The 114,611-nt window shown below is 72.0% G+C and carries 103 protein-coding genes, 7 tRNA genes and 1 riboswitch (2 of these 111 only partly in view); of the genes, 84 read left to right on the top strand and 26 right to left on the bottom strand.

What is annotated here, in order from left to right:
• The 3 genes from cobT to ACH4UK_RS24360 form a co-directional block, all read left to right on the top strand.
• Positions 1-485 carry the 3' portion of a nicotinate-nucleotide--dimethylbenzimidazole phosphoribosyltransferase gene (gene cobT / locus ACH4UK_RS24370; RefSeq protein WP_398359507.1) on the top strand. Its footprint begins 3,157 nt before the window's first position, so only the last 485 of its 3,642 coding nucleotides appear in the window; the start codon falls outside the window, past its left edge; the stop codon is at positions 483-485.
• A 259-nt stretch (positions 486-744) separates the two neighbouring features.
• Positions 745-2,037 carry a uroporphyrinogen-III C-methyltransferase gene (cobA, locus tag ACH4UK_RS24365; RefSeq protein WP_398359505.1) on the top strand — a complete coding sequence of 431 codons (1,293 nt, stop codon included), beginning with the start codon at positions 745-747 and terminating at the stop codon, positions 2,035-2,037.
• 69 nt (positions 2,038-2,106) lie between these two features.
• A complete protein-coding gene (locus tag ACH4UK_RS24360) occupies positions 2,107-2,925 on the top strand; it encodes a TrmH family RNA methyltransferase (protein WP_398359504.1) in 819 nt (272 codons plus the stop codon).
• A gap of 31 nt (positions 2,926-2,956) precedes the next feature.
• Here the strand turns inward: ACH4UK_RS24360 and ACH4UK_RS24355 are convergent, their stop codons facing one another.
• A complete protein-coding gene (locus tag ACH4UK_RS24355) occupies positions 2,957-4,312 on the bottom strand; it encodes a serine/threonine-protein kinase (RefSeq protein ID WP_398359502.1) in 1,356 nt (451 codons plus the stop codon).
• 618 nt (positions 4,313-4,930) lie between these two features.
• On the opposite strand from ACH4UK_RS24355, the gene ACH4UK_RS24350 reads away from it, so the two are divergent.
• The 3 genes from ACH4UK_RS24350 to ACH4UK_RS24340 all read left to right on the top strand — a co-directional run bounded on the left by ACH4UK_RS24350 (position 4,931) and on the right by ACH4UK_RS24340 (position 6,889).
• Complete coding sequence (locus ACH4UK_RS24350; RefSeq protein WP_398359500.1) at positions 4,931-5,137, top strand: hypothetical protein; 207 nt, start codon at positions 4,931-4,933, stop codon at positions 5,135-5,137.
• 295 nt (positions 5,138-5,432) lie between these two features.
• Positions 5,433-6,512: a phosphotransferase family protein gene (locus ACH4UK_RS24345; protein ID WP_398359498.1), complete on the top strand. Its 1,080-nt coding sequence runs from the start codon at positions 5,433-5,435 to the stop codon at positions 6,510-6,512.
• 65 nt (positions 6,513-6,577) lie between these two features.
• A complete protein-coding gene (locus ACH4UK_RS24340) occupies positions 6,578-6,889 on the top strand; it encodes a zf-TFIIB domain-containing protein (RefSeq protein WP_398359496.1) in 312 nt (103 codons plus the stop codon).
• A gap of 116 nt (positions 6,890-7,005) precedes the next feature.
• Here ACH4UK_RS24340 and ACH4UK_RS24335 read toward each other — a convergent pair.
• From ACH4UK_RS24335 to ACH4UK_RS24315, 5 genes are all read right to left on the bottom strand, one after another.
• Positions 7,006-7,080, bottom strand: a tRNA-Val gene (locus ACH4UK_RS24335).
• Positions 7,081-7,103: 23 nt separating this feature from the next.
• Positions 7,104-7,175: transfer RNA gene (locus tag ACH4UK_RS24330), tRNA-Val, on the bottom strand.
• A 19-nt stretch (positions 7,176-7,194) separates the two neighbouring features.
• Positions 7,195-7,266: transfer RNA gene (locus ACH4UK_RS24325), tRNA-Val, on the bottom strand.
• 1 nt (position 7,267) lies between these two features.
• A tRNA-Cys gene (locus ACH4UK_RS24320) sits at positions 7,268-7,341 on the bottom strand.
• Between the two features lie 38 nt (positions 7,342-7,379).
• Positions 7,380-7,452, bottom strand: a tRNA-Gly gene (locus tag ACH4UK_RS24315).
• Positions 7,453-7,597: 145 nt separating this feature from the next.
• Between ACH4UK_RS24315 and ACH4UK_RS24310 the strand changes: the two genes are divergently transcribed.
• The 3 genes from ACH4UK_RS24310 to ACH4UK_RS24300 are packed head-to-tail and all read left to right on the top strand — an operon-like array spanning position 7,598 to position 10,371.
• Entirely contained in the window at positions 7,598-8,656 is a 1,059-nt protein-coding gene (locus tag ACH4UK_RS24310; RefSeq protein WP_398359494.1) for a chorismate-binding protein, read from the top strand.
• Positions 8,653-9,474 (top strand): aminotransferase class IV, encoded by an 822-nt coding sequence (locus tag ACH4UK_RS24305; RefSeq protein WP_398359492.1) that lies wholly within the window; start codon positions 8,653-8,655, stop codon positions 9,472-9,474. Before ACH4UK_RS24310 ends, ACH4UK_RS24305 begins: the two co-directional genes overlap by 4 nt.
• Before the next feature lie 60 nt (positions 9,475-9,534).
• Positions 9,535-10,371: a GNAT family N-acetyltransferase gene (locus tag ACH4UK_RS24300; RefSeq protein WP_398359490.1), complete on the top strand. Its 837-nt coding sequence runs from the start codon at positions 9,535-9,537 to the stop codon at positions 10,369-10,371.
• A gap of 30 nt (positions 10,372-10,401) precedes the next feature.
• Here ACH4UK_RS24300 and ACH4UK_RS24295 read toward each other — a convergent pair whose 3' ends face one another.
• Positions 10,402-10,920 carry a DsbA family protein gene (locus ACH4UK_RS24295; protein ID WP_398359488.1) on the bottom strand — a complete coding sequence of 173 codons (519 nt, stop codon included), beginning with the start codon at positions 10,918-10,920 and terminating at the stop codon, positions 10,402-10,404.
• A 167-nt stretch (positions 10,921-11,087) separates the two neighbouring features.
• On the opposite strand from ACH4UK_RS24295, the gene ACH4UK_RS24290 reads away from it, so the two are divergent.
• Positions 11,088-11,561: a hypothetical protein gene (locus tag ACH4UK_RS24290; protein ID WP_398359486.1), complete on the top strand. Its 474-nt coding sequence runs from the start codon at positions 11,088-11,090 to the stop codon at positions 11,559-11,561.
• A 163-nt stretch (positions 11,562-11,724) separates the two neighbouring features.
• Complete coding sequence (locus tag ACH4UK_RS24285) at positions 11,725-11,880, top strand: hypothetical protein (protein ID WP_398359485.1); 156 nt, start codon at positions 11,725-11,727, stop codon at positions 11,878-11,880.
• A gap of 33 nt (positions 11,881-11,913) precedes the next feature.
• Here the strand turns inward: ACH4UK_RS24285 and ACH4UK_RS24280 are convergent, their stop codons facing one another.
• Positions 11,914-12,510, bottom strand: coding sequence for a CGNR zinc finger domain-containing protein (locus ACH4UK_RS24280; protein WP_398359483.1), 597 nt, complete (start codon positions 12,508-12,510; stop codon positions 11,914-11,916).
• A 248-nt stretch (positions 12,511-12,758) separates the two neighbouring features.
• On the bottom strand, positions 12,759-13,172 hold the full coding sequence (locus tag ACH4UK_RS24275; protein WP_003959770.1) for an SsgA family sporulation/cell division regulator: 414 nt from the start codon (positions 13,170-13,172) through the stop codon (positions 12,759-12,761).
• A 190-nt stretch (positions 13,173-13,362) separates the two neighbouring features.
• Between ACH4UK_RS24275 and ACH4UK_RS24270 the strand changes: the two genes are divergently transcribed.
• Both ACH4UK_RS24270 and ACH4UK_RS24265 read left to right on the top strand, forming a co-directional pair.
• Positions 13,363-13,818 carry a TIGR02611 family protein gene (locus tag ACH4UK_RS24270; RefSeq protein WP_398359481.1) on the top strand — a complete coding sequence of 152 codons (456 nt, stop codon included), beginning with the start codon at positions 13,363-13,365 and terminating at the stop codon, positions 13,816-13,818.
• Positions 13,819-13,873: 55 nt separating this feature from the next.
• Positions 13,874-13,945: transfer RNA gene (locus ACH4UK_RS24265), tRNA-Val, on the top strand.
• Between the two features lie 118 nt (positions 13,946-14,063).
• Here the strand turns inward: ACH4UK_RS24265 and ACH4UK_RS24260 are convergent.
• Entirely contained in the window at positions 14,064-16,790 is a 2,727-nt protein-coding gene (locus ACH4UK_RS24260; RefSeq protein ID WP_398359479.1) for an SCO7613 C-terminal domain-containing membrane protein, read from the bottom strand.
• 139 nt (positions 16,791-16,929) lie between these two features.
• Between ACH4UK_RS24260 and ACH4UK_RS24255 the strand changes: the two genes are divergently transcribed.
• Positions 16,930-17,001, top strand: a tRNA-Val gene (locus ACH4UK_RS24255).
• 66 nt (positions 17,002-17,067) lie between these two features.
• On the opposite strand, the gene ACH4UK_RS24250 is transcribed toward ACH4UK_RS24255, so the two are convergent.
• Positions 17,068-17,793 (bottom strand): 3'-5' exonuclease, encoded by a 726-nt coding sequence (locus tag ACH4UK_RS24250; protein WP_398359477.1) that lies wholly within the window; start codon positions 17,791-17,793, stop codon positions 17,068-17,070.
• 227 nt (positions 17,794-18,020) lie between these two features.
• Here ACH4UK_RS24250 and ACH4UK_RS24245 point away from each other — a divergent pair, with 227 nt between their 5' ends.
• The 3 genes from ACH4UK_RS24245 to thrS all read left to right on the top strand — a co-directional run bounded on the left by ACH4UK_RS24245 (position 18,021) and on the right by thrS (position 21,943).
• Positions 18,021-18,617, top strand: coding sequence for a DUF4365 domain-containing protein (locus tag ACH4UK_RS24245; protein ID WP_398359475.1), 597 nt, complete (start codon positions 18,021-18,023; stop codon positions 18,615-18,617).
• On the top strand, positions 18,617-19,870 hold the full coding sequence (locus tag ACH4UK_RS24240; protein ID WP_398359474.1) for a hypothetical protein: 1,254 nt from the start codon (positions 18,617-18,619) through the stop codon (positions 19,868-19,870). The genes ACH4UK_RS24245 and ACH4UK_RS24240 overlap by 1 nt, the downstream gene beginning before the upstream one ends.
• A 96-nt stretch (positions 19,871-19,966) precedes the next feature.
• Positions 19,967-21,943 carry a threonine--tRNA ligase gene (gene thrS, locus ACH4UK_RS24235; protein WP_398359473.1) on the top strand — a complete coding sequence of 659 codons (1,977 nt, stop codon included), beginning with the start codon at positions 19,967-19,969 and terminating at the stop codon, positions 21,941-21,943.
• A gap of 32 nt (positions 21,944-21,975) precedes the next feature.
• Here thrS and ACH4UK_RS24230 read toward each other — a convergent pair whose 3' ends face one another.
• On the bottom strand, positions 21,976-22,653 hold the full coding sequence (locus ACH4UK_RS24230; RefSeq protein WP_398359471.1) for a potassium channel family protein: 678 nt from the start codon (positions 22,651-22,653) through the stop codon (positions 21,976-21,978).
• A gap of 66 nt (positions 22,654-22,719) precedes the next feature.
• On the opposite strand from ACH4UK_RS24230, the gene ACH4UK_RS24225 reads away from it, so the two are divergent.
• Positions 22,720-23,295, top strand: a complete 576-nt coding sequence (locus ACH4UK_RS24225) for an HIT family protein (RefSeq protein WP_398359469.1) — start codon at positions 22,720-22,722, stop codon at positions 23,293-23,295.
• A gap of 70 nt (positions 23,296-23,365) precedes the next feature.
• On the opposite strand, the gene ACH4UK_RS24220 is transcribed toward ACH4UK_RS24225, so the two are convergent.
• Entirely contained in the window at positions 23,366-25,036 is a 1,671-nt protein-coding gene (locus ACH4UK_RS24220) for a hypothetical protein (RefSeq protein ID WP_398359467.1), read from the bottom strand.
• 153 nt (positions 25,037-25,189) lie between these two features.
• Positions 25,190-27,415, bottom strand: a complete 2,226-nt coding sequence (locus ACH4UK_RS24215) for an elongation factor G-like protein EF-G2 (protein WP_398359465.1) — start codon at positions 27,413-27,415, stop codon at positions 25,190-25,192.
• A 299-nt stretch (positions 27,416-27,714) separates the two neighbouring features.
• Between ACH4UK_RS24215 and pgsA the strand changes: the two genes are divergently transcribed.
• From pgsA to ACH4UK_RS24140, 15 genes are all read left to right on the top strand, one after another.
• Positions 27,715-28,425 (top strand): phosphatidylinositol phosphate synthase, encoded by a 711-nt coding sequence (gene pgsA / locus ACH4UK_RS24210; RefSeq protein ID WP_398359463.1) that lies wholly within the window; start codon positions 27,715-27,717, stop codon positions 28,423-28,425.
• Positions 28,422-29,342 (top strand): phosphatidylinositol mannoside acyltransferase, encoded by a 921-nt coding sequence (locus tag ACH4UK_RS24205; protein ID WP_398359461.1) that lies wholly within the window; start codon positions 28,422-28,424, stop codon positions 29,340-29,342. The genes pgsA and ACH4UK_RS24205 overlap by 4 nt, the downstream gene beginning before the upstream one ends.
• Positions 29,339-30,499, top strand: a complete 1,161-nt coding sequence (locus ACH4UK_RS24200) for a glycosyltransferase family 4 protein (RefSeq protein WP_398359459.1) — start codon at positions 29,339-29,341, stop codon at positions 30,497-30,499. The genes ACH4UK_RS24205 and ACH4UK_RS24200 overlap by 4 nt, the downstream gene beginning before the upstream one ends.
• Positions 30,500-30,555: 56 nt before the next feature.
• Positions 30,556-31,104: a hypothetical protein gene (locus ACH4UK_RS24195; RefSeq protein WP_398359457.1), complete on the top strand. Its 549-nt coding sequence runs from the start codon at positions 30,556-30,558 to the stop codon at positions 31,102-31,104.
• 131 nt (positions 31,105-31,235) lie between these two features.
• Positions 31,236-32,156, top strand: coding sequence for a pyridoxal 5'-phosphate synthase lyase subunit PdxS (gene pdxS, locus ACH4UK_RS24190; protein WP_018960500.1), 921 nt, complete (start codon positions 31,236-31,238; stop codon positions 32,154-32,156).
• A gap of 6 nt (positions 32,157-32,162) precedes the next feature.
• On the top strand, positions 32,163-32,756 hold the full coding sequence (gene pdxT / locus ACH4UK_RS24185) for a pyridoxal 5'-phosphate synthase glutaminase subunit PdxT (protein WP_398359455.1): 594 nt from the start codon (positions 32,163-32,165) through the stop codon (positions 32,754-32,756).
• A 61-nt stretch (positions 32,757-32,817) separates the two neighbouring features.
• Complete coding sequence (locus ACH4UK_RS24180; protein ID WP_329358663.1) at positions 32,818-33,570, top strand: YebC/PmpR family DNA-binding transcriptional regulator; 753 nt, start codon at positions 32,818-32,820, stop codon at positions 33,568-33,570.
• A 174-nt stretch (positions 33,571-33,744) separates the two neighbouring features.
• A complete protein-coding gene (gene ruvC / locus ACH4UK_RS24175) occupies positions 33,745-34,353 on the top strand; it encodes a crossover junction endodeoxyribonuclease RuvC (RefSeq protein WP_398359454.1) in 609 nt (202 codons plus the stop codon).
• Positions 34,350-34,976, top strand: coding sequence for a Holliday junction branch migration protein RuvA (ruvA, locus tag ACH4UK_RS24170; protein ID WP_398359452.1), 627 nt, complete (start codon positions 34,350-34,352; stop codon positions 34,974-34,976). The genes ruvC and ruvA overlap by 4 nt, the downstream gene beginning before the upstream one ends.
• Positions 34,977-35,006: 30 nt before the next feature.
• A complete protein-coding gene (gene ruvB / locus ACH4UK_RS24165; RefSeq protein WP_398359450.1) occupies positions 35,007-36,092 on the top strand; it encodes a Holliday junction branch migration DNA helicase RuvB in 1,086 nt (361 codons plus the stop codon).
• Between the two features lie 166 nt (positions 36,093-36,258).
• Positions 36,259-36,750, top strand: a complete 492-nt coding sequence (yajC, locus tag ACH4UK_RS24160) for a preprotein translocase subunit YajC (protein ID WP_398359448.1) — start codon at positions 36,259-36,261, stop codon at positions 36,748-36,750.
• A 150-nt stretch (positions 36,751-36,900) separates the two neighbouring features.
• Positions 36,901-38,706: a protein translocase subunit SecD gene (gene secD, locus ACH4UK_RS24155; protein WP_398359446.1), complete on the top strand. Its 1,806-nt coding sequence runs from the start codon at positions 36,901-36,903 to the stop codon at positions 38,704-38,706.
• 1 nt (position 38,707) lies between these two features.
• Complete coding sequence (gene secF / locus ACH4UK_RS24150) at positions 38,708-39,793, top strand: protein translocase subunit SecF (RefSeq protein WP_398359444.1); 1,086 nt, start codon at positions 38,708-38,710, stop codon at positions 39,791-39,793.
• A 3-nt stretch (positions 39,794-39,796) separates the two neighbouring features.
• Complete coding sequence (locus ACH4UK_RS24145; RefSeq protein WP_398359442.1) at positions 39,797-40,348, top strand: adenine phosphoribosyltransferase; 552 nt, start codon at positions 39,797-39,799, stop codon at positions 40,346-40,348.
• 169 nt (positions 40,349-40,517) lie between these two features.
• On the top strand, positions 40,518-43,163 hold the full coding sequence (locus ACH4UK_RS24140; RefSeq protein WP_398359440.1) for a RelA/SpoT family protein: 2,646 nt from the start codon (positions 40,518-40,520) through the stop codon (positions 43,161-43,163).
• 77 nt (positions 43,164-43,240) lie between these two features.
• On the opposite strand, the gene ACH4UK_RS24135 is transcribed toward ACH4UK_RS24140, so the two are convergent.
• Together ACH4UK_RS24135 and ACH4UK_RS24130 are read right to left on the bottom strand one after the other, a co-directional pair.
• Complete coding sequence (locus tag ACH4UK_RS24135) at positions 43,241-44,470, bottom strand: DUF349 domain-containing protein (RefSeq protein ID WP_398359438.1); 1,230 nt, start codon at positions 44,468-44,470, stop codon at positions 43,241-43,243.
• 225 nt (positions 44,471-44,695) lie between these two features.
• A complete protein-coding gene (locus ACH4UK_RS24130; protein ID WP_398359437.1) occupies positions 44,696-45,493 on the bottom strand; it encodes a peptidylprolyl isomerase in 798 nt (265 codons plus the stop codon).
• Between the two features lie 150 nt (positions 45,494-45,643).
• Between ACH4UK_RS24130 and ACH4UK_RS24125 the strand changes: the two genes are divergently transcribed.
• From ACH4UK_RS24125 to ACH4UK_RS24110, 4 genes are all read left to right on the top strand, one after another.
• Positions 45,644-46,333 (top strand): MBL fold metallo-hydrolase, encoded by a 690-nt coding sequence (locus tag ACH4UK_RS24125; RefSeq protein ID WP_398359435.1) that lies wholly within the window; start codon positions 45,644-45,646, stop codon positions 46,331-46,333.
• A gap of 15 nt (positions 46,334-46,348) precedes the next feature.
• Positions 46,349-47,611, top strand: coding sequence for a histidine--tRNA ligase (hisS, locus tag ACH4UK_RS24120; RefSeq protein ID WP_398359433.1), 1,263 nt, complete (start codon positions 46,349-46,351; stop codon positions 47,609-47,611).
• A gap of 312 nt (positions 47,612-47,923) precedes the next feature.
• Positions 47,924-48,562, top strand: a complete 639-nt coding sequence (locus tag ACH4UK_RS24115) for a vitamin K epoxide reductase family protein (protein ID WP_398359431.1) — start codon at positions 47,924-47,926, stop codon at positions 48,560-48,562.
• Positions 48,563-48,634: 72 nt separating this feature from the next.
• On the top strand, positions 48,635-50,008 hold the full coding sequence (locus tag ACH4UK_RS24110) for a replication-associated recombination protein A (protein ID WP_398359430.1): 1,374 nt from the start codon (positions 48,635-48,637) through the stop codon (positions 50,006-50,008).
• A 14-nt stretch (positions 50,009-50,022) separates the two neighbouring features.
• Here the strand turns inward: ACH4UK_RS24110 and ACH4UK_RS24105 are convergent, their stop codons facing one another.
• On the bottom strand, positions 50,023-50,724 hold the full coding sequence (locus ACH4UK_RS24105) for a DUF2470 domain-containing protein (RefSeq protein ID WP_398359428.1): 702 nt from the start codon (positions 50,722-50,724) through the stop codon (positions 50,023-50,025).
• 188 nt (positions 50,725-50,912) lie between these two features.
• Between ACH4UK_RS24105 and rpsD the strand changes: the two genes are divergently transcribed.
• Positions 50,913-51,527 carry a 30S ribosomal protein S4 gene (gene rpsD, locus ACH4UK_RS24100; RefSeq protein WP_015607373.1) on the top strand — a complete coding sequence of 205 codons (615 nt, stop codon included), beginning with the start codon at positions 50,913-50,915 and terminating at the stop codon, positions 51,525-51,527.
• Positions 51,528-51,544: 17 nt separating this feature from the next.
• Here rpsD and ACH4UK_RS24095 read toward each other — a convergent pair whose 3' ends face one another.
• Entirely contained in the window at positions 51,545-53,758 is a 2,214-nt protein-coding gene (locus ACH4UK_RS24095) for an ATP-binding protein (protein WP_398359426.1), read from the bottom strand.
• Between the two features lie 223 nt (positions 53,759-53,981).
• Here ACH4UK_RS24095 and ACH4UK_RS24090 point away from each other — a divergent pair, with 223 nt between their 5' ends.
• The 13 genes from ACH4UK_RS24090 to nusB all read left to right on the top strand — a co-directional run bounded on the left by ACH4UK_RS24090 (position 53,982) and on the right by nusB (position 67,391).
• On the top strand, positions 53,982-54,443 hold the full coding sequence (locus ACH4UK_RS24090; protein WP_398359933.1) for a DUF948 domain-containing protein: 462 nt from the start codon (positions 53,982-53,984) through the stop codon (positions 54,441-54,443).
• Positions 54,444-54,450: 7 nt separating this feature from the next.
• Positions 54,451-54,813: a DUF6167 family protein gene (locus ACH4UK_RS24085; protein ID WP_398359424.1), complete on the top strand. Its 363-nt coding sequence runs from the start codon at positions 54,451-54,453 to the stop codon at positions 54,811-54,813.
• Positions 54,813-57,482: an alanine--tRNA ligase gene (alaS, locus tag ACH4UK_RS24080; protein WP_398359422.1), complete on the top strand. Its 2,670-nt coding sequence runs from the start codon at positions 54,813-54,815 to the stop codon at positions 57,480-57,482. Before ACH4UK_RS24085 ends, alaS begins: the two co-directional genes overlap by 1 nt.
• 17 nt (positions 57,483-57,499) lie before the next feature.
• A complete protein-coding gene (gene ruvX / locus ACH4UK_RS24075) occupies positions 57,500-57,964 on the top strand; it encodes a Holliday junction resolvase RuvX (protein ID WP_398359932.1) in 465 nt (154 codons plus the stop codon).
• Between the two features lie 100 nt (positions 57,965-58,064).
• Positions 58,065-59,861: an endolytic transglycosylase MltG gene (mltG, locus tag ACH4UK_RS24070; protein ID WP_398359420.1), complete on the top strand. Its 1,797-nt coding sequence runs from the start codon at positions 58,065-58,067 to the stop codon at positions 59,859-59,861.
• Positions 59,858-60,685 (top strand): shikimate dehydrogenase, encoded by an 828-nt coding sequence (locus tag ACH4UK_RS24065; protein ID WP_398359418.1) that lies wholly within the window; start codon positions 59,858-59,860, stop codon positions 60,683-60,685. The genes mltG and ACH4UK_RS24065 overlap by 4 nt, the downstream gene beginning before the upstream one ends.
• A 145-nt stretch (positions 60,686-60,830) precedes the next feature.
• Positions 60,831-62,015, top strand: coding sequence for a chorismate synthase (gene aroC, locus ACH4UK_RS24060; RefSeq protein WP_398359416.1), 1,185 nt, complete (start codon positions 60,831-60,833; stop codon positions 62,013-62,015).
• A complete protein-coding gene (gene aroB / locus ACH4UK_RS24055; protein ID WP_398359414.1) occupies positions 62,012-63,649 on the top strand; it encodes a 3-dehydroquinate synthase in 1,638 nt (545 codons plus the stop codon). Before aroC ends, aroB begins: the two co-directional genes overlap by 4 nt.
• A complete protein-coding gene (locus ACH4UK_RS24050; protein ID WP_398359412.1) occupies positions 63,646-64,086 on the top strand; it encodes a type II 3-dehydroquinate dehydratase in 441 nt (146 codons plus the stop codon). The genes aroB and ACH4UK_RS24050 overlap by 4 nt, the downstream gene beginning before the upstream one ends.
• A gap of 150 nt (positions 64,087-64,236) precedes the next feature.
• Positions 64,237-65,148, top strand: coding sequence for a Pro-rich N-terminal domain-containing protein (locus ACH4UK_RS24045; RefSeq protein ID WP_398359410.1), 912 nt, complete (start codon positions 64,237-64,239; stop codon positions 65,146-65,148).
• 85 nt (positions 65,149-65,233) lie between these two features.
• Positions 65,234-66,340: a M24 family metallopeptidase gene (locus ACH4UK_RS24040; RefSeq protein WP_398359409.1), complete on the top strand. Its 1,107-nt coding sequence runs from the start codon at positions 65,234-65,236 to the stop codon at positions 66,338-66,340.
• 50 nt (positions 66,341-66,390) lie between these two features.
• Entirely contained in the window at positions 66,391-66,957 is a 567-nt protein-coding gene (gene efp / locus ACH4UK_RS24035) for an elongation factor P (RefSeq protein ID WP_398359407.1), read from the top strand.
• 2 nt (positions 66,958-66,959) lie between these two features.
• Positions 66,960-67,391, top strand: a complete 432-nt coding sequence (nusB, locus tag ACH4UK_RS24030) for a transcription antitermination factor NusB (protein WP_050359374.1) — start codon at positions 66,960-66,962, stop codon at positions 67,389-67,391.
• 189 nt (positions 67,392-67,580) lie between these two features.
• On the opposite strand, the gene bldD is transcribed toward nusB, so the two are convergent.
• Positions 67,581-68,081 carry a transcriptional regulator BldD gene (gene bldD / locus ACH4UK_RS24025; protein ID WP_014157378.1) on the bottom strand — a complete coding sequence of 167 codons (501 nt, stop codon included), beginning with the start codon at positions 68,079-68,081 and terminating at the stop codon, positions 67,581-67,583.
• A 222-nt stretch (positions 68,082-68,303) separates the two neighbouring features.
• On the opposite strand from bldD, the gene pyrR reads away from it, so the two are divergent.
• The 14 genes from pyrR (at position 68,304) to ACH4UK_RS23955 (ending at position 84,923) form a co-directional block, all read left to right on the top strand.
• Positions 68,304-68,888 carry a bifunctional pyr operon transcriptional regulator/uracil phosphoribosyltransferase PyrR gene (gene pyrR, locus ACH4UK_RS24020; RefSeq protein WP_398359405.1) on the top strand — a complete coding sequence of 195 codons (585 nt, stop codon included), beginning with the start codon at positions 68,304-68,306 and terminating at the stop codon, positions 68,886-68,888.
• Positions 68,889-68,983: 95 nt separating this feature from the next.
• Complete coding sequence (locus tag ACH4UK_RS24015; protein WP_398359403.1) at positions 68,984-69,970, top strand: aspartate carbamoyltransferase catalytic subunit; 987 nt, start codon at positions 68,984-68,986, stop codon at positions 69,968-69,970.
• Positions 69,971-69,972: 2 nt separating this feature from the next.
• The gene (locus ACH4UK_RS24010) at positions 69,973-71,259 is read left to right on the top strand and encodes a dihydroorotase (RefSeq protein WP_398359401.1); all 1,287 of its coding nucleotides are present in this window, start codon (positions 69,973-69,975) and stop codon (positions 71,257-71,259) included.
• Positions 71,256-71,864 (top strand): hypothetical protein, encoded by a 609-nt coding sequence (locus ACH4UK_RS24005; protein WP_398359399.1) that lies wholly within the window; start codon positions 71,256-71,258, stop codon positions 71,862-71,864. Before ACH4UK_RS24010 ends, ACH4UK_RS24005 begins: the two co-directional genes overlap by 4 nt.
• Positions 71,861-73,000, top strand: coding sequence for a glutamine-hydrolyzing carbamoyl-phosphate synthase small subunit (gene carA, locus ACH4UK_RS24000; protein WP_398359397.1), 1,140 nt, complete (start codon positions 71,861-71,863; stop codon positions 72,998-73,000). The genes ACH4UK_RS24005 and carA overlap by 4 nt, the downstream gene beginning before the upstream one ends.
• The gene (gene carB, locus ACH4UK_RS23995) at positions 72,993-76,301 is read left to right on the top strand and encodes a carbamoyl-phosphate synthase large subunit (protein WP_398359395.1); all 3,309 of its coding nucleotides are present in this window, start codon (positions 72,993-72,995) and stop codon (positions 76,299-76,301) included. Before carA ends, carB begins: the two co-directional genes overlap by 8 nt.
• Positions 76,302-76,386: 85 nt before the next feature.
• Positions 76,387-77,499, top strand: coding sequence for a quinone-dependent dihydroorotate dehydrogenase (locus ACH4UK_RS23990; RefSeq protein WP_398359393.1), 1,113 nt, complete (start codon positions 76,387-76,389; stop codon positions 77,497-77,499).
• The gene (gene pyrF / locus ACH4UK_RS23985; RefSeq protein ID WP_398359391.1) at positions 77,496-78,335 is read left to right on the top strand and encodes an orotidine-5'-phosphate decarboxylase; all 840 of its coding nucleotides are present in this window, start codon (positions 77,496-77,498) and stop codon (positions 78,333-78,335) included. The genes ACH4UK_RS23990 and pyrF overlap by 4 nt, the downstream gene beginning before the upstream one ends.
• 245 nt (positions 78,336-78,580) lie before the next feature.
• Complete coding sequence (locus ACH4UK_RS23980) at positions 78,581-78,904, top strand: integration host factor (RefSeq protein WP_003970367.1); 324 nt, start codon at positions 78,581-78,583, stop codon at positions 78,902-78,904.
• Positions 78,905-78,942: 38 nt separating this feature from the next.
• Positions 78,943-79,536: a guanylate kinase gene (gmk, locus tag ACH4UK_RS23975; protein ID WP_026290991.1), complete on the top strand. Its 594-nt coding sequence runs from the start codon at positions 78,943-78,945 to the stop codon at positions 79,534-79,536.
• Positions 79,537-79,580: 44 nt separating this feature from the next.
• Complete coding sequence (gene rpoZ, locus ACH4UK_RS23970; RefSeq protein ID WP_003970369.1) at positions 79,581-79,853, top strand: DNA-directed RNA polymerase subunit omega; 273 nt, start codon at positions 79,581-79,583, stop codon at positions 79,851-79,853.
• 140 nt (positions 79,854-79,993) lie between these two features.
• Positions 79,994-81,205, top strand: coding sequence for a bifunctional phosphopantothenoylcysteine decarboxylase/phosphopantothenate--cysteine ligase CoaBC (gene coaBC, locus ACH4UK_RS23965; protein ID WP_398359389.1), 1,212 nt, complete (start codon positions 79,994-79,996; stop codon positions 81,203-81,205).
• A gap of 232 nt (positions 81,206-81,437) precedes the next feature.
• Positions 81,438-82,646, top strand: coding sequence for a methionine adenosyltransferase (gene metK, locus ACH4UK_RS23960; protein ID WP_398359387.1), 1,209 nt, complete (start codon positions 81,438-81,440; stop codon positions 82,644-82,646).
• Positions 82,647-82,778: 132 nt separating this feature from the next.
• Entirely contained in the window at positions 82,779-84,923 is a 2,145-nt protein-coding gene (locus tag ACH4UK_RS23955) for a primosomal protein N' (protein ID WP_398359385.1), read from the top strand.
• Between the two features lie 168 nt (positions 84,924-85,091).
• On the opposite strand, the gene ACH4UK_RS23950 is transcribed toward ACH4UK_RS23955, so the two are convergent.
• Positions 85,092-85,658, bottom strand: coding sequence for a hypothetical protein (locus tag ACH4UK_RS23950; RefSeq protein WP_398359383.1), 567 nt, complete (start codon positions 85,656-85,658; stop codon positions 85,092-85,094).
• A 270-nt stretch (positions 85,659-85,928) separates the two neighbouring features.
• On the opposite strand from ACH4UK_RS23950, the gene fmt reads away from it, so the two are divergent.
• The 4 genes from fmt to ACH4UK_RS23930 all read left to right on the top strand — a co-directional run bounded on the left by fmt (position 85,929) and on the right by ACH4UK_RS23930 (position 90,344).
• Positions 85,929-86,861 carry a methionyl-tRNA formyltransferase gene (fmt, locus tag ACH4UK_RS23945; protein ID WP_398359381.1) on the top strand — a complete coding sequence of 311 codons (933 nt, stop codon included), beginning with the start codon at positions 85,929-85,931 and terminating at the stop codon, positions 86,859-86,861.
• Between the two features lie 100 nt (positions 86,862-86,961).
• Entirely contained in the window at positions 86,962-88,395 is a 1,434-nt protein-coding gene (locus tag ACH4UK_RS23940; protein ID WP_398359379.1) for an RsmB/NOP family class I SAM-dependent RNA methyltransferase, read from the top strand.
• A 136-nt stretch (positions 88,396-88,531) separates the two neighbouring features.
• Entirely contained in the window at positions 88,532-89,215 is a 684-nt protein-coding gene (gene rpe / locus ACH4UK_RS23935) for a ribulose-phosphate 3-epimerase (RefSeq protein ID WP_398359377.1), read from the top strand.
• A gap of 133 nt (positions 89,216-89,348) precedes the next feature.
• A complete protein-coding gene (locus ACH4UK_RS23930; protein WP_398359375.1) occupies positions 89,349-90,344 on the top strand; it encodes a sugar-binding transcriptional regulator in 996 nt (331 codons plus the stop codon).
• Between the two features lie 66 nt (positions 90,345-90,410).
• Here ACH4UK_RS23930 and ACH4UK_RS23925 read toward each other — a convergent pair whose 3' ends face one another.
• Positions 90,411-91,487, bottom strand: coding sequence for a terpene cyclase (locus ACH4UK_RS23925; RefSeq protein WP_398359373.1), 1,077 nt, complete (start codon positions 91,485-91,487; stop codon positions 90,411-90,413).
• Positions 91,488-91,785: 298 nt separating this feature from the next.
• Between ACH4UK_RS23925 and ACH4UK_RS23920 the strand changes: the two genes are divergently transcribed.
• From ACH4UK_RS23920 to ACH4UK_RS23900, 5 genes are all read left to right on the top strand, one after another.
• Entirely contained in the window at positions 91,786-93,252 is a 1,467-nt protein-coding gene (locus tag ACH4UK_RS23920; RefSeq protein WP_398359371.1) for a GuaB1 family IMP dehydrogenase-related protein, read from the top strand.
• Positions 93,253-93,426: 174 nt separating this feature from the next.
• On the top strand, positions 93,427-94,884 hold the full coding sequence (locus ACH4UK_RS23915) for an aldehyde dehydrogenase family protein (RefSeq protein WP_398359369.1): 1,458 nt from the start codon (positions 93,427-93,429) through the stop codon (positions 94,882-94,884).
• 131 nt (positions 94,885-95,015) lie between these two features.
• Positions 95,016-95,474, top strand: coding sequence for an Lrp/AsnC family transcriptional regulator (locus ACH4UK_RS23910; RefSeq protein WP_398359368.1), 459 nt, complete (start codon positions 95,016-95,018; stop codon positions 95,472-95,474).
• 206 nt (positions 95,475-95,680) lie between these two features.
• Positions 95,681-96,478, top strand: coding sequence for a carbon-nitrogen hydrolase family protein (locus ACH4UK_RS23905; RefSeq protein ID WP_398359366.1), 798 nt, complete (start codon positions 95,681-95,683; stop codon positions 96,476-96,478).
• Between the two features lie 48 nt (positions 96,479-96,526).
• Positions 96,527-98,221 carry a flavin monoamine oxidase family protein gene (locus ACH4UK_RS23900; protein ID WP_398359365.1) on the top strand — a complete coding sequence of 565 codons (1,695 nt, stop codon included), beginning with the start codon at positions 96,527-96,529 and terminating at the stop codon, positions 98,219-98,221.
• 28 nt (positions 98,222-98,249) lie between these two features.
• Here ACH4UK_RS23900 and ACH4UK_RS23895 read toward each other — a convergent pair whose 3' ends face one another.
• The 3 genes from ACH4UK_RS23895 to ACH4UK_RS23885 all read right to left on the bottom strand — a co-directional run bounded on the left by ACH4UK_RS23895 (position 98,250) and on the right by ACH4UK_RS23885 (position 101,882).
• A complete protein-coding gene (locus ACH4UK_RS23895) occupies positions 98,250-98,960 on the bottom strand; it encodes a DUF5995 family protein (RefSeq protein WP_398359363.1) in 711 nt (236 codons plus the stop codon).
• A gap of 89 nt (positions 98,961-99,049) precedes the next feature.
• Entirely contained in the window at positions 99,050-100,486 is a 1,437-nt protein-coding gene (locus ACH4UK_RS23890) for a uracil-xanthine permease family protein (RefSeq protein WP_398359361.1), read from the bottom strand.
• Positions 100,487-100,652: 166 nt separating this feature from the next.
• Positions 100,653-101,882: an MFS transporter gene (locus ACH4UK_RS23885; protein WP_398359359.1), complete on the bottom strand. Its 1,230-nt coding sequence runs from the start codon at positions 101,880-101,882 to the stop codon at positions 100,653-100,655.
• Between the two features lie 157 nt (positions 101,883-102,039).
• Between ACH4UK_RS23885 and ACH4UK_RS23880 the strand changes: the two genes are divergently transcribed.
• Positions 102,040-103,230 (top strand): ROK family transcriptional regulator, encoded by a 1,191-nt coding sequence (locus ACH4UK_RS23880; protein WP_398359357.1) that lies wholly within the window; start codon positions 102,040-102,042, stop codon positions 103,228-103,230.
• Between the two features lie 57 nt (positions 103,231-103,287).
• On the opposite strand, the gene ACH4UK_RS23875 is transcribed toward ACH4UK_RS23880, so the two are convergent.
• Together ACH4UK_RS23875 and ACH4UK_RS23870 are read right to left on the bottom strand one after the other, a co-directional pair.
• Positions 103,288-104,034: an SDR family oxidoreductase gene (locus tag ACH4UK_RS23875; protein WP_398359356.1), complete on the bottom strand. Its 747-nt coding sequence runs from the start codon at positions 104,032-104,034 to the stop codon at positions 103,288-103,290.
• A gap of 125 nt (positions 104,035-104,159) precedes the next feature.
• The gene (locus ACH4UK_RS23870) at positions 104,160-106,526 is read right to left on the bottom strand and encodes a chitinase C-terminal domain-containing protein (protein WP_398359354.1); all 2,367 of its coding nucleotides are present in this window, start codon (positions 106,524-106,526) and stop codon (positions 104,160-104,162) included.
• 276 nt (positions 106,527-106,802) lie between these two features.
• Positions 106,803-106,933: riboswitch (FMN riboswitch) on the top strand.
• A gap of 174 nt (positions 106,934-107,107) precedes the next feature.
• Between ACH4UK_RS23870 and ribD the strand changes: the two genes are divergently transcribed.
• From ribD to ACH4UK_RS23825, 9 genes are all read left to right on the top strand, one after another.
• A complete protein-coding gene (gene ribD / locus ACH4UK_RS23865) occupies positions 107,108-108,208 on the top strand; it encodes a bifunctional diaminohydroxyphosphoribosylaminopyrimidine deaminase/5-amino-6-(5-phosphoribosylamino)uracil reductase RibD (protein WP_398359352.1) in 1,101 nt (366 codons plus the stop codon).
• Entirely contained in the window at positions 108,209-108,817 is a 609-nt protein-coding gene (locus ACH4UK_RS23860) for a riboflavin synthase (protein WP_398359350.1), read from the top strand.
• Positions 108,814-109,458, top strand: coding sequence for a nicotinamide riboside transporter PnuC (locus ACH4UK_RS23855; protein WP_398359348.1), 645 nt, complete (start codon positions 108,814-108,816; stop codon positions 109,456-109,458). Before ACH4UK_RS23860 ends, ACH4UK_RS23855 begins: the two co-directional genes overlap by 4 nt.
• Positions 109,455-110,753 carry a bifunctional 3,4-dihydroxy-2-butanone-4-phosphate synthase/GTP cyclohydrolase II gene (locus tag ACH4UK_RS23850; RefSeq protein WP_398359346.1) on the top strand — a complete coding sequence of 433 codons (1,299 nt, stop codon included), beginning with the start codon at positions 109,455-109,457 and terminating at the stop codon, positions 110,751-110,753. The genes ACH4UK_RS23855 and ACH4UK_RS23850 overlap by 4 nt, the downstream gene beginning before the upstream one ends.
• 48 nt (positions 110,754-110,801) lie before the next feature.
• Positions 110,802-111,287 (top strand): 6,7-dimethyl-8-ribityllumazine synthase, encoded by a 486-nt coding sequence (ribH, locus tag ACH4UK_RS23845; protein WP_398359344.1) that lies wholly within the window; start codon positions 110,802-110,804, stop codon positions 111,285-111,287.
• 35 nt (positions 111,288-111,322) lie between these two features.
• Complete coding sequence (locus tag ACH4UK_RS23840; RefSeq protein ID WP_015607321.1) at positions 111,323-111,595, top strand: phosphoribosyl-ATP diphosphatase; 273 nt, start codon at positions 111,323-111,325, stop codon at positions 111,593-111,595.
• A gap of 91 nt (positions 111,596-111,686) precedes the next feature.
• Positions 111,687-112,535, top strand: coding sequence for an ATP phosphoribosyltransferase (hisG, locus tag ACH4UK_RS23835; protein WP_398359342.1), 849 nt, complete (start codon positions 111,687-111,689; stop codon positions 112,533-112,535).
• A 116-nt stretch (positions 112,536-112,651) separates the two neighbouring features.
• The gene (locus ACH4UK_RS23830) at positions 112,652-113,122 is read left to right on the top strand and encodes a PH domain-containing protein (RefSeq protein ID WP_398359340.1); all 471 of its coding nucleotides are present in this window, start codon (positions 112,652-112,654) and stop codon (positions 113,120-113,122) included.
• Positions 113,123-113,314: 192 nt separating this feature from the next.
• Positions 113,315-114,611, top strand: the 5' portion of a protein-coding gene (locus tag ACH4UK_RS23825) for a hemolysin family protein (RefSeq protein ID WP_398359339.1). Its footprint extends 62 nt past the window's final position; 1,297 of the gene's 1,359 nt are visible here — the first part of the coding sequence; the start codon lies at positions 113,315-113,317; its stop codon lies off the right edge, out of view.

The following is a 114,611-nucleotide window of genomic DNA, read 5'->3' as shown; positions in this document are numbered from 1 at the left end:
TGTACACCGGGAGCGACGCGTCCGAGGTGACCGGCCGGGGGACCGGCATCAACGACGAGATGCACGCCCGCAAGGTCGACGTCGTGCGCCGCGCCCTGGACCTGCACCGGCCGGACCCGGCCGACCCGATCGGCGTGCTCGCGGCGGTCGGCGGGCTGGAGCACGCGGCGATGGCCGGCTTCCTCCTCGGCGGCGCCTCCCTGCGTACGCCGGTGATCCTGGACGGCGTGAGCGCGGGCGCGGCGGCCCTGGTCGCCCGCGCGATCGCCCCCGAAGCGCTGGCCGCCTGCATCGCGGGCCACCGCAGCGCGGAGCCCGGCCATGTCGCCGCCCTCAACAAGCTGGGCCTGCGCCCGCTGGTCGACCTGGACCTGCGGCTGGGCGAGGGCACCGGCGCACTGCTGGCGCTCCCGATCGTGCAGAGCGCGGCGCGGGCGATGCACGAGGTGGCGACCTTCGACTCGGCGGGCGTGACGGAGAAGTAGGCCCCGGCTCCCGGAAGGGCAGGGGCGGGGAGGGGCGAAGGCCCCCGCAGGCGCCTCACCCCGCCCGCCCCTGGGGTCCCCGGGCGGGGCCCCACCCCGGGGACCCACCCCGGGCCCCCGGGATCCCGCCCCAGGGCCCCGCCCTCCATCACCCCGTATCGTGTTCCCCACCCGGAAACCCTCACTTTCCGCACGTCACAGCCGCTCCACCGTCGCAGCGGCACGCAACGCAGCACCCGCACGAGGAGCCCGTACCGCCATGGCCGAGCACGCAGACCACGCCGCGCACGCAGATCACCCCGCGTACCCCGTAGGACTGCGCCTGCACGGCCGCCGCGTCGTCGTCGTCGGCGGCGGACAGGTCGCGCAGCGCAGGCTGCCGCAGCTCATCGCCACCGGGGCCGTCATCACGCTCGTCTCCCCGTCCGCGACGCCCTCCGTCGAGGCGATGGCCGACGCCGGCGAGATCCGCTGGGAGCGCCGCCGCTACGAGGACGGCGACCTGGCCGACACCTGGTACACCCTCGTCGCCTCCTCCGACACCGCCGCCAACGACGCCGCATCCGCCGAGGCGGAGCGCACCCGCACCTGGTGCGTCCGGGCCGACGACGCCGAGGCCGCCACCGCCTGGACCCCGGCCACCGGCCGCAGCGAGAACGTGACCGTCGCCGTCCTCACCACCACCTCCCAGGGCCGTGACCCCCGGCACTCCGCCGCCATCCGCGACGCCATCGTCGAGGGCCTGCGCGACGGCACCCTCGCCGCCCCGCACCACCGCACCCGCGCCCCCGGCGTCGCGCTCGTCGGCGGCGGCCCCGGCGACCCGGACCTGATCACCGTGCGCGGCCGCCGCCTCCTCGCCGAGGCCGACGTGGTCATCGCCGACCGCCTCGGCCCCCGCGACCTGCTCGACGAACTGCCCCCGCACGTCGAGGTGATCGACGCGGCGAAGATCCCGTACGGGCGGTTCATGGCCCAGGAGGCGATCAACCAGGCGCTGATCGAGCACGCCAAGGCGGGCAAGTCCGTGGTCCGGCTCAAGGGCGGCGACCCGTTCGTCTTCGGCCGCGGCATGGAGGAGGCCCAGGCGCTGGCCGCCGAGGGCATCCCGTGCACGGTCGTCCCCGGGATCTCCAGCACCATCTCCGTCCCCGGAGCGGCCGGCATCCCGGTCACCCACCGAGGCGTCGCCCACGAGTTCACCGTGGTCAGCGGCCATGTCGCCCCCGAGGACCCGCGCTCGCTGGTGGACTGGGAGGCCATCGCCCGGCTGCGCGGCACCCTCGTCCTGCTGATGGCCGTCGACAAGATCGGCGCCATCGCCGCCGCTCTGATCGCCCACGGCAAGGACCCGGGCACCCCGGTCGCCCTCGTCCAGGAGGGCACCACCGCCGCCCAGCGCCGGGTCGACGCGACCCTCGCGGACGTCGGCGAGCGCGCCGTCGCCGAGGACGTACGCCCGCCCGCCGTGATCGTCATCGGCGACGTCGTCGCGGTCGGCCCGGACTCCGCACCGCCGACCGGCCAGGACCGGCCGAGTGACCAGCCGTGACGTAACCCGCGGTTACATATCTCCATCCCAGGCGTTGGCACCACACACCGGACAAGGCAGTATCACCCTGTGGCAGATCTCATCACCGTCGACGATCCCGACGACCCGCGGCTGAGCGATTACCTCGGTCTGACCGACGTCGAGCTGCGACGACGCCGCGAACCCGCCGAAGGGCTCTTCATCGCCGAGGGCGAGAAGGTGATCCGGCGCGCCCGGCAGACCGGGTACGAGATGCGCTCCATGCTGCTCTCGGCCAAGTGGGTCGACGTGATGCGCGACGTCATCGACGAGGTCCCGGCCCCGGTGTACGCCGTCGCTCCCGAGCTGGCCGAACGCGTCACCGGCTATCACGTCCACCGCGGGGCGCTCGCCTCCATGCAGCGCAAGCCGCTGCCGGTCTCCGACGAACTGCTCGCCACCGCGTGCCGGGTGGTGGTCATGGAATCGGTGAACGACCACACCAACATCGGCGCCATCTTCCGCAGCGCGGCCGCGCTCGGCATCGACGCCGTCCTGCTCTCCCCGGACTGCGCGGACCCGCTCTACCGGCGCTCGGTCAAGGTCTCCATGGGCGCCGTCTTCTCCGTCCCCTACGCCCGGCTCGAAGCCTGGCCCAAGTCGCTGGACACGGTACGGGAGGCCGGTTTCCGGCTCCTGGCCCTCACCCCCGACGCCAAGGCCACCAGCATCGACGACGCGGCCCCGCACCGTCTGGAGCGGGTGGCGCTGATGCTCGGAGCGGAGGGGGACGGACTCTCCACCCAGGCGCTGATGGCCGCCGACGAATGGGTCCGCATCCCGATGGCGCACGGCGTCGACTCGCTGAACGTGGGCGCGGCGGCCGCCGTCGCCTTCTACGCGGTGGCCACGGGACGTCCCGAGAGCTGAGCCGGGGACGGAGCCCCCGCCGGGCCCGGCGTCAGGACGACTGCGCCGGCCCCTGCGCACCCCGGGCCGCACGGCCGTCGAGGCCGCCGGGACCGTCCTGGGCCTGCGCCCGCGGTGCCCGGTCCGGCTGTTCGCTGCCGCCCAGCCCGCGCGCCGGTCCCTGGCAGCCCTGCGCCGCCGCGATGCCCAGCGCCACCAGCAGCGTCACCACGACGAACACCACCAGGCGCTGGCGCAGCAGCCGGGGATTGGCCGGCCGCCGCCCCGCCGAGGTCGTGCGGCCCCCGGAGCGCGTCCCCGGCCGGCCGTTCGTCCCGGCCGCCGGCCCCTGCCGCTTGCCCCCGGAACGCGTCGTGTCGCGCGAGGCCTGCTGCGGGCGCGAGCCACCGGAGCGCGGCGGTCCCGTACGCGCGGGCGCGCCGCGCCTGCTCGGCTGGGAGCGGGAGGCCGACGGGCCTTCCGCACGGCGGGTGTGCTGCTCGGCGTACGGATCGGCCATCCGGCCGGTCGGCCGGTCGGCATCCTGGGCGGAGCGCTGGACGGGCGGCCGGCTCTCGTGCAGACCCTGCGCCTCACGCGCCGCGATCTCCTTGAGCCGCATGGACAGTTGCAGCGTGCTCGGCCGCTCCTCCGGGTCCTTCGCCAGACAGGCGCGCACCAGCGGGGCCAGCGCGTCGTGCACATCGTGGAGCTGCGGCTCCTCGTGCACGACGCGGTACAGCATCACCTCGGAACTGCCGTGCCCGAAGGGGGAGTCGGCCATCGCCGCGTACGCCAGTGTCGCGCCGAGCGAGAAGACGTCCGTCGCGGGCGTGACCGCCGCGCCCCGCACCTGCTCGGGCGCGAGGAACCCGGGCGACCCCACCGCCGTACCGACGTGGGTGAGCGTGCTGGCCCCGGTCGCCCAGGCGATGCCGAAGTCGATGATGCGGGGGCCCTTGGGGGAGAGGAGGATGTTCGACGGCTTCAGGTCGCGGTGGACCACCCCCGCCTCGTGCACCGCCACCAGACCCTCGGAGAGCGCCGCCCCGATCGAGGCGACCTCGGCGGCGGCCAAGGGGCCCTCCTCGGCGACCTTGTCGTGCAGCGAGGGACCCGGCACGTACTGCGTCGCGAACCACGGGCGGTCCGCCTCCAGATCGGCGGCGACCAGCCGGGCCGTGCAGCCGCCGCGGATCCGCCGGGCCGCCGACACCTCGCGCGCGAACCGCGAACGGAACTCCTGATCCTCCGCCAGGTCGGGCCGGATCACCTTGAGCGCCACCCGCTGGCCGCGCCGGTCGGAGCCGAGGTAGACGACGCCCATGCCGCCCGCGCCGAGCCGTCGGTGCAGCCGGAACGAGCCGACGAGACGCGGGTCCTCGCGCCGGAGCCGCATCATCGCCATCGTCTGCCCATCCCCGCTGCCTGGTCCGCCTGACGAGGCACAGCTTACGTACCCCGCGCCCGGCGCGCTCAGAGGCCGCGCCCTCACCGGGGATTCGATTGTCCGTGCCGGGCGGGAGAGGTGAAGAGGGGTCAGCGCGCGGCGGATCCGGGCCTCTCGGCCGGCCGGTCTCCTCAAAGGGCGTCCGGGCAACGGGGATTGGCTCGGTCCGCGGACACCGGGACGCGGTCGCCGCGGGGCCGTGACCACCGCCCCGGCCCACGGGGCGGCGGTGTCCTGGGCGGTCCCCGGCGAGGGGGGCGGCCGCCCGCCGGGGGTGAGGGCGTGAGTGAAGTCACCCGGCGGGTGCTGTCGTGAGGCGGGCGGACTCCCACGGGAACAGGCGTCCGACCCGGTCCCGGCATCCCCTCCGGGATGACCCCAACCTCCGATGGTCCGTCTCCACCCAGGGGAGTACACCGATCGACGACGGCTCATCCTCCGGGAGGCCCGGGATTAGGTACGCGGGCATGACGCCCGGTGCCCGCCGCTTACCTAATGTTGAGGTCAAGCGGCGGGCGCACACTCGTCCCCCGAGGTCACACGCCCGCCGCCCCTCATCAGGTCAGGAGAGGAACCATGTCGGACACGGCAACGCGGACGATGGTCCGTATGCAGGGACGCAAGGCGTACGCCGCGTTCGGCGCCCGTTCGTCCGGCACCCGTCACCCCTTGGTGGCGACGGCGATGGTCCTTCCCCTGGCGGCCCTGCTCGTGGTCGTCTTCGGCGGCTGGGACGCGGTGGTCACACAGGCGTCGTCCGTGGCGGTGATGCTGGGGCGCTGAGCGGCGCCCGGGGTCCGGAAGAGCGGTCCGGACCCACACATCCGGCCAACAGCCCCGTGGGGACGGGGGTGCGGCGGACGGCAGCGTTTGTCCGGTCAGCTGGGGAGCTGACCGGGCATCGCGCTTTCCGGGGTCCTGCGCTTCTCCCACCGGGCCTACGTGGAGCGCCGGGCGGACCGGTCCAGCGGGGCCCTCCGGTCCGGTCCCCGAACCGGCCGGCTCCTCGGGCGGGCTCCCGCGTTACGCTCACGGCGGGACCGGTGCCACAGCCGGACCGACCGCCGCGGGGGAACCGTTGACCACCACCACCCAGACCTCAGTCGTCCATGACCTGGGCGCTCTCGCGCACCGCCTCTCCCATCCCGCCAGGACGCCCTGCGTGTGCGCGCCCCCGCAGGTCCTCGCGGACCGGCCCGACGGCACGGTGGTCCGCAGCGGCGCGATCGTGGCGAAGGCCCACGCCGCCGACACCGACCGCGAGGAACTGGCGGCCCGGCTCGCCCTGGCCGCCGCCCCGCAGCTCACCGGCATCCTGCTCCCCCCGCTCACCGCCCCCGAGCGGTCCGGCGCCCCGCTCCCGCCGCCCACCGCCCCCGAGCGGTCCGGCACCCCGCTCCCACCGCTCACCGCCCCCGAGCCTCCCGGCGACCGCCGGCACCCGGGGGTCTCCGGGCACCTCACGTCCAGCCCGCGGCCGGTCACGCTCTGGCCGCTCGGCGCACCCGTCGACCCCACCGACCCCGACGCGGCCCCCTGGGCCGAGGCCGCCGCGCTGCTCGCCCGCCTCCACCGGACGGAGCCCCCGCTCCCGCTCCCGCCGATGCGCGGGCCGCTCAAGGCGGCACGGGCCGTCGCCCGGATGTCCGCCGCGCTTCCCGGCGAGGCGGCGGTCCTGCCGGTGCTGGCGGGCTGGCGCGCCCTGCCCGCCTGGGCCAGGGGCGAGGCGCAGGCGCCCGCGCGGCGGGCCGGCTTCCTGTGCCACGGGGATCTGCACCTCGGTCAGCTCGTACGCCATCCCGCGCCGGACGGGCCCTGGCTTCTCATCGACGTGGACGACGCGGGGACCGGCGACCCGGCGTGGGACCTCGCCCGGCCCGCCGCCTGGTACGCGGCCGGGCTCCTGGCCCCCGAGGACTGGTCCGCCTTCCTGGACGCCTACCGGTCCGCCGGGGGACCGGCGGTGCCCGCCGACGGGGACCCCTGGCCCGAACTGGACGTCCCGGCCCGCGCGCTGACGGTGCAGACGGCGGCCCTCGCCCTGGCCAAGTGCGCTGCGGAGCGACGGGAGCCGGACGAGCTCGAACAGCTGATGGTCGAATCCTGTGCCCGAATCGCTACGGTGCCGCCCGAGTTGGCTCCCGACCCCGCGTCGTAGGGTGAACGGACCGTGGCCGGGCAGACATTCCGGCGACGGCACAACGAGGGCGAGGAGCCGAGCCGATGATGCAGTGCCCGAAGTGTCACGCGCAGATGAACACGTACAACCGCAACGGCGTTCAGATCGAGCAGTGCAGCGGTTGCCGGGGGATATTCCTCGACTACGGCGAGCTGGAGTCGCTGACCCGCCTGGAGTCCCAGTGGTCCCAGCAGGCTCCGCCCGCGCCCCCGGCCCCGCAGGCCTACCCGGCCGCTCCCGCCCCGGGGGCCTACCCGCCGGCCGCCCATGCCCCCGCCTGGGGCGCGCCGCAGCACGGTGGGCACTACGGCCACCACCGCCAGAAGGGCTTCGGCCGGATGCTGTTCTCGTCCTGAGCTTCCCTGAGCGCTCTCCGCGACCCGACGGCCCCCGCGCCGCCGGGTCGCGGAGGCCGCTGACCGTACGTACGACGAGAGAACCCCCGGTCGTGGAGACGACCGGGGGTTCTCGGTGGTGCGCGATACTGGGATTGAACCAGTGACCTCTTCCGTGTCAGGGAAGCGCTCTCCCGCTGAGCTAATCGCGCAGGGTGACCCTGCGTGTGCTGCGTGCGCGATACTGGGATTGAACCAGTGACCTCTTCCGTGTCAGGGAAGCGCTCTCCCGCTGAGCTAATCGCGCGGGGATCCTTGCGGACCAGTGGACGATACTGGGATTGAACCAGTGACCTCTTCCGTGTCAGGGAAGCGCTCTCCCGCTGAGCTAATCGTCCATGGAGGTGGAGACGGGATTTGAACCCGTGTAGACGGCTTTGCAGGCCGTTGCCTCGCCTCTCGGCCACTCCACCAGGGGTAGGGGCCCGGGAAGAATCCCCCACCTTCTGCGAGCGGACGACCAGGTTCGAACTGGCGACCTCAACCTTGGCAAGGTTGCGCTCTACCAACTGAGCTACGTCCGCTTGTCATTCCCGGTTCGCTTACGCGTCCCGGCGACGTGTTGAACTCTAGCGGATTCCTGGGCCAGTACAAAAACGCGTTTGTGCAGCGTGCTGCGGTGACCTTGCCCCGACGCAGGTCACCGCACACCGTCCTAGACTCATTCGCGTGTCCGACCTCGCCCCCTTGGTCCGCTTCGACGGCCTCATAGCCTCCGGTCTGCAGGATGTGACCCACGATCCCGCGGCTCTTGACTCGTCCGGTTTCTGGGCGGTATCCGCCGATTTCGAAGGTCGCATCGTCTGCGCCCGTTTCTCCGACGTGCGCAAGGAGGCGGTCCCCCCTCCCGTGCCCGGAGCCTGGCGCGGGCCCGCCGCCGGGGACTGGACGTCCTCGCTGGACCGTGACGCCTACACGGCGGGCGTACGGCGGATCCGTGAACACATCGCGGCGGGCGACGTCTACCAGGCCAACCTCTGCCGGGTGCTGTCCGCGCCGCTCCCCGGCGGCGGGGCCGCGGCCGACGTCGACGCCCTGACCTCCCTGCTCGCCCGCGGCAACCCCGCCCCGTACGCGGGAACGATCCGGCTGCCCGGCCACGGTGTGGAGATCGCCACCGCGTCTCCGGAACTCTTCCTCCGGCGCGACGGGCGGACCGTGGAGTCCGGGCCGATCAAGGGCACCGGGCGGACCGAGGACGATCTCCTGGCGAAGGACCACGCCGAGAACGTGATGATCGTGGACCTGGTCCGCAACGACCTGGGCCGGGTCTGCGCCACCGGAAGCGTGAGCGTGCCCGATCTCTGCGTGGTGGAGAAGCACCCCGGTCTCGTCCACCTCGTCTCCACCGTGCGGGGCCGGCTGGCCGACGGAGCGGGCTGGCCGGAGCTGTTCGCCGCGGCCTTCCCGCCCGGCTCGGTCACCGGGGCGCCGAAGTCCAGCGCGCTGCGGATCATCGCCGAGCTGGAGCGGGCCCCGCGCGGGCCGTACTGCGGTGCGGTCGGCTGGGTCGACGCCGACCGGGGCACGGCCTCGCTCGCCGTCGGCATACGGACGTTCTGGATCGACCGGACCGGGCCCGCGCCGCTGCTGCGGTTCGGCACCGGAGCCGGGATCACCTGGGGATCCGACCCGGAACGCGAATGGGACGAGACCGAACTCAAGGCCTCCCGGCTGCTCGCTGTAGCGTCGGGCGCATACGAGGAGACAGGAAGGACCGCACTATGAGGATCTGGGTCAACGGCGGACTGCGGAACGCCGAGGACGCCCGGCTGTCGGTGCTCGACCACGGGCTGACCGTGGGCGACGGCATCTTCGAGACGGTGCGTACGAGCGAGGGGCGCCCCTTCGCCCTGACCCGGCACCTCGACCGTCTCACCCGGTCCGCCCGGGGCCTGGGTCTGCCCGACCCGGACCTCGACGAGGTCCGCCGGGCCGCCGCCGCGGTCATCGACGCCAATCCCGTCCCCCTGGGACGCCTGCGGATCACCTACACCGGCGGGCTGTCCCCGCTCGGCTCGGACCGGGGCACCGACGGGCCGAGCCTCGTCGTCGCCCTCGACGGGGTGAGCCGCCGCCCGGACAGCACGGCCGTGATCACCGTCCCCTGGACGCGCAACGAACGCGGCGCGCTCGCGGGCCTGAAGACCACCTCGTACGCCGAGAACGTCGTCGCCCTGGCACGGGCGCGGGAGCGCGGCGCGTCCGAGGCGCTGTTCCCGAACACGGCCGACCGCCTCTGCGAGGGCACCGGATCCAACGTGTTCGTCGTCCTGGGCGGCCGCATCCACACCCCGCCGGTGGCCTCCGGCTGCCTCGCCGGGATCACCCGCGCGCTGGCCGTGGAGTGGACCGGCGCCGAGGAGACCGACCTGCCGATGGACGTTCTCGCCGAGGCCGACGAGGTCTTCCTGACCTCGACGCTCCGCGACATCCAGGCGGTGCACCGCGTCGACGACCACGAGCCGGCCGCGGAGATCGGACCGGTGACGGCGAAGGCCATGCGGATCTTCGCCGAGCGGGCCGGCGACGACCTCGACCCGTGAGCGGCCCGGCGACGCCGAAAAGCGCGTGACGGGGCGTCGCGCAGGGGATACAAACCCTTGATGACCACGACACTCCGGCCGTCCGGGCCGCTTCAGCAAGGCCCCGACGGCGCACGGGCCCGCCACTACGACGTGTGCGACAACGGGCGGCCCGTCGGCGCCGTCGCGATCAGCACCGACGACGCGTTCGGCCCGACCGCCGGAGTGCTGGGCTCCCTCAGCGTGGAGGAGGACCGGCGGAGGCGCGGCCGGGGCACCATCGCCGCGCTCGCCGCCGAGGAGGTGCTGCGGGGGTGGGGATGCACCCGGGTACGGGTGGAGGTCCCCGCCGACAACGACCCCGCCAGGCGGCTCGCGGCCGCCCTCGGCTACACCGAGCGCAGCCGCAACATGATCAAGGACCTCGGCCCGGACCCCGTCCCGCTCCCCCCGGGCCTCACCTCGCGCGCGATGGGCGAGGAGGAGTTCGCCGCCTGGCGACAGGACGCGGTGCGGACGTACGCGGGGGACTGGGCCGAGCGCGGCGTGCCGCCCGAGCAGGCCCGGCTCAAGTCCGAGGCCGACCACGCCGCCCTCCTTCCGGACGGACTGGCGACCGCGGGGACGCGCCTGCAGGTGCTGGTGCACGAGGGCGAGGTCGTCGGCCATGTGTGGGTGGCCCTGCGGGAGGTGCCGCCGGGCGGTCGGGCCGGATTCGTCTTCGACATCGAGGTGCGCGAGGAACACCGGGGCCGGGGCCACGGCCGGGCCCTGATGCTGCTCGCCGAGGACATCACCCGCGACTGGGGCGCGGACCGGCTCGGCCTGCACGTCTTCGCCTCGAACACCCCGGCCCTGCGGCTGTACGAGTCCCTCGGCTTCACGACGACGCGGTACAACCTGGCCAAGGCGTTGTAGCGGCCTCCCGGCCGTTGCCGGTCCCGGCCCCTACCGGTCCCGCGCGGCCAGGGTCCGGTCGACGATCGCCTCGATCCGCTCGCGCAGCCCGTCCTGGCTCTTGCCGCCGTCCAGCCGCTCGTCGCCGATCACATAGGTCGGCGTGCCGGTGACGCCGATCGCATTGGCCTCCGCGTGGTCCGCGTCGACGATCAGCAGATGCCGGCCGTCGATCAGTGCGGTGTCGAACTCCTCGGCGTCCAGGCCCAGTTCGCCTGCCACCTCCAGGAGCAGCGGCTCGCCGGCGCGGCCGAGCTCGGCGGTGCGGGACAGCAGGGCCTCGATGTACGGCCAGCCCTTGCCCTGGTCCGTCGCCTCCTCGGCGGCCTGGGCCGCGGCGTAGGCGTGCCGGTGCTTGTCCAGCGGGAAGTGCCGCAGCCGGATCTCGACGCGGTCCCCGTACCGGGCGCGCAGGGCGTGCACATCGTCGAGGGCTCGGTGGCAGTCGGGGCATTCGAGATCGCACCAGAGGTCGAGGACGACCGGTGCCGCGGGGGTGGAATCGCTCATGCGCCCAGTCTTTCAGGCCGGGCGCGGGGGTCCCAATCGGGAGCCGAGACACCCCCTGGGGAGGAGTCCGGCCCTGAAATGTCCCTGAGGTGGGCCACCGCCGTGGCCCCGGCGGTGGTCGTCGGTGCAGGATGGAAGGGACGTATCCCCTGCGCCTGGAGGCTCCGATGCTTGCCGAGACCATCTGTTCCGCGGTGTCGGCGGCCGGCCTGGGCATCGCCGCGGTGACCGCGTACCGCAAGCGGTTCCTCACGGCGACGAGGATCGCCGCCTACTCCCTCGTCCCGGTCGGGCTCGTGCTGACCGGGGTGGTCGAGTGGGTCGCCGGGATCGCCTTCAAGCCGAGCGTCTGGCTCGGCTTCGGGGTGCTCGGCCTCTCCTGGCTGCTGTTCATGACCACCCGCGCCATCGAGCGCCGCAGCGGCGCCACCCGGGCGGAACGCAAGGCCGCGCGGGCGGCCGGGCGGAACGAGGCGGTCGCGCCGGCGGCTTCCGCCCCCTCGCTCGGCGCGGGCAGTACGGCCGGACCTTCGGCGGCGGCCGCGAAGCCGCAGCCGAAGCCCGGGAAGAAGCAGGAGGCCGCCGCTCCCGGCGAAGACTTCAGCGACATCGAGGCGATCCTCAAGAAGCACGGCATCTGAGACGGCGGCCGGCCCCGCGGGCGCTCGGAGCGCCGGGCGCCGAATGCCTGACGGCGACCCGCACGCCGGAGCGATTACCGATGGCCACGGGACGGTGAACTCCCGAGAGAATGGACCGGGTTGATCGCCAACCCGGTCGCGGGTGCGTCATGATCACCCCGAGATGGTGGACACTTCCCGGGGCGAGGCCCCCGCACCCCCCGACGAAGAGCCCCGCGGCTGTCTCTTCGCGCTCTCCCAGCCGCCCCTGATGATCTTCCTGACCGTGATCGGGGGTCTGCTGCTGATGGCCGCCCTGCATGATCTCTTCGTGCTGTGACGCGTCGCGTCACCGTGCGGGGCGGTGCGACCGTCAGCCCGCGGCTTCCTTGCGCCGGGCCCGGTAGGCCGCGACGTGCAGCCGGTTTCCGCAGGTACGGCTGGAGCAGTAGCGCCGGGAGCGGTTGCGCGACAGGTCGACGAACGCGTGCCCGCAGTCCGGAGCCTCGCAGCGCCGCAGCCGCTCCTGCTCGCCCGCCACGATGATGAAGGCCAGCGCCATGCCGCAGTCGGCCGCGAGATGGTCGGCGATCGAGGCGTCCGGTGCGAAGTAGTGCACGTGCCAGTCGTAGCCGTCGTGGTCGGTGAGCTGCGGGGTGGTCCCGGCCGCCGCGACGAGCCGGTTGACCAGGTCGACGGCGGTGCGCGGATCGGGCGCCGCGAAGACCTCGGCGAAACGGGCCCGTACGTCGCGCACGGCGGTCAGGTCCTTCGCGCCGAGCGTGCCGACTCCGCTTATGTGGTGCCGCTCCCCGAAGGCGTAGAGCGCGGCGATGTCGGCGAGAGCGTCCTCGGGTCCCTCCGCGAGTCCGTCCGTGGGGCCGTCCCCGGGCGGCCGGCTCTCCGGTGCGGTGTTCACCAGATCGACCACCGTGTCGAGGGCGATCCGGGTGTCGTGAGGGATCAGCACGCTTCGCTCCCTGGCCTCCGGCGGGCGGGCGCCTGCCGATGGCGGCTGACTCTACTGGCTCGGTCCCGCCGGTGCCGGGCCCGCCGGAGAGCGGAGCGGGCCCCTCCGGCTCCCCGGAAGGGGTCCGGGCGCACCGGCGCCGTCGTCGCGGTGGATTCCGCGACGACGGCGCCGGTGTCTGCCCTATGCGGTTGTCAGCGCGACGTCATCTCCCCGAGTCGACGGCGTCGAGCGGCTCTCTGTCTGGCTCAGCTCTCGGCCAGGATGTGGGAGAGCTCCGTGTCGAGATCGAAGTGACGATGCTCGGTGCCGGGTGGAACCGCGGCGTCGGTCCTCTTCAGGAACGACTCCAGGGCCCGCGCCGGGGCTTCGAGCAGGGCTTCTCCCTCTGGGGAGCTCAGGGCGATGCATACGACGCCTTGACCGTGACTACGAGATGGCCAGACGCGGACGTCTCCGGTGCCGGTGGGCCGGTGCAGCCCCTCGGCAAGGAGGTCGCGGGCGAATACCCATTCGACCGTCTCCTCCGCTCCGGTGTGGAAGGTGGCGTGCACGGCATAGGGATCGGCCGTGTCATACCGCAGGCCCGCGGGTACAGGCAGTGAGGACTCGCTCGACACAACGAGGCGCAGGTGCAGCTCGCAGCTGACCGTGGTGTTCATAAGCGCCAGGGCCTTTCGCTCAGTGTGCGCTCGGGGATTCGCACGTCGGCGAAATCGACATGCCACCTACGGTGGCGTTGTAAACCCCTCTGACCCATTTGTGATGCTTCGGGTCCCTCGCTCAGCGGCGTGTAACTTTGAGTTATGCGCCCATTCCAGTGACGAAGACGGGTCGGGTAAGTTGAGCTCTATGAACGCGGAGAGTGACGAGCGGAGCGAGGTCGCCGAGCAGGCGGCCCCGGCGTCCGCCACGGGGGAATCGGACCGGGAGGAACGCGAGCTGGGCTCGCGGGCTCCGGGTTTCATCAAGGCATCCAGAACGCTCCACCTGAGCTGGCAGGTCGGCGTCTTCGTCGTCGGGCTCGGCGTCGTGATCGCGGGTGTGCTCATGCTGGTGCTGCCCGGCCCCGGCTGGCTGGTGATCTTCGGCGGCATGGCGATCTGGGCGACCGAGTTCGTCTGGGCCCAGCTGGTGCTGCGCTGGACCAAGCGCAAGGTCACCGAGGCCGCGCAGCGGGCCCTCGATCCCAAGGTCCGGCGGCGCAACATCATCCTCACCGCGGTGGGGCTGGTGATCATGGCGGTGCTGGTCGGGATCTACGTCTGGAAGTTCGGGCTCGCCATGCCGTGGAAGATCAGCGAGTAGCCCGGGGACCGTCCAGGAGCACCGCTGACATGGGGTAATGTTTGCGGTGCGCCCGGGGCGATTAGCTCAGTGGGAGAGCGCTTCGTTCACACCGAAGAGGTCACTGGTTCGAACCCAGTATCGCCCACCCGGACAGAGGGCCCGGGAGACGGATTCCGTCTCCCGGGCCCTCTGCGTTGCCCGGCCCGCTTTCCCCGGCCCGGCAGCCGCCGCCATCGGCGGCGCGCCCCCGGACCGGGCACGGCTCAGCGCATCCGCCCCAGCGCGTCCTTCAGCCGGCGGGCGTCGCGCAGCCGCTGCTCGTACGTCGCTCCCACCACCAGCAACAGCAGCCCGGCCAGGGCCGGCGGCAGCCAGCGGGGGAGCGCCCCGGCGACCTGCACCACGTACGGCGCCAGCTCGTGCAGCCCGTCCAGCGCCAGCACCGCCCCGCCGAGCAGCAGCAGCGCCTGGAGCCGGTAGCGCGCGCCCAGCAGCGTGATCACCAGCGCCGCCACCCCCAGCAGCAGCGGCCGGTGCCAGCCCGGGTCGGTCCAGGCGACCGCCAGGCTCGGCACCAGCGTCGCCGCGAGCCCCGGCCCGTAGGCCGTCCACGACGACGCCTCGGGGTCCTTCCGCCGCCGCAGGAACCCGACCACCAGCGCGGGCACGGTCACCGGCAGCGTGTACGCCTCCGGGAACGACACCTCCGAGGCCGCCAGCCGCACCCAGGTGGCCAGGACGAACAGCGCCGCCGCCAGGTAGCCCGCCACCGGCCGCCGCTCCGGCCGCACCGCCGCGCCCGCCGCCAGCACCCCGCACAACGACAGCACCAGGGCCAGGAACGGCGCGTCCGACACCGCGAGCCCCACGGCGACCAGCGCCCCCAGCGCCCCCGTCAGCTCCACCGGCAACGCCACCGGGTGCCGGCGCAGCCGCGCCCCCGACAGCACCGTCAGCGCGGGCACCACGAGCAGCAGCGGGGCCGCCTCGTGCGGGGCGAGTCCCAGGGACCGGCCCGCGAACCCCGTGAGCACGGTGGCCCAGACCACCGAGGCGACCGCGAACACCGCGCGCGGCACCTCGGACCCGGCCCGCACCGCCGCCCCGGCGAACAGCACCGCCAGCGCGCCGAACACCGCGTACGAGGCCCCCTCGGACGCCAGCGACAGCAGCCCGACGTGCACCGCCCCGGACACCGCCGCCACCAGCGCGGTCACCGGCAGCGCCGCCGACCCGCCCCGGCCGCTGCCCGGACCGCGCACGGCCGTCGCGAGCAGCCCGGCGACCAGCGCCGTCCCCCCGGCCACCGCGACCGCGTAGGGCACGTCCAGCACGGCCCCGGCCAGCAGCAGCGCGCCCCAGCCGAGCGCCAGGGCCCCCGCGCCGGCGGCCCCGCGCAACGCCGCCCCGGAGGGCCTGCGCGCACCGGCGCCGGGAACGGGACCCGCCCAGGCGCCGGTCCACGCACCGGTCCAGGCGGCACCGGGCCGCCCCGACCAGGGCGCCCCGGCCCCGTGCGCCGCGGTCCCGGCCGCTCCCGGCAGCCCCGCACCCGGCGTCCCGGCTGCCTTGCCCGGGGCGTCCGCGCCGGCCGCACCCCGCGCCGGGGCATCGCCCGGCACTCCCGCACCCGGTGCCCCGTCCGGACCCCGCGTCCCCGGCGTCCTCAACGGTCCGGCGACCCGCACCAGCGACGGCCACCACCGGTACGCCACCCCCAGCAGCCCGGCCACCAGGGCGAGCACTACCGGGGCCGCGGCCAGCTCCGACCACGGCAGCGTCGACCCCAGGGCGGACCGGAAGCCCTCCGGCGACCCCGCCCACACGTCCGACAACCGTGTCACCGGGCCCAGCAGCGCCCCCGCCACCGGCGGCAGCGCCCAGACCAGAGCCCCGGCCACCACCGCGCCCGACGCCACCAGCGCCCCGTGCGCCGCGTCCCTCGGCAGCCGTGCCCGTACGACCGCTGTCAGCGCGAGACCGCACAGCAGGTACGCGAGCACCCGCCAGCCGTCCGGGACCGCCGCCGCCGGCACGCCGCCCACCGCGGCCACCGCCGCGAGGCCGGCCACCACACCGCCCGCCTGCGCCGCAGCCTTCGGCGCGCGCCACGCTCCGGCCAGGGCCGCCGCCGCTGCCGCCAGCAGCAGAGCGCCCGGCGCCACCGCCCCGAGCGGCCCGGAGGCCGTCGCGGACATCGTCAGGCCCACCAGCAGGGCCGAGAAGCCCATCACCGCCCCGCCGACGCACGCCGTGATCCGCACCCCGAGGCCCTTGCCCCGCAGGGCGATCGCCCCGTCCAGCACCGCCGTGGCCAGCAGCGCCCACCCGACCACCAGCGCCGGTGCGCCCGCCGCCCACGCCCAGAGGAGCAGCGGCCACTGCGCCAGCACCACGGCGGCCGGCAACGGCAGACGCAGCTTGCCCAGCGCCAGCCCGTACGCCGTCCACAGCGCCGCGAGCACCGCCGACGCGACGGCCGTGAAGCCGAGCCCGTCCGCGTCGGGCGCGGCCACCGCGTGGACCGCGTAGACGTCCAGCAGCGTCAGCACCAGGGCCAGGGCCGCCAGCGCCTCGGCCGTGGCGGCCAGTCCCCGTCGCAGCAGCACCGCCGGGGCGGTCAGCGCCCCCAGGGTCACCGCCGCCAGCACGGCCGACCGGCCGCCGATCCCCATCGAACCCCAGCTCACCAGCGTGAACGCGACGGCCGCGACCGTCAGCAGCAGACCGCCCAGCGTCAGCAGGACGTTCTGCGCACTGCGCGGGGCGGACGGAGGCTTCGGCGCATAGCCCCACGGCTGCGCGGGGGTGGCGGGAGGCGCTCCCCAGCCCGACGGGTTCCAGCCCGGTGCTGCCGCCGGAGCGGGCGGCCGCAGCGCGGCGAGCAGCCAGGTGCGCCGGGTCAGCAGCTGGGCCCTGCGGGCGTCCAGCTCGGCCAGTTCTCGGTCGAGGCGGGCCAGTTCCTCGGCGGGCGGGGGCACGTGTTCCATGTACGGGAGTGTGGCCCCGGCCACCCGGCCCGTACATGCGCTCGGATACTCACTTCCCGGCCGCGACGCCCTGAGTAGAGCTCAGCCGGAAGGAGTTTGAACGAAGCCCGCGGAGCCCTGTATGGTTCAACCCGTTCCCGGGCGATTAGCTCAGTGGGAGAGCGCTTCGTTCACACCGAAGAGGTCACTGGTTCGAACCCAGTATCGCCCACCGGGGAAAGCCGGTCCGCCAGCATCACGCGGACCGGCTTTCGCATGTCCCAGGCCGTCGAACTCCTCACGCCGCCGCGGGCAGTTCCGGGCGCAGCGGCCACGCCGGATCCACCGCCTCCGGCGTCCCGCTCTTGGCGAACCACGCCTCCAGGCCGCGCGCCTGGGCCGCGTGCCAGGTCGCCTGAAGGGTGTGCAGCTCGGCCGGCGACAGCCGCTCCAGCCGGGTCGAGAAGCGCCGGCACACCGCCCGCACCAGCTCCAGCGAGGCGGCCGCGTCGGCCGCCGCGTCATGGGCCCCGTCGAGCACCACCTCGTAACTCGTGCACAGATCCGTGAGCGTACGGCGGCCCTTGCGGTAGCGGTCCAGGTGTTTGTCCAGCACCCGCGGATCCACGACGCGCATCGGCACGCCGTCGAGATATCCGGCCAGCGACGATGCCCGGTGCCGCCTCAGCTCCCGGTCCAGCAGCGTCAGATCGAAGGGAGCGTTCATCACGACCAGCGGCCGGCCCGTCGCACAGCTCTCCGCCAGTGAACGGGCTATCTCGTCCATCACCGGGGCGGGCCAACGCCCGTTGCGCTGAAGGTGATCGTCGGTCAGACCGTGGATCTCGGTCGCCCCGGGCGGGACCGGAACCCCCGGATTGACCAGCCAGCGGGTGACGCGGACGCGACCGCCCGCGGTGTCCTGCGCGACGAGAGCGGCCGAAACGATCCGGTCCTGCTCGACGTCCACGCCTGTCGTCTCCGTGTCAAAAGCGGCCAGTGGCCCCTCGAACCAGTGCATCATCCCCGAACTCCTCGCACCTGCACGGCAGATGGAATGATTCCTCTGCCCGATATCGGTGATACCCGGGCTGTTTGCCTGATACGCCGTTTGCGGGCGGTCCGATGCGGTGACAACACAGTTGAGACGTACGGAAGTTACCTCCGGCGTCCGTCGATCCGCCCAGCCCACGACACCCTGCCGGCAGGCCACCTGCCATCGATCGGCACGCCCGGAAGGCACACGGAGCCATGGCGCTCGCGCAGCCCGACCCCGGGGGAACCGCCCGCGCCGAGGCCCTCGGGCCCCGGCTGCCGCAGCAGCTCGACGCGCCGCTGCGCGGCTCCCTCGCCACCACCGCCTGCATGGAGACCCTTCAGGTGGGCTATCTGCACGCCGTCGCGGCGGCGGCGGGATGCTCGCTGTCCCAGCCCTTCCCCGACAACGGCATCGACTGGCACGTCAGCCACGGCGCCCCGGCCCACACCGTCGACGACGAAGTGACCATCAAGGTGCAGCTCAAGTGCACCTACCAGATAGCGCCGCACCCGGCGGGCGGGGCGTTCTCCTTCACGCTCGACAACGCCCACCTCGTCAAGCTCGCCCGCAGCCCGGTGTCGGTGCACAAGATCCTGGTCGTGATGCTCGTGCCCCGCAGCCAGGACGACTGGCTGCGCGCCGGACCGGGCAGCCTCGACCTGCGCCACTGCTGCTACTGGACCAACCTGGCCGGCCACGCGGTGACGGGCCGGTACCGGACCACTGTGCGCATCCCGACCTCGCGGATCTTCGACGACCGCGCACTCTGCGACATCATGGCCCGGGTCGGGGCCGGAGGGAGACCCTGATGCACCGGTCGATGGACGAGCCCACGGGCGGGGCGGGACTGCCCGCCGCCCGCTCGCACCCCACCGCCCGCCCCGGGCCGCCGCTGGTCGCCGTGGCCGGTGCGGAGCTGCCCGATCCCGCCGTCCTCGCCGCCCTCCTGCGCCGGCACGGCTGGCAGCGGCGCGGGGGAGCACCGGGACGGTACGGCCGCTGGACCCCGCCCGGACCCGCCGCCGGGGCGACCAGCCTGCTGGTGCCCGAGAGCGCGGCCTTCCCCGACAGCGGGGAGCTGATCGAGGAGGCGCTGCTCGCCCTCGGCCGCAGCGCCGACCCCTCGGCCCGCGATGTCCTGGTCTCCCTCACCGTGCCCAGCGACGAGATCCGCTGGTGGCGCGAGGTCCCCGAGTCGGCGGCCGCGGCCGCCGGCGCATCGGGCTGGACCGAGGCGGAGGAGCTACGGTCGGCCGCCCGGCAGATCCTCCTGGCCGGGGCCCTCGCGGCCCGCGGCCGGGTCGGCTACCACGGGGCCCGGCACCGCAGGAAGGCACGCGCCGCCCTGGACGACGCGCTCATCGGCCCCGAACCCGGCGGCCGGAGCCTCACCGCCTATGTACCCGTCGCCTCCGGACGCGCCGTCGCCGTCCGGCTCTGCCACGCCCTGCACGCCACCCGCGAGGCGGTCGACTACCAACGGGCCACCGGCGGCATGGAGGCCTTCGACAGCGCGGTCGCGGCAGGCGTCGGCCGGGAGCTGACCGAGGCGCTGATCGCCCTGGTGCGCGGCTCCGAGGGGGCCGGGATCGACCTGCGGTGGGCGCCCGCCGCGGGCACCCCGGACGGCTGCCCGGCCCGCCCCGCCCCCGTCGAGTTCTCCCCGGGCGACCTGCCCGCCCTGCGCGCCGCCGGAGCCCGCTATCTCCGCGAGGAGCCCGCCGTGCAGGTGCGGCTGACCGGCGCGGTGGTCCGGCTGCGCCGCTCCGGGCCGCGCGGCGCCGGGATCGTACGGCTGCGGGTGCTGGCCGGGGCGGAGGTCGCGCACGTCCGGGTGGAGCTGGACGAGGAGGCGTACCGCATCGCCGGCCACGCGCACCTGGTGGGGCTGCCGCTGCGGGTGGAGGGGCGGCTGGAGAACCGGGGCGGCTTCCGGCGGCTCACCGGGGCCTCGCAGGTCGCGCCCGTCCAGGTCGACGAGGCGGAGCGGGACCGGCTGATGAAGGCCCTCCAGGAGAACGTCGACTCCTTCGAGGAGGCGTGCGCGGGGGAGGAGGTCTGACGAGGGGAAGGCGTTCGCATCGGGGGCGTACGGCTCGGTACGATTCACCTTGCTCAGCCATACGAAGGCGAGCGTCCCCTCAGTCAGGAGAGACCGGTGTCAGACGTCCGTGTGATCATCCAACGCGATTCCGAGCGGGAAGAGCACGTGGTGACGACGGGCACGACGGCCGGCGAGCTCTTCCCCGGTCAGCGCACCGTCGTCGCCGCGCGCATCGGCGGCGAGCTGAAGGACCTCTCGTACGAGCTCCAGGACGGCGAGAGCGTCGAGCCGGTGGAGATCTCCTCCGCGGACGGTCTCGACATCCTGCGCCACTCCACCGCGCACGTCATGGCCCAGGCCGTGCAGGAGCTGTTCCCCGACGCCAAGCTCGGCATCGGCCCGCCGGTCAAGGACGGCTTCTACTACGACTTCGACGTCGAGAAGCCGTTCACGCCCGAGGACCTCAAGGCCATCGAGAAGAAGATGCAGGAGATCCAGAAGCGGGGCCAGAGGTTCTCGCGTCGCGTGGTCTCCGACGAGGCCGCCCGCGAGGAGCTGGCCGACGAGCCGTACAAGCTGGAGCTCATCGGCATCAAGGGCTCCGCGTCCTCGGACGACGGCGCGGACGTCGAGGTGGGCGGCGGCGAGCTGACCATCTACGACAACTTCGACCCCAAGACCGGCGACCTGTGCTGGAAGGACCTCTGCCGGGGTCCGCACCTGCCCACCACCCGGTTCATCCCGGCGTTCAAGCTGATGCGCAACGCCGCCGCGTACTGGCGCGGCAGCGAGAAGAACCCGATGCTCCAGCGCATCTACGGCACCGCCTGGCCGACCAAGGACGAGCTGAAGGCGCACCTGGAGTTCCTGGAGGAGGCCGCCAAGCGCGACCACCGCAAGCTCGGCAACGAGCTGGACCTCTTCTCCTTCCCCGACGAGATCGGCCCCGGCCTCGCGGTCTTCCACCCCAAGGGCGGCGTCATCCGCCGGGCCATGGAGGACTACTCGCGCCGCCGTCACGAGGAGGAGGGCTACGAGTTCGTCTACAGCCCGCACGCCACCAAGGGCAAGCTCTTCGAGAAGTCCGGCCACCTGGACTGGTACGCCGACGGCATGTACCCGCCCATGCAGCTCGACGACGGGGTGGACTACTACCTCAAGCCGATGAACTGCCCGATGCACAACCTGATCTTCGACGCGCGCGGCCGCTCCTACCGCGAACTGCCGCTGCGCCTCTTCGAGTTCGGCACGGTGTACCGGTACGAGAAGTCGGGCGTCGTGCACGGCCTGACCCGCTCGCGCGGCTTCACGCAGGACGACGCGCACATCTACTGCACCAAGGAGCAGATGGCGGAGGAGCTCGACCGCACGCTCACCTTCGTGCTGAACCTGCTCCGCGACTACGGGCTCACCGACTTCTACCTGGAGCTCTCCACCAAGGACCCGGAGAAGTACGTCGGCTCGGACGAGACCTGGGAAGAGGCCACCGAGACGCTGCGTCAGGTCGCCGAGAAGCAGGGTCTGCCCCTGGTCCCGGACCCGGGCGGCGCCGCGTTCTACGGCCCGAAGATCTCCGTGCAGTGCCGGGACGCCATCGGCCGCACCTGGCAGATGTCGACCGTGCAGCTCGACTTCAACCTGCCGGAGCGCTTCGACCTGGAGTACACCGGCCCGGACGGCTCCAAGCAGCGCCCGGTGATGATCCACCGTGCCCTGTTCGGTTCCATCGAGCGCTTCTTCGCCGTGCTCCTGGAGCACTACGCGGGCGCGTTCCCGGTCTGGCTGGCCCCGGTCCAGGCGGTCGGCATCCCGATCGGCGACGCCCACATCCCCTACCTCCAGGAGTTCGCCGCCAAGGCGCGCAAGCAGGGGCTGCGGGTGGACGTGGACGCCTCCTCGGACCGGATGCAGAAGAAGATCCGCAACCAGCAGAAGGCCAAGGTGCCCTTCATGATCATCGCTGGTGACGAGGACATGGCCAACGGTGCCGTCTCCTTCCGCTACCGCGACGGTTCGCAGGAGAACGGCATCCCGGTCGACGAGGCCCTCGCCAAGATCGCGAAGGCCGTCGAGGACCGCGTACAGGTCTGATCCGACCGCCAGGTCACGGCCCCCGGAGCGCGCTACCCGCGCTCCGGGGGCCGTTTCTCGTCCTCCCGCGTGAACACCTGGATCAGCCACGACGAGAACGAGCCCGTCACCGCCCCGAGCAGCGCCAGACCGCAGGCCATCAGCCCCGCCGCGACCGTCCGCCCCCAGAACGTGACCGGTGCGGCGTCCCCGTAACCGACCGTCGTGAGCGTCGCGCACGCCCACCACACCGCGTCCCCGAAGGTGCGGATGGAGGCGTCGGGGGCCGTGTGCTCCAGGTGGTAGACCGCGAGCGAGGCGGCGACGCCGAGCAGGACGGCGGTCAGGCCCGCGTACGCCATCACGCGCGCGTACAGGTTCAGCCGCGGCCGGTCGCGGCGGCGCTGCACCGCCAGATACACCTGGACCATCCGCAGCGGGCGCAGCAGCGGCAGCAGCAGGACGAGGGTGTCGAGCCAGTGCGTACGCAGGAAGCGCGCGCCCAGGCCGCTGAGCCGCAGCCGCGTCGCATAGTCCAGGAGGAACAGCAGCCAGGTCGACCAGACGAGGATCAGCGCGATGTCGTTCCAGGGCTCGGCCTCGTGCGAGGTCAGCACCCGGACCGCGTACCCCGCCAGGAAGAGCAGCCCCGCGGTGAAGAGCGGCACCTCCGTGCGCTGTTCCCAGCGGGTCAGCCGGGCGGGTGGCTCGGGGGCGGGTCGGTCGCTCATCGCCTCAGCATCGCGGGCGGCCGGGCACGGCGGCCCCGGCGACACGCTCGGCCGGGGTGACGCAATATGCTGATCGGCATGACGAGTGAGCCGGAGCAGCAGATCGGCGTGGGGACGCCCGACGCGTTTCAGCGTCTGTGGACGCCCCATCGGATGGCGTACATCCAGGGTCAGGACAAGCCGAGCGGCCCGGGTGCCGAGGACGGCTGTCCGTTCTGTTCGATTCCCGCGAAATCCGACGAGGACGGGCTTGTCGTGGCCCGTGGCGAGCACGTCTACGCGGTGCTGAACCTGTATCCGTACAACGGCGGCCACCTCATGGTCGTGCCCTACCGTCATGTGGCCGACTACACCGAGCTGGACGGCCCCGAGACGGCCGAGCTGGCGGACTTCACCAAGCGCGCCATGGTCGCGCTGCGGGCGGCCTCCGGGGCGCACGGCTTCAACATCGGGATGAACCAGGGCTCGGTGGCCGGCGCCGGGATCGCCGCGCACCTGCACCAGCACCTGGTGCCGCGCTGGGGCGGCGACACCAACTTCATGCCGGTCATCGGCCACACCAAGGTGCTGCCCCAGCTGCTGGGCGACACCCGGGCGATGCTGGCCGGCTCCTGGCCGACGGGCGATCTGCCGGCCCGCTGAGCCGCATACGCACAGCGGCCGGCGCGGTGCGGACGCGGAAGGGGGCCCGGCCGGGCCCCCTTCCGGCTGTCTACGCGTCGTAGACGTCGGCCTTGCGCGGGGCCGGGTCCTGGACGAGGCCGCTCAGTATCATCGAGCGGTTGTCGAAGCGCTCGGTGTCGACGCCGTTCTCCGTGAGGACGCGCATCGCCGCCGTATGGACGGCCCGCAGCACCGGGGTCGCGGCGCGCATCGCGTCGTCCGCCATGAAGCGGTGGTTCCACGGCTTGGCCGCCCACGCGTGCCGCAGCCCGAACGGCTCGGGCAGCGCTATCTTCCCGCCCAGGTAGTCCAGCAGCGGCGGATACCAGGTGAGGGGGGCCCGCAGGGCGAGCCGGACGACCTCCTTGGCGTCCACCAGCGCCAGCTGGACGTCCCGGGTCTCCCAGAAGCGGACGGTCTTGTTGACCGTCTTCGTCTTCGCCGCCGGCTTGGAGAGGAACAGGCTGTGCACGGGCCCCAGCGCATGGCCCGTGACCTCGATGCGCAGGGTCTCGTGGAGCACGGTGACGGTGATCATCATGGTGATCACCAGCTGGCCGTCCCACAGGGTGAACTGGACGCCCAGGTAGTGCCGGTCGCCGCTGCCGAACTGCTGGTGGTTGCAGATGCGCTGTATCTCGTGGGGCTTCACCTGGAAGGTGGCGACGTCCTCCCCGTCGGGGCGCGTGACGGAGTCGGCGTTCTCCCCGATGGGCGAGACGATCCAGTGCTTCACGGACGGCTTGGGGAAGCCGCCGGTGTTCAGCGGTCCGCGCTCCAGCATCTTCAGCTGGTCGTGGATGATCCGGATCAGGTCCCAGCTGCGGAACTGGTGGATCTCCTTCGTCGGGTCCTTCGGCAGCAGCTCCTCCGCCAGCTGCCAGCTGCCCCAGCGGGTGCCCATCCCGAGGACGCCCTTGGGACCGGCGTAGAAGACGGCGTTCGACTGCTGCTCGGCCGACAGCTTCTCCAGACCCTGGCGCAGGGCCTCGCGGGCGGTCTCGTTGGGGTTCTTCGGGACCGCCTCGGGGATCTTCGCGATCACCCCGGTGCCGGAGAGCAGGCCCTCCCAGCGGGCCCGCATGTCCTTGGCCGAGGTCTCCGCGATCCGCTTGGCGATCAGCCAGCCGATCACCGGGGCGACGAGCGCGCCCCGGATGTAGAGCGCGAGCAGCCCGTCCAGGGGAAGCCTGACCATCAGGACCAGCGCGCCGATCCCGAAGGCGGCCAGCAGCACCGTGCCGACCGCGCGGAACGCGGTGTCCTTGGACTTGTTGAGCACGTCCCGGACCCGGAAGGCGATCACCCAGGCCAGCATGCCGGGCAGGAACAGGATGCCGAACACCACGGTCACCAGGGTGAGACGGGTGTCACGGGCCTTGCGCAGGTTGTTCGCCGACAGGCAGTGCTCCACCACGGTCTGCGGGTCCGTGCCGAAGGACTGGATCAGCGCCTTGCGGGCGCCGCCGAGCATGCGCTCCTGGACGGCACGGGCGAAGGCCTCACCGAGATTCGGTTTGAAGTAGTCGGACTTGAAGAGTTTGGAGGAGCCCGGCTTCACCGTCGATTTGTGCCACTCGCTGTTGGCGTCGAGGATCGTCTCCACCGGACTGTCCCGATACGCCGCCGAGGCCAGGGCGTTGGTCGCCACGGTCTGGCCGCCCGAGCCCTGGATCGGGATCTGGGCCCCGGGTGAGAAGTCGAATCCGTCGTTGGCCACCTGTCGCCCCCACTCGCCGCACGTCTGCTCCTGCGGTGTGCCCAACTACCGTACGCGGCATACCTTCTGAGCTGCGACCACAGCGTATCGTCCGGATCACCGCACCGCCGGTCACCGGGGTGGACGCGGACGGCGTGTGCGACCGTGCGCCGGTCACGCGCCGGGGGACCCGTCCTCCCGCTCCGCGCGGACCCGGCCCGCCACCTGCGGCGGCATCGCCTCGTGCCGGGAGTAGGCGCGGTCGAAGCGGCCGGTGCCGTGCGACAGGGAGCGCAGGTCCACCGCGTACCGGCCGACCTCGATCTCCGGCACCTCGGCCCGTACGAGGGTGCGTCCGCCCGGACTCTGCTCGGTGCCCACGACCCGGCCCCGACGCCCCGACAGGTCGCTCATCACGGGGCCCACGTAGTCGTCGGGGATCAGGACGCTCACCTCGCACACCGGCTCCAGGAGCTGGATCCGGGCGTCGGACGCGGCCTCGCGCAGCGCGAGCGCCCCAGCGGTCTGGAAGGCGGCGTCGGAGGAGTCCACCGAGTGCGCCTTGCCGTCCAGCAGGGTGACGCGCACATCGACCAGGGGGTGCCCGGCGGACAGGCCCCGGGCGGCCTGGGCGCGGACGCCCTTCTCCACCGAGGCGATGAACTGACGCGGCACCGCACCGCCGACGACCTTGTCGACGAACTCGATGCCGGAGCCCGGCGGCAGCGGCTCCACCTCGAGCTCGCAGATCGCGAACTGCCCGTGCCCGCCTGACTGCTTGACGTGCCGTCCGCGCCCCGAGGCCGGGCCCGCGAACGTCTCGCGCAGCGGCACCCGGTGCGGTTCCGCGTCGACCTGGACGCCGTAGCGGCTGCGCAGCCGCTCCAGGGCGACCTCCTGATGGGCCTCGCCCAGGCACCACAGGACGACCTGACCGGTGTCCGGGTTCTGTTCGAGCCGCAGCGTGGGGTCTTCGGCGACCAACCGGGCCAGGCCCTGCGACAGCTTGTCCTCGTCCGCCTTGCCGTGCGCCCGTACGGCCAGCGGGAGCAGCGGGTCCGGCGTCGACCAGGGCTCGATCAGGACGGGGTCGCCGGCCGGGGAGAGCGTGTCGCCGGTCTCCGCCTCGCCGAGCCGCGCCACGCACGCCAGGTCGCCCGCGACGCACCGGTCCAGGGCGTGCTGCTGCCGGCCGAACGGAGCGCTGAGCGCCCCGACGCGGATCTCCGCCTCGTGAGCGGGGCGCGGCGCGTGGCCCGCCGCGTCCAGCCCGTGGCCGCACAGATGCACGGAGTCGTCGGGGCGCAGGGTGCCGGAGAAGACGCGGACCAGCGAGACCCGGCCCACGTACGGGTCGGAGGCCGTCTTGATCACCTCGGCGACCAGCGGGCCCTCGGGGTCGCAGGCCGGCGCGGGCCGGGGGCCGCCCGACGGGGTGGTGACGACGGGCGGGGTGCGCTCCAGCGGCGTCGGGAAGCCGCGCGTGATCAACTCCAGCAGTTCCACGGTGCCGATGCCCTGCCGGGCGCCGTCGGCCGCCGGGGCCGCCGTGAGGACCGGATGGAAGGAGCCCCGGGCGACGGCCCGTTCGAGATCGCCGATCAGGGTCTCGACGTCGATGTCCTCGCCGGCGAGATAGCGGTCCATCAGGGACTCGTCCTCGCTCTCGGCGATGATCCCCTCGATCAGCCGGTCCCGGGCCGCCCGCAGCGGTTCCTCCTGGTCGGGCGCGGGCGGCCGCTCGGTGCGTTCGCCCGAGGAGTGGTCGATGATCCGCCGGCTCAGCAGTCCGGTGAGCCCGGTCAGCGGGGCGTGCCCGTCGGCGCCCTCGGGCCCCAGCACGGGCAGGTACAGCGGCAGTACGGCGTCGGGGTCCTCGCCGCCGAAGGTCTCGGCGGCGATCCGGTTCATCTCCCGGTAGGAGGTCCGGGCGGTGTCCAGGTGGGTGACGACGATGGCGCGCGGCATGCCCACGAGCGCGCACTCCTCCCAGGCGGCCCGGGTCGTCGCGGCCACGGACTCGGCCTCCTGGGCCGCCGAGACGACGAAGAGGGCCGCGTCCGCCGCGCGCAGACCGGCCCGCAGCTCCCCGACGAAGTCCGCGTAGCCGGGGGTGTCCAGCAGATTGATCTTGCAGCCGCCCCAGGCCACCGGGACCAGCGAGAGCTGCACGGACCGCCGTCGGCGCTGCTCGATCTCGTCGTAGTCGGAGACGGTCGCCCCGTCCTCGACCCGCCCGGCCCGGTTCACGGCCCCCGCTGTGAGGGCCAGCGCCTCGACCAGCGTGGTCTTGCCCGATCCGCTGGGGCCGACCAGCACCACGTTCCGTACGGCGGCGGGGCGGTCGGCCGTCGGTACTCCTCCGGCGGCCCCGGGGTGTGCGTGTGCCTTGTCGCCCATGATGCGTGCCTCCCGGTCGGTGGCGCGGTGCGGGGGAGGGCGACCGCGCGCGGCGCAGCGGTGGTCACGGGCACGGGGAGGCCGCCGCGGCGGCTTCGGCGACGCCCGCGGTCCTTCGAGCTTGGCACCGGAGCGGGGCCGCGTCCATACGTCGCGCACCGGCGCCGCGGGGCCGGTGCGCCGGCCCCGCGTGACACCCGGCGGCGGGTGCCCGTCCGGTGGAAGGCACTGGTGGTGACTACGATGGGCCAGCCGGTGGCCGTAGGGGCCGCTCGGCCAACCGAACCCTCGGGAAGGCCATGCTGAACAAGTACGCGCGTGCATTCTTCACGCGTGTCCTCACACCGTTCGCCGCTCTGCTGCTCCGCCTCGGGGTCAGCCCCGACGCGGTCACTCTCATCGGCACGGCCGGAGTGATGGCAGGTGCGCTGGTCTTTTTCCCGATGGGGGAGTTCTTCTGGGGCACGATCGTCATCACGATCTTCGTCTTCTCCGACCTCGTCGACGGCAACATGGCGCGGCAGGCCGGGATCTCCAGCCGATGGGGCGCGTTCCTCGACTCGACGCTTGACCGGGTCGCAGACGGGGCGATCTTCGCCGGCTTCGCCCTCTGGTACGCGGGCAGCGGTGACGACAACATCCTCTGCGCCGTCGCGATCTTCTGCCTGGCCAGCGGCCAGGTGGTCTCGTACACCAAGGCGCGCGGTGAATCGATCGGCCTGCCGGTCGCCGTCAACGGCCTCGTGGAGCGCGCCGAGCGCCTGGTGATCTCGCTGGTCGCGGCCGGTCTGGCGGGACTGCACACCTTCGGCGTCCCCGGCATCCAGATCCTGCTGCCGATCGCGCTGTGGATCGTCGCAGCGGGCAGCCTGGTCACGCTGATCCAGCGCGTGGTGACCGTACGCCGTGAATCGGCGGAGGCGGACGCCGCGGAGGCCGCCGCGGATCAGTCCGGTGCGGACGTGTCCGCCGCCGGTTCCGCCGGGCAGGGGAGCGAGGGCGACCGGTGAGCGCCGGCGCGTCCGACCTGAAGGGCCGGCTCACCGACGGGCTGTACGGACTGGGCTGGGGCGCCGTCAGGAAGCTGCCCGAGCCCACCGCCGCCCGCCTCTTCCGCACTATCGCCGACCAGGTGTGGAAGCGGCGCGGCAAGAGCGTGCTCCGCCTGGAGTCGAACCTGGCCCGGGTCGTCCCCGACGCCGGCCCGGAGCGGCTGGCCGAGCTGTCCCGGGCCGGGATGCGCTCCTACATGCGCTACTGGATGGAGTCGTTCCGGCTCCCGACCTGGACCCCGGAGCGGATCAAGGCCGGAATCGACATCAAGGACGCCCACCACCTGACCGAGGGCCTGGACGCCGGGCGCGGAGTCATCGTGGCCCTGCCGCACCTGGCCAACTGGGACCACGCGGGCGCCTGGGTCACCACCGATCTGAAGGTCCCCTTCACCACCGTCGCCGAACGGCTGGAGCCGGCGACGCTCTACGACCGGTTCGTCGCCTACCGCGAGGGCCTGGGCATGGAGGTCCTGCCGCACAGCGGCGGGTCCGCCTTCGGCACCCTGGCCCGGCGGCTGCGCGCGGGCGGCCTGATCTGTCTGGTCGCGGACCGGGACCTGTCCGCGTCCGGCGTCGAGGTGTCGTTCTTCGGCGCCACCGCCCGGATGCCCGCGGGCCCGGCGCTGCTCGCCCAGCAGACGGGCGCGAAGCTGCTGCCGGTGACCCTCTGGTACGACGGGCCGGTGATGCGCGGGCGCATCCACCCGGCGGTCGACGCACCGCAGGAGGGCACCCGCGCCGAGCGGACCGCCGCCATGACCCAGGCCCTGGCCGACGCCTTCGCCGGCGGGATCGCCGAGCACCCGGAGGACTGGCACATGCTCCAGCGCCTCTGGCTGGACGACCTGGACCCCCGGGGGGAACCCACGTGAAGATCGGCATCGTCTGCCCGTACTCCTGGGACGTACCGGGTGGCGTGCAGTTCCACATCCGGGACCTGGCAGAGCACCTGATCCGGCTCGGCCACGAGGTCTCCGTCCTGGCCCCCGCCGACGACGAGACGCCCCTGCCGCCGTATGTCGTCTCGGCGGGCCGGGCCGTCCCCGTCCCGTACAACGGCTCCGTCGCCCGGCTGAACTTCGGCTTCCTCTCGGCGGCCCGGGTGCGGCGCTGGCTGCACGACGGCACCTTCGACGTCATCCACATCCACGAGCCGACCTCCCCCTCGCTGGGCCTGCTGGCCTGCTGGGCGGCGCAGGGGCCGATCGTGGCCACCTTCCACACCTCCAACCCGCGCTCCCGGGCGATGATCGCCGCGTACCCGATCCTGCAGCCCGCGCTGGAGAAGATCAGCGCCCGGATCGCCGTCAGCGAGTACGCCCGGCGCACCCTGGTCGAGCACCTCGGCGGGGACGCCGTCGTCATCCCGAACGGCGTCGACGTCGGCTTCTTCGCCAAGGCCGAGCCGAAGTCCGAGTGGCAGGGGCAGACCCTCGGCTTCATCGGGCGCATCGACGAACCCCGCAAGGGCCTGCCCGTCCTGATGAAGGCGCTGCCCGCGATCCTCGCCGCCCGCCCCGGGGCCAGGCTGCTGGTCGCCGGGCGCGGCGACGAGGAGGAGGCGGTGGCCACGCTGCCCAAGGAGCTGCGCGAGCGCGTGGAGTTCCTCGGCATGGTCAGCGACGAGGACAAGGCCCGGCTGCTGCGCAGCGTCGATGTGTACGTGGCTCCCAACACCGGCGGCGAGAGCTTCGGCATCATCCTGGTCGAGGCGCTGTCGGCCGGTGCGCCGGTGCTGGCGAGCGACCTGGACGCCTTCGCGCAGGTGCTGGACCAGGGCGCGGCGGGCGACCTGTTCGCCAACGAGGACGCCGACGCGCTGGCCGCCGCCGCGATCCGGCTGCTCGGCGACCCGGAGCGCCGGGCCGGACTGCGCGAGCGCGGCGAGGCCCACGTACGGCGCTTCGACTGGGCGACGGTGGGGGCCGACATCCTCGCGGTGTACGAGACGGTGGCCGACGGGGCCGCCTCCGTCGCGGCGGACGAACGCTCCGGGCTGCGGGCCCGGTTCGGGCTCGCGCGGGACTGAGCTTTGGGGGGCTCCTGTTCCGGCGGGGGCCCCCGGCGACGGTAGCGTGTGGGCCCGTGACCGTAACCCTCATCGTCTGGATCGTCCTCGCCCTCATCGCGATCGGCGTGTACCTGAGCTGGACCGCCGGCCGGCTCGACCGCCTGCACTCCCGGATCGACGCCGCCCGCGCCGCCCTCGACGCCCAACTGCTGCGCCGCGCCTCGGTCACCCAGGAGCTGGCCACCTCCGGCGTCCTGGACCCGGCCGCCTCGATCGTCCTGTACGAGGCCGCGCACGCCGCCCGGCAGGCCGAGGAGGACCACCGCGAGGTCGCCGAGAGCGAACTGAGCACCGCCCTGCGCGCCGTCTTCGGCGAACCGGCGCAGGTCGACGCGGTGAAGGAGGTCCCCGGCGGCGAGGAGGCGGCCACCGAACTGGCCGCCGCCGTACGCCGCGTCCCGATGGCCCGGCGCTTCCACAACGACGCCGTGCGCGCCGCCCGCGCCCTGCGCCGGCACCGTACCGTCCGGCTGTTCCGGCTGGCCGGGCACGCGCCGTTCCCGCTCGCCTTCGAGATGGACGACGCCCCGCCGGTGGCCCTCGCGGACCGCCCCGGCACCTGAGCGGCTCCGTGCCGGGGACCGATTCAGGGCCAAAACGATCCACGGCCTGTCCATTGGCCCTTGCTGTGGACTGGTCCCGGGGCGTTTGCTCGGCGATGCAGCATCCAGCGTCTTTCACCGAGTGAGGTTCCGTGTCCACGCTTCCCAGCACCCCGCAGTCCGCCGAGTACCCCGCCACCGGCACCGCCCGCGTCAAGCGGGGCATGGCCGAGCAGCTCAAGGGCGGCGTGATCATGGACGTCGTCGACGCCGAGCAGGCGAAGATCGCCGAGGACGCGGGCGCCGTGGCCGTCATGGCCCTGGAGCGGGTCCCCGCCGACATCCGCAAGGACGGCGGCGTGGCCCGGATGTCCGACCCCAACATGATCGAGGAGATCATCGGGGCCGTCTCCATCCCGGTCATGGCCAAGTCCCGCATCGGCCACTTCGTCGAGGCCCAGGTGCTCCAGTCCCTCGGCGTCGACTACATCGACGAGTCCGAGGTCCTCACCCCGGCCGACGAGGTCAACCACAGCGACAAGTTCGCCTTCACCACCCCCTTCGTCTGCGGCGCCACCAACCTGGGCGAGGCCCTGCGCCGTATCGCCGAGGGCGCGGCCATGATCCGCTCGAAGGGCGAGGCCGGCACCGGCAACGTCGTCGAGGCCGTCCGCCACCTGCGCCAGATCAAGAACGAGATCGCCCGGCTGCGCGGCTTCGACAACAACGAGCTGTACGCCGCCGCCAAGGACCTCCGCGCCCCCTACGAGCTGGTCAAGGAGGTCGCGGAGCTGGGCAAGCTGCCGGTCGTGCTGTTCTCCGCCGGTGGTGTCGCCACCCCGGCCGACGCCGCGCTGATGCGCCAGCTCGGCGCCGAGGGCGTCTTCGTCGGCTCCGGCATCTTCAAGTCCGGCGACCCGGCCAAGCGCGCCGCCGCCATCGTGAAGGCCACCACCTTCTACGACGACCCGAAGGTCATCGCGGACGCCTCCCGCAACCTGGGCGAGGCCATGGTCGGCATCAACTGCGACACCCTGCCCGAGTCCGAGCGCTACGCCAACCGCGGCTGGTAACCACTGATGAGCGACACCCCCCTGATCGGTGTCCTGGCTCTCCAGGGCGACGTGCGGGAACACCTGATCGCCCTGGCCTCGGCGGACGCCGTGGCCAGGCCGGTCCGGCGCCCCGAGGAGCTCGCCGAGGTCGACGGGCTGGTCATCCCCGGCGGCGAGTCCACCACCATGTCCAAACTGGCCGTGCTCTTCGGCATGATGGAGCCGCTGCGCGAGCGGGTCCGGGCCGGGATGCCGGTCTACGGCACCTGCGCCGGAATGATCCTGCTGGCCGAGAAGATCCTCGACCCGCGCTCGGGCCAGGAGACCGTCGGCGGCATCGACATGATCGTGCGGCGCAACGCCTTCGGCCGGCAGAACGAGTCCTTCGAGGCCGCGGTCGAGGTCGACGGCGTCGAAGGCGGCCCGGTGGACGGTGTGTTCATCCGGGCGCCCTGGGTCGAGTCCGTCGGGGCCGAGACCGAGGTCATCGCCGAACACGGCGGGCACATCGTGGCCGTACGGCAGAAAAACGCCCTCGCCACCTCGTTCCATCCCGAACTGACCGGCGACCATCGCGTGCACGCTCTGTTCGTGGACATGGTGCGCGCAGTGAACTGAGCGGACCCCGGTAGGATCTCTCGGGTTCGACTCGATTTTGGTGACGCGAAGGAGAAGGCAGATGTCCGGCCACTCTAAATGGGCTACGACGAAGCACAAGAAGGCCGTGATTGACGCCAAGCGCGGCAAGCTCTTCGCGAAGCTGATCAAGAACATCGAGGTCGCGGCGCGTTCCGGCGGCGTGGACCCCGACGGTAACCCCACGCTCGTCGACGCCATCCAGAAGGCGAAGAAGAGCTCCGTCCCGAACAAGAACATCGACTCCGCCGTCAAGCGCGGCGGCGGTCTCGAGGCGGGCGGCGCCGACTACGAGACGATCATGTACGAGGGTTACGGCCCGAACGGTGTCGCGGTGCTCATCGAGTGCCTCACCGACAACCGCAACCGTGCCGCGTCCGACGTACGTGTCGCCATGACCCGGAACGGCGGCTCGATGGCCGACCCGGGCTCCGTCTCGTACCTGTTCAACCGCAAGGGCGTCGTGATCGTGCCCAAGGGCGAGCTGGCCGAGGACGACGTCCTCGGCGCGGTGCTCGACGCGGGCGCCGAGGAGGTCAACGACCTCGGCGAGACCTTCGAGGTGGTCAGCGAGGCCACCGACATGGTCGCGGTGCGCACCGCGCTCCAGGAGGCGGGCATCGACTACGACTCCGCCGAGGCCAACTTCCTGCCGACCATGCAGGTCGAGCTGGAGGAAGAGGGCGCGCGCAAGATCTTCAAGCTCATCGACGCGCTGGAGGACAGCGACGACGTGCAGAACGTCTTCGCCAACTTCGACGTGTCCGACGAGGTCATGGAGAAGGTCGACGCCTGACGGCACGGCCGACAGGGCGGACACGGCCCCGCGCGACGGGCCGACGGGGCACTCCCCGTCGGCCCGTCGTCCTGTGGTTGCGACGGTTTGTCAGTCCGAGCCGATAGCCTGCGGGAACAGATGATCGAGCGGGCGCGGCACGCGCCGGCGACGGGCTGAGGACAGGGGGGCTCCATGCGGGTTCTGGGCATCGACCCGGGGCTGACCCGGTGCGGCGTCGGCGTGGTCGAGGGAGTCGCGGGAAGGCCGCTGACCATGATCGGCGTCGGGGTCGTGCGCACCCCGTCCGACGCCGAGCTGGGCGACCGGCTCGTGGCCGTCGAGCGCGGCATCGAGCAGTGGCTCGACGAGCACTCCCCGGGCTTCGTCGCGGTCGAGCGGGTCTTCGCCCAGCACAACGTCCGCACGGTGATGGGCACCGCCCAGGCCAGCGCGGTCGCCATGCTCTGCGCCGCCCGCCGCGGCATCCCCGTCGCCCTGCACACTCCCAGCGAGGTCAAGGCGGCCGTCACCGGATCGGGCCGCGCCGACAAGGCGCAGGTCGGAGCCATGGTGACCCGGCTGCTGAGGCTGGACGCACCGCCCAAGCCCGCCGACGCCGCCGACGCCCTGGCCCTCGCCATCTGCCACATCTGGCGAGGCCCCGCGCAGAACCGGCTCCAGCAGGCCGTCGCCGCCCACCACCGCACGTCCGGCGCTCCCGGCACGTCCCGCACGCCCGGCGTGGCCGGCGCCCCTCGCACGCCCAGCACGCCTCGCACGCTGAAAGGCCGCACCGCATGATCGCCTTCGTCTCCGGCCCGGTGGCCGCCCTCGCCCCGACCGCGGCCGTCATCGAGGTCGGCGGCATCGGCATGGCCCTCCAGTGCACCCCGCACACCCTCGCCGACCTGCGCGTCGGCAAAGAGGCCCGGCTCGCGACCTCGCTGGTCGTCCGGGAGGACTCCCTCACTCTCTACGGCTTCCGGGACGACGACGAGCGGCAGGTGTTCGAGCTGCTCCAGACCGCCAGCGGCGTCGGGCCCCGTCTCGCCCAGGCGATGCTCGCCACCCACAGCCCCGACGCCCTGCGCCTCGCGGTCTCCACCGGCGACGAGAAGGCCCTCACCGCCGTCTCCGGCATCGGCAAGAAGGGCGCCCAGAAGCTGCTGCTGGAGCTCAAGGACCGGCTCGGCGAACCGGCCGGCGCGCACATCGGGCAGCAGGGCATCGGCACCCCCGTCACCTCCGGCTGGCGCGACCAGCTCCAGGCCGCCCTGATCGGCCTCGGCTACGCGAGCCGCGAGGCCGACGAGGCCGTCAACGCCGTCGCCCCACAGGCCGAGGCCGCCGTCGCCGAGGGCACGGCACCCCCCGTGCCGCAGCTGCTGCGGGCCGCCCTGCAGACTCTCAACCGCGCACGCTGACCGGCACCGAACCACCGAAGAGGCCCCGAAATGAACTGGGACGAGACCGGACCCGAGACCGATGAGGCGAGCGGCCCGGTCTTCGACGACCGGCTGGTCGACGCGGACGCGGACGGCGAGGACACCGCGGTCGAGGCGGCCCTGCGCCCCAAGGACCTGGAGGAGTTCGTCGGCCAGGAGAAGGTCCGCGAACAGCTCGACCTGGTCCTCAAGGCCGCCCGCGCCCGCGGCGCCACCGCCGACCACGTGCTGCTCTCCGGCGCCCCCGGCCTCGGCAAGACCACCCTCTCGATGATCATCGCCGCCGAGATGAACGCCCCGATCAGGATCACCTCGGGCCCCGCCATCCAGCACGCCGGCGACCTCGCGGCGATCCTCTCCTCCCTCCAGGAGGGCGAGGTCCTCTTCCTCGACGAGATCCACCGCATGTCCCGGCCCGCCGAGGAGATGCTCTACATGGCGATGGAGGACTTCCGGGTCGACGTCATCGTCGGCAAGGGCCCCGGAGCCGCCGCGATCCCGCTCGAACTGCCTCCGTTCACCCTGGTCGGGGCCACCACCCGGGCCGGGCTGCTGCCGCCCCCGCTGCGCGACCGCTTCGGCTTCACCGGGCACATGGAGTTCTACGCCCCCGTCGAGCTGGAGCGCGTCATCCACCGCTCCGCCCGTCTCCTCGACGTCGGCATCGACGTGGACGGCGCCGCCGAGATCGCCGGACGCTCGCGGGGCACGCCCCGGATCGCCAACCGTCTGCTGCGCCGGGTCCGCGACTACGCCCAGGTCAAGGCGGAGGGCACGATCGACCGGGATATCGCCATGGCGGCCCTCAAGGTGTACGAGGTTGACGCCCGCGGACTCGATCGGCTGGACCGCGCCGTCCTCGGCGCCCTGCTGAAACTCTTCGGCGGCGGCCCCGTCGGCCTGTCCACTCTGGCGGTCGCCGTGGGGGAGGAGCGGGAGACCGTCGAGGAGGTCGCCGAGCCCTTCCTCGTACGGGAAGGACTGCTGGCCAGGACCCCGCGCGGCCGCGTCGCCACCCCGGCGGCCTGGGCGCATCTGGGACTGGTCCCGCCGCAGCACGGAGCAAAGGGACAACAGGGTCTGTTCGGGGCGTGATGCGTCACAGGTTCGCGTGTACAGGAACCCCGGTGCCATGCTGGGCGTTGTTCCATCGATGCGGACTCGCTTAGACTCCGCCGATGCCGCCCTTACCGGTCGGTGTACCCACCCCCGTATATACAGGCCGCATTCCAGCGCGGTCGTGCGAAGGAATTCCCGTCCCGTGGATATCTTGACTCTCCTCCCCTTCATCGTGCTCATCGGGGCCATGTTCCTGATGACCCGCTCCGCCAAGAAGAAGCAGGCGGCGGCCGCGCAGATGCGCAGTGACATGCAGCCCGGCACCGGCGTCCGGACGATCGGGGGCATGTACGCCACCGTCAAGGAAGTCCACGACGACACCGTCATCCTCGAGGTCGCCCCCGGCGTGCACGCCATCTACGCGAAGAACTCGATCGGCGCCGTCCTGGACGATGCGGAGTACAACCGCATCGTGCACGGTGACGACGAGCAGCTGGACGCGGACGGCACCGTCGTTCCCGACGACGCCTCCTCGCTGACCGGTGAGCCCGACGCCGACGACGCCGAGGTCGCCAGGATCGACCTGGGCAAGGACGACGCGGCCGACGACGCCGAGACCGAGGACGCGGCGGCCAAGGACGTCAAGGACGCCAAGGGCGAGGGCAAGACCGACGGCGAGGCCGACGCCAAGTAGTTTCACGATCCCGGGGACGTCGCGAGCCCACCGGCGCGCGGCGTCCCCGGGACCGTGCGGTCGTCTGCGGGGGGCAGGGTCCCCACTACACTTCGTGGCCGCTCGGGCGCGTACCCGGCGCGGGGCGGTTGGACAGGGAGAAACGAGAAGGTGGCAGCACCCAAGAAGGGCCGAGGGCCGTCCGGCGGTCAGGGCAGGCCGGGGCGTGCCCTGGCTCTGATCCTCATCGCCATGGTCGCGCTCACCGGCGGGTTGTTCCTGTCCGGGCACACCACACCCCGGCTGGGCATCGACCTGGCCGGCGGGACGTCGATCACGCTCGAGGCGCAGAACCAGCCCGGCAAGCCGAACGCGATCAACAAGACCAACATGGACACCGCGGTCGGGATCATCGAGCGGCGTGTCAACGGTCTGGGCGTCTCCGAGGCCGAGGTCCAGACCCAGGGCTCGAAGAACATCATCGTCAACATCCCCAAGGGGACGAACTCCAAGCAGGCCCAGGAGCAGGTCGGCACCACCGCCCAGCTCTACTTCCGGCCTGTTCTGACGGTGCAGGCGAGCGGCCCCGAAGCGCCCAAGCCCTCCGGGTCCCCGACCCCCTCGGGCAGCGCCACCCCCAAGCCCGGCGAGTCCGCCGAGGGTGAGGACAAGCCCAAGGGCGAGGACAAGCCCAAGGGCGAGGAGGCCACCGGTTCGGAGGCCACCGGTTCGGAGGCCACCCCCTCGGCGAGCGCCACCACCCAGGGCCGCGCGGTCACCGGCGCCCTGACGAAGGACGACCCGACCCCCGGCGCCTCCGACAAGCCGAAGCCGTCCGATTCCCCCGAGGCCTCGCCCTCCGCGGACCCGGCCACGGCCAAGCTCCAGGAGGAGTTCGCCAAGCTCGACTGCACCGACCCCAAGCAGCGCTCGGAAGCCGGTCAGAACGCCAAGCCCACCGACTCGATCGTCGCCTGCGGCTCGAACGTCCCGGGCAGCTACGAGAAGTACGTGCTCGGCCCCGCCGAGGTCTCCGGCAGCGACGTCGACGACGCCAAGGGCGCCATCGAGCAGCAGACCGGCGAGTGGATCGTGTCGATGGAGTTCACCTCCGCCGGCGCCAAGAAGTTCCAGACGATCACCGGCCGGCTCTCGCAGCAGCAGCCGCCGATGAACCAGTTCGCGATCGTCCTCGACGGCGAGGTCGTCTCCGCTCCCTCGGTTCGCACGGCGCTCAGCAAGAACGCCCAGATCTCCGGCAGCTTCGACCAGCAGTCGGCCGAGGACCTCGGCAACATCCTGTCCTACGGCGCACTGCCGCTGACCTTCAAGGAAGTCAGCGTCACCACCGTGACCGCGGCGCTCGGCAGCGAGCAGCTCGAGGCGGGCCTGATCGCCGGTGCGATCGGTCTGGCACTGGTCATCATCTACCTGGTCGTCTACTACCGGGGTCTCGCGTTCATCGCGCTGCTCAGCCTGCTGGTCTCCGGTCTCCTGACGTACGCGATCATGGCCTTGCTGGGTCCGGCCATCGGCTTCGCGCTGAACCTGCCGGCGGTCTGCGGCGCCATCGTCGCCATCGGCATCACAGCGGACTCCTTCATCGTCTACTTCGAACGCGTCAGAGACGAGATCCGCGAAGGACGCACGCTCCGTCCGGCCATCGAGCGCGCCTGGCCGCGCGCCCGGCGCACCATCCTGGTCTCCGACTTCGTGTCGTTCCTGGCCGCCGCGGTGCTCTTCATCGTCACCGTCGGCAAGGTGCAGGGCTTCGCCTTCACGCTCGGCCTCACCACCCTCCTCGACGTCGTCGTGGTGTTCCTCTTCACCAAGCCCCTGATGACGCTCATGGGGCGGACGAAGTTCTTCTCCAAGGGCGGTCCGTGGTCCGGGCTGGACCCGAAGCGGCTCGGCGCCCAGCCGCCGTTGCGCCGCTCGCGCCGTGTCAACGCCCCCACCGAACCGAAGGAGGCGTGAGATGTCGCGACTCGGCAATCTCGGCGCCCGGCTCTACCGCGGCGAGGTCGGTTACGACTTCATCCGCAACCGCAAGATCTGGTACGGCGTCTCGATACTGATCACCATCACGGCCATCATCGGCGTGGCGGTCGGCGGCCTCCGCATGGGCATCGAGTTCAAGGGCGGCGCGGTCTTCACGACCGACACCAAGGCCCAGATCTCCACCTCCCAGGCCACGGACGTGGCGACCGAGGCCTCCGGCCACCTGGCGATCGTGCAGGAGCTCGGCAACGGCGGCCTGCGCATCCAGATCACCGAGGTCGACACCGCCAAGGCCAACGAGATCAAGGAGACGCTCTCCGACGAGCTCGGCATCCCGGCCAACGACATCAACGCGGACCTGGTCGGCCCCAGCTGGGGTGAGCAGATCGCCAACAAGGCGTGGACCGGTCTCGGGGTCTTCATGATCCTGGTGGTGATCTATCTGGCCATCGCCTTCGAGTGGCGGATGGCCGTCGCCGCCCTCATCGCGTTGATCCACGACATCACCATCACGGTCGGCGTCTACGCCCTGGTCGGCTTCGAGGTCACCCCGGGCACGGTGATCGGTCTGCTGACCATTCTCGGTTACTCCCTGTACGACACGGTGGTCGTCTTCGACAGCCTCAAGGAGGGCCAGAAGGACATCACCAAGCAGACCCGCTTCACGTACAGCGAGATCGCCAACCGGTCGATCAACAGCACGCTGGTCCGCTCCATCAACACCACCGTGGTGGCGCTCCTGCCGGTGGCCGGTCTGCTGTTCATCGGCGGCGGGGTCCTCGGCGCGGGCATGCTGAACGACATCTCGCTGTCGCTCTTCGTCGGTCTCGCCGCCGGCGCCTACTCCTCGATCTTCATCGCCACGCCGCTCGTCGCCGACCTCAAGGAACGCGAGCCGCAGATGAAGGCGCTGAAGAAGCGGATCCTGGCCAAGCGGGCCGCCGCGGCCGCCAAGGGCGAGTCCCCCGACGACGGCCCCGAGGACGTGCGCGACGACGCCGAGACGGCGGGCACGGCGATCGGCCGCCCCCGGTCGCACGGCCGCACCCCCGGGAAGCGCTGAGCGATGACGAGCACCACCGAATCCACCAGGGAGCTGCTGCTCAGCCGGATCCGCGATGTCGCGGACTACCCGAAGCCGGGCGTGGTGTTCAAGGACATCACCCCGCTGCTCGCGGACCCGGTGGCCTTCACGGCGCTCACCGACGCCCTCGCGGAGCTGTGCGTACGGCACGGCGCCACGAAGATCGTCGGCCTGGAGGCACGCGGCTTCATCCTGGCCGCGCCCGTCGCGGTCCGGGCGGGCATCGGCTTCGTCCCGGTCCGCAAGGCCGGAAAGCTCCCCGGAGCCACGCTGAGCCAGTCCTACGAGCTGGAGTACGGCAGCGCGGAGATCGAGATCCACGCCGAGGACCTCGACGCCGAGGACCGGATCATGGTCATCGACGACGTCCTCGCCACCGGCGGCACCGCCGAGGCCTCGCTGGAGCTCATCCGGCGGGCCGGGGCCCGGGTCGCGGGCGTCGCGGTCCTCATGGAGCTCGGCTTCCTCGGGGGCCGGGCCCGCCTGGAGCCGCGCCTCGCCGGGGCGCCGCTGGAGGCCCTGATCACGGTCTGATCCGCTGGTCACCGTCGCGCGACGGACACCGAGCACGAGGGATGGGCACCCGGGAACACCGGGTGCCCATCCCTCGTTGTGCGGGCTCCCCCCGTCCCCGGGCGAGGTCTCGCCGGGGGATCGTTACCATGGGCTCTCCGGGTACCCCGGATCCGCACGAGGAGCGCTCTTGCCAGACGAGGCCCAGTCAGCCGCCGCCCCGCAGCCCGACAAGCCCGTGGCGGCCCCCGCCACGCCGCCCAAGGCCGCGCCCTCGAACGCGCCGGAGCCCGCGCCCGCCGAGCCCGCCGCCGACGCCGCGCGCCCCCCGGCCGCCGAGCCGGCCACCGAGCGGCCCGCCGAGCCGGCCGCCCCTCCCGCCAAGCCCGCGGCCCCCGAGGTCCCGCCGCATCCGGCCGGGACGACGGGACCGGCGCAGCCGCCGGCCCGTAAGCCGGCCGCCGCCGCGCCCAAGCCCCCGGCCCCCGGGCCTCCTGCGAAGGCCACGGCCCCGGCCGGATCCGCCTCCCGCTCCGGAGGCTCGTCCAACCGCGTGCGGGCCCGCCTCGCCCGACTGGGCGTACAGCGCTCCAGCCCGTACAACCCGGTCCTGGAACCCCTGCTGCGTACGGTCCGGGGCAACGACCCCAAGATCGAGACGGCCACGCTCCGCCAGATCGAGAAGGCCTACCAGGTCGCCGAGCGCTGGCACCGGGGCCAGAAGCGCAAGAGCGGCGACCCCTACATCACCCACCCGTTGGCCGTCACCACGATCCTCGCCGAGCTCGGCATGGACCCGGCGACCCTGATGGCGGGCCTGCTCCACGACACCGTCGAGGACACCGAGTACGGCCTGGACACGCTGCGCCGCGACTTCGGCGACCAGGTCGCCCTCCTCGTCGACGGCGTCACCAAGCTGGACAAGGTCAAGTTCGGCGAGGCCGCGCAGGCCGAGACCGTGCGCAAGATGGTCGTCGCCATGGCCAAGGACCCCCGGGTCCTGGTCATCAAGCTCGCCGACCGCCTGCACAACATGCGCACCATGCGCTATCTCAAGCGGGAGAAGCAGGAGAAGAAGGCCCGCGAGACGCTGGAGATCTACGCGCCGCTGGCGCACCGGCTCGGCATGAACACCATCAAGTGGGAACTGGAGGACCTCGCTTTCGCGATCCTCTATCCCAAGATGTACGACGAGATCGTCCGGCTTGTCGCCGAGCGTGCTCCCAAGCGCGACGAATACCTCGCCATAGTGACCGACGAGGTCCAGTCCGACCTGCGCGCCGCCCGCATCAAGGCGACCGTCACCGGCCGCCCCAAGCACTACTACAGCGTCTACCAGAAGATGATCGTGCGAGGCCGCGACTTCGCCGAGATCTACGACCTGGTGGGCATCAGGGTGCTCGTCGACACCGTCCGCGACTGTTACGCGGCGCTCGGCACCGTCCACGCCCGGTGGAACCCGGTGCCGGGGCGGTTCAAGGACTACATCGCGATGCCGAAGTTCAACATGTACCAGTCACTGCACACCACGGTGATCGGTCCCAGCGGCAAGCCCGTCGAGCTCCAGATCCGTACGTTCGACATGCACCGCCGCGCCGAGTACGGCATCGCCGCGCACTGGAAGTACAAGCAGGAGGCCGTGGCCGGCGCCTCCAAGGTGCGTACCGACGTCCCCAAGAACACCGGGCGCGGCCAGGACACCGTCAACGACATGGCGTGGCTGCGCCAGCTCCTGGACTGGCAGAAGGAGACCGAGGACCCCAGCGAGTTCCTGGAGTCCCTGCGCTTCGACCTCTCCCGCAACGAGGTCTTCGTCTTCACGCCGAAGGGCGACGTGATAGCGCTGCCCGCCGGTGCGACCCCCGTCGACTTCGCGTACGCCGTCCACACCGAGGTCGGCCACCGGACCATAGGAGCACGCGTCAACGGGCGGCTCGTCCCGCTCGAATCGACGCTCGACAACGGCGACCTGGTGGAGGTCTTCACCTCCAAGGCGGCCGGCGCCGGACCCTCCCGGGACTGGCTCGGCTTCGTCAAGTCGCCCCGCGCCCGCAACAAGATCCGCGCGTGGTTCTCCAAGGAGCGCCGTGACGAGGCCATCGAGCAGGGCAAGGACTCCATCGCGCGTGCCATGCGCAAGCAGAACCTGCCGATCCAGCGCATCCTGACCGGCGACTCCCTGGTCACCCTCGCCCACGAGATGCGCTATCCGGACATCTCCTCGCTGTACGCGGCGATCGGCGAGGGCCATGTCGCGGCGGCGGGCGTCGTACAGAAGCTGGTGCAGGCGCTCGGCGGCCACGACGAGGCCAACGAGGACCTCGCCGAGTCCACCCCGCCCTCGCACGGCGGCCGCAGCAAACGCCGCGCCAACGCGGATCCCGGCGTCGTCGTCAAGGGCGTCGAGGACGTCTGGGTCAAGCTGGCCCGCTGTTGCACGCCCGTCCCCGGCGACCCGATCATCGGCTTCGTCACCCGGGGCAGCGGCGTCTCCGTGCACCGCGCGGACTGCGTCAACGTGGAGTCGCTCTCCCAGCAGCCGGAACGGATCCTCGAGGTCGAGTGGGCCCCCACCCAGTCCTCGGTCTTCCTGGTCGCCATCCAGGTCGAGGCGCTGGACCGCTCCCGGCTGCTCTCCGACGTCACCCGGATCCTCTCCGACCAGCACGTCAACATCCTGTCGGCGGCCGTCCAGACCTCCCGAGACCGGGTGGCCACCTCGCGCTTCACCTTCGAGATGGGCGACCCCAAGCACCTGGGCCACGTCCTGAAGGCCGTACGCGGCGTCGAGGGCGTCTACGACGTCTACCGGGTCACTTCGGCCCGCAGGCCGTAGCGGCGAAAGCGAGGGGCCCCGGTACGCGATGCGTACCGGGGCCCCTCGCTTTCAGGACTTCAGGGGTTCGGACTTGCTCAGCCGCCGAACTCCTCCAGGCCCTTGAGCGCCTGGTCCAGCAGCGCCTGCCGGCCCTCCAGCTCCCTGGCCAGCTTGTCCGCGCGGGCGTTGTTGCCCGAAGCGCGCGCGGTGTCGATCTGGCCGCGCAACTTGTCCACGGCGGCCTGGAGCTGACCGGTCAGACCCGCGGCGCGGGCCCGCGCCTCCGGGTTCGTCCGGCGCCACTCGGACTCCTCGGACTCCTGGAGCGCCCGCTCCACCGCCTGCATCCGGCCCTCGACCTTCGGGCGGGCGTCACGCGGTACGTGGCCGATGGCCTCCCAGCGCTCGTTGAGGCCCCGGAACGCGGCGCGGGCCGCCTTCAGGTCCTTCACCGGCACCAGCTTCTCGGCCTCGGCGGCGAGCTCCTCCTTGAGCTTGAGGTTCTCGCCCTGCTCGGCGTCCCGCTCGGCGAAGACCTCGCCGCGGGCGGCGAAGAAGACGTCCTGGGCGCCGCGGAAGCGGTTCCACAGGCCGTCCTCGGCCTCGCGCTGGGCGCGGCCCGCCGCCTTCCACTCGGTCATCAGGTCGCGGTAGCGCGCGGCCGTGGTCACCCAGTCCGTGGAGCCGGACAGCGCCTCGGCCTCGGTGACCAGCTTCTCCTTGGCCTTGCGGGCGTCCTCGCGCTGGGCGTCCAGCGCGGCGAAGTGGGCCTTGCGCCGCTTCGAGAACGCCGAGCGCGCGTGCGAGAAGCGGTGCCACAGCTCGTCGTCCGACTTGCGGTCGAGGCGGGGGAGACCCTTCCAGGTGTCCACCAGCGCCCGGAGCCGCTCACCGGCCGACCGCCACTGCTCGCTCTGTGCCAGCTCCTCCGCCTCGGCGACCAGCGCCTCCTTGGCGTGCTTGGCCTCGTCGGTCTGCTTGGCCTTGAGGACCTTGCGCTCCTCGCGCCGCGCCTCGACCGTCGCGACGAGCGCGTCCAGCCGCTTGCGCAGCGCGTCGAGGTCGCCCACCGCGTGGTGCTCGTCGACCTGCTGCCGCAGATGGTCGATCGCCGTCGTCGCGTCCTTCGCCGACAGGTCGGTGGTCTTCACCCGCCGTTCGAGGAGGCCGATCTCGACCACAATGCCGTCGTACTTGCGCTCGAAATAGGCCAGAGCCTCCTCGGGGGAACCGGCCTGCCACGATCCGACGACCTGCTCGCCCTCGGCTGTACGCACGTACACGGTGCCCGTCTCATCGACGCGGCCCCACGGGTCGCTGCTCACAGCGCCTCCTCCACCTGATGCCTGCGAGGGGGTTCGCCCCCGGGCATCGTCCACAGTTTCCTGGGGCGGGCATCGCCCGCCCTGCACAACGCCAATCTAGGCGACCGGCCACCCGGCTGTCCGCACTCAGCGCGGCTGAAATTCTCCGTACCGGCCCGGGGCAGCCCGCTGCCCCGGGCGCGGACGGCCCGGCCGGTCGCCGTCCCCCGCTCCGCTTTGGCCGGTTCAGCCCTTCTCGACCGAGGCCTTCTCGATCGTCACGGCCTTCTTCGGGGCGCCGTCGCCCGCACCGCCCTCGACCCCGGCCTCGCCGACCTTCTGGACGGCCTTCAGCGAGGCGTCGTCCATCGTGCCGAACGGGGTGTAGGTGGGCGGGAGCTTCGTCTCCTTGTAGACCAGGAAGAACTGGCTGCCGCCGGAGTTGGGCTGGCCGGTATTGGCCATCGCCACCGTGCCCGGAGGGAAGGACACCGTGCCGTCGGCGCCCGCCTTGCCGAGCGCGTCCAGGTTCTCGTCCGGGATGTTGTAGCCCGGACCGCCCGTGCCGTCCCCCTTGGGGTCCCCGCACTGGAGCACGAAGATGCCCTGGGTGGTCAGCCGGTGGCACTTGGTGGCGTCGAAGTAGCCCTTGTCGGCGAGCGCCTTGAAGGAGTTCGCCGTCTGCGGGGTCTTCGCCGCGTCCATCGAGAACGCTATGTCGCCCTGGCTCGTCTTGAGCGACATCGTGTACTTCGCCTTTTTGTCGATCTTCATCGCGGGGGCGGGAGCCTTGCTCTCGCTCTCCGAAGGCTCCGGAGTGGGGCTCTGGCTCGCCGCCGCCTCGCTCTTCTTGTCCTTGTCCTTGTCGTCGTCCTTGCCCGCCACGACGAACGCGCTCACGCCCACGATCGCGGCCACAGCCACCGCCGAGGCGACGATCGCGGTGATGTGCCTGGTCCTGCGGCGGGCCTCCTCCCGGCGCTTCTGCTGACGCTCGAACTTCTCCCGGGCGAGCTGCCGCCGCCGCTGTTCGCTGCTGGACACCGGTTGGGCTCCTTGTTACGTCGTGAGATGAGGGCCTGAGTTGCCCCGTACCGTATATGGGTTACCTGTGTCATGAGGAGCGCCGGTAGGCTCTGATCTGCTGCATCCTTCGCTGCGGCCGCATCCTCCGGACGAACATTAAGGACGATCGTGCTCATTGCCGGGTTCCCCGCCGGGGCCTGGGGGACCAATTGCTACCTGGTCGCCCCCGCCGCGGGTGAGGAGTGCGTGATCATCGACCCGGGCCATCAGGCCGCCCAGGGCGTCGAGGAAACGCTGAAGAAGCATCGGCTCAAGCCCGTCGCCGTCGTCCTCACCCACGGCCATATCGACCACGTCGCCTCGGTCGTCCCGGTCTGCGGCGCCCATGACGTCCCCGCCTGGATCCACCCCCGGGACCGCTACATGATGAGCGACCCGGAGAAGGCGCTCGGCCGCTCGATCGGGATGCCGCTCATGGGCGAGCTGACCGTGGGGGAGCCGGACGACGTCAAGGAGCTGACCGACGGCGCGAAGCTGACCCTGGCCGGTCTGGAGTTCGGCGTCTCGCACGCACCCGGCCATACCAAGGGGTCGGTGACGTTCCGGATGCCCGAGGCCGCGGACATTCCGCCGGTCCTCTTCTCGGGCGACCTGCTCTTCGCCGGCTCCGTCGGACGCACCGACCTGCCCGGCGGCGACCACGCCGAGCTGCTCGAGTCGCTGGCCCGTGTGTGCCTGCCCCTCGACGACTCGACCGTGGTGCTGTCCGGCCACGGCCCCCAGACGACCATCGGCCGTGAGCGCGCCTCCAACCCGTTCCTGAACGGTCTGGACGCGGCGCCGCGCCGAGGAATGTAGACGAGAGACGTATTCGTGAGCACCTTTCAGGCCCCCAAGGGCACGTACGACCTGACCCCGCCCCGTTCCGCGACGTTCCTGGCCGTGCGCGAGGCGATCTCCGCGCCCCTGCGCGACTCCGGCTACGGCTACATCGAGACGCCCGGCTTCGAGGACGTGAACCTCTTCGCGCGCGGCGTCGGTGAGTCCACCGACATCGTCACGAAGGAGATGTACACCCTCTCCACGAAGGGCGGCTCCCAGCTGGCGCTGCGCCCCGAGGGCACCGCGTCCGTGCTGCGCGCCGCCCTGGAGGCCAACCTCCACAAGGCGGGCAACCTCCCGGTCAAGCTCTGGTACTCCGGCTCGTACTACCGCTACGAGCGCCCGCAGGCGGGCCGCTACCGCCACTTCTCACAGGTCGGCGCCGAGGCCATCGGCACCGAGGACCCGGTCCTGGACGCCGAGCTGATCATCCTGGCCGACCAGGCGTACCGCTCGCTGGGCCTGCGCCGGTTCCGGATCCTGCTGAACTCGCTGGGTGACAAGGAGTGCCGCCCGGTCTACCGCGAGGCGCTCCAGACCTTCCTGCGCGACCTCGACCTCGACGAGGAGACGCGCCGCCGCATCGAGATCAACCCGCTGCGCGTCCTGGACGACAAGCGGGCCGACGTGCAGCAGCAGCTCACCGGCGCCCCGAAGCTCCGCGACTACCTCTGCGACGCGTGCAAGGCGTACCACGAGGAGGTCCGGGCCCTGCTCACGGCGGCGGGCGTCGTGTTCGAGGACGACGAGAAGCTGGTGCGCGGCCTCGACTACTACACCCGTACGACCTTCGAGTTCGTCCACGACGGACTCGGCGCGCAGTCCGCGGTGGGCGGCGGCGGCCGTTACGACGGCCTGTCCGAGATGATCGGCGGCCCCGCGCTGCCGTCCGTCGGCTGGGCGCTCGGCGTGGACCGCACGGTCCTCGCGCTGGACGCCGAGGGCGTCGAGCTCGACCTGCCCGTCAGCACGAGCGTGTACGCGGTCCCGCTCGGCGAGGAGGCCCGCAGGGTGCTGTTCGGCGTCGTCACCGAACTGCGCCGCGCGGGGGTCGCCGCGGACTTCGCGTTCGGCGGCCGGGGCCTGAAGGGCGCGATGAAGAGCGCCAACCGCTCGGGCGCGCGCTACACCCTGGTGGCGGGCGAACGCGATCTGGCCGAGGGCGTCGTCCAGCTCAAGGACATGGAGTCCGGCGAGCAGAGCCCGGTGCCGCTGGCCGAGGCCGTGGCGGAGCTGACGAAGCGCCTCGGCTAGGAAGCCGTGAGCGGGGCGCGGGCGGCGGGACTCCGGTCCTGTCGCCCGCGCCTTTCTTGTCTGCCGTCAACCCGTCGTGCCGGGATTCATCCCGCCCGGTGACCCCGACTTGGAGCCGCCCGCGCCTTCGGCGCTCGCCGCATCGCTGCCGGTGCCCACCCATCCTCCGTCGTCGCGGCCCCGCCGCCCCAGGAGTCCGTCCATGGGGGGCGCTCACGGGCGTACACCTTTATGTCCATCGAACGGTTGTCCCCTACAGGGGTGCGGCACAATGAGCTTGCCCGGCTGACCACTCGGTGACGGAACGGCGATATGACGACTGCTGCGGTAGACCACGACCTCTCCTCCGATCAGGACGAGGGCGGCGGCAAGCGCACCTTCGGGGCCGGCCGCGGTCTCGCCCTGCTCCTGGTGATCACCGGCGCGGCCGGACTGCTGGCCTCCTGGGTCATCACGATCGACAAGTTCAAGCTGCTGGAGGACCCCTCCTTCACCCCCGGCTGCAGCCTCAACCCGGTTGTCGCGTGCGGCAACATCATGAAGAGCGAGCAGGCCGCCGCGTTCGGGTTCCCCAACCCGATGCTGGGCCTGGTCACCTACGGCATGGTCGTCGCGATCGGGATGGGCCTGCTCGCCGGCGCCCGCTACCGCAGCTGGTTCTGGCTCGGGCTGAACGCCGGGACCCTGTTCGGTGTCGGTTTCTGCACCTGGCTCCAGTACCAGTCGCTGTACAACATCAACTCGCTCTGCCTGTGGTGCTGCCTGGCCTGGGTCGCCACGATCGTCATGTTCTGTTACGTGACCACGCACAACGTCAAGCACCGCATCCTCCCGGCCCCGGCCTGGCTGCGCAGCGGCCTCACCGAGTTCCCGTGGGTCCTTCCGGTGATGTGGATCGGGATCATCGGCATGCTGATCCTGACCCGCTGGTGGGACTTCTGGACCAGCTGACACCCACCTGCCGATTACGTGGGTGGGCCGCTCCCGACGGCACTGTCAGCGGGGTCGCATAGGCTTCATGACGTGGAGCCCGACCTCTTTACCGCAGCCGCCGAAGACCGCCAGGAGAAGGACCCGTCCAGCAGCCCTCTCGCTGTCCGGATGCGTCCGCGCATCCTCGACGAGGTCGTCGGCCAGCAACACCTGCTGAAGCCGGGCTCGCCGCTGCGCCGACTCGTCGGCGAAGGCAGCGGGGGCCCCGCCGGCGCGTCCTCGGTCATCCTGTGGGGCCCGCCCGGCACCGGCAAGACGACCCTGGCCTATGTCGTCAGCAAGGCGACCAACAAGCGCTTCGTCGAGCTCTCCGCGATCACCGCGGGCGTCAAGGAGGTCCGGGCGGTCATCGAGAGCGCGCGCCGCGCCACCGGCGGCTTCGGCAAGGAGACCGTCCTCTTCCTGGACGAGATCCACCGCTTCTCCAAGGCCCAGCAGGACTCCCTGCTCCCCGCCGTGGAGAACCGCTGGATCACCCTCATCGCCGCCACCACGGAGAATCCCTACTTCTCGATCATCTCCCCGCTGCTGTCGCGCTCCCTGCTGCTCACCCTGGAGTCGCTGACCGACGAGGACCTGCGCTCACTGCTGCGCCGGGCGCTGACCGAGGAGCGGGGGCTCGGCGGCGCGGTCACCCTGCCCGAGGACGCCGAGGCGCATCTGCTGCGCATCGCGGGCGGCGACGCGCGCCGGGCGCTGACGGCGCTCGAGGCCGCGGCGGGCGCGGCCATCGCCACGCACGAGGCGCAGATCACCCTGGAGACGGTGGAGGCGACCGTCGACCGCGCCGCTGTGAAGTACGACCGCGACGGCGACCAGCACTACGACGTGGCCAGCGCGCTCATCAAGTCGATCCGCGGCTCCGACGTGGACGCCGCTCTGCACTACCTGGCCCGGATGATCGAGGCGGGGGAGGATCCGCGGTTCATCGCCCGGCGGCTGATGATCTCGGCCAGCGAGGACATCGGCCTGGCCGATCCCACCGCACTGCCGACCGCCGTGGCCGCGGCCCAGGCGGTCGCCATGATCGGTTTCCCGGAGGCGGCGCTCACCCTCAGCCACGCCACCATCGCGCTGGCGCTCGCACCCAAGTCCAACGCGGCGACGCTGGCGATCTCCGCAGCCCAGGAGGACGTGCGCAAGGGACTGGCCGGCCCCGTCCCGGCCCATCTGCGCGACGGCCACTACAAGGGCGCCGCCAAGCTCGGCCACGCCCAGGGCTACATCTATCCGCACGACGTGCAGGGCGGCATCGCCGCCCAGCAGTACGCCCCGGACGCGGTCCGCGACCGCCAGTACTACACCCCCACCCGCTACGGCGCCGAGGCGCGGTACGCCGACGTCGTCGAGCGGGTCCGCGAGCGCCTGGGGCGCTCCGGCGGCGAGGGCGCGGAGCCGTCGTAGGCCGCCGCCCGGGATCAGGACGCGGCCGCCTCGAAGAGGGTGTGCATCGCGCGGCGCAGCTCGGTGACGTCCCGTACGGGCTCGGGGAACTCGAAGCGGGCGTCGAAGCAGGACCCCTGGTCCTCGACGAAGCGGACCCGCAGCCCGAAGCGGTCCAGTGCGACCGGCACGGCCCGGGGCTGGTGGGAGGCGCAGGCGCGGGCGGTGCGCTCGCCCAGAAGACCGCACAGCGCGCGCATCTGCTCGTCGTGGGTGGAGTGCAGATGCTGGAGCAGCTCCGCCTCGTGGAGGACCAGCGGATCGGGAGCGGCGTCCCGGAAGTCCTCCGCCTCGATGTCCTCGGCGCCCCAGAGGTCGTCCACGTACGCCTCGCCGAACTCCAGGCGCAGCATCATCCGGCCGGGCTGGGCGATGCCGGGGACGGAGGTGAGCCAGCCGGAGACCCACGCACGGCCGCGGATCCGGTGCGGGACGGAGACCGGAGCGACGTCCGTGACCTCCAGCACAGCGGTCAGCTCGTCGCCCTGTGCGTGCGTCGCGGCCCGGACCGCCGGGGAATCCGCCGGGAATTCGAGGAACAGATCGCCCTCGGGTCCCACGCTCCTGTTGTCCGGGACCAGGGGCTCCACACACACCAGATCGAGCCCCGGTACGACGAGCAGCGCGGAGCAGGTACTCTGTACGAGAGTTCGTGTGCGCTCGGCTGCTGACGGCATCCGAGTGTTTTCAAGCCCGCTGGGACGCGGCTGACCACGATCAGATCGGCCTTCCGTCGTAGCAGCACCTTCTGGTGTGCTGCCGCTGTCTGTGCTGTCCGTGACGTGAGTGGTGTTCCCAGGGCGAGACATGCGATCTCCTTGAGTAAGGTAAGCCTAACCTAACCTACAACGGAGGTCTGGAGAACGTGCCTAACCAGTCGCGTCCCAAGGTCAAGAAGTCGCGTGCCCTCGGCATCGCTCTGACGCCCAAGGCTGTCAAGTACTTCGAAGCTCGTCCGTACCCGCCGGGTGAGCACGGCCGTGGCCGCAAGCAGAACTCGGACTACAAGGTCCGTCTGCTGGAGAAGCAGCGCCTGCGTGCGCAGTACGACATCAGCGAGCGCCAGATGGCGCGCGCCTACGACCGTGCCAAGAAGGCCGAAGGCAAGACGGGCGAGGCGCTGGTCGTCGAGCTCGAGCGCCGCCTCGACGCCCTGGTCCTGCGTTCGGGCATCGCCCGCACCATCTACCAGGCCCGTCAGATGGTCGTCCACGGCCACATCGAGGTCAACGGTGGCAAGGTCGACAAGCCGTCCTTCCGCGTGCGCCCCGACGACGTCGTCCAGGTCCGCGAGCGCAGCCGCACCAAGGTCCCCTTCCAGGTGGCCCGCGAGGGTGGCTACGACACCGACGGCGAGACCCCGCGCTACCTCCAGGTGAACCTGAAGGCCCTGGCCTTCCGCCTGGACCGTGACCCGAACCGCAAGGAAATTCCGGTCATCTGCGACGAGCAGCTCGTCGTCGAGTACTACGCCCGCTGATCCAGGCGTAGCCGCTCTCACCAGCGCTCCGGCCCGCCCCTCCCTGTCATCCGGGAGGCGGCGGGCCTTCGCGTTCCCCCGGGTCCGCCCGGTTGCGGCGCCCCGCACGCGCCCGGCGGGTCCATCGCGGCGCCCGGCCCGCCACCGGCCAGGGCCCGGTCGACCGCGGCGTCCGGATCCAGCCGCCGGCCCGCCCGCAGCCCCTCCTCGTACGCCGCGTTCCCCAGCTCCCGACGCGCCTGCTCCTCGCACTCCGCCCGCGGCCGCCCGTAGAACGCCGAGCCGAACAGCGGCAGGCCCACCGAGGGCCAGATGCCCTCCGCCGCCCCCTGGAGCACGGCGGCCTCCCCGGCGTCCCCCTCCGCCACCGTCACCAGCGCCAGCAGCTCCAGCGACAGCACCGTGCCCAGCAGATCGTTGAACGTCCGGCCGATCGTCAGGCACTCCCCGAGCATCTGCCGCGCCCGCGCCGGCCGCCCCCGCCGCAGCGCCGCGTACGCCAGCACGTACAGCGCGTACGCCAGCGCCCACCGCTCCCCGTGGTCCTCGCAGATCTCCCGGACCTCGTCGCAGATCACCGCCGCCGCGTCCAGATCGCCCAGGAACGCCACCGCCATGGCCAACTCGACCTGCGCCATCAGCACATTGCTGTTCAGCTCGCCGACCTCGCGGTACCGGCCGAGCGCGTCACGGAGCAGCTCCTCGGCCCGCTCCATGTCGTCCGTCACGATCGCCAGACACCCCACGCGGTGCACCGCGTACGCCAGTGCCGTCGCGTCCCCGGAGCGCTCGGCCTCCTCCCGGCACTCCTGGAGCGCCGAGATCGCGCCGACCGGATCGCCCTGCAGCACCGCCACATAGCCCAGCACCCAGAGCACCTTCAGCCGCGCCGCGTCGTGCGGGGTGGGTTCCTCCAGCACGTGGTCCAGCCAGTACCGCCCCTCGGACAGCCGACCGCAGCCCGCCCAGTAGAACCACAGGGTGCCCGCCAGATGCTGCGCCAGATGCACCTCGTCGGGGCTTTCCATCGAACACTCCATCGCCCGGCGGAGATTGGGCAGCTCGCTGTCGATCCGCGCCGCCACCTCCGCCTGGCGCGGACTGAACCAGTCCAGCTCGCACCAGGTCGCGAGCCCCAGGAACCAGTCCCGGTGCCGCCGCCGCAGCCGCTCGGCGTCCCCGGTGGCCGCCAGCCACTGCGCCCCGTACTCGCGGACCGTGTCCAGGAGCCGGTAGCGGGCGCCGGCCGCACCGTCCTCGCGCTCCACCACCGACTGGGCGAGCAGCTCGTCCAGCACATCGAGCACCGAGTCGGCCGGCAGGTCCGCCCCGCCGCAGATGTACTCGGCGGCCTCCAGGTCGAACTGCCCGGCGAACACCGAGAGCCGCGCCCACAGCAGCCGCTGCTCGGGCGTGCACAGCTCATGGCTCCAGCCGATCGCCGTACGCAGCGTCCGGTGGCGGAGCGGCGCGCCGCGACGGCCGCCGGTCAGCAGCCGGAAACGGTCGTCCAGCCGCAGGAGCACCTGTTCCACCGAGAGGGCGCGCAGCCGCCCGGCCGCCAGTTCGAGGGCCAGCGGGATCCCGTCGAGGCGGCGGCAGAGCTCCAGCGCGGCCGCCCGCTCGCCGACCGTCGGCTCCCAGCCCGGCCGCACCCCGCGGGCCCGTTCGGTGAAGAGCTCCATCGCGTCCCCGTCGCCCATCGGGGCGAGGGGGAACGTCCGTTCGCCGTCCACCCCGAGGGGGCGGCGTCCGGCCGCGAGCACCTGGAGGCGCGGGGCCCGGCGCAGCAGCTCGGTGACGAGGTCGGCGCAGGGGTCGACGAGGTGCTCGAAGCCGTCGATCACCAGCAACGTCCGCCGCTCGGAGAGATGTTCGACGAGGACGGCGCGCGGCGGCCTGCCGGTGTGGTCGGTCAGCCCCAGCGCTTCGACCAGAGCGTGTTCCAGCAGGTCGGGATGGTGGACGGCGGACAGCTCGGCCAGCAGGACCCCGTCGCAGTACCGTTTCTCCCTCAGCGCGGCGAGACGGGTGGCACACCTGGTCTTGCCCACCCCCGCCACTCCGGCGACGGTGACGATCCTGGATCCCTCCAGCAGCCCGTCCAGCTCGGCCAGTTCGTCCTCGCGTCCCACGAATCTGTTCAGTTCGGCCGGAAGACCGCCGGGGGTCACCGCGGGGCGGGCGTCCGGATCATCGGGATTCGGGGAGGGGTCCTGCAGGCGTCGCATGAAACACGGAGCGTACTGGCTTGAAAGCTCTCCGTACAATCTCGTTATGGCAACTCCCGCCCGGCCCGCGGAGAATGCGGTAGGGGAGGAGATGCGCGGCGCGATAGGCTCGTGGGACGACGATCGGGCGCGTGGGGCCGAGGCCCGGACGCGAACGACGCAGACAAGGCCCGGCAGGGCCCGAGCGACGAGCAGAGAGCGGTGCACAGTGTCCGGTGGAGAGGTGGCCGGGATCCTCGTGGCCGTCTTCTGGGCGATCCTGGTCTCGTTCCTCGCCGTGGTGCTGGTGAGGCTGGCCCAGACGCTCAGGGCGACCACCAAGCTCGTGGCGGACGTGACCGACCAGGCCGTTCCGCTGCTCGCGGACGCGTCGGCGACGGTGCGCTCCGCGCAGACCCAACTGGACAAGGTCGACGCCATCGCGAGCGACGTCCAGGAGGTCACCTCCAACGCCTCCGCGCTCTCCTCCACCGTCGCCTCCACCTTCGGCGGGCCCCTCGTCAAGGTGGCGGCGTTCGGCTACGGCGTCCGGCAGGCCCTCGGCCGCCGCACCGCACCCGAACCCGAACCGGAACCGGCGCGGGGCCGCGGCTCCGCCCGCCGCACGGTGATCGTCGGCCGGACCGTACCCTCGGCGCGCGGACGCAAGCGCGAGCGTCGAAACGCCCGCGGACAGAAGGACTGATCGAGCGATGTTCCGCCGCACGTTCTGGTTCACCGCCGGCGCAGCCGCCGGTGTGTGGGCCACTGCCAAGGTCAACCGCAAGCTCAAGCAGCTGACCCCCGAAAGCCTCGCGGCGCAGGCCGCGGACAAGGCGATCGAGACCGGTCACAAGCTCAAGGACTTCGCCCTCGACGTACGCGAGGGCATGGTCCGGCGCGAAGCCGAACTGGGCGGCGCCCTGGGCCTGGAGGCGCCGGTCGACCCCGACCTCGTCGCCCAGCGGCACTACGCCGTCGAAGCGGCCGAGCCGCCCGCGAACACGAACGCGTACCGCAAGCTCCCCTACAACGCGAACCACGACAACGCGAACAACCGGAATGAGGACCACTGATGGAGTCGGCTGAAATCCGCCGCCGCTGGCTGAGCTTCTTCGAGGAGCGCGGTCACACCGCCGTGCCTTCGGCGTCGCTCATCGCGGACGACCCGACTCTGCTGCTGGTCCCCGCGGGCATGGTCCCCTTCAAGCCGTACTTCCTCGGCGAGGTCAAGCCGCCCGCCCCGCGCGTCACCAGCGTGCAGAAGTGCGTGCGCACGCCGGACATCGAAGAGGTCGGCAAGACCACCCGCCACGGCACCTTCTTCCAGATGTGCGGCAACTTCTCCTTCGGGGACTACTTCAAGGAAGGCGCCATCCAGCTCGCCTGGGATGCGCTGACCAACTCCGTCGAGGACGGCGGCTACGGTCTCGACCCCGAGAAGCTCTGGATCACGGTCTACCTCGACGACGACGAGGCCGAGCAGATCTGGCGCGACAGGATCGGCGTCCCCGCCGAACGCATCCAGCGCCTGGGCAAGAAGGACAACTTCTGGTCCATGGGCGTCCCCGGACCCTGCGGCCCCTGCTCCGAGATCAACTACGACCGCGGCCCCGAGTTCGGCGTCGAGGGCGGCCCCGCCGTCAACGACGAGCGCTACGTGGAGATCTGGAACCTGGTCTTCATGCAGTACGAGCGCGGCGCCGGCGACGGCAAGGAGGATTTCCCGATCCTCGGGGACCTGCCGTCGAAGAACATCGACACCGGTCTCGGCCTCGAACGCCTCGCCATGATCCTCCAGGGCGTACAGAACATGTACGAGACGGACACCCTGCGCGTCGTCATGGACAGGGCCACCGAGCTGACCGGCGTCCGCTACGGCGCCGAGCAGGCAACCGACGTCTCGCTCCGCGTCGTCGCCGACCACATCCGTACGTCGGTGATGCTCATCGGCGACGGCGTCACCCCCGGCAACGAGGGCCGCGGCTATGTGCTGCGCCGCATCATGCGCCGCGCCATCCGCAACATGCGCCTGATGGGAGCCACCGGTTCCGTCGTCAACGAGCTGGTGGACGTCGTGATCAACACGATGGGTCTGCAGTACCCGGAGCTGATCACCGACCGCAAGCGCATCGAGACGGTCGCGCTCGCCGAGGAGGCCGCCTTCCTCAAGGCCCTCAAGGGCGGCACCAACATCCTGGAGACCGCCGTCACCGAGACCAAGGCCGCCGGCGGCCAGGTCCTCGCCGGCGACAAGGCGTTCCTGCTCCACGACACCTGGGGCTTCCCGATCGACCTGACCCTGGAGATGGCCGCCGAGCAGGGCCTGTCCGTGGACGAGGACGGCTTCCGCCGCCTCATGCAGGAGCAGCGCGACAAGGCCAAGGCCGACGCCCGCGCCAAGAAGACCGGTCACGCGGACCTGTCCGCCTACCGCGAGGTCGCCGACACCTCCGGCGCCACCGAGTTCACCGGCTACACCTCCACCGCGGGCGAGTCCACCATCGTCGGGCTGCTGGTCGACGGCGTGCCCTCGCCCGCCGCCACCGAGGGCGACGAGGTCGAGGTCGTCCTGGACCGCACCCCCTTCTACGCCGAGGGCGGCGGCCAGCTCGCCGACACCGGCCGCATCCGGCTCGAGACCGGCGCCGTGATCGAGATCCGCGACGTCCAGAAGCCGGTCCCCGGTGTCCACGTCCACAAGGGCGTCGTCCAGGTCGGCGAGGTGACGGTCGGAGCCGCCGTCTTCGCCTCCATCGACAACACCCGCCGCCGCGCCATCGCCCGCGCCCACAGCGCCACCCACCTCACGCACCAGGCGCTGCGCGACGCGCTCGGCCCGACGGCCGCCCAGGCCGGCTCCGAGAACTCACCGGGCCGCTTCCGCTTCGACTTCGGTTCGCCCGCCGCCGTCCCCGGCACGGTCCTGACCGATGTGGAGCAGCGGATCAACGAGGTCCTCTCGCGGGAGCTCGACGTCCAGGCCGAGGTCATGTCCATCGACGAGGCCAAGAAGCAGGGCGCCATCGCCGAGTTCGGCGAGAAGTACGGCGAGCGGGTCCGCGTCGTCACCATCGGCGACTTCTCCAAGGAGCTGTGCGGCGGCACCCACGTCCACAACACCGCCCAGCTGGGTCTGGTGAAGCTGCTCGGCGAGTCCTCCATCGGCTCCGGCGTGCGCCGCATCGAGGCCCTGGTCGGCGTGGACGCGTACAACTTCCTCGCCCGGGAGCACACGGTCGTCGCCCAGCTCCAGGAGCTGGTCAAGGGCCGCCCCGAGGAGCTCCCCGAGAAGATCGCCGGCATGCTCGGCAAGCTGAAGGACGCCGAGAAGGAGATCGAGAAGTTCCGCGCGGAGAAGGTCCTCCAAGCCGCTGCCGGACTCGTCGAGTCCGCCAAGGACGTCCGCGGCACCGCCCTGGTCACCGGCCAGGTCCCTGACGGCACCTCCGCCGACGACCTGCGCAAGCTGGTCCTGGACGTGCGCGGACGCATCCAGGGCGGCCGGCCGGCCGTCGTGGCCCTGTTCACCACGGCCAACGGACGCCCGCTCACCGTCATCGCCACCAACGAGGCCGCCCGTGAGCGCGGTCTCAAGGCCGGTGACCTCGTGCGCACCGCGGCCAAGACCCTCGGCGGCGGTGGCGGCGGCAAGCCGGACGTCGCCCAGGGCGGCGGCACGAACCCGGCCGCCATCGGCGACGCCGTCGCCGCGGTCGAGCGCCTCGTCACCGAGACGGCGTGACGAGCACGACGCCGGGGATGCGCCGGGGCCGACGGCTCGCCGTCGACGTCGGTGACGCCCGGATCGGCGTCGCCTCGTGCGACCCCGACGGGATCCTGGCCACGCCGGTGGAGACCGTGCCGGGACGCGATGTCCCGGCCGCCCACCGGCGGCTCCGCCAGATCGTGGACGAGTACGAACCGATCGAGGTCATCCTCGGACTGCCGCGTTCCCTCGGCGGCGGCGAGGGCCCCGCGGCCGCCAAGGTCCGGGAGTTCGCCCAGGCATTCGCCCGGTCGATCGCGCCCGTCCCGGTGCGGCTGGTCGACGAGAGGATGACCACAGTGACGGCCACTCAGGGACTGCGCGCCTCGGGCGTGAAGTCCAAGAAGGGCCGATCTGTCATCGACCAGGCTGCCGCTGTGGTGATCCTTCAGAACGCTCTGGAGTCCGAACGGGCGTCAGGCAATCCCCCGGGCGAGGGCGTCGAAGTGGTTGTCTGATCGCGATACGGTAACGTTCCGCGCGATGCGGCGGTGTTCGAACAAACACCGCACAGCGAAGCGAAGAGACGGAACGTCGTCTCGCGGCTCTAGGGGATCGATGACTGAGTATGGCCGGGGCCCCGGCTCCGAACCGTGGCATCCCGAGGACCCCTTGTACGGGGACCAGGGATGGGGAGGCCAGCAGGCCGCCCACGGCCAGGGCCAGTACGGCGACCAGCAGCAGTCCTATCCGCAGGACCCGTACACCCAGCAGCACCAGAACCCCCAGCAGCACCAGAATCCCCAGCAGTACCCGCAGCAGCAGGGCCAGAACCATCAGCAGTACCCGCAGCAGCAGCCGTACGACCAGCACCAGCAGTACGGACAGCAGCCGCAGAACCAGCAGCAGTACGGCACGCCCCAGCAGGACCCGTACGCCCAGCCGCAGTACAACGGCGGCTGGGACACCGGACAGCAGGCCGCCATGCCGTACGGGGCCGAGCCCCAGGACCCGTACGCCCAGCAGCCCGGCGGCTACGACGCCTCGCAGGACTACTACGGCACCCCCGAGGCCTACCCTCCGCCGCAGCCCCCGGGCCGCCGCGACGCCGCAGCCGACCAGCAGCAGCAACAGCAGCAGCCGCCGTCGTCGTCGTCGACGGACTGGGATCCGGACGCGCCGCACGAAGAGACGCATCCTTTCTTCACCGGCGCGGACGAACCGGCCGGCCGTGAGCCGCGTGACGACGACGATGACCCGGGCGACGACGGGTCGCGCGCCTCGCGCCGCGACCGCGGCGGCAGCGACCGCCGGGGCGGCAAGGGCAAGAAGAAGAGCCGCAGCGGCTGTGCCTGCCTGGTGGTCTCCGTCGTCCTGGTCGGCGGCCTCGGCGGCGTCTCCTACGTCGGCTACACCTTCTGGAAGAAGCAGTTCGGCGCCCCGGCCGACTACGCGGGGGAGGGCACCGGCGAGCAGGTCGAGGTCGAGATTCCCGAAGGCGCGCTCGGCTACGACATCGCGAACATCCTGCGCAAGAAGGGCGTCATCAAGTCCTCCGACGCCTTCGTCGCGGCGCAGAACGGCAATCCCAAGGGCAAGTCGCTCCAGGCCGGCGTCTACCTCCTGAACAAGGAGATGTCGGCGTCCAGCGCGATCGAGCTGATGCTCGATCCGAAGAGCCAGAACGCGTTCGTGATCCCCGAGGGAACCCGCAACGTCACCGTCTACAAGATGATCGACAAGCGGCTTCAGCTCAAGGAAGGCACGACGGCCGGCATCGCCAAGACCAAGGCGGAAAGCCTGGGACTGCCCGACTGGGCCGACGACAACCCCGATGTGAAGGACCCGCTGGAAGGGTTCCTGTATCCGGCCGCCTATCCGGTCTCCAAGGGATCGAAGCCCGAGGACGCGCTGAAGCGGATGGTCACGCGGGCGAACAAGGAGTACGACAAGCTCGACCTGGTGGCCGGGGCGAAGAAGCTCGGCCTCAAGAGCCCGTGGGAGCTCGTCACCGTCGCGAGCCTCGTGCAGGTCGAGGGCAAGTACAAGCACGACTTCGACAAGGTCTCGCGGGTCGTCTACAACCGTCTCAAGCCGGGCAACATGGAGACGGTCGGCCGGCTGGAATTCGACTCCACGGTCAACTACATCAAGGGCCAGAGCACACTGGACGTCGGCGCTGTCGACGAGCTCCGGAAGATCGACGACCCGTACAACACCTACAAGGTCATCGGCCTTCCTTCCGGCCCCATCAGCAATCCCGGTGCGGACGCCATGCATTCGGCGATGAACCCCACGCCGGGCCCCTGGTACTACTTCGTCTCGATCAGCGAGGACAAGACCGTCTTCGCCGAGACCAACGAAGAGCACGAGAAGAACCGCCGGAAGTACGAAGAAGGGAAATCCGGCCAGTGAGCGAGCCACGCCGGGCCGCCGTCCTCGGCTCGCCCATCGCCCACTCCCTCTCCCCGGTCCTGCACCGGGCCGCGTACGCCGAGCTCGGCCTCGGCCACTGGTCCTACGACCGGTTCGAGGTCGACGAGGCGGCGCTGCCCGGCTTCGTCGAAGGGCTGGACGCCTCCTGGGCCGGGCTGTCGCTGACCATGCCGCTCAAGCGGGCGATCATCCCGCTGCTGGATGAGATCAGCGCGACGGCCGCCTCCGTGGAGGCCGTCAACACGGTCGTGTTCAGCCGGGACGGCCGCCGGACCGGTGACAACACCGACATCCCCGGCATGATCGCCGCCCTGCGCGAACGCGGCGTCGACAAGGTCGAATCCGCCGCCGTCCTCGGCGCCGGGGCCACCGCCTCCTCCGCGCTCGCCGCGCTCGCCGCTGTCTGCGCCGGACCGGTCACCGCCTATGTGCGCGGCCCCGAACGCGCGGCCGAGATGCGCGGCTGGGGGGAGCGGCTCGGGGTCGACGTCGTCATCGCCGACTGGGCCGACGCGGCCCGTGCCCTGAGCGCGCCGCTGGTCATCGCCACCACCCCGGCGGGCGTCACCGACGCCCTGACCGGGTCCGTGGCGGGAACCCCGGGCATCCTCTTCGACGTGCTGTACGAGCCGTGGCCCACCGCGCTCGCCGCCGCCTGGTCGGCGCACGGCGGGTCCGTGGTCGGCGGACTCGACCTCCTCGTGCACCAGGCCCTGCTCCAGGTCGAGCAGATGACCGGGGCGATTCCCGCTCCGCTCGCCGCCATGCGCCGGGCCGGCGAAGCCGCGCTCGCGGCCCGCTGACCGGGCGGCCGGCGTCCCCCGCCCGTCCGTCTGCTGGACCGGCGGCCGGACGGAGCCCCCGGTCATGGGAGGATCAGAGGCGGCGGGCCAGGGCCGCGCACCCGGTCGCGCCGCTGGATTTCAGGCGCGAGCATGAGGAGCACCGTTGAGCAGGTTGCGCTGGCTGACCGCGGGCGAGTCGCACGGCCCCGCACTGGTGGCGACGCTGGAGGGACTTCCCGCCGGTGTCCCGATCACCACCGGGATGGTGGCGGAGGCGCTGGCCCGGCGACGGCTCGGCTACGGCCGCGGCGCGCGGATGAAGTTCGAGCAGGACGAGGTCACCTTCCTCGGCGGCGTACGCCACGGCCTCACCATGGGCTCCCCGGTCGCCGTCATGGTCGGCAACACCGAGTGGCCCAAGTGGGAGCAGGTCATGTCGGCCGACCCGGTCGACCCCGACGAGCTGGCGAAGCTCGCCCGCAACGCCCCGCTGACCCGCCCCCGCCCCGGCCACGCCGACCTCGCGGGTATGCAGAAGTACGGCTTCGACGAGGCCCGGCCGGTCCTGGAGCGCGCCAGCGCCCGGGAGACCGCCGCGCGCGTCGCCCTCGGGGCCGTCGCCCGCTCCTACCTCAAGGAGACCGCGGGCATCGAGATCGTCAGCCATGTCGTGGAGCTGGCCGCCGCGAAGGCGCCGTACGGGGTGTACCCGGTCCCCGCCGATGTGGAGAAGCTGGACGCCGACCCGGTCCGCTGCCTGGACGCCGACGCCTCCAAGGCGATGGTGGCCGAGATCGACCAGGCCCACAAGGACGGCGACACCCTCGGCGGAGTCGTCGAGGTGCTGGCGTACGGCGTGCCCGTCGGGCTCGGCTCGCACGTGCACTGGGACCGACGCCTGGACGCCCGGCTCGCCGCCGCGCTCATGGGCATCCAGGCCATCAAGGGCGTCGAGGTCGGCGACGGCTTCGACCTGGCCCGGGTCCCCGGCTCGAAGGCGCACGACGAGATCGTCGCCACCGACGAGGGCATCCGGCGCACCTCCGGCCGCTCCGGCGGCACCGAGGGCGGTCTGACCACCGGTGAGCTGCTGCGGGTCCGTGCCGCGATGAAGCCCATCGCGACCGTGCCGCGCGCCCTGGCCACCGTGGACGTCGTCACCGGCGAGGCCACCAAGGCCCACCACCAGCGCTCCGACGTCTGCGCCGTCCCGGCCGCGGGCATCGTCGCGGAGGCGATGGCCGCCCTCGTCCTGGCCGACGCGGTCGCGGAGAAGTTCGGCGGCGACAGCGTCCCCGAGACCCACCGCAACGTCCAGTCGTACCTCGACCACCTCCAGATCCGATGAGCGGCCCCCTGGTCGTCCTCGTCGGCCCGATGGGCGTCGGCAAGTCCACCGTCGGCGAGCTGCTCGCCCAACGGCTCGGCGCCACCTACCGGGACACCGACGCCGACGTGGTGGCCGAGGCCGGCAAGCCGATCGCGGAGATCTTCTACGACGAGGGCGAGGAGCACTTCCGCGCCCTGGAGCGCCGGGCCGTCGAGGCGGCCGTCGCCGGGCACCCGGGGGTCCTCTCCCTCGGCGGCGGAGCCGTCCTGGACCGGGCGACCAGGGAGCTGCTGGCCGGCCGCCCGGTCGTCTACCTCTCCATGGACGTGGACGAGGCCGTCCGCCGCGTCGGCCTGGGCGCAGCGCGCCCGCTGCTCGCGGTCAACCCGCGCCGGCAGTGGCGCGAGCTGATGGACGCCCGCCGCCACCTCTACGAAGAGGTCGCCCGCACGGTCGTCGCCACCGACGAGAACACCCCCGAAGAGGTCGCCCAGGCGATCATCGACGCACTGGAACTGCCGGAGGGCGCAGCGGCCCCCGGCTTGGAGAGCACCGGCATGACGCAGCAGGGACCCACCCGCATCCAGGTCGCAGGCTCCGCGGGCTCCGACCCGTACGAGGTCCTCGTCGGCCACCAGCTCCTGGGCGAGTTGCCCCAGCTGATCGGCGACCGCGCCCGGCGGGTCGCCGTGCTGCACCCCGAAGCCCTCGCCGAGACCGGTGAGACGGTCCGCGAGGACCTCGCGGCCCAGGGCTACGAGGCCATCGCGATCCAGCTGCCGAACGCCGAGGAGGCCAAGACCGTCGAGGTCGCCGCCTACTGCTGGAAGGCGCTCGGCCAGACCGGCTTCACCCGCACCGACGTCATCATCGGCATCGGCGGCGGCGCCACCACGGACGTCGCCGGGTTCGTCGCCGCCAGCTGGCTGCGCGGGGTGCGCTGGATCGCGATCCCCACCACCGTGCTCGGCATGGTCGACGCGGCCGTCGGCGGCAAGACCGGCATCAACACCGCCGAGGGCAAGAACCTCGTCGGCGCCTTCCACCCGCCCGCCGGAGTCCTCTGCGACCTCGCCGCGCTCGACTCGCTGCCGGTCAACGACTACGTCTCCGGCATGGCCGAGATCATCAAGGCCGGCTTCATCGCCGACCCGGTCATCCTCGACCTGGTCGAGGCCGACCCCGAGGGCGCGCGCACCCCGGCCGGGCCGCACACCGCCGAGCTGATCGAGCGGTCCATCCGGGTCAAGGCCGAGGTCGTCTCCAGCGACCTCAAGGAGTCCGGACTCCGCGAGATCCTCAACTACGGCCACACCCTGGCCCACGCCATCGAGAAGAACGAGCGCTACAAGTGGCGCCACGGCGCGGCCGTCTCCATCGGCATGGTCTTCGCCGCCGAGCTGGGCCGGCTCGCCGGACGTCTCGACGACGCCACCGCCGACCGGCACCGCACGGTCCTGGAGTCGGTGGGCCTGCCGCTCGCCTACCGCGGCGACCAGTGGCCCAAGCTGCTGGAGAACATGAAGGTCGACAAGAAGTCGCGCGGCGACCTGCTGCGCTTCATCGTCCTGGACGGCATCGGGCGGCCCACCGTCCTGGAGGGCCCCGACCCGGCCGTGCTGCTCGCCGCCTACGGGGAGGTCTCCGCGTGACCCGGAGGGTCTTCGTCCTGAACGGCCCCAACCTCGGCCGGCTCGGCTCGCGCGAGCCCGACGTCTACGGGGCCACTTCCTACGCCGGACTCGTCGACGCCTGCACGAACCTCGGCAAGGAGCTCGGCTTCGCCGTCGAGGTGCGGGAGACCAACGACGAGGGCGAGCTGATCCGCTGGCTCCACGAGGCGGCGGACGGATCGATTCCGGTCGTTCTCAACCCGGGCGCCTTCACGCACTACTCGTACGGCATGCGGGACGCGGCCGCCCAGCGCACCGCCCCGCTGATCGAGGTGCACATCTCCAACCCGTACACCCGCGAGGAGTTCCGGCACACCTCCGTGGTCGCCGCGGTGGCCACGGGCACGGTGGCCGGGTTCGGCATCGGCTCCTACCGGCTCGCGCTGCGCGCCCTGGCCGACGAAACGACCGACTGAAGGACCGACACCGACGCGATTCCCGTCCGCCCTCCGCGTGGCCGACGGGCACGTCGCACCCTCCCGGGCCGTTCACCCCGGGACGGCCCGGGAGGGTACGGTGGCCGTCCCATCAGCGTCAGTTGCAGTTACGAGACGGAGTGGCACCGGATGCAGCACGCAGTGGGGGCCCCGCTGCCGCCGCCCCACGGACCCGGCATCGGGCACGTCGGCCGGCCGTACCAGGCCCAGCACCCCGGTCACCCCGGCCCGCCCCCGATACCTCCGCCGCCCCCGGCTCCCGGCCAGGGTCCGCCTCCTCCGGCTCCGGGCCAGGGCCCGCCGCCCTCGGCTCCCGGGCAGGCGCCGCCTCCTCCGGCTCCTGGTCAAGCCCCGCAGCACAGCTGGAGCGGCACCGGCCCCACACCCCCCGCCAGGGAGGCCGCCGGGCACACCGGGCACATCCAGCTGCCCCCGGGCGGCCCCGTTCCGCTGCCCGTACCCCCCGCGGAGGCAGGCACCGGCGGTGCGACGCTCGCCGTGCTGCTCATCGGCCCGGCCGGGGCGGGCAAAACCACCGTCGCCAAACTCTGGGCCGCCCGCCGCCGGGTGCCGACCGCCCATGTCTCCCTCGACGACGTCCGCGAATGGGTCCGTTCCGGCTTCGCCGACCCGCAGGCCGGCTGGAACGACCACTCCGAGGCCCAGTACCGCCTGGCCCGCCGGACCTGCGGCTTCGCCGCCCGCAACTTCCTCGCCAACGGCATCTCCTGCATCCTCGACGACGCGGTCTTCCCCGACCGCCCGGTCGTCGGCCTCGGCGGCTGGAAGCGCCATGTGGGTCCCGGGCTGCTGCCCGTCGTCCTGCTGCCCGGCCTGGAGATCGTCCTGGAGCGCAACGCCGCCCGCAGCGGCAACCGCAGGCTCTCCGACGAGGAGGTCGCCCGCATCCACGGCCGGATGGCCGGCTGGTACGGCTCCGGCCTCCCGATCATCGACAACTCCACGTACGACGTCGAGACCACCGCCCGGGTCCTGGACGACGTGCTGGCCCGCTCGATCGCGAGCCCGCCCGCCTGGTAGCCGCCCCGGGAGAGGTGCGCCCGCCCCCCCCCCGGTCGGATGCGCCGGCCGGGCGGGCCGCCGCCCTCGCTCGTACGCTCGAACCATGTCAGAGGTGCACGCCGTCCGACGCGGGCTGCTCCGCGACCGGTGCGCCGCCGCGGGTTCCGCGGCCGCCCTGGTCTCCCGCCCCGCCAACGTCCGCTATCTCGCGGGCGGAGCGCCCCCAGGCGCCGTGCTGTTGCTCGGCCCCGGCGAGGACGTTCTGCTCTGCCCCCGCGCCCCGACCGGCGAACCCGCCCACGGGCGGCCCGACGAGGCGCTCCGGATCGACCTCCTGCCCGTCCCGGACGGCGACCCGGTGGTCACCGCCGCGGGCCTCGCCGCCTCGTCGGGCGCGGGCTCGCTCGCCGTCGAGGAGCACGATCTGACCGTGGCCCGGCACCGCGCCATGGGGAAGGCCGCCCCGCGCCTCCAGCTGGCCGATCTGGGCTTCACCGTGGAGCAGCAGCGCATCGTCAAGGACGAGGAGGAGATCGGCTGCCTCCGGATCGCCGCCGAGATCACCGACCAGGCCCTCGGCGAACTCCTCGAATCGATCCTGGTCGGCCGCACCGAGCGGCACCTCGCCCTGGAACTGGAGCGCCGCCTGGTCGACCACGGGGCGGACGGCCCCGCCTTCGCCACCTCCGTGGCCACCGGTCCCAACTCCGGCCAGGGACGCCACCGGCCCTCGGACCGCAGGGTGGAGGAGGGGGATTTCCTCTCCGTCCGCCTGGGCGCGAGCTATCACGGCTACCGCTGCGAGATCGGCCGGACCTTCGTCATCGGGACCGCCCCCGCCGAGTGGCAGATCGAGCTCTACGACCTCGTTTTCGCCGCTCAGCGGGCCGGCCGGGAAGCCCTGGCGCCGGGGGTCGCCTACCGGGACGTGGATCGTGCGGCCCGGCATCCGCTGGAGTCCGCGGGGCATGGCGAGGGCCTCCAGCCGAGGACCGGGCACGGTGTGGGGCTCGAAATCGAGGAGGACCCGCAACTGGCACCGACAGCCATGGGTAAACTGGACGCTTGTGTGCCGGTCACCGTCGAACCGGGGGTCCACCTCCCGGGCCGGGGCGGTGTCCGGATCGATGACACGCTCGTCGTGCGCCCCGAGGCGGACGGCGGACCCGAGCTACTCACCATGACGACCAAGGAGCTGCTCGCGCTCTAGCGCGCATCCTCGGTCGTTCCACCAGCTTCAGTCCAGGAGATTCCGCAACCGTGGCTTCCACGAACGACCTCAAGAACGGCCTGGTGCTCAAGCTCGACGGAGGCCAGCTCTGGTCCGTCGTCGAGTTCCAGCACGTCAAGCCCGGCAAGGGCCCCGCCTTCGTGCGCACCAAGCTCAAGAACGTGCTCTCCGGCAAGGTCGTCGACAAGACGTTCAACGCCGGCGTGAAGGTCGAGACGGCCACCATCGACCGCCGTGACATGCAGTTCTCGTACATGGACGGCGAGTACTTCGTCTTCATGGACATGAACACGTATGACCAGCTCATGGTCGACCGCAAGGCTGTCGGCGACGCCGCCAACTTCCTGATCGAGGGCTTCACCGCCTCCGTCGCCCAGCACGAGGGCGAGGTGCTCTACGTCGAGCTGCCCGCCGCGGTCGAGCTGACGATCCAGCACACCGACCCGGGCGTCCAGGGCGACCGCTCCACCGGCGGCTCCAAGCCCGCCACCCTGGAGACCGGTTACGAGATCGGCGTGCCGCTCTTCATCTCCACCGGCGAGAAGATCAAGGTCGACACCCGCACGGGCGGCTACCTCGGCCGGGTGAACGGCTAACCGTGGCTGCCCGGAACAAGGCCCGCAAGCGCGCCTTCCAGATCCTCTTCGAGGCCGACCAGCGCGGTGAGTCCGTGCAGAGCGTCCTCGCGGACTGGGTTCGGCTCTCGCGGACCGACGACCGTCAGCCGCCGGTCGGCGAATTCACGATGGAGCTCGTCGAGGGGTACGCGCAGTACGCGGACCGGATCGACGACCTCATCGTCACCTACGCCGTGGACTGGGAGATCGACCGCATGCCGGTCGTCGACCGGAGCATCCTGCGGCTCGGTGCGTACGAGCTGATCTGGATGGACGAGACCCCGGACGCCGTGGTCATCGACGAGGCCGTCCAGCTCGCCAAGGAGTTCTCCACCGACGACTCCCCGTCCTTCGTGAACGGCATGCTGGCCCGTTTCAAGGACCTGAAGCCGAACCTCCGCCGGGAGCAGTAGCCCCTAGCCGCGACGGTTCGGTCGCACGCGCCACGAAGGGCCCACGGTCAGCCGACCGTGGGCCCTTCGGCGTACCCGGGAGCGCCGCCGGGCCCCCGCGCGGGCACGGACAAAGCCGGGCGGGCGGGGACCCGAGGGTCCCCGCCCGCCCGGCGGCACGTTTCTGCTGTGGGGCCCTGCCCCGCTCGCTCAGCCCTCGTCGTGGGCGACCGCGCGGCGCGCGTCCGCGTCCAGCACGCCCCAGCTGATGAGCTGCTCCGTGAGCACGGACGGCGACTGGTCGTAGATCACGGCGAGCGTGCGCAGGTCGTCCTGGCGGATCGAGAGCACCTTGCCGTTGTAGTCACCGCGCTGGCTCTGGATCGTCGCCGCGTAGCGCTGCAGCGGACCGGCCTTCTCCGGCGGGACGTGGGCGAGGCGCTCCAGGTCCAGGACGAGCTTCGGCGGCGGCTCGGCGGCCCCGCCGGGCGTCGTGCCGGGCAGCAGCTCCTGCACCGGAACCCCGTAGAAGTCCGCCAGCTCGGCGAGGCGCTGTACGGTCACGGCACGGTCGCCGCGCTCGTACGAACCGACCACGACGGCCTTCCAGCGACCCTGGGACTTCTCCTCCACGCCGTGGAGGGAAAGGCCCTGCTGGGTGCGGATGGCACGGAGTTTGGCCCCGAGCTGTTTTGCGTATTCGCTGGACATATGGCTCCCCGGACGCTGGAACAGTGTGCGGCTCCGCCGCGTGGCTGGTAACTCACTGTGAGGTTACGCAGCGTTACTTGGATGCGTCAAGCCGAATGGTCCGGACCGGCACCTCCCTGGGGCGGGGCCAGGGCCGAGCGCAAGCCCTGGTAGCGTGGATGACGCAATTTCGACGTCCTTTAACGATCCGTCCCGTGAGGCGGAGAAGGAGGTCCGTTTCTTATGGACGCACAGCACGACGACACCGGCAACGCGGCGCGCCCCGTTCTCGAGGCCCCCGACATCGCCCGTGTTCTGACCCGTATCGCCCACGAGATCGTCGAACGCGCCAAGGGCGCCGACGACGTGGTGCTGCTCGGCATCCCGACGCGGGGCGTCTTCCTCGCCCGCCGTCTCGCCGACAAACTCGAGGAGATCACCGGCCGGAAGACACCGGTCGGATCGCTCGACATCACCATGTACCGCGACGACCTGCGGATGCGCCCGGCGCGCGCCCTGGCCCGCACCGACATCCCCGGCGAGGGGATCGAGGGCAGCCTGGTCGTCCTGGTCGACGACGTGCTCTTCTCCGGCCGCACGATCCGCGCCGCCCTCGACGCGCTCGGCGACATCGGCCGCCCGCGCGCGGTGCAGCTCGCGGTCCTCGTCGACCGCGGCCACCGGGAACTCCCGATCCGCGCGGACTACGTCGGCAAGAACCTCCCCACGTCGCTGCGGGAGACGGTCAAGGTCCAGCTCACCGAGGAGGACGGCCGCGACGCCGTGCTGCTCGGCGTCAAGCAGGCCGCCCCCGCGGACACGCAGTAGCCCGAGCGCTCCCGTACGTCCTTCCGGGGCCGTACGGCGGCTTCCTGCGCGCCCGCATGCCTGAAACTCCCTCCAGCCCCCCGGAGACCCCCCAGATGAAGCGTCACCTCATCTCGGCCGCCGACCTCACCCGCGACGACGCCGTCCTGATCCTCGACACCGCCGAGGAGATGGCCCGGGTCGCGGACCGGCCGATCAAGAAGCTCCCCACCCTGCGCGGCCGCACCGTCGTCAACCTCTTCTTCGAGGACTCGACCCGCACCCGCATCTCCTTCGAGGCGGCCGCCAAGCGGCTGTCCGCCGACGTCATCAACTTCTCCGCCAAGGGATCGTCCGTCTCCAAGGGCGAGTCCCTGAAGGACACCGCGCTGACCCTGGAGGCGATGGGCGCCGACGCCGTCGTCATCCGGCACGGCGCCTCCGGCGCCCCCTACCGGCTCGCCACCTCCGGCTGGATCGACGGAGCTGTGGTCAACGCCGGGGACGGCACCCACGAGCACCCCACCCAGGCCCTGCTGGACGCCTTCACCATGCGCCGCCGGCTCGTCGGCGCCGACACCGGGCTCGGCCGCGACCTGGACGGCCGCCGCATCACGATCGTCGGCGACATCCTGCACAGCCGCGTCGCCCGCTCCAACGTCCACCTGCTGACGACGCTCGGCGCGCACGTCACTCTGGTGGCCCCGCCCACCCTCGTCCCCGTGGGCGTCGAGAAGTGGCCCTGCGACGTCAGCTACAGCCTCGACAACGTGCTGGCGAAGTCCGATGCGGTGATGATGCTGCGTGTGCAGCGCGAACGGATGAACGCCGCCTATTTCCCCACCGAGCGCGAATACTCCCGCCGCTACGGCCTGGACGGCGAGCGGATGGCGAAGATGCCCGAGCACGCCATCGTCATGCACCCCGGCCCGATGGTCCGCGGCATGGAGATCACCGCCGAGGTGGCCGACTCCGACCGCTGCACGGTCGTCGAGCAGGTCGCCAACGGCGTCTCCATCCGCATGGCCGTGCTCTACCTGCTGCTCGGCGGCTCCGACACCGCACTGTCCGCCGCCCCCGCCCGTACCGAGGAGAACAAGTAACCATGAGCAAGATCGTTATTCGCGGTGCGCGGATCCTCGGCGGCGAGCCCGGGGACGTCCTGATCGACGGCGAGACCGTCACTGAGGTGGCCGCCTCCATCGACGCCGCCGGCGCCACCGTGATCGAGGCCGAGGGACAGATCCTGCTGCCCGGCCTGGTCGACCTGCACACCCATCTGCGCGAGCCCGGCCGTGAGGACTCCGAGACCGTTCTCACCGGCACCAGGGCCGCGGCCGTCGGCGGCTTCACCGCCGTCCACGCCATGGCCAACACCTTCCCGGTCGCCGACACCGCCGGCGTCGTCGAGCAGGTCTGGCGGCTCGGCCGGGAGTCCGGTTACTGCGACGTGCAGCCCGTCGGCGCGGTCACCGTCGGTCTGGAGGGCAAGCAGCTCGCCGAGCTCGGCGCGATGCACGACTCCGCCGCCGGGGTGAAGGTCTTCTCCGACGACGGCAAGTGCGTCGACGACGCGGTGATCATGCGCCGCGCCCTGGAGTACGTGAAGGCCTTCGACGGCGTCGTCGCCCAGCACGCCCAGGAGCCCCGGCTCACCGAGGGCGCCCAGATGAACGAGGGCATCGTCTCGGCCGAGCTGGGACTCGGCGGCTGGCCCGCCGTCGCCGAGGAGTCGATCATCGCCCGCGACGTCCTCCTCGCCGCCCACGTCGACTCCCGCGTCCACATCTGCCACCTCTCCACCGCCGGCTCCGTGGAGATCGTCCGCTGGGCCAAGTCCAAGGGCTGGAACGTCACCGCCGAGGTCACCCCGCACCACCTCCTGCTCACCGACGAGCTGGTGCGCACCTACAACCCGGTCTACAAGGTGAACCCGCCGCTGCGCACCGAGGCCGACGTCCTGGCCCTGCGCGAGGCGCTCGCCGACGGCACGATCGACTGCGTCGCCACCGACCACGCCCCGCACCCGCACGAGGACAAGGACTGCGAGTGGGCCGCGGCCGCCATGGGAATGGTGGGCCTGGAGACCGCGCTCTCGGTCGTCCAGCAGACGATGGTGGACACCGGCCTGATGGACTGGGCGGGCGTCGCGGACCGGATGTCCTTCCGCCCCGCGGCCATCGGCCGGCTCGAAGGACACGGCCGCCCCGTCTCGGCGGGTGAGCCCGCCAACCTCACCCTGGTCGATCCGGCATACCGTGGAGCCGTGGACCCCGCGGGCTTCGCGTCCCGCAGCCGCAACACCCCCTACGAGGGCCGTGAGCTGCCGGGCCGCGTCACCCATACCTTCCTGCGGGGCCGTGCCACGGTCGTCGACGGGAAGCTCGCGTGACAACTCTGACCCCCCTGTACCACCTGGCCGCCGAGCAGAAGTCGGCGGAAGTGACGGACTGGGCCGCCCGCATCGCCTGGGTGGTCGGCCTGCTCGTCTTCATCGCCCTCGTCTACTGGCTGATGCGCCAGGGCTGGAAGTGGCGCGGCAGCCTCCAGTCCGGCATGCCGGAGCTCCCGGCCACCCCCGAGGGCTTCGCCGACGACGAGACGCTGCTGACGCTGGCGGGGCGCTACCACGCCTCCACCACCGCCGGGCAGTGGCTCGACCGGATCGTCGCGCACGGCCTGGGCACCCGCAGCCGTACCGAGCTCAGGCTCACCGCCCGCGGCCTGGACGTCGTACGCCCCGGCGCGAGCGACTTCTTCGTCCCGGCCGAGGCCCTGCGCGAGGCCCGTCTCGACAAGGCGCTCGCGGGCAAGGTCCTCCCCGAGGGCGGCCTCCTGATCATCACCTGGGCGCACGGCGAGACGCTGATCGACTCCGGCTTCCGCTCCGACCGCGCCGCCGAGCACCGGGCCTGGGTCGACGCCGTCAACCGGCTCACCGGTGGCCCGGCCGCCACGGAACTCACCAGCACCCCTACGGAAGGCACCGCACGATGACGATCTCCACCCGGGGGGACCAGACCCCCGCCGTACTCGTCCTGGAGGACGGTCGCGCCTTCCGCGGCCGCGCCTACGGGGCCGTGGGGGAGACCTTCGGCGAAGCGGTGTTCTCCACCGGCATGACCGGCTACCAGGAAACGCTGACCGACCCCTCGTACCACCGCCAGGTCGTCGTCATGACGGCCCCGCACGTCGGCAACACCGGCGTCAACGACGAGGACCCCGAGTCCGGTCGCATCTGGGTCTCCGGCTACGTCGTCCGCGACCCCGCCCGCAAGCCCTCCAACTGGCGCTCCCGGCGCTCGCTGGACGAGGAGCTGGTGGCGCAGGGCGTCGTCGGCATCAGCGGCGTCGACACCCGTGCCCTCACCCGCCACCTGCGCGAGCGCGGCGCGATGCGCGTCGGGATCTTCTCCGGCAACGCGATCCCCGACGAGGGCACCCTGCTCGCCAGGGTCCGCCAGGCCCCCGAGATGACCGGCGCCGACCTCTCCGCCGAGGTCGCCACCAAGGAGGCCTACGTCGTCCCCGCGATCGGCACGAAGAAGTTCACCGTCGCCGCGATCGACCTCGGCATCAAGGGCATGACCCCGCACCGGATGGCCGAACGCGGCATCGAGGTGCACGTGCTGCCCGCCACCGCCACCCTGGAGGAGGTGTACGCGGTGGAGCCGGACGGCGTCTTCTTCTCCAACGGCCCCGGCGACCCGTCCACCGCCGACCACCCGGTCGCCCTCATGCGGGGCGTCCTCACGCGCTCCACCCCGCTCTTCGGTATCTGCTTCGGCAACCAGATCCTCGGCCGCGCGCTCGGCTTCGGCACCTACAAGCTGAAGTACGGCCACCGCGGCATCAACCAGCCGGTGCAGGACCGCACCACCGGCAAGGTCGAGGTCACCGCGCACAACCACGGCTTCGCCGTCGACGCCCCGCTGGACCGGGTGTCCGACACGGAGTTCGGCCGCGCCGAGGTCTCCCACGTCTGCCTGAACGACCAGGTGGTCGAGGGCCTCCAGCTTCTGGACCGGCCCGCCTTCAGCGTCCAGTACCACCCCGAGGCGGCCGCCGGCCCGCACGACGCCGCGTACCTCTTCGACCGTTTCACCACCCTGATGGAGGGCCAGCGTGCCTAAGCGCTCCGATATCCAGTCCGTCCTGGTCATCGGCTCCGGTCCGATCGTCATCGGCCAGGCCGCCGAGTTCGACTACTCCGGCACCCAGGCCTGCCGCGTCCTCAAGGCCGAGGGCCTGCGCGTCATCCTGGTGAACTCCAACCCGGCGACGATCATGACCGACCCGGAGATCGCCGACGCCACCTACGTCGAGCCGATCACCCCCGAGTTCGTCGAGAAGATCATCGCCAAGGAGCGCCCCGACGCGCTCCTGCCCACCCTCGGCGGCCAGACGGCGCTGAACACCGCGATCTCGATGCACGACAACGGCGTCCTGGAGAAGTACGGCGTCGAGCTCATCGGCGCCAACGTCGAGGCGATCAACAAGGGCGAGGACCGCGACCTCTTCAAGGGCGTCGTCGAGGCCGTCAAGGCGAAGATCGGATACGGCGAGTCCGCCCGCTCCGTCATCTGCCACACCATGGACGACGTCATCGCCGGCGTCGACACCCTCGGCGGCTACCCCGTGGTCGTCCGTCCCTCCTTCACCATGGGCGGCGCCGGCTCCGGCTTCGCCCACGACGAGGAGGAGCTGCGCCGCATCGCCGGACAGGGCCTCACGCTCTCCCCGACCACCGAGGTGCTCCTGGAGGAGTCCATCCTCGGCTGGAAGGAGTACGAGCTGGAGCTGATGCGCGACCGCAACGACAACGTCGTGGTCGTCTGCTCCATCGAGAACTTCGACCCGATGGGCGTCCACACCGGCGACTCCATCACCGTCGCCCCGGCCATGACGCTCACCGACCGCGAGTACCAGCGGCTGCGCGACGTCGGCATCGCGATCATCCGCGAGGTCGGCGTCGACACCGGCGGCTGCAACATCCAGTTCGCCATCGACCCCGTCGACGGCCGGGTCATCGTCATCGAGATGAACCCGCGCGTCTCCCGCTCCTCGGCGCTCGCCTCCAAGGCCACCGGCTTCCCGATCGCCAAGATCGCCGCCAAGCTGGCCGTCGGCTACACCCTCGACGAGATCCCCAACGACATCACCGAGAAGACGCCGGCCTCCTTCGAGCCGACCCTCGACTACGTCGTCGTCAAGGCCCCGCGCTTCGCCTTCGAGAAGTTCCCCTCCGCCGACTCCACCCTCACCACCACCATGAAGTCGGTGGGCGAGGCCATGGCGATCGGCCGGAACTTCACCGAGGCGCTCCAGAAGGCCCTGCGCTCGCTGGAGAAGAAGGGCTCGCAGTTCGCCTTCACCGGCGAGCCGGGCGACAAGGACGAGCTGCTCGCGGAAGCGGTCCGCCCGACCGACGGCCGGATCAACACCGTCATGCAGGCGATCCGGGCCGGAGCCACCCAGGAGGAGGTCTTCGACGCCACGAAGATCGACCCCTGGTTCGTCGACCAGCTCTTCCTGATCAAGGAGATCGCCGACGAGCTGGCCTCCGCCGAGCGCCTGGACGCCGACCTGATCGCCGAGGCCAAGCGGCACGGCTTCTCCGACGCCCAGATCGGCGAGATCCGCGGGCTGCGCGAGGACGTCGTCCGCGAGGTCCGGCACGCGCTGGGCATCCGGCCGGTCTACAAGACCGTTGACACGTGCGCCGCCGAGTTCGCCGCGAACACGCCGTACTTCTACTCCTCCTACGACGAGGAGAGCGAGGTCGCGAGCCGCACCAAGCCGGCCGTGATCATCCTCGGCTCGGGCCCCAACCGCATCGGCCAGGGCATCGAGTTCGACTACTCCTGCGTGCACGCCTCCTTCGCCCTGAGCGACGCGGGCTACGAGACCGTCATGGTCAACTGCAACCCCGAGACCGTCTCCACCGACTACGACACCTCCGACCGGCTCTACTTCGAGCCGCTCACCCTGGAGGACGTCCTGGAGATCGTGCACGCCGAATCGCTGGCGGGCCCGATCGCCGGTGTCATCGTGCAGCTCGGCGGCCAGACCCCGCTCGGCCTCTCCCAGGCGCTCAAGGACAACGGCGTGCCCGTCGTCGGCACCTCCCCGGAGGCCATCCACGCCGCCGAGGACCGGGGCGCCTTCGGCCGGGTCCTGGCCGAGGCCGGACTGCCCGCGCCCAAGCACGGCACCGCCACCACCTTCGGCGAGGCCAAGGCCATCGCCGACGAGATCGGCTACCCCGTCCTCGTCCGGCCGAGTTACGTCCTCGGCGGCCGCGGCATGGAGATCGTGTACGACGAGACGCGCCTCGCCTCGTACATCGCCGAGTCCACCGAGATCAGCCCCACCCGGCCGGTCCTGGTCGACCGCTTCCTCGACGACGCCATCGAGATCGACGTGGACGCCCTCTACGACGGCGCCGAGCTGTACCTCGGCGGCGTCATGGAGCACATCGAGGAGGCCGGCATCCACTCCGGCGACTCGGCCTGCGCCCTGCCCCCGATCACGCTCGGCGGCTTCGACATCAAGCGGCTGCGCGCCTCCACCGAGGGCATCGCCAAGGGCGTCGGCGTGCTCGGACTGATCAACATCCAGTTCGCGCTCTCCGGCGACATCCTCTACGTCCTCGAAGCCAACCCGCGCGCCTCCCGCACGGTCCCCTTCACCTCGAAGGCGACCGCGGTCCCGCTCGCCAAGGCCGCCGCCCGCATCTCGCTGGGCGCGACCATCGCCGAGCTGCGCGCGGAGGGCCTGCTGCCGAAGACCGGCGACGGCGGCACCCTGCCGCTGGACGCGCCGATCTCCGTCAAGGAGGCCGTGATGCCGTGGTCGCGATTCCGCGACATCCACGGCCGGGGCGTCGACACGGTCCTCGGCCCGGAGATGCGCTCCACCGGCGAGGTCATGGGCATCGACTCGGTCTTCGGCACGGCGTACGCCAAGTCCCAGGCGGGCGCCTACGGCCCGCTGCCCACCGGGGGCCGCGCGTTCATCTCGGTCGCCAACCGGGACAAGCGCTCGATGATCTTCCCGGCCCGCGAGCTGGTCGCCCACGGCTTCGAGCTGATGGCCACCTCCGGCACCGCCGAGGTCCTCAAGCGCAACGGCATCAACGCCACCATCGTGCGCAAGCAGTCCGAGGGCACCGGCCCGAACGGCGAGAAGACGATCGTGCAGCTCATCCACGACGGCGAGGTCGACCTCATCGTCAACACGCCGTACGGCACCGGCGGCCGGCTCGACGGCTACGAGATCCGCACCGCGGCCGTCGCCCGCTCCGTACCGTGCCTGACCACGGTCCAGGCGCTCGCCGCCGCCGTCCAGGGCATCGACGCCCTCAACCACGGCGACGTCGGCGTCCGTTCCCTCCAGGAACACGCGGAACACTTGACCGCGGCGCGCGACTAGCCGCCCGGAGAGGGGGACACCGTCAAACGGTGTCCCCCTCTTTGCGAGCCCTGTCGAGCACACCGAGCACCAAGGACATCTCTTCATGTACAAGCTCTTCTTCCGGCTGGTCTTCCAGCGCATGGACCCCGAGCAGGCCCACTACGCCGCCTTCCGCTGGATCCGCCTCGCCGCCCGCGTCCCCGTCCTGCGCACCTTCGTCGCCGCCGTCCTCGCCCCGCGCTTCAAGGAGCTGCGCACCGAGGCCCTCGGCCTGCGGATGCACGGCCCCTTCGGACTCGCCGCCGGCTTCGACAAGAACGCCATCGCGATCGACGGCATGGCGATGCTCGGCTTCGACCACATCGAGATCGGCACCGTCACCGGCGAACCGCAGCCCGGCAACCCCAAGAAGCGTCTCTTCCGGCTCGTCGCGGACCGCGCGCTGATCAACCGCATGGGCTTCAACAACGAGGGCTCCGCCGCCGTCGCCGCCCGCCTGGCCGCACGCAGTCCCGTCTTCCGCACCACCGTCGGCGTCAACATCGGCAAGACCAAGGCCGTGCCCGAGGCCGAGGCCGCCGCCGACTACGTGAAGTCCACCGAGGCCCTCGCCGGTCACGCCGACTACCTGGTCGTCAACGTCTCCTCGCCCAACACCCCCGGCCTGCGCAACCTTCAGGCCACCGAGTCGCTGCGCCCGCTGCTCACCGCCGTCCGCGAAGCCGCCGACCGCACCGTCACCACCCGGCGCGTCCCGCTGCTCGTCAAGATCGCCCCGGACCTCGCGGACGAGGACGTCGACGCGGTCGCCGACCTCGCCGTGGAACTCGGCCTGGACGGCATCATCGCCACCAACACCACCATCGCCCGCGAGAGCCTGGGCCTGAAGTCCGACCCCGCCCTGGTGGCGGAGGTCGGCGGACTGTCCGGCGCGCCCCTCACGGAACGCTCGCTGGAGGTCCTGAGCCGCCTGTACGCCCGTGTGGGGGACCGGATCACCCTGGTCGGCGTCGGGGGCATCGAGAACGCCGAGGACGCCTGGCAGCGGATCCTCGCCGGGGCCACCCTCGTCCAGGGCTACAGCGCCTTCATCTACGAAGGTCCCTGCTACGCCCGTGCGATCCACCGGGGCCTCGCCGCCCGGCTCGCCGCCTCCCCGTACGCCACCCTCGCCGAGGCCGTCGGCGCCGAGACCCGGAAGAAGGCCGCCCTGTGACGCTCGAACCCTTCGGCGCCCGACTGCGCCACGCCATGGACACCCGTGGGCCGCTCTGCGTCGGCATCGACCCGCACGCCTCGCTGCTCACCTCCTGGGGCCTGAACGACGACGTCGCGGGCCTGGAGCGCTTCACCCGGACCGTCGTGGAGGCGCTGGCCGACCGGGTCGCCGTCCTCAAGCCGCAGTCGGCGTTCTTCGAGCGGTTCGGCTCGCGCGGCATCGCCGTACTGGAGAAGGCCGTCGAGGAGGCGCGGGCCGCCGGCGCGCTCGTCCTGATGGACGCCAAGCGCGGCGACATCGGCTCCACCATGGGCGCCTACGCGGCGACCTTCCTGGACCAGGACTCCCCGCTCTTCTCCGACGCGGTCACCGTCTCCCCGTACCTCGGCTTCGGCTCGCTGCGCCCGGCGCTCGACGCCGCCGCCGTCTCCGGCGCGGGCGTCTTCGTCCTGGCCCTCACCTCCAACCCGGAGGGCGCCGAGGTCCAGCGGGCCACGGCCGCCGACGGCCGCCCGCTCGCCCAGCTGATGCTCGACCACATGGCGGCGGAGAACGAGGGCGCGACCCCGCTCGGCTCGGTCGGCGCGGTGGTCGGCGCGACGCTGGGCGACGCGGGAGTGAACCTGGCGATCAACGGGCCGCTGCTGGCGCCCGGCATCGGCGCGCAGGGGGCGACCCCGGCGGATCTTCCCGCGGTCTTCGGCGACGCGGTGGGCAACGTGGTGCCCAGCGTGAGCCGGGGCGTGCTGCGCCACGGCCCGGACGTGTCCGGGCTGCGCGAAGCCGCCGAACGGTTCGCGGACGAGGTCCGCGGCGCCGTATCCGGCAGCTGACCCTGACACGTTTACAGCGTGTTGACGAAATACTGACGAGAAACCTGGTCGATATGTCGCGAAAATCCTGGTCGGCCACAGCTGACCAGGACTTTTCGTCTGTTCTCGCTGACTACAGCGGCCCTTGCCGCTAGTCTCCGTCGAAGAGCGGCCGAGCACAGTGTGTTCGGCTCTCACCTGGTGGGTGGCGTCCAGCTTCCCCGCCGGTCCGTATCCGACAGATCGACATCCGAGGTGACGTAGGCGTGGCTCTTCCGCCCCTTACCCCTGAACAGCGCGCAGCCGCGCTCGAAAAGGCCGCCGCGGCTCGCCGGGAGCGGGCCGAGGTCAAGAATCGACTCAAGCACTCCGGCGCCTCCCTCCACGAGGTCATCAAGCAGGGCCAGGAGAACGACGTCATCGGGAAGATGAAGGTCTCCGCACTGCTGGAATCCCTGCCGGGCGTCGGCAAGGTCCGCGCCAAGCAGATCATGGAGCGTCTCGGCATCTCCGAGAGCCGCCGGGTCAGGGGTCTTGGCTCCAATCAGATCGCATCCCTGGAGCGTGAGTTCGGCGGCAGCCCCGCCTGACGTTCTCAGGCACTCCTGGGAACCTGGATAATCGCCCCATGGCTGCAACATCCCGGGGGACGTCCCCCGTACCCCCGGACGTACGTCCGCGGCTGACCGTGCTCTCCGGCCCTTCGGGCGTCGGCAAGAGCACGGTCGTCGCTCATATGCGCACCGTGCACCCCGAGGTCTGGCTCTCCGTGTCGGCGACGACACGCAAGCCGCGCCCCGGGGAGCGCAACGGTGTCCACTACTTCTTCGTGGACGACGAGGAGTTCGACAAACTCGTCGCCAACGGTGAACTGCTGGAGTGGGCCGAGTTCGCGGGCAACCGCTACGGCACGCCGCGCCGCGCCGTGCTGGACCGCCTGGAGGCCGGTGAGCCGGTCCTGCTGGAGATCGACCTCCAGGGCGCCCGGCTGGTCCGCCAGTCGATGTCCGACGCGCGCCTGGTCTTCCTGGCGCCGCCGAGCTGGGAGGAGCTGGTGCGCCGGCTCACCGGCCGGGGCACCGAGGCGCCCGAGGTCATCGAGCGCCGGCTCGCCGCCGCCAAGATCGAACTGGCTGCCGAGGCCGAGTTCGATACGACGCTCGTCAACACCTCCGTCGAGGACGTGGCGCGTGAGCTGCTAACGTTGATGCTTCAGGCTTAGATCTCTTTGATCTTTGACCTTTTACCCCCTTCGGAAGGCAGAGAGTGTCCTCTTCCATCACCACGCCCGAGGGCATCATCAACCCGCCGATTGATGAGCTCCTCGAGGCCACCGACTCGAAGTACAGCCTGGTGATCTACGCGGCCAAGCGCGCCCGCCAGATCAACGCGTACTACTCGCAGCTCGGCGAGGGCCTCCTCGAGTACGTCGGTCCGCTCGTCGACACCCATGTGCACGAGAAGCCGCTGTCGATCGCGCTCCGCGAGATCAACGCGGGCCTGCTGACCTCCGAGGCCATCGAGGGCCCCGCGCAGTAACGCAGCAGCACCTTCACTCCAGGCCCGGCGGCCCGTCCGCCGGGCCTGAGGTGTGTCCGGGGCCGGATGAACGCGTTCGGTGCGGTGAGGCAGCATGGGACGGATACGTTGCCTTACGTTGCCGAGTGCGGGGAGACGCAGTGGACAAGCCGAAGGTCGTCCTGGGGGTCAGCGGGGGGATCGCCGCCTACAAGGCGTGCGAGCTGCTGCGCCGGCTGACCGAGTCCGGCCACGACGTACGGGTCGTCCCGACCGCCGCGTCGCTGCACTTCGTGGGGGCCGCCACCTGGTCGGCGCTCTCCGGCCACCCCGTGTCCGACGAGGTCTGGGAGGACGTCCACGAGGTCCCGCACGTGCGGATCGGGCAGGGCGCCGATCTCGTCGTGGTCGCCCCGGCCACCGCGGACATGCTGGCCAAGGCCGCCCACGGGCTCGCCGACGACCTGCTCACCAACACGCTCCTGACCGCCCGCTGTCCGGTGGTCTTCGCTCCGGCCATGCACACCGAGATGTGGGAGCACCCGGCCACCCAGGAGAACGTCGCCACGCTGCGCCGCCGGGGCGCGGTCGTCATCGAGCCCGCCGTCGGGCGGCTCACCGGCGTCGACACCGGCAAGGGCCGGCTGCCCGATCCCGGCGAGATCTTCGAGGTCTGCCGTCGGGTGCTGGCGCGCGGTGTCACCGGGCCGGACCTCGCGGGCCGCCATGTGGTGATCAGCGCGGGCGGCACCCGCGAGCCGCTCGACCCGGTGCGCTTCCTGGGCAACCGCTCCTCCGGCAAGCAGGGTTACGCGCTGGCGCGCACCGCGGTGGCCCGGGGCGCCCGGGTCACCCTGATCGAGGCCAACACCGGGCTGCCCGATCCGGCGGGGGCCGACGTCCTGCGGGTCGGCACGGCCGTCCAGCTGCGCGAGGCGGTGCTGAAGGCGGCCCCCGACGCGGACGTCGTGGTGATGGCGGCCGCGGTGGCCGACTTCCGCCCTGCCGAGTACGCCTCGGGCAAGATCAAGAAGAAGGACGGCCAGGAGGCGCCCGCTCTCACCCTGGTCCGCAACCCCGACATCCTCGCCGAGGTCTCCGCCGAGCGCGCCCGGCCCGGCCAGATCGTCGTCGGATTCGCCGCGGAGACCGACGACGTGCTGGCCAACGGCCGTGCGAAGCTCCGCCGCAAGGGCTGCGACCTCCTCGTGGTCAACGAGGTGGGGGAGCGCAAGACCTTCGGCTCGGAGGAGAACGAAGCGGTCGTCCTCGCCGCCGACGGCCAGGAGACGCCGGTGCCGTACGGCCCCAAGGAAGCTCTTGCCGACACGGTCTGGGATCTGGTTTCAGGAAGGTTCCAGCCGATTTCATAATCAACCCTCCGGGCGAGCGAAAGCGTCCCATAAGCCCCAAAACGGTGGCCGGGGAGGGTGGATTGTCCTACTGGAACAACGAGTGGCGCACGTCACGAACCTCCCAAAGGGCGAGACACCTGGCCCGGCTGCCGGATGCGACCGATAAACTGGCCGACGGTACGGGCCGAGCGCAGCTCTCGGGCGTGCCACCCATGATCAGCCAGCAGCCGCTGCAACCCCAGGGAGCGATGTGTCCCGCCGTCTCTTCACCTCGGAATCCGTCACCGAGGGTCACCCCGACAAGATCGCTGACCAGATCAGCGACACGATTCTCGACGCGCTCCTGCGCGAGGACCCCGCCTCGCGCGTCGCCGTCGAGACCTTGATCACCACGGGTCTGGTGCATGTCGCGGGCGAGGTCACCACCAAGGCCTACGCCGACATTCCCAACCTCGTGCGCAACAAGGTTCTGGAGATCGGTTACGACTCCTCCAAAAAGGGCTTCGACGGTGCTTCCTGCGGCGTCTCGGTGTCGATCGGCTCGCAGTCGCCGGACATCGCGCAGGGCGTCGACACCGCGTACGAGAAGCGGGTCGAGGGTGATGAGGACGAGCTCGACAAGCAGGGCGCGGGCGACCAGGGCCTGATGTTCGGCTACGCCTGCGACGAGACCCCGGAGCTGATGCCGCTCCCGATCCACCTCGCGCACCGCCTCGCCCGCCGGCTGTCCGAGGTGCGCAAGAACGGGACCATCCCCTACCTGCGTCCCGACGGCAAGACCCAGGTCACCATCGAGTACGACGGTGACAAGGCGGTCCGGCTGGACACGGTGGTCGTCTCCTCGCAGCACGCCTCCGACATCGACCTGGACTCGCTGCTCGCGCCCGACATCCGCGAGTTCGTCGTCGAGCACGTGCTCGGACTGCTCGTCGAGGACGGCATCAAGCTGGACACCGAGGGCTACCGCCTCCTGGTGAACCCGACCGGCCGCTTCGAGATCGGCGGCCCGATGGGCGACGCCGGTTTGACCGGCCGCAAGATCATCATCGACACCTACGGCGGCATGGCCCGGCACGGCGGCGGCGCCTTCTCCGGCAAGGACCCGTCCAAGGTCGACCGCTCCGCCGCGTACGCGATGCGCTGGGTCGCCAAGAACGTGGTGGCGGCCGGTCTCGCCGCACGCTGCGAGGTCCAGGTCGCCTACGCGATCGGCAAGGCCGAGCCCGTCGGTCTGTTCGTCGAGACCTTCGGCACCGCCGCGGTCGACACCGAGAAGATCGAGAACGCGATCGGCGAGGTCTTCGACCTCCGCCCCGCCGCGATCATCCGGGACCTCGACCTGCTCCGCCCGATCTACGCCCAGACCGCCGCCTACGGCCACTTCGGGCGTGAGCTGCCGGACTTCACCTGGGAGCGCACCGACCGCGTGGACGCCCTGCGCGCCGCCGCCGGTCTGTAGCAAACCGTCCCGCGGACGACAGCGGGGCGGGTGTCATCGAGTACGGCAGCGGGGCCCGGACACCGAACGCGGTGGCCGGGCCCCGCTGCCGTGCCCCCGCCGTTGTCAGTGGTCTCTGGTAGGAATTCAGCTGTGAGCAGCGAGAACGAGCAGTCCGCCGAGCCCGGCGCCGGGCCGCCGGAGCAGCTTGCGCTGATCCGGGAGACCGTGCGCCGGGCGAAGGTGCCGCGCGCCAAGCCGCGGACCTGGCGCGGCGCCCCGCTCGCCGAGGAACTGCCCGTCGCCCGCGTCCTGGTCAACAAGGGCGTCCTCCACCTCGACCAGTACTTCGACTACGCGGTCCCCGAGGAGCTGGACGCCGACGCCCGGCCGGGCGTCCGGGTGCGGGTGCGCTTCGGGGCCGGCGGGCGCAACGTCCAGGGCGGCCGGCGCGAGGGCGGCGGCCTGATCGACGGCTTCGTCGTCGAGCGCCGCGCCGAATCCGACTACCAGGGCGCACTGGCCGCCCTCGCCTCTGTGGTCTCCCCGGAGCCGGTCCTCGGGCCCGATCTGCTCGCTCTCTGCCGCGCCGTCGCCGACCGGTACGCGGGCAGCCTCGCCGACGTCCTCCAGCTCGCCGTCCCGCCCCGCAACGCCCGCGCCGAGTCCAAGCCGTCCCCGGACCCGCTGCCCCCGCCCCCGCCCCCCGACCCGGGCACCTGGGAGCGGTACGGCCAGGGCCCCGCCTTCCTGCGCGCGCTGGCCGAGGGCGGAGCGCCGCGCGCGGTGTGGACCGCCCTGCCCGGCCCGCACTGGCCCGCCGAGATCGCCGGGACCGTCGCGGCGACGCTCTCCTCCGGGCGCGGAGCGCTCGTCGTCGTCCCGGACGGACGGGCCGCCGGACGGGTCGACGCGGCCCTGACCGAGCTGCTCGGCACGGGCCGGCACGCCCTGCTGACCGCCGACTCCGGCCCCGAGAAGCGCTACCGGCAGTGGCTCGCGGTCCGCCGCGGCTCGGTCCGGGCGGTCGTGGGGACCCGGGCCGCCATGTTCGCCCCCGTCCAGGACCTCGGCCTGGTCGTCGTCTGGGACGACGGGGACTCCAGCCACAGCGACGACAACGCCCCCTTCCCGCATGTCCGCGAGGTCCTGGAGCTGCGGGCCGCCCAGGGCCGCTGCGGTTTCCTGCTCGGCGGGCACAGCTGCACGGTCGAGGCCGCCCAGCTCGTGGAGAGCGGCTGGGCGCTGCCGCTCCTCGCCGACCGCGAGCGGCTGCGCCGGGCCGCGCCCCTGATCCGTACGGTCGGGGACGGCGAGCTGGCCAGGGACGGGGCCGCCCGTTCCGCCCGACTGCCCAGCCTCGCCTGGCAGACGGTGCGTGACGGCCTGCGCAGCGGTCCGGTGCTGGTCCAGGTGCCCCGCCGGGGTTACGCCCCCCGGCTCGCCTGCGAACGCTGCCGCACCCCCGCCCGCTGCCGGCACTGCGCGGGCCCCCTCCAGGCCCCGGACCAGCAGGATCTGAACTGCGCCTGGTGCGGGCGGGCCGAGCGGGCCTGGCACTGCGCGGAGTGCGGCTCGCCCCGGCTGCGCGCCCAGATCGTCGGCGCCCGCCGCACCGCGGAGGAGCTGGGCCGGGCCTTCCCCGCCGTGCCCGTCCGCACCTCGGGGCGCGACCACATCCTGGACGCGGTGCCCGACGCCCCCGCCCTGGTCGTCAGCACGCCGGGCGCGGAGCCCGTCGCCGACGGCGGGTATGCGGCAGCCCTGCTCCTGGACGGCTGGGCCATGCTCGGCCGGCCCGACCTGCGGGCGGGTGAGGAGGCGCTGCGCCGGTGGACGGCGGCGGGGGCGCTGGTGCGGGGACAGGACGAGGGCGGCACGGTGGTGATCGTGGCCGAGCCGACGGAGCGTGCGGTGCAGGCGCTGGTCCGCTGGGACCCGGCGGGATTCGCCCGGCGGGAGCTGGCGGAGCGGGCCGAGCTGGGCTTCCCGCCGGTCTCCCGGATGGCTTCGGCGACCGGCCCGGCCGCGGCGCTGGCCGCGTTCCTCCGGGCCGCCGGGCTGCCGCCGGAGGCCGAGATCCTGGGGCCGGTGCCGGTCGCGGCGGCCGAGCCGGGCAGGCCCCGCCGGCCGGGGGACGCCCCGCCGGGGGAGAGCTGGGAGCGCGCGCTGATCCGGGTGGTCCCGGGACGGGGGGCGGCGCTCGCCCGCGCCCTCAAGACGGCGCTCGCGGCCCGCATGGCCAAGGGCGCGAACGAGCCGATACGCATCAGGATCGACCCGCCGGAGATCGGCTGAGGCGACGGGGGAGACCCTCGCCGTCATCGAGGGAGGGTGGGGCCGGCGGATCCCGCCCGGGTCCTCGACGCCCGGCCCTTCCCCGTCCGCCGGACACCGCTGCGGGCCCGGACGCGGGACTGCCCCGCCGTGCGACCGGCACGGTGGGGCAGAGGGGCGGGGGTGCGGTCAGCCGTTGCGGGGGCCCGGGAAGGCGCCGGGGCGCAGTTCCTCGCGGACCGGCTGCTGGCCCGACGCATGCTGCGGCGGCATCGAGCGGGCCGCCGGGACCGAGGGCACCGGGGAGGCGGGCCCCCCGGCGGAGGGCCCGGCCAGGCCGGGAGCGACGGACACCGGGCGCGGCACGGCCGTCGTCTCGCCGCCCGTCTCGGCGGCGGGCTGCGGCGTGGCCCGGCGCGTTCCGTAACGGCGGTGCACGGCCTGCTTGGTGACGCCGAGGGCGGAGCCCACCGCGTCCCAGGAGAAGCCCAGCGAGCGGTCGAAGTCCACCGCGGCCGTGACCAGGGTCTCGACGCTGTCCCGCAGTTCCTGCGCGAGGCGGACGGTGGGGGCCGGGGCCCTGCCGTAGACGACGAAGCCCGCGGAGGGGCCGGAGCGGCGCGGACGGTAGACGTTGCCCAGCTGGGCGGTGAGGGTGCGCAGCGCGTCCACCTGCCGCCGGACCCGCTCGATGTCCCGCACCAGAAGATGCAGACTGGCCCGCGCTTGGGCGTCGTGCGTTGCGTGGTCGGCCATGAAGAAGCCTCTCGAACCGGCGTTGAAAGGGATCGGGCCGCATCGGGGCGGCCCGCTTCGGTCAATCTCCTTTGACCAACGCCCGAGCCGGGTATGTGGTCACGCTATAGGGGCGTATGTGCATATGCACGGGGCGTGCGCGGCGCGCGTACGCCCCCCGGCCGCCGTGCGGTCGTCAGCAGGTGAGCCGGGTGCGCTCCCGGGGCCACCCCCTAGACTGGTGTGCTGCTCGTCACCGTACGTCTTGGCCCGAGAGGCAGTCAGCCACCCATGAAGCTCGTCTTCGCCGGCACCCCCGAAGTCGCCATCCCCGCCCTGGACGCCCTGATCGCCTCCGACCGCCATGAGGTGGCCGCCGTCGTGACCCGTCCCGACGCCCCCGCCGGGCGCGGCCGCCGACTCGTCGCGAGCCCGGTGGCCGAGCGGGCGGCGGAGGCCGGGATCGAGGTGCTCAAGCCCGCGCGCCCCCGGGACGAGGAGTTCCTCGCCCGGCTGCGGGAGATCGCTCCGGACTGCTGCCCGGTCGTCGCGTACGGAGCCCTGCTGCCCAAGGTGGCCCTGGATGTGCCCGCCCGCGGCTGGGTCAACCTGCACTTCTCGCTGCTGCCCGCCTGGCGGGGCGCGGCGCCGGTCCAGCACTCGGTGATGGCCGGGGACGAGGTCACCGGCGCGTCGACCTTCCTGATCGAGGAGGGGCTGGACTCCGGCCCGGTCTACGGCGTCCTCACCGAGGAGATCCGCCCCACCGACACCAGCGGCGACCTGCTCACCCGGCTCGCCTTCGCCGGCGCCGGGCTGCTCGCCGCCACCATGGACGGCATCGAGGACGGCACGCTGCACGCCGTGCCCCAGCCCCACGAAGGCGTCACCCCGGCCCCGAAGATCACCGTCGAGGACGCCGAGGTCCAGTGGTCCGCGCCCGCCCTGCGGGTCGACCGGGTGGTGCGCGGCTGCACCCCGGCCCCCGGCGCCTGGACCCTGTTCCGCGGCGAGCGGCTCAAGCTGATCCAGGCCACACCGGTCCTGGACCGGACCGACCTGGCCCCGGGCGAGCTGTCGGCCGCCAAGAACAACGTGTACGTGGGCACCGGATCGCACGCGGTCGAGCTGCTCTGGGTCCAGCCGCAGGGCAAGAAGCCGATGAAGGCCGCCGACTGGGCGCGCGGCGTCCGCATCGTCCACGGCGAGCTGCTGGGCCTCTGAGTCCCACGCCCCGGGGGCCGGGCCGCAGTTCGAGGGGCCCGGGGCGGCGACGTACGCTGGGAGGGTTCGCCCCTCTCACCATCAGCGGAGCACCTTTCACGTGAACGACCAGCCGCGTCGCCGTCCCGCCAGGCCCCACCGCCGTCCGCAGAAGGACCCGGTCCGTTTCCTCGCCTTCGAGGCGCTCCGGGCCGTCGACGAGCGCGACGCGTACGCCAACCTCGTGCTGCCCCCGCTGCTGAAGAAGGCCCGCGCCAAGGGCGACTTCGACAGCCGGGACGCGGCGCTGGCGACCGAGCTGGTCTACGGCACGCTGCGCCGGCAGGGCACGTACGACGCGATCGTGGCGGCCTGCATCGACCGGCCGTTGCGCGAGGTCGACCCGCCGGTCCTCGACGTCCTCAACATGGGCGTCCACCAGCTGCTCGGCACCCGCATCCCCACCCACGCGGCCGTCTCCGCCAGTGTGGAGCTGGCCCGGGTGGTGCTGGGGGAGGGGCGCGCGAAGTTCGTCAACGCGGTGCTGCGCAAGGTCACCGCGCACGATCTCGACGGCTGGGTGGAGAAGGTCGCCCCGCCGTTCGATCAGGACGCGGAGGACCACCTGTCCATCGTGCACTCCCACCCCCGCTGGATCGTCTCCGCCCTCTGGGACGCGCTGGGCGGCGGCCGGGCGGGCATCGAGGACCTCCTCGAGGCCGACAACGAGCGGCCCGAGGTGACCCTGGCGGCCCGCCCCGGCCGCTCCACCACCGACGAGCTGGTCAAGGCCCTGGGCGAGGACAACTCCCTGCCGGGCCGCTGGTCCCCGTACGCCGTGCGGATGGTCGAGGGCGGCGAGCCAGGCGCGCTGGAAGCCGTCCAGGAGGGCCGGGCCGGCGTTCAGGACGAGGGCAGCCAGCTGGTCGCCGCCGCCCTGGCCGCCGCACCCGTGGAGGGCCGCGACACCCGCTGGCTGGACGGCTGCGCGGGCCCCGGGGGCAAGGCCGCCCTGCTGGCCGCGCTCGCCGCCGGGCGGGGCGCCGCCCTGCTCGCCGCCGAGAAGCAGCCGCACCGCGCCCGGCTGGTCGAGCGGGCGCTCGCCGGCAACCCCGGTCCGTATCAGGTGATCACCGCCGACGGCACCCGCCCGCCGTGGCTGCCCGGCACCTTCGACCGCATCCTGATGGACGTGCCCTGCTCCGGCCTGGGCGCGCTGCGGCGTCGCCCGGAGTCCCGCTGGCGGCGGCGCGCCGAGGACCTGGAGAGCTTCGCCCCGCTCCAACGCGGCCTGCTGCGCGAGGCGTTGAAGGCCGTACGGATCGGCGGCGTGGTCGGCTACGCGACCTGCTCGCCGCATCTCGCGGAGACCCGCGTGGTGGTCGAGGACGTTCTCAGGGGCCGGGGCGGGGAGCCGGTGGCGGCGGAGTGGATCGACGCCCGCCCGCTGATGCCCGGGGTGCCCGCCCTGGGGGAGGGGCCCGACGTCCAGCTCTGGCCGCATCTGCACGGTACGGACGCGATGTATCTGGCGCTGCTGCGCCGGACCGGCTGAATCTCGCCCCGGTCAACGGCAAAAGAAGAGTAAAGCGCTGGCAAAATGACCAGAATGTGCGAACTGTGATGGCCGCGTGAGGCTTCGGGGCCCATCGAGGCGGGGAACCGGCCCGGAACGTGGCAGGCTTGGGGGCATGGCGCAGATCAACCCCAGCATCCTGTCCGCCGATTTCGCGCGTCTCGCCGAGGAGGCGAAGGCCGTCGAAGGCGCGGACTGGCTCCACGTCGATGTCATGGACAACCACTTCGTGCCCAACCTGACCCTCGGCGTGCCGATCGTCGAAGCGCTCAGCAAGGCCACGGACACCCCGCTGGACTGCCACCTCATGATCGAGGACGCGGACCGCTGGGCCCCGCAGTACGTCGAGGCCGGCGCCGGTTCCGTCACCTTCCACGTGGAGGCCGCGGCGGCCCCGGTGCGCCTGGCACGCGAGATCCGGGCCAAGGGGGCGCGCGCCTCGATGGCGCTGAAGCCCGCGACGCCCATCGAGCCGTACGAGGACCTGCTCCCCGAGCTGGACATGCTGCTGATCATGACGGTCGAGCCGGGCTTCGGGGGCCAGGCGTTCCTCGACATCATGCTGCCGAAGATCCGTCGCACCCGGGAGCTGATCAGCAAGCACGGCCTCGAACTGTGGCTCCAGGTCGACGGCGGGGTCTCGGCCACCACCATCGAGCGGTGTGCCGAGGCCGGCGCCGACGTCTTCGTGGCCGGATCCGCGGTCTACGGTGCGGCGGACCCGGCGGCGGCGGTGCGGCAGCTGCGGGCGCAGGCGGACGCGGTGACGGCCGGCGCCCCCTGGGCATGCGGCCACTGAACCAAGGACAGATGAACGCGGCCCGACAGGGCCGATCAAGGATCGCCGGATCTGACAGGATGAACGGCGTATCGGGCGTGTGAACAGCAGTGAGGAGATCGCGGTGTCTGGCATCTCGGCGGGTCGGTCAGCCATGCGGATGGGACCCGCGGAGCTGGTGCAGGCGGCGGCCATGGCCCGCCGGTTCTACCTGGAGGGCAAGTCCAAGATCCAGATCGCCGAGGAGTTTGGCGTGAGCCGCTTCAAGGTGGCCCGGGTCCTGGAGACCGCCCTCGAACGCGATCTCGTACGCATCGAGATCCGGGTCCCGGCCGAGCTGGACGCCGAACGCTCCGACGCTCTGCGCGCCCGCTACGGGCTGCGGCACGCGGTGGTCGTCGAGTCCCCGGCAGAGGAGCAGGAGGACGCCCCCGACCCGGAGAATCTGGGCGAGGTCGCGGCCGACCTCCTCGGCGAGCTGGTGGCCGAGGGCGATGTGCTCGGCCTGGCCTGGGGCCGCTCCACCATCCACATGGCGGCGGCCCTCGACCGGCTCCCGCCGTGCACGGTCGTCCAGCTGACCGGCGTCTACGACGCGGGCACCGCCGAGCGCGGCTCGGTCGAGGCGGTCCGCCGGGCCGCTCAGGTCTCCGGCGGCGAGGCGCACCCCATCTACGCCCCGATGCTGCTGCCCGACCCCGCGACGGCCGCCGCGCTGCGCGACCAGACGGGCATCGCCCGCGCCTTCGAGTACTTCGACAAGGTGACGGTCGCCGCCGTCTCCATCGGTTCCTGGGAGCCGGGCATCTCCACCGTCCACGACATGCTCTCGGACGAGGAGCGCGCCCACTACGCCTCGCTCGGCGTCGCCGCCGAGATGTCCGCGCACCTCTTCGACTCCGACGGCCGCCGGGTCGGCCGCGACCTGGGCGAGCGCTGCATCACCGTGGAGGCGGACCGGCTGCGCCGGATCCCCGAGGTGGTCGCCATCGCGGGCGGCCAGCGCAAGGCGGCGGCGATCGGCGCGGTGCTGCGCTCGGGCCTGGTCACCAGCCTGGTGACGGACACCGCCGCGGCCGACTACCTGCTCACCGAGTCCGCCGCGGGCGATCGCCCGGCGCTGGAGCGGGCGGACCCCGACGGGGAGTGACACCGACAGGAACGCGCCGGGGGCCGGACACCGCACAGGGTGTCCGGCCCCCGGCGCGTCGCGTGCTCAGCCCGCGGGAGGGGCCTTGGCCGTGCACGGGGCAGGGGCGCCGGCCTCGGTGCGCGCGGGCGGGACGCCCAGCACGGTCTCCTCCAGATACTCCTCCGGCTCCTCGTACTGGCCCACGTCGGCGGAGTTGTAGCGCGGCGTCCGGCGCGACCAGTCCAGGTTGCCGCGCATCCAGCTCCGCATCCCGTCGAGGTAGGGCACCAGCAGCCCGGACAGCTCCGGATACAGCTCCAGCAGCTCGTCCTCGGCGGTCAGGAAGCGTTCGGTCTCCCTCGCCAGCCGCTCCGCGACATGGTCCAGCGCCTGCTGCTCGCCGAAGCCCCGGTGGTGGCGGACCAGGTGGACGAGGTTGTGGATCTCGCCGAGCACCTGCTCCTTCTCGAAGGAGTACACGTCGTTGGCCCAGCACACGTGGTTGCACGCGGCTTCCAGGGCGGTGATGAAGCGGGGGTCGTTGTGGAGCGACTCCGGGGCCTCGATGCCCGCCACGATCTCTATGAGGTCCATGCAGACGTGGATCGCCCCGGTGTGCCGCCGCTTGGCGATGTACGTGTCCTCCGACGGCACCACGTTCCCGGCGCGGTTTCCCGCCTCCCAGGTCGTGGCGGTCGTGAGGTAGGTGACCAGGTGCCAGGCGAACCGGGTCCGCCAGTGCGGGGCCGTGTTCGGCGTCGTACGTTCCCACAGGTCGGTCAGGGCGGTCAGGGCGGCCGGGACCTCTTCCCCCGGCAGCGGCTCGGGGGCCGAGCCGTCGACGACCGCGCGCATCCGGTCGACCACATCTCTCACCCGGTCGGGTGAACGCCCGAGGTGGCCGTCGTCGAGCTGGTCGTCGACCAGGAAGAGCCAGACGAACCAGTCGGCCACCAGATCGAGATGTTCCTCGTCGGCCGTCGGGTGGACCATGCCGACGAACGACCCGAAATCGGCTTGTTCGAACCGGTTCCTCGCGGACTCGCGGTGGACCAGCCCCGTCCGTCTGGTCCAGGCGTCCAGATGCCCCCGGGTGTGTCCCACGTGCGGGTTGATCCGCTGCGGGAACGGGCAGTAGATGTCCGGCAGTTCGCTGTCCACGGGCGGATCTGGATCCTCTCCGGTCACACGGTGTGCCCAGGGGGGCCGATGAGCCGGATCGACGCTTCGGACACCCCCGAGACCTGCGGGTTTGAAGCTACCTGACCCTTTGTCACCCGGTCCAGGTATGGTGATCACGAATGATTCGAATCCCGTTCGGGTAGGGTCCGTGGGTAAGGCAGGTTCCACTTGCCCGGAGCCCCCGGCCGCCTCTTCGGAGGAACAGACGAACGCGGGGGTCCTTTGCTGTGTCTTCGTGGAAACGACCTGCACCGTTTCGTATGAAAAAATGAGTGTTATGCGTTTTCTTGAGCCGGGCACCGGTCGCTACACAGAGTCCCCCGCGGTCCCGTACGACCTCACGTACGACGACGTCTTCATGGTCCCGGGCCGCTCCGCGGTCGGCTCCCGGCAGGGGGTGGACCTCTCGTCGCCCGACGGAACCGGCACCACCATCCCGCTCGTGGTCGCCAACATGACCGCCGTCGCGGGCCGCCGGATGGCCGAAACCATCGCCCGTCGCGGTGGCCTCGTCGTCATCCCCCAGGACATCCCGATCGAGGTCGTCGCCGACGTCATCTCCTGGGTCAAGACGCGCCACCTCGTCCTCGACACCCCGATCGAGCTGGCCCCCGGCCAGACCGTCGCCGACGCGCTGTCGCTGCTGCCCAAGCGCGCCCACGGCGCGGGCGTCGTCGTCGACGCCGACCGGCGTCCCGTGGGCGTCGTCACCGACCACGACCTCACCGGCGTCGACCGCTTCACCCAGCTCTCCGAGGTCATGTCCAAGGACCTGGTGCTGCTCGACGCGGACATCGACCCGCGCGACGCCTTCAACAAGCTCGACGGCGCCAACCGCAAGCTCGCCCCCGCGGTCGACGCGCAAGGACGCCTCGTCGGCATCCTCACCCGCAAGGCCGCCCTGCGCGCCACGCTCTACACCCCCGCCACCGACGCCGGGGGCAAGCTGCGCATCGCGGCCGCCGTCGGCATCAACGGCGACGTGGCCGGCAAGGCCAAGCAGCTCCTGGACGCGGGCGCCGACGTCCTGGTCGTGGACACCGCCCACGGCCACCAGGAATCCATGATCAGCGCCGTCCGGGCGGTCCGGGCGCTCGACCCGCGGGTGCCGATCGTCGCGGGCAACATCGTCGCCGCCGAGGGCGTGCGCGACCTCATCGAGGCGGGCGCGGACATCATCAAGGTCGGCGTCGGCCCCGGCGCCATGTGCACCACCCGGATGATGACCGGCGTCGGCCGCCCGCAGTTCTCCGCCGTCCTGGAGTGCGCCGCCGAGGCGAAGAAGCACGGCAAGCACGTCTGGGCCGACGGCGGCGTCCGGCACCCGCGCGACGTCGCGATGGCGCTCGCCGCCGGCGCGTCCAACGTGATGATCGGCTCCTGGTTCGCGGGGACGTACGAGTCGCCCGGCGACCTCCAGCAGTCCGCCGACGGCCGCTTCTACAAGGAGTCCTTCGGGATGGCCTCGGCCCGCGCGGTGAAGAACCGCACCTCGGACGAGTCCGCGTACGACCGTGCCCGCAAGGCGCTCTTCGAGGAGGGCATCTCCACCTCGCGGATGTTCCTCGACCCGACCCGTCCGGGCGTCGAGGACCTCATCGACTCGATCATCGCGGGAGTCCGTTCCTCCTGCACCTACGCCGGTGCGGGCTCCCTCGCGGAGTTCGCCGAGAAGGCGGTCGTCGGCGTGCAGAGTGCCGCCGGTTACGCCGAGGGCAAGCCGCTGCACGCCAGCTGGAGTTGATCCCTGATTCGCCTCAACACCCCTGCCCCCTCCGGTACTTCGTCTCTGGCGCGCCGGAGGGGGCAGGGGTGTTTCCGGGCCCCCGGAGGTGGCCGGGGAGCCGCTTCAACTCTGTTGAAAATTAAGTAATATGAGGCGCACTCAGCTACCTGCCTCTCTGCGGTAAGGGATCTCATGTCCTTCTTCACTGACCTGGCCCACCAGTACATCGACGGCGAGTGGAGGCCGGGTAAGGGGTCCTGGGACATCATCGACTTCAACCCGTTCGACGGGGAGAAGCTCGCCTCGATCCCGGTCGCCACCGCCGAGGAGGTCGACCAGGCCTACCGCGCCGCCGAGCGCGCCCAGCAGGCGTGGGCGGACACCAACCCGTACAGCAGGCGGGCCGTCCTGGAGAAGGCGCTGCGCATCGTCGAGGAGCGCGAGCCGGAGATCGGCGAGGCGATCGTCGCCGAGCTCGGCGGCACCCGGCTGAAGGCCGGCTTCGAACTGCACCTGGCCAAGGAGTTCCTCCGCGAGGCGATCCAGCTGGCCCTGCGCCCGGACGGACAGATCCTGCCCTCGCCGACCGAGGGCAAGGAGAACCGCGTCTACCGGGTGCCCGTCGGGGTCGTCGGCGTGATCAGCCCGTTCAACTTCCCCTTCCTGCTCTCCCTCAAGTCCGTCGCGCCCGCGCTGGCCCTCGGCAACGCCGTCGTCCTCAAGCCGCACCAGAACACCCCGATCTGCGGCGGCACCCTGCTGGCCAAGGTCTTCGAGGACGCCGGGCTGCCCGCCGGGCTGCTGAACGTCGTGATCACCGACATCGCGGAGATCGGCGACACCCTGCTGGAGCACCCCGTGCCGCAGGTCATCTCCTTCACCGGCTCGGACAAGGTCGGCCGCCACGTCGCCACCGTCTGCGCCCAGAACCTCAAGCGCGCCGTCCTCGAACTCGGCGGCAACAGCGCCCTGATCGTGCTCGACGACGCCGACGTGGACTACGCCGTCGACGCCGCGGTCTTCAGCCGGTACGTCCACCAGGGCCAGGTCTGCATGGCCGCCAACCGCATCCTCGTCGACCGCGCCGTCGAGGCGGAGTTCACCGAGAAGTTCGTCGCCAAGGTCGCCTCGCTCACCGTCGGCGACCCCGCCGACCCGGCCACCCAGATCGGCCCGCTGATCAACTCCTCGCAGGCCGAGTCCGTCTCCAAGCTCGTCGACCAGACCGTGGCGGCCGGGGCGACGGCCCTCCTGCACGGCCGCGCCGACGGCAACCTCGTCAGCCCCTCCGTGCTGACCGGCCTCGCCGCCGACTCGCCCGTCCTGCACCAGGAGATCTTCGGCCCCGTCGCCCTGCTGATCCCCTTCGACGGCGAGGACGAGGCCGTCCGCATCGCCAACGACACCCCGTACGGGCTCAGCGGCGCGGTCCACACCGGCAACCTCGAGCGCGGCGTGCGGGTCGGGCAGCTCATCCACACCGGCATGATCCACATCAACGACGGCACCATCCACGACGAGCCGATCGTCCCCTTCGGAGGCGAGAAGAGCTCGGGCCTGGGCCGGCTGAACGGCGACTCGATGATCGAGGCCTTCACCACCCAGAAGTGGATCTCCATCCAGCACGGCCGCTCGCAGTTCCCCTTCTGACCGGCCGCCTCCACTGCGCCGAGCACGCCCGCGACGGCGGCTCATGGTCTACTGCGACTACCGCGGGAGGCGGCACCGTCCGCCTCCCGTCCCCAGCAGCCGACCCACCGCAGAGAAGTGAACCGCCCGACGTGCGCCTGAACGACCTCGACGAACGCATCGTCCACGCCCTCGCCGAAGACGCCCGGCGCTCCTACGCCGACATCGGCGCGCGCATCGGCCTCTCCGCCCCCGCCGTGAAACGCCGCGTCGACCGGCTGCGGGCCGACGGCGCGATCACCGGATTCACCGTGCGGGTCGACCCGGCGGCGCTCGGCTGGGAGACCGAGGGGTTCATCGAGATCTACTGCAGCCGCAACACCTCCCCGGAGTCCATCAAGCAGGGCCTCGCCCGCTACCCGGAGGTCGCCTCGGCCTCCACGGTGACCGGGGAGGCGGACGCCGTGGTGCAGGTCTTCGCCGCCGACATGCGCCACTTCGAACAGGTCCTGGAACGGATCGCGGGGGAGCCGTACGTCGAGCGGACGAAGTCCGTCCTGGTGCTCTCGCCCCTGCTGCGCAGGTACTCGGCGGAGGCGCCGCCCGCCTAGGACCGTCCGTCGGACAGGCCGGGGAGCTGTGGCCCGCGTCACCCCGCTGACCTGCGGAGATTCCCGGCGCAACGATTCGCCGCCAGGGCCCCTTCGCACGCAACGAATCAACGGTCGATGCGCAACACTCGCGCCTTGTCCGGGCCGATCGGGGCCGCGTACCTTCGATACGTCTCCCACCCCGCCCGCACCGCCCGAGGTCAGCCATGCCGTCGTTGCGTACCGCCCTGCTCCAGAGTTCCGGACGGCCGGGCGCCGTCGCCGAGAACCTGAAGGTGCTCGACGAGGCCGCCGCACGGGCCGCCGACGCGGGGGCCCGCCTGCTGGTCTCGCCCGAGCTGTTCCTCACCGGATACGCGATCGGCGACGCCGTGCCGGTACTGGCCGAGCCGGCCGACGGCCCCGGCGCCGAGGCCGTCGCCGAGATCGCCGTACGCCACGGCCTCGCCGTCCTGTACGGCTACCCGGAGCGCGAGGGGGAGCGGATCTTCAACGCGTCCCAGCTCATCGGCCCCGACGGCGGGCGCCTCGCGAACTACCGCAAGACCCACCTCTTCGGCTGCTTCGAGCAGGAGTGGTTCACCCCCGGCGACCAGCCGGTCGTCCAGGCCGAGCTGGACGGCCTCCGGATCGGCCTGCTGATCTGCTACGACGTCGAGTTCCCGGAGAACGTACGGGCGCACGCCCTGGCCGGCACCGATCTGCTGCTGGTGCCCACCGCGCAGATGCACCCCTTCCAGTTCGTCGCCGAATCCGTCGTCCCCGTACGGGCCTTCGAGAGCCAGATGTACGTGGCGTACGTCAACCGCACCGGCCCGGAAGGCGCGTTCGAGTTCGTCGGGCTCAGCTGTCTGGCCGGCCCCGACGGCACCGTGCGCACCCGCGCCGGCCGCGGCGAGGAGCTCGTCGTCGGCGAGGTGGACCCGGAGTTCCTGGCCGCGTCCCGCGCCGCCAACCCCTACCTGCACGACCGCCGCCCCGGTCTGTACGGCTCCCTCGGCTGAGCCTCCACCGCTGCTTCCCCCTGTTATCGCGCAAGGAGTCCGTACCCCATGACGTCCACGGTGCCCAACGCCGTCCAGCACGCCGACGCGGCCGCCCCGCCGATCACCATGTTCGGGCCGGACTTCCCGTACGCGTACGACGACTTCCTCGCCCACCCGGCGGGCCTCGGCCAGATACCGGCGACCGAGCACGGCCAGGAGGTCGCCGTCATCGGCGGCGGGCTCTCCGGGATCATCGCCGCGTACGAGCTGATGAAGATGGGCCTCAAGCCCGTCGTCTACGAGGCCGACCGGATCGGCGGTCGGCTGCGCACCGTCGGCTTCGACGGCTGCGACCCCTCGCTCACCGCCGAGATGGGCGCGATGCGCTTCCCGCCGTCCTCCACGGCGCTCCAGCACTACATCGACCTGGTGGGCCTGGAAACGCAGCCCTTCCCCAACCCGCTCTCCCCGGCCACGCCCTCGACCGTCGTGGACCTCAAGGGCGAGTCGCACTACGCCGAGACCATCGACGATCTGCCGCAGGTCTACCGCGACGTGGCCGAGGCCTGGAGCGCCTGTCTGGAGGAGGGCGCCGACTTCTCCGACATGAACCGGGCGCTGCGCGAGCGCGACGTCCCGCGCATCCGGGAGATCTGGTCGCAGCTCGTCGAGCGGCTCGACAACCAGACCTTCTACGGGTTCCTCTGCGAGTCCGAGGCCTTCAAGTCCTTCCGGCACCGCGAGATCTTCGGCCAGGTCGGCTTCGGCACCGGCGGCTGGGACACCGACTTCCCCAACTCCATCCTGGAGATCCTGCGGGTCGTCTACACCGAGGCCGACGACCACCACCGCGGCATCGTCGGCGGCAGTCAGCAGCTCCCGCTGCGCCTGTGGGACCGCGAGCCGCAGAAGATCGTCCACTGGCCGCTGGGCACCTCGCTGTCCTCCCTGCACGACGGCGAGCCGCGCGGCGCGGTGACCCGGCTGACCCGTACCGCGGGCAACCGCATCACCGTCACCGACGCCACCGGCGACATCCGCACCTTCCGGGCCGCCGTCTTCACCGGCCAGTCCTGGCTGCTGCTCTCCAAGATCGACTGCGATGACGCGCTCTTCCCGATCGACCACTGGACGGCGATGGAGCGCACCCACTACATGGAGTCGTCCAAGCTGTTCGTGCCGGTCGACCGGCCGTTCTGGCTGGACAAGGACGAGACCACCGGCCGCGACACCCTGTCGATGACGCTCACCGACCGGATGACCCGGGGGACCTACCTCCTGGACGACGGCCCGGACAAGCCCGCCGTCATCTGCCTCTCCTACACCTGGTGCGACGACAGTCTGAAGTGGCTGCCGCTCTCCCCGAAGGAGCGCATGGACGTCATGCTCAAGTCGCTCGGGGAGATCTACCCGAACGTCGACATCCGGGGCCACGTCATCGGCAACCCGGTGACCGTCTCCTGGGAGAACGAGCCCTACTTCATGGGGGCGTTCAAGGCGAACCTGCCCGGCCACTACCGCTACCAGCGGCGACTGTTCACCCACTTCATGCAGGACGGGCTGCCCGCCGACAAGCGGGGCCTGTTCCTGGCGGGCGACGACATCTCCTGGACGGCCGGCTGGGCCGAGGGCGCCGTGCAGACCGCGCTGAACGCCGTGTGGGGCGTCATGCACCAGTTCGGCGGGGCGACCGACGCGACCAACCCCGGCCCCGGCGACGTCTTCGACGAGATCGCCCCGGTGGAACTCCCGGAGGACTGACCGGCAGGACGGCACACCGACGCGGGCGTCAGCGGCAGGGCGTGAGCAGGAAACGCCCCACCAGACCCGCGCCCGCGTCGGTCCGCTGCCTGAACTCCTCGGCCAGCGCAGGGAATCCGCGCAGCCGCCAGAGCGCCCTGGCCGCGGTCCAGGCCGCCTCGCGGGCCCGCTCCAGGCTCCAGCAGCTCACCAGGTGGGTCAGCGGGTCCCCGATCTCCAGGAGATCGGGGCCCGGCATCAGGGCGTCGTGGATCCGCTCCTCCAGCAACGCGAGGAGATCGCCCACGCGCTCGAACTCCCCTTCCAGGTCCGGCGGAGCACAGCCGAGCTCACGACAGGTGTCCACCAGCGCCAGGACCAGGTCGTGCCCGATGTGCGCCTGCAGACCGCTCAGCGCGAACTGCGGCGGGCGCACGCCGGGATGGCGGCGGTACTGGAACAGCGGACGCCAGCACTCCGGCGGACGGCCGCCCGCCGTCGCCGTCTCCATGGCCCACAGATAGCGCTCCGCGCAGCGCACGCCCAGCAGGGCGGCGGCCTCCCGGTCGTCGAAGCCACCCCTCCCGAGGTCCGGGTCCGCCCTCTCGACGACCTCCAGATAGACCTCGTGGAAGACCGCCACCCCGTCCCCGGACGGCCACCGGGAACGAAGTTCCCGCAGGCGTCCGATCACGGGGGAGTCGCCCCTCGGCACGTCGCCGGCGCCGGCCGGGACCGTGAACTGCTCGATCTGCGTCATGCGCGCAGCGTCCCAGCCGGGGGCTCGCCACGGCGTCGACCGGCCGGAGTTTCATCGGAACGGACGAACAGCGGGCCCCGGCCGCCGGGTCAGGACGTGCCGGGTCCTGGGCCCTTGTCGCCCGTGCCCCCGTCGCCCGCACCCTTGTCGCCCGCGCTCTCGTCGTACGCGGAGGTGCCGGAGTCCAGCAACGGTGCCTGCGTCTTGAGGTGGGCCGGGGCGAAGGCCCGCAGCACGTGGTAGCCGGTGATCACGACGATCGTGCCGAGCGCGATGCCGCCCAGCTCGAAGTTGTCGGTGATCTTCAGGCTGACTCCGCCGACGCCGATGATGATGCCCGCGGCGGCCGGCACCAGATTGAGCGGATTGCGCAGGTCCACCCGGCCGTTGAGCCAGATCTGGGCGCCGAGCAGGCCGATCATCCCGTACAGGATCACGGTGATCCCGCCGAGCACCCCGCCCGGGATCGCGGCGACGACCGCGCCGAACTTCGGGCACAGGCCGAAGAGCAGCGCGAAACAGGCCGCCGCCCAGTACGCCGCGGTGGAGTAGACGCGGGTCGCGGCCATCACGCCGATGTTCTCGGAGTACGTGGTGTTGGGCGGCCCGCCCACGGCGGTGGAGAGCATCGACGCCGCGCCGTCCGCCGCGATGGCGGTGCCGAGCTTGTCGTCCAGCGAGTCCCCGGTCATCTCGCCCACGGCCTTCACATGCCCGGCGTTCTCCGCGACCAGCGCGATCACCACGGGCAGTGCCACCAGGATCGCGGACCACTCGAAGCTCGGCGCGTGGAAGGACGGCAGCCCGATCCAGTCGGCCGAGCCGACGGCGGACAGGTCCAGCCGCCAGTGGTCGGTGGCGGCGCCACCGCCCAGCGGGGAGTTGATCCTGCCGAACACCAGGTCCAGGACCCAGGACAGCACGTACCCGAAGACCAGCCCCAGGAAGATCGCGATCCGGGAGAGGAACCCGCGCAGACACACCACCGCGAGGCCGGTGAACAGCATCACCGCGAGCGCCGTCCACTGGTCCTGCGGCCAGTAGGTGGCAGCGGTGACCGGCGCCAGGTTGAAGCCGATCAGCATCACGACCGCGCCCGTCACCACCGGCGGCATCGCCGCGTGGATGATCCGCGCGCCGAACCGCTGCACGGCGAGACCCACGAGGAACAGGGCCACCGCGACCACGAACACCGCACCCGTGATGGTCGCGGCATCGCCGCCGCTCGCCCGGATCGTGGCCGCCACGCCGACGAAGGAGAGCGAGCAGCCCAGATAGCTGGGCACCCGGCCCTTGGTCGCGAGCAGGAAGATCGCGGTCGCGACGCCGGACATCATGATCGCGAGGTTCGGGTCGAGGCCCATCAGGACCGGGGCGACGAACGACGCCCCGAACATCGCGACCACGTGCTGTGCGCCGAGTCCGAACGTACGGGGCCAGGAGAGCCGCTCGTCGGGGCGCACCACCGCCCCGGGCGCCGGTGTCTTCCCGTCGCCGTGCAAGGTCCAGCGCACGCCGAGGCTCATTGGTTGCTCCCTGAAGGTCTGCTCGGTGCGCCGGCCGGTCTGCGACCCGGCGTTCGGTGTTCACCTGCGGAAAAGATCAGCGCCATGGTAGTGGTGCGGCGGGTGGCGGCCGCGCGGAGGTCACCCGCCGCGCGCCGCCGCCCACCCCGTCCCCTCCCGGTCCCGGTCACTTCCCGGCGGCGCTCTTCGTCGTCGCGCCGCCGTCGGCCGTCGAGCCGGTGACCTTGCGGTCGGCCGATCGCAGCACCCCCGCGCCCAGCACCAGGCCGAAGGCCAGCACCGTCACCACGCCGAACGACACCACCAGCGAGGTCGCCTCGGCCAGCGAGCCGATCGCGGAAGGGGCGATGAGCCCCGAGGTGTACGTGATGGTGGCGACGCCCGCGATGGCCTGGCTCGGGTTCGGCCCGCTGCGCCCCGCCGCGGCGAAGGCCAGCGGGACCACGACCGCCACGCCGAGGCCCAGCAGCCCGAAGCCGCACAGGGCGGCCGCCGGGGAGGACGAGAACACGACCAGCACCCCGCCCCCGGTGGCCAGCAGTCCGCCGGTCCGCACCGTGCGGACCGCGCCGAACCGGTCGACGATCCGGTCCCCGGCGATCCGCGCCACCGCCATCGTCAGGGCGAACGCCGTGGTGGACGCCGCCGCGAGACCGTCGGAGCTGTCCAGGACGTCCCGCAGGTAGACCGCCGACCAGTCCAGGCTCGCCCCCTCGGCGAACACCGCGCAGAACCCGATCGCCCCGATGATCAGGGCCGACTTCGGCGGCAGCGTGAACCGCGGCGGCGGCTCCTCGTCCGGGCTGCTCTGGAGATCGAGGACGCCCCGGCAGGCGATCAGCCCGAGCGCGGTGAGCACCAGCGCGGCGATCACGTGGTGCAGCCGGGCGTCGGTCCCGGTGTGGGCCGCGACCGTGCCCGCCGCCGAACCGATCAGCGCGCCCACGCTCCACATGCCGTGCAGCCCCGACATGATCGACTTGTCGAGACGGTTCTCCACCTCGACGCCCAGCGCGTTCATGGCCACGTCGGACATTCCCGCCGTCGCCCCGTAGACGAACAGCGCCGCGCAGAGGGTGAGCAGGTTCGGCGCGAGCGCGGGCATCACCAGCGCCAGCGTCCACAGCGCCAGGAGCCCCCGCAGCGCCGTCCGCGCACCGAACCGGTGGCTGATCCGGCCGGCGAGCGGCATCGCGATCGACGCGCCGATCGCCGGGAAGGCCAGCGCCAGGCCGAGCTGACCCGCGCTCACCCCGGCGTGATCCTGGATCCACGGCACCCGGGTCGCGAAGCTGCCGGTCACCGCCCCGTGCACGGTGAAGACCGCGGCGACGGCGAAGCGGGCCCGCCTCACCTGATCCGCGCTGTAGACCGTGACGGTCGAGTCGTTCGTCATGCCGTCGGGTTCCTCCCCTGAGAATGCTCGGATCGCCGCATCGTCCCGGCGCCTCCGCGCGACGATGCGGGGCGTAAACTATCAGGAACCCTGCCTGATAAATAGTCGTTTCCCGCGGCCGGGGAAACGGCGGGCAGCGATCTGGAAGGATCCCGGTATGCCCGCATCACCGAGCACGGCTCGGGCCATCAACGACCGGCTCGCCCTGCGGCTGCTCCAGCAGGACGGCCCGCTGACGGCCACCCAGCTCAAGACGCTGACCGGACTCTCCCGCCCCACCGTCGCCGACCTCGTCGAGCGGCTCCGGGGGGCCGGGCTGATCCAGGTCGTGGGCGAGTCCGGGGCCGTCCGCCGGGGACCCAACGCCAAGCTGTACGGGATCGTCGCCGACCGGGCCCATCTCGCGGCGCTCGACGTGCGCCTCGGAAGCGTCAGCGTGGTCGTCGCCGACCTGCTGGGAGCCACGCTCGCCGAGGGCACGCTGCCCATCGGCAGCGACACCGGCACCGAACCCGCCGTCGAGCGGGCCGTCGCCCTTCTGGAGCGCACCGCCCGCGCGGCCGGATCCGTGCCGCTGCACAGCGTCGGCGTCGGCGCGCCGGGACTGATCGACCCGGTCACCGGTGAGCTGCGCGACAGCTCCGGCCTGCCGGCCTGGCACCGGGGCCTGGTGCGGGAGCTCCAGCGGCGGCTGCCCGCCGCCGTCCTGGTGGAGAACGAGACCAACCTCGCGGCCGTCGCGGAACACCGGGCGGGCGCGGCCCGCGACCGGGAGACCTTCGTCCTGCTCTGGCTCGGCCAGGGGATCGGGGCCGCCGTGATGCTGGACGGCAAGCTGCGCCAGGGCGCGTCCGGCGGCGCGGGGGAGATCGGCTTCCTGCCCGTTCCCGGGGTGAGCGGGCTGCCCTCGGCGGTCAACTGCGACGGCGGCTTCCACTCCCTGGCCGGCTCCGCCGCCCTGTGCGAACTCGCCGCCGGGCACGGCCTCGTGGAACGCGGCGCGGTGGCCGAAGGCCGCGAGGAGGAGGCCGCGGTGGACGTCGTGCGGGCCGCGCTGGAGGCGGGGGAGTCGGGCGAGCCGTTCCTGAAGGAGCTGGCCGACCGGCTGGCCCTCGGGGCCGCCGCCGTCGTCTCGGTCCTCGACCCCGGCTGCGTCCTGCTCGCGGGGGCCGTCGGCCATGCGGGCGGGGCCGCGCTCGCCGCCCGGGTCGAGGAGCGGCTGGCCGCGATGTCGCCGCTGCGCACCGAGGTCCGCGCCGGTTCGCTGGGCGACGGGGCCGTGCTGCGCGGGGCGCTGATCACCGCCCGGGACGCGGCGCAGGACGCGCTGTTCGCCCCGGAGGGCTGACCGGCCGCCCCGGAGCTCGGCAGGCGGCAGGGCAGGCGGCCGGCGGATGAGGGCGGATCAGGCCGGGTGGCGGTGGCGGCGGTCGAGGAACTCCTCGAACGTCACGGTCCCCACGGCGTGTTCGGGCGTCAGGTGGTCGCCGCGCCGGTAGCCCGCGTACGCCTTGCCGGCCAGCCTGACCGGTACCACGCGCCGCCTGCGGCCGGTGGCCCGCAGGAACGCCCCGGCCAGGTCCGTGAGTTCGCGTACGGCGGGGCCGCCCAGGTCGGGCGCCCGGCCCACCGGTGAGCCGAGCGCCAGGGCCGCCAGCCGGTCGGCGACCTCGCCGCTGTCGACGGGCTGGAGGCGGACGCCGGCGGGCACCGGCAGCACGGGCAGCTTGGCCGCCCCGGACAGGATGCGCAGGGCCAGGTCGTGGAACTGCGTGGTCCGCAGGATCGTCGAGCCGAGACCGGAGTCCTCGATCATCCGCTCGACCCGGTGCTTGACCGTGTAGTAGCCGAGCGGCAGCCGGTCCACGCCGACGATCGAGATGTAGAGGAGATGCGGCGTCCCGGCCCGCTTCGCCGCGTTGATGAGGAACCCCGCCGCCCGGTCGTCGCCGCCGCGCGGGGTGGTGGCGCAGTGGACGATCGCGTCCGCCCCCTCGACCGCCGCGTCCAGACCCCTGCCGTCGCGCAGATCCACGGCGTACGAGGGGGAGCGGCGGCTGAGGCCCCGGACGTCGGCCCCCTCGGTGTGCAGCCGCTCCACGACCTGCCGGCCGAGGGTTCCGGTGGCGCCGGTGACCAGAATCGTCGTCATGGGGTCAGCCTGCCAGAACGGGGTCCGGCCCGCCGGAAGGTGCCGGGTCCGGTCCGCGGGCGGGGCGGGAGGCCCGGCGGCGAACGGGGGCGATCCGTTCGACCGCCGGGCGGTCGGAGGAGGGATCAGCAGGCGCCGAGGTCCTTCCAGACGCCCCACTCACCGGTGGATCCGGGCGTCTCGCCCTTCGTCCACCACTGGGCCTTCCACTGGTGGCCGCCGTGGCTGACGGTGGCGCCGCCGCCGTACTCCGCGGCCGCGTTCCAGGCCGCGGCCGGGCAGGCACCGCCCGGCTCCGTCGGGGTCGGGGCCGGCGTCGGCGTCGGTCCGGTCGGGTCCGGCGTCGGGGTCGGCGTGGGTCCGGTCCCGGTGCCGGGCTCGACCACGGTGGTGCCGCGGGCCAGGTCACCGGCGAGGGAGTAGGACTTCCCGCCGAAGGTCACGGTCCAGTTCGACGGGGTGGAGGTGGGCAGGTAGTAGACGAAGTCCAGCTCCACCGAGGCGCCGGGGGCCAGCGTCTGCCAGGCCGGGAGCTTCAGCGAGACGCGGTGGTAGTCGCCCTTGAGGCCGCCGATGTTGTCGGCCGCCGTGTGGTCGCTGCGGATGACCGTCGTGCCGAAGCCGGACTGGTCCTTGGCGTTGGCCGGGGCGGAGGTGGAGTAGTCGAACTGGAACTCCGTACCGCCGGGCAGCGTGGCCTGGGTCCGGTTGGTGATCTTCAGCTTGGGGCTGATCGGGTAGTTGGAGTCGCCCAGCGGGAACTGCCCGAAGGAGACGTCGATGTCCAGCGCCTCGGCCGGCAGGTCGATCGTGGAGCGCTTCGCGCCGTACGGGGCGGCCGCCTTGAAGGCGTCGTACATCGTGGTGGTCAGCGTGGAGCCGGTCTCGTACTGGCCCTTGGCCGCGTTCCACCGGTAGTCGCCCGCCAGCTCCCAGATCATCGTGCCGCCGATGCCCTGGTCGACGACGTAGTCCGCCTTGGCCTGCACCGACTGCTCGTCCTCGGTGGAGAGGAACACCTTCTTCTGGGCGTTCCACAGCCACGGGGCGACCAGCGTGGAGTCGTACTTACGGACGTAGGCGCCGGTCAGCCGGGTGTCCGCGGGGAAGCCGTAGTCGGTGACGTAATCGCCGACGATGCCCTTCTCCAGGTTCTTCGCGTGCCACATCGGGTTGGAACCGGCGGGCGATTCCTTGCCGTTGGTGTCCTTGTCGTGCCAGAGGTTGTCGATGCCGACCGCGCCGTCTCCGCACGTGGTCAGACCCGCGCCCGCCGGGCAGTCGGTCGTGGCCGCCTTGCCCCACAGGCCGTCGGTGCCGCCCTGCACGTTCTTGAAGCCGCGCGTGTAGTACGGCAGGCCGATGTTGATCCGGCCGGCCGGCATTGAGCCGCGGAAGTAGTGGTAGGCCCAGTCGGTGTTGAGATAGCCGGTGCCGCCGTACTGGGAGGTGGAGTACACGCCGGCCTGCGCCAGTTCGGCGTCCTTGCCGTCGTCGAACAGGGAGGCGTTCGGGCCGACGTACTCGTTCCAGGCGCCGTGCAGGTCGTAGGACATGATGTTGACGTAGTCCAGGTACTTCTGCATCTGGTACGTCTCCATGCCCCGCAGCAGGTAGCCGGAGGAGGGGGCGGCGACGGTCAGCAGATAGTGCTTGCCGTCGGCGGCGCCCGCGCGGTCGAGCTTCTCGCGCAGCGTCTTCATCAGGGCGTCGTAACCCTGGACCAGCCCGGCGCGGCGGCCGTTGGAGAGCGCGTGGTCCAGCGGGTTGCCCGCGTCCTTCATGGTGGTCGCGTACTCGTAGTCGATGTCGACGCCGTTGAAGCCGTACTTCTTGATGAAGTCGACGGCCGAGTCGGCGAAGGTGTCGATGCCCGCCCGGTTGACCGACCCGTCGGCGTTGGTCGCCATCGAGTAGAAGCCGCCGGAGTCGACGCGTTCGCCGTCGGGGCCGAAGTAGCCGCCCGTCTCGGCCCAACCGCCCACGGACACCAGGGTCTTCACGTTCGGGTGCTGCTTCTTGTACTTCGTCAGCAGGTTGAAGTGACCCTTGTAGGGGAGCGCCGGGTCCATCTCCGCGCCCGCGACACCGGGCCAGGTCATGCCGGTGGAGGCGTTGTCGGGGCTGTCGGGTCCGACCGAGAGCTTGTTGGACCCGTCGATGTGCGCGAAGGCGTAGTTGAGGTGGGTGACCTTGTCCCACGGGATGTCCGGGACGAGATAGGCGTCCTTGCCGTCCTTGCCGGTACGCCAGTTGGTGAAGTAGCCGATGACGCGCCGTTTGTGGTCGGCGCCCATCTTCTCGCGGCCGTCGGCGTCGTAGACGGAGCAGTAGGGGACGTCGACGCCGGGGGTCCGGTAGAGCCCGTCGGGGCGACAGGAGGTCTGGTCGGCGGCGGCCGAGGGGCCTGCGGCGAGTGAGCTCAACAGCAGCCCGGCGACGGCGGCGCCGGCGGCGAGCAGGGTGGCTCTCGCTCGGGTGGGGGACAGCATGTGGTCGTTCCTCCTGGGGAGGTCGGCAGAACACAACTGGCGAAGGGGTGGGTCGTGTCGGGGTCCCGGGTGTGCGCACACCGCAGGACCGGACCTCGGAGGTGACGCAGAGATTAAGAGGACTAGACCAGTCCGTCAATAGGTCTGGACCTTTAAAGGTCAACTTTTCCGTCGGTTCCCCGCCGACGGGAATGCGCCACCCGCCTGTGACCCAGCCCACAGCGCTCACCCGCATGGCCGTGAGACGTCCGTGGCAGACTGGTTGCGTACCAATAGCAGCGCACTCCGGGGTCGGTGCAATTCCGAACCGGCGGTTACAGTCCGCGACCCGTCCGCAGCCAGCGGCCGGTTGACCAGGTGAAATTCCTGGACCGACGGTGAAAGTCCGGATGGGAGGCAGTGCGCGGCGGGTTGTCATCGGTACGCCGCCGTCGGCGGACGCAGGGCCGGGAAGCTCCCGGGACCTCGTGCGTTCCTGACGTTCCCGTCCTTTCGGGTTTCGGCGTTTCCCCTGATGAGCCGCTCTATCTGTCGTCATCGACAGGCCCCGGAGTCCGTGCCCGAAGAGGCAGGAGGACCCGGTGGACACCGCAGCCGACATCACCGCCATGCGCCGAGCGATCACGCTCGCGGCGCGCGGTCTCGGCTCCACCAGCCCCAATCCGGTCGTCGGATGCGTGATCACCGACGCCTCCGGAGCCCTGGCCGGTGAAGGCTTCCATCAGCGCGCCGGAGAGCCCCACGCCGAGGTCCACGCCCTGCGCGCGGCCGGCGAGCGGGCCCGCGGCGGCACCGCCTACGTCACCCTCGAACCCTGTGACCACACCGGCCGCACCGGTCCCTGCGCCCAGGCGCTCCTGGCCGCCGGGATCAGCCGTGTCGTGTACGCGGTCGGCGACCCGAACCCGCAGGCCGCCGGGGGCGGCGACACGCTGCGCCGGGCCGGGGTCCGGGCCGAGCGGGGACTCCTCGCCGAAGAGGCCGAGGCGGGCAACGCCGCCTGGCTGACCTCGGTGCGCCTGGGACGTCCGTACGTCCTGTGGAAGTACGCCGCCACCCTCGACGGCCGGATCGCCGCCGCCGACGCCACCAGCCGCTGGATCACCTCGCCCGAGGCCCGCGCCGACGTCCACCGGCTGCGCGCCGAGGCCGACGCCGTGCTCGTCGGCTCCGGCACCGCCCGCACCGACGACCCCCAGCTGGGCGTACGCGGCATCGACGGCGCCACCCAGCCGCTGCGGGTCGTCGTCGACACCGGGGCCACCGCCGTCAAGCCCGGCGCCCGCGTCCTGGACGACACCGCGCCCACCCTGATCGCGGTCGCCGAGGACGCACCGGCCGGGCACCTCCCCGAGACCGCCGTCCTGCGGCTGCCCCGGGCCGCGACCGGACCCGGCCTGGACATCGAGGCCCTCCTCGGGGCCCTGCACACCCGGGGCGTCCGCTCCGTGCTCCTCGAAGGCGGGCCCACCCTCGCCGGCGCCTTCGTCGCCGCCGGGACGGTCGACAAGGTCGTCGGCTATCTCGCCCCGGTCCTGCTCGGCGCCGGCCCCGCCGCCCTCGGCGACGCCGGAATCTCCACCATCTCCCGGGCGTTGCGCCTCGAGGTGACCGAGACCGTCCGCATCGGCCCCGATCTGCGCATCACCGCCGTCCCCGCCCCTGCTCGGAAGGGAAACTGAGTGTTCACCGGAATTGTCGAAGAACTGGGTGAGGTCACCGCCGTCGAGCAGCTGGAGGACGCCTCCCGCTTCCGACTGCGCGGCCCCGTCGTCACCGAGGGCGCCAAGCACGGCGACTCCATCGCGGTGAACGGCGTCTGCCTCACCGTCGTGGACACCGGCGACGGCGAGTTCACCGCCGACGTGATGGCCGAGACGCTGAAGCGCTCCGGCCTCGGCGCGCTCACCACCGGATCCCGGGTCAACCTGGAGCGCCCGATGGCGCTCGGCGGCCGGCTCGGCGGACACCTCGTCCAGGGGCACGTGGACGGCACCGGCACCATCGTCGAGCGCACCCCCTCCGAGCACTGGGAGCTCGTCAAGGTCTCCCTGCCGCCCGAGCTGACCCGCTACGTCGTGGAGAAGGGCTCCATCACCGTCGACGGCGTGAGCCTCACCGTCGTCGACGCCGGGCCGGACTACTTCACCATCAGCCTCATCCCCACCACCCTCGCCCTGACCACGCTCGGCCGCAAGCAGCCCGGCGACCCGGTCAACCTGGAGGTGGACGTCCTCGCCAAGTACGTCGAGCGGCTGCTCGGCGACCGGGCCGGACAGGACCGGCGATGAGCCTCGCGAACTGGCTCAACTCCGAGGCCTTCACCGTGTTCGGCCAGCACATCCGGTGGTCGGACATGATCGGCAACATCATCGGCCTGATCGCCCTGGCCCTCGGCTGGCGGCGCTCGATCTGGACCTGGCCCGCCCAGCTGCTATCCGGGGTGATCCTGCTGGTCGCCTTCGCCTCCGCGCACCTCTCCGGCAGCGCGGGCAAGCAGCTGGTCGTCATCGTCGTCGCCCTGTGGGGCTGGTGGTCCTGGAACCGCGGCAAGCAGCAGGCCCAGGACGGCTCCATCGCCGTCCGCTTCGCCACCTGGCGCGAGCGGGGCGTGCTGATCGGCGCGGCCGCGCTCGGCACCCTCGCCGTCGGCGGCCTGTTCACCGCCTTCCCGTCGCTGTCCTGGGACCCGTGGCCGGACGCGTACATCTTCGTCGGCACCGTCGTGGCGATGTACGCCCAGGCCCGCGGCATGGTCGAGTTCTGGTTCGCCTGGCTGCTGGTCGACCTGGTCGGCGTCCCGCTGAACTTCGCCAACGGATTCGCCTTCTCCGGCTTCGTCTACGTCATTTACGGCGCCCTCGTCCTGTGGGGGATGCGCGACTGGTGGCTGCGTACGCGGACACCCGCTCTGGAAGGAGCCACGGCATGACTGCCCAGCCCACCTGGCTGCACCCCGGCCACGACCCGCTCGCCCAGGACCTCTCCCTGGACCCGGTCGAGCAGGCCATCCGTGACATCGCCGCGGGCCGGCCCGTCGTCGTCGTGGACGACGAGGACCGCGAGAACGAGGGCGACCTCGTCATCGCCGCCGAGAAGGCCACCCCGGAGATCGTCGCCTTCATGATGAGCGAGTGCCGCGGCCTGATCTGCGCACCCATGGAGAGTGACGAGCTGGAACGCCTCGACCTCCCGCAGATGGTCGAGAACAACACCGAGTCGATGCGGACCGCGTTCACCGTCTCCGTCGACGCCTCCGCCGCGCACGGCGTCACCACCGGCATCTCCGCCGCCGACCGCGCCACCACCCTGCGGATGCTCGCGGGCGGCGTCGCCGGCCCCGGCGACTTCGTCCGGCCCGGCCACATCTTCCCGCTGCGCGCCCGCTCCGGCGGCGTCCTCGTCCGCAACGGCCACACCGAGGCCGCCGTCGACCTGGCCCGGCTCGCCGGACTGCGACCGGCCGGCGCCATCGTCGAGATCGCGGGCGAGGACGGCGTGATGCTGCGGCTGCCCGAACTGGTCCCCTTCGCCCGCAAGCACGGTCTGACGATTATCTCCATCGAGGACCTGATCGCCTACCGCCGCAGCAGCGAGCCGACCGTCCGCCGCGAGGCCGAGACCCGGCTGCCCACCGCGTTCGGCGACTTCACCGCGTACGGCTACCGCTCCAGCGTCGACGGCGTCGAGCACGTCGCCCTGGTCCACGGCGACATCGGCGACGGCGAGGACGTCCTCGTCCGGATCCACTCCGAGTGCCTGACCGGCGACATCTTCCAGTCCCAGCGCTGCGACTGCGGCCCCCAGCTGCACGCCTCCATGCGGCGCATCACCGAACAGGGCCGGGGCGTCGTCGTCTACCTCCGCGGCCACGAGGGGCGCGGCATCGGCCTGCTCTCGAAGCTGCGCGCGTACGAACTCCAGGAGCGCGGCGTGGACACCCTGGACGCCAACCTGGAGCTCGGCCTGCCCGCCGACGCCCGCGACTACGCGGCGGGCGCCCAGATCCTCACGGACCTCGGCGTGAGCAGCCTGCGGCTGATGACCAACAACCCCGACAAGACCGCGGCCGTCGTCCGCCACGGCCTCGCCGTCACCGGCCGGGAACCCATGCCCGTCCAGGCCGGCGAGCACAATCTGCGCTACCTGCGCACCAAGCGCGACCGGATGGGCCACGACCTGCCGTGGCTCGACGGCGCCCCGGCGTCGACCTGCGCCAACCAGTAACCACCGACCACCACCGACGCGACGAGCGACCCGAACAACAGGAGAGACATGAGCGGCAAGGGTGCACCCGAACTGTCCGTACGCAACTGCGGAGACCTGCGCGTGGCCGTGATCGCGGCCCAGTGGCACGAGAAGGTCATGGACGGACTCGTCGACGGCGCCCTGCGCGCCCTGCGCGAGCTGGGCATCGACGAGCCGACCCTCCTGCGCGTCCCGGGAAGCTTCGAGCTGCCCGTCGTCGCCAAGGTCCTCGCCGGACGCGGCTACGACGCGATCGTCGCCCTCGGCGTGATCGTCCGGGGCGGCACCCCCCACTTCGAGTACGTGTCCCAGGGCGTCACCCTCGGCCTCACCCAGGTCACCGTCGACACCGGTGTTCCCGTCGGCTTCGGCGTACTGACCTGCGACACCGAGGAGCAGGCGCTCGACCGGGCCGGTCTCGAAGGGTCCAACGAGGACAAGGGGCACGAAGCGGTCACCGCCGCCGTCGCCACCGCGGCCACGCTGCGGACCGTCAGCGAACCCTGGCGCTGAGTGCCCTCCGGCGACCCCGTATTCTGAGGACCATCATGGCGAACAAAACCTTCGAAGAGCTCTTCACCGAGCTCCAGCTCAAGGCCGCCGAGGGCGACCCCGCGACCTCCCGCACCGCCGAACTGGTGGGCAAGGGTGTGCATGCCATCGGCAAGAAGGTCGTCGAAGAGGCCGCCGAGGTCTGGATGGCCGCCGAGTACGAGGGCAAGGAAGCCGCCGCCGAGGAGATCTCCCAGCTGCTGTACCACGTCCAGGTGATGATGGTCGCCCGCGGGATCTCGCTCGACGACGTCTACGCCCATCTCTGAGCCGACCTCCGCACCGGCCCTCCGGGACCGGCCCGAGCACACCCGCCGCGAAACCGCCCGCACACTCCACCGCACGAAGGAAGCCGACCTCATGCTGCGCATCGCCATTCCCAACAAGGGTTCACTCTCCGGGCCTGCGATGGCGATGCTGCATGAGGCCGGCTACCAGCAGCGCAAGGAGTCCAAGGAACTGGTCCTGGTCGACCCGGCGAACGAGGTCGAGTTCTTCTACCTCCGCCCCCGCGACATCGCGATCTACGTCAGCTCGGGCAAGCTCGACATCGGCATCACCGGCCGCGACCTGCTGCTGGACTCCGCGGCCGACTCCGAGGAGATCCTCCAGCTCGGCTTCGCCCGCTCCACGTTCCGCTACGCCACCAAGCCCGGCACCGCGGCGGGCCCGCAGGACTTCGACGGCATGACGATCGCCACCTCCTACGAGGGCATCGTCGCCGCCCACCTCGCCGAGGCGGGCGTCAAGGCGTCCGTCGTCCACCTCGACGGCGCGGTCGAGACCGCCATCGAGCTCGGCGTCGCCCAGATCATTGCCGACGTGGTCGAGACCGGCACCAGCATGCGCAACGCCGGACTCGAAGTGATCGGTGAGCCGATCATGACCTCCGAGGCCGTCGTCATCCGGCGCAACGGCGCCCCCGCCGACGACCCCAAGGTGCAGCAGTTCCTCCGCCGCCTCCAGGGCGTCCTGGTCGCCCGGTCCTACGTGATGATGGACTACGACTGCCGCGTCGAGCACCTGGAGCGCGCCGTCGCCCTCACCCCGGGCCTGGAATCGCCGACCATCTCCCCGCTGCACCACGAGGGCTGGGTCGCCGTCCGCTCCATGGTCGCCGCCAAGGAGGCCCAGCGGATCATGGACGACCTGTACGAGCTCGGCGCCCGCGCCATCCTCACCACGGCCATCCACGCCTGCCGCCTCTAGGGGTTGTCTTGCCGATCATGCCGGGCTCGCGGGGTCCGGCACCGCACCTCGCGGCCCGACCGGCAAGACACCCCCCTAGCGTCCCGGCCGCCCGCACCCTCCGAGAGAAGACCGCGATGTCCGCGCCCAGGCCCGAACTCCCCACCCTGCCGGTCACCTTCCGGCCCACCCTCACCCGGGTGGTCCTGCTGAGCGTGGGCCTGGCGATGTTCCTCGTCATCACGGTCATCGCGCTGATGCTCGAGCGGCTCAACCCGGGGGAACGGGCCAGCTTCGTCTTCGTCGCGGCGCTGTTCTTCGGCGTGCTGGCCCTGCTCAGCAGGCCCAGGATCACCGCCGACGACACCGGGGTCACCGTCGTCAACCTCACCCGGACCCGCAGGCTGGCGTGGGAGGAGATCCTCCGCGTCAACCTGCGCTCCGGCGACCCCTGGGTCTTCCTCGACCTCAGCGACGGCACCAGCCTGCCCGCCCTCGGCATCCAGCCCGGCATGGCCAAGCAGCAGGCCATCCGCGACGCCCGCGCCCTGCGCACGCTCGCCGAGTCGCGCGGTGCCGGAGACGACGACACCCCCGGCGGCGGCTGAGCCCCTGCCCGGCACGGGCCCTTTTTGTCTACTCTGGTGGGCGGCGGCGACCCGTGCGCCCCGCCCCGCCCGTTCCACGGCCCCGACCCGGGCCCGCGGGGCTTTCCTGCGACCCAAGGAGTGACTCCCTCCAGCAATGGACGGATCGTCCGGTAATACCTGCGCCGCCCCTTCCCCGGAGGCGGCGGCCTCATGACCACCCCCCTGCTGCTCCTCGGCGCGGCCTTCCTCCTCATCCTGGCCAACGGATTCTTCGTGGCAGCCGAATTCGGGCTCGTCACGGTGGAGAGGCCCGATGCCGAACGCGCCGCCGCCGAGGGCGACCGGCGGGCGCGTACCGTCGTCGAAGCCCTGCGAGAACTCTCCTTCCAGCTCTCCGGCACCCAGCTCGGCATCACCATCACCTCCCTGGTGGTGGGCATGCTCGCCGAACCGGCCCTGGCCCGGCTGCTCGCCGGACCCCTCACCGCCACCGCACTCCCCGAAGGGGCCGTCCCGGGCGTCAGCGTCGTCGTCGGGATGCTGCTGGCCTCCGCCGTGCAGATGGTCGTCGGCGAACTCGTGCCCAAGAACTGGGCGGTCTCCCGGCCGCTCCAGGTGGCCCGCTTCGTCGCCGGACCGCAAGCCCGCTTCGCGGCCCTCCTGCGACCGGTGATCACCTTCCTCAACGCACTGGCCAACCGGCTGGTACGCCTCCTGGGCGTCGAGCCCACCGACGAACTGGCCTCCGCCCGCACCCCGGGCGAGCTGGTCTCCCTGGCCCGGCACTCGGCCGAGGCCGGAGCCCTGGAGCAGGACACCGCCGACCTCTTCGTCCGGACCCTCGCCCTGGCCGGTCTCACCGCCCAGCACGTGATGACCCCCCGGGTGAAGGTCAGCGCCCTGCACTCCTCCGCGACCGCCGAGGACGTCCTCAACCTCACCCGCGCCACCGGCCTCTCACGCTTCCCGGTCTACCGGGACCGCATCGACGAGGTCGTCGGCATGGTCCACCTCAAGGACGCCCTCGCCGTCCCCGCCGCCGAGCGCCTGCGCGTGCCGGCCGGCGAGATCGCCGTCGCCCCGCTCCTGGTGCCCGAGACGCTGCCCGTGGAACAGTTGCTGCGGCGGCTGCGCCACGAACAGCCGATAGCCGTCGTCGTCGACGAGTACGGCGGCACCGCCGGGGTCGTCACCCTGGAGGACATCATCGAGGAGCTCGTCGGCGAGGTCCGCGACGAGCACGACGCCGAGGGCTCCGACCGCCCCGAGCTGACCTGCGCCACCGACGAGGACGGCCGCCCGATCTGGGACGCCGAGGGCAGCTGCCGGGTCCACACCCTGCGCCGGAGCGGCCTGGACGTGCCCGAAGGGCCCTACGAGACCGTCGCCGGGCTCGTCGCCGGCCTGCTGGGCCGCATCCCCGCCCCGGGCGACCGGGCCGAACTCCCCGGCTGGCGGATCTCCGTCCGCCAGGTCGGCCACTACCGCGCCGAACGGGTCCGTTTCA

Source organism: Streptomyces sp. NPDC020884 (assembly GCF_044333935.1).
In the GTDB taxonomy this organism is placed as follows: domain Bacteria; phylum Actinomycetota; class Actinomycetes; order Streptomycetales; family Streptomycetaceae; genus Streptomyces.
Note: the sequence above shows the minus strand (reverse complement) of the source record. Positions and strands in the feature narration are given on the sequence as shown.

Bases quoted from the DNA above. Each gene is read 5' to 3' on its own strand.
- cobA (WP_398359505.1), top strand. From the start codon at position 745: ATGGCCGAGCACGCAGACCACGCCGCGCACGCAGATCACCCCGCGTAC.
- ACH4UK_RS24355 (WP_398359502.1), bottom strand. From the start codon at position 4,312: ATGGCGATGATGCGGCTCCGGCGCGAGGACCCGCGTCTCGTCGGCTCG.
- ACH4UK_RS24350 (WP_398359500.1), top strand. From the start codon at position 4,931: ATGTCGGACACGGCAACGCGGACGATGGTCCGTATGCAGGGACGCAAG.
- ACH4UK_RS24340 (WP_398359496.1), top strand. From the start codon at position 6,578: ATGATGCAGTGCCCGAAGTGTCACGCGCAGATGAACACGTACAACCGC.
- ACH4UK_RS24305 (WP_398359492.1), top strand. From the start codon at position 8,653: ATGAGGATCTGGGTCAACGGCGGACTGCGGAACGCCGAGGACGCCCGG.
- ACH4UK_RS24300 (WP_398359490.1), top strand. From the start codon at position 9,535: ATGACCACGACACTCCGGCCGTCCGGGCCGCTTCAGCAAGGCCCCGAC.
- ACH4UK_RS24295 (WP_398359488.1), bottom strand. From the start codon at position 10,920: ATGAGCGATTCCACCCCCGCGGCACCGGTCGTCCTCGACCTCTGGTGC.
- ACH4UK_RS24290 (WP_398359486.1), top strand. From the start codon at position 11,088: ATGCTTGCCGAGACCATCTGTTCCGCGGTGTCGGCGGCCGGCCTGGGC.
- ACH4UK_RS24285 (WP_398359485.1), top strand. From the start codon at position 11,725: ATGGTGGACACTTCCCGGGGCGAGGCCCCCGCACCCCCCGACGAAGAG.
- ACH4UK_RS24275 (WP_003959770.1), bottom strand. From the start codon at position 13,172: ATGAACACCACGGTCAGCTGCGAGCTGCACCTGCGCCTCGTTGTGTCG.
- ACH4UK_RS24270 (WP_398359481.1), top strand. From the start codon at position 13,363: ATGAACGCGGAGAGTGACGAGCGGAGCGAGGTCGCCGAGCAGGCGGCC.
- ACH4UK_RS24260 (WP_398359479.1), bottom strand. From the start codon at position 16,790: ATGGAACACGTGCCCCCGCCCGCCGAGGAACTGGCCCGCCTCGACCGA.
- ACH4UK_RS24250 (WP_398359477.1), bottom strand. From the start codon at position 17,793: ATGATGCACTGGTTCGAGGGGCCACTGGCCGCTTTTGACACGGAGACG.
- ACH4UK_RS24245 (WP_398359475.1), top strand. From the start codon at position 18,021: ATGGCGCTCGCGCAGCCCGACCCCGGGGGAACCGCCCGCGCCGAGGCC.
- ACH4UK_RS24240 (WP_398359474.1), top strand. From the start codon at position 18,617: ATGCACCGGTCGATGGACGAGCCCACGGGCGGGGCGGGACTGCCCGCC.
- ACH4UK_RS24230 (WP_398359471.1), bottom strand. From the start codon at position 22,653: ATGAGCGACCGACCCGCCCCCGAGCCACCCGCCCGGCTGACCCGCTGG.
- ACH4UK_RS24225 (WP_398359469.1), top strand. From the start codon at position 22,720: ATGCTGATCGGCATGACGAGTGAGCCGGAGCAGCAGATCGGCGTGGGG.
- ACH4UK_RS24215 (WP_398359465.1), bottom strand. From the start codon at position 27,415: ATGGGCGACAAGGCACACGCACACCCCGGGGCCGCCGGAGGAGTACCG.
- pgsA (WP_398359463.1), top strand. From the start codon at position 27,715: ATGCTGAACAAGTACGCGCGTGCATTCTTCACGCGTGTCCTCACACCG.
- pdxT (WP_398359455.1), top strand. From the start codon at position 32,163: ATGAGCGACACCCCCCTGATCGGTGTCCTGGCTCTCCAGGGCGACGTG.
- ACH4UK_RS24180 (WP_329358663.1), top strand. From the start codon at position 32,818: ATGTCCGGCCACTCTAAATGGGCTACGACGAAGCACAAGAAGGCCGTG.
- ruvC (WP_398359454.1), top strand. From the start codon at position 33,745: ATGCGGGTTCTGGGCATCGACCCGGGGCTGACCCGGTGCGGCGTCGGC.
- ruvA (WP_398359452.1), top strand. From the start codon at position 34,350: ATGATCGCCTTCGTCTCCGGCCCGGTGGCCGCCCTCGCCCCGACCGCG.
- ruvB (WP_398359450.1), top strand. From the start codon at position 35,007: ATGAACTGGGACGAGACCGGACCCGAGACCGATGAGGCGAGCGGCCCG.
- secF (WP_398359444.1), top strand. From the start codon at position 38,708: ATGTCGCGACTCGGCAATCTCGGCGCCCGGCTCTACCGCGGCGAGGTC.
- ACH4UK_RS24145 (WP_398359442.1), top strand. From the start codon at position 39,797: ATGACGAGCACCACCGAATCCACCAGGGAGCTGCTGCTCAGCCGGATC.
- ACH4UK_RS24115 (WP_398359431.1), top strand. From the start codon at position 47,924: ATGACGACTGCTGCGGTAGACCACGACCTCTCCTCCGATCAGGACGAG.
- ACH4UK_RS24105 (WP_398359428.1), bottom strand. From the start codon at position 50,724: ATGCCGTCAGCAGCCGAGCGCACACGAACTCTCGTACAGAGTACCTGC.
- ACH4UK_RS24095 (WP_398359426.1), bottom strand. From the start codon at position 53,758: ATGCGACGCCTGCAGGACCCCTCCCCGAATCCCGATGATCCGGACGCC.
- ACH4UK_RS24085 (WP_398359424.1), top strand. From the start codon at position 54,451: ATGTTCCGCCGCACGTTCTGGTTCACCGCCGGCGCAGCCGCCGGTGTG.
- alaS (WP_398359422.1), top strand. From the start codon at position 54,813: ATGGAGTCGGCTGAAATCCGCCGCCGCTGGCTGAGCTTCTTCGAGGAG.
- ruvX (WP_398359932.1), top strand. From the start codon at position 57,500: ATGCGCCGGGGCCGACGGCTCGCCGTCGACGTCGGTGACGCCCGGATC.
- mltG (WP_398359420.1), top strand. From the start codon at position 58,065: ATGACTGAGTATGGCCGGGGCCCCGGCTCCGAACCGTGGCATCCCGAG.
- aroB (WP_398359414.1), top strand. From the start codon at position 62,012: ATGAGCGGCCCCCTGGTCGTCCTCGTCGGCCCGATGGGCGTCGGCAAG.
- ACH4UK_RS24045 (WP_398359410.1), top strand. From the start codon at position 64,237: ATGCAGCACGCAGTGGGGGCCCCGCTGCCGCCGCCCCACGGACCCGGC.
- ACH4UK_RS24040 (WP_398359409.1), top strand. From the start codon at position 65,234: ATGTCAGAGGTGCACGCCGTCCGACGCGGGCTGCTCCGCGACCGGTGC.
- bldD (WP_014157378.1), bottom strand. From the start codon at position 68,081: ATGTCCAGCGAATACGCAAAACAGCTCGGGGCCAAACTCCGTGCCATC.
- pyrR (WP_398359405.1), top strand. From the start codon at position 68,304: ATGGACGCACAGCACGACGACACCGGCAACGCGGCGCGCCCCGTTCTC.
- ACH4UK_RS24015 (WP_398359403.1), top strand. From the start codon at position 68,984: ATGAAGCGTCACCTCATCTCGGCCGCCGACCTCACCCGCGACGACGCC.
- ACH4UK_RS24010 (WP_398359401.1), top strand. From the start codon at position 69,973: ATGAGCAAGATCGTTATTCGCGGTGCGCGGATCCTCGGCGGCGAGCCC.
- carA (WP_398359397.1), top strand. From the start codon at position 71,861: ATGACGATCTCCACCCGGGGGGACCAGACCCCCGCCGTACTCGTCCTG.
- ACH4UK_RS23990 (WP_398359393.1), top strand. From the start codon at position 76,387: ATGTACAAGCTCTTCTTCCGGCTGGTCTTCCAGCGCATGGACCCCGAG.
- gmk (WP_026290991.1), top strand. From the start codon at position 78,943: ATGGCTGCAACATCCCGGGGGACGTCCCCCGTACCCCCGGACGTACGT.
- ACH4UK_RS23950 (WP_398359383.1), bottom strand. From the start codon at position 85,658: ATGGCCGACCACGCAACGCACGACGCCCAAGCGCGGGCCAGTCTGCAT.
- fmt (WP_398359381.1), top strand. From the start codon at position 85,929: ATGAAGCTCGTCTTCGCCGGCACCCCCGAAGTCGCCATCCCCGCCCTG.
- rpe (WP_398359377.1), top strand. From the start codon at position 88,532: ATGGCGCAGATCAACCCCAGCATCCTGTCCGCCGATTTCGCGCGTCTC.
- ACH4UK_RS23930 (WP_398359375.1), top strand. From the start codon at position 89,349: ATGCGGATGGGACCCGCGGAGCTGGTGCAGGCGGCGGCCATGGCCCGC.
- ACH4UK_RS23920 (WP_398359371.1), top strand. From the start codon at position 91,786: ATGCGTTTTCTTGAGCCGGGCACCGGTCGCTACACAGAGTCCCCCGCG.
- ACH4UK_RS23915 (WP_398359369.1), top strand. From the start codon at position 93,427: ATGTCCTTCTTCACTGACCTGGCCCACCAGTACATCGACGGCGAGTGG.
- ACH4UK_RS23905 (WP_398359366.1), top strand. From the start codon at position 95,681: ATGCCGTCGTTGCGTACCGCCCTGCTCCAGAGTTCCGGACGGCCGGGC.
- ACH4UK_RS23900 (WP_398359365.1), top strand. From the start codon at position 96,527: ATGACGTCCACGGTGCCCAACGCCGTCCAGCACGCCGACGCGGCCGCC.
- ACH4UK_RS23895 (WP_398359363.1), bottom strand. From the start codon at position 98,960: ATGACGCAGATCGAGCAGTTCACGGTCCCGGCCGGCGCCGGCGACGTG.
- ACH4UK_RS23890 (WP_398359361.1), bottom strand. From the start codon at position 100,486: ATGAGCCTCGGCGTGCGCTGGACCTTGCACGGCGACGGGAAGACACCG.
- ACH4UK_RS23885 (WP_398359359.1), bottom strand. From the start codon at position 101,882: ATGACGAACGACTCGACCGTCACGGTCTACAGCGCGGATCAGGTGAGG.
- ACH4UK_RS23880 (WP_398359357.1), top strand. From the start codon at position 102,040: ATGCCCGCATCACCGAGCACGGCTCGGGCCATCAACGACCGGCTCGCC.
- ACH4UK_RS23875 (WP_398359356.1), bottom strand. From the start codon at position 104,034: ATGACGACGATTCTGGTCACCGGCGCCACCGGAACCCTCGGCCGGCAG.
- ACH4UK_RS23870 (WP_398359354.1), bottom strand. From the start codon at position 106,526: ATGCTGTCCCCCACCCGAGCGAGAGCCACCCTGCTCGCCGCCGGCGCC.
- ACH4UK_RS23855 (WP_398359348.1), top strand. From the start codon at position 108,814: ATGAGCCTCGCGAACTGGCTCAACTCCGAGGCCTTCACCGTGTTCGGC.
- ACH4UK_RS23850 (WP_398359346.1), top strand. From the start codon at position 109,455: ATGACTGCCCAGCCCACCTGGCTGCACCCCGGCCACGACCCGCTCGCC.
- ribH (WP_398359344.1), top strand. From the start codon at position 110,802: ATGAGCGGCAAGGGTGCACCCGAACTGTCCGTACGCAACTGCGGAGAC.
- ACH4UK_RS23840 (WP_015607321.1), top strand. From the start codon at position 111,323: ATGGCGAACAAAACCTTCGAAGAGCTCTTCACCGAGCTCCAGCTCAAG.
- hisG (WP_398359342.1), top strand. From the start codon at position 111,687: ATGCTGCGCATCGCCATTCCCAACAAGGGTTCACTCTCCGGGCCTGCG.
- ACH4UK_RS23830 (WP_398359340.1), top strand. From the start codon at position 112,652: ATGTCCGCGCCCAGGCCCGAACTCCCCACCCTGCCGGTCACCTTCCGG.